At 43.0% G+C, this 115,343-nt stretch carries 79 protein-coding genes and 1 pseudogene (1 of these 80 running past the window's edge); 35 read left to right on the forward strand and 45 right to left on the reverse strand.

The annotated features are described in order from the left end of the window. On the reverse strand, window positions 1–279 hold a 279-nt coding region (gene tnpA / locus G327_RS23660; RefSeq protein WP_019612704.1), incomplete at its 3' end, for an IS66 family insertion sequence element accessory protein TnpA. Between the two features lie 589 nt (window positions 280–868). Further along, a complete protein-coding gene (locus G327_RS0100010; RefSeq protein WP_019612705.1) occupies window positions 869–1,120 on the reverse strand; it encodes a DUF2498 family protein in 252 nt (83 codons plus the stop codon). A gap of 1,573 nt (window positions 1,121–2,693) precedes the next feature. On the opposite strand from G327_RS0100010, the gene G327_RS0100020 reads away from it, so the two are divergent. Then, the gene (locus tag G327_RS0100020; RefSeq protein WP_019612707.1) at window positions 2,694–3,578 is read left to right on the forward strand and encodes a crotonase/enoyl-CoA hydratase family protein; all 885 of its coding nucleotides are present in this window, start codon (window positions 2,694–2,696) and stop codon (window positions 3,576–3,578) included. Window positions 3,579–3,582: 4 nt separating this feature from the next. Here the strand turns inward: G327_RS0100020 and G327_RS0100025 are convergent, their stop codons facing one another. The 4 genes from G327_RS0100025 to G327_RS0100040 all read right to left on the reverse strand — a co-directional run bounded on the left by G327_RS0100025 (window position 3,583) and on the right by G327_RS0100040 (window position 9,326). Beyond that, window positions 3,583–6,129 carry an ATP-binding protein gene (locus G327_RS0100025; protein ID WP_019612708.1) on the reverse strand — a complete coding sequence of 849 codons (2,547 nt, stop codon included), beginning with the start codon at window positions 6,127–6,129 and terminating at the stop codon, window positions 3,583–3,585. Next, window positions 6,129–7,265: an HD domain-containing phosphohydrolase gene (locus G327_RS0100030; RefSeq protein WP_019612709.1), complete on the reverse strand. Its 1,137-nt coding sequence runs from the start codon at window positions 7,263–7,265 to the stop codon at window positions 6,129–6,131. The genes G327_RS0100025 and G327_RS0100030 overlap by 1 nt, the downstream gene beginning before the upstream one ends. Before the next feature lie 649 nt (window positions 7,266–7,914). Next, the gene (locus G327_RS0100035) at window positions 7,915–8,628 is read right to left on the reverse strand and encodes a DUF3313 domain-containing protein (RefSeq protein ID WP_245542660.1); all 714 of its coding nucleotides are present in this window, start codon (window positions 8,626–8,628) and stop codon (window positions 7,915–7,917) included. A 515-nt stretch (window positions 8,629–9,143) separates the two neighbouring features. After that, complete coding sequence (locus G327_RS0100040; protein ID WP_019612711.1) at window positions 9,144–9,326, reverse strand: hypothetical protein; 183 nt, start codon at window positions 9,324–9,326, stop codon at window positions 9,144–9,146. A gap of 124 nt (window positions 9,327–9,450) precedes the next feature. Between G327_RS0100040 and thpR the strand changes: the two genes are divergently transcribed. Next, a complete protein-coding gene (thpR, locus tag G327_RS0100045) occupies window positions 9,451–9,966 on the forward strand; it encodes an RNA 2',3'-cyclic phosphodiesterase (protein ID WP_019612712.1) in 516 nt (171 codons plus the stop codon). A gap of 1 nt (window position 9,967) precedes the next feature. Here the strand turns inward: thpR and G327_RS0100050 are convergent, their stop codons facing one another. The 3 genes from G327_RS0100050 to G327_RS0100065 all read right to left on the reverse strand — a co-directional run bounded on the left by G327_RS0100050 (window position 9,968) and on the right by G327_RS0100065 (window position 18,182). Further along, window positions 9,968–12,892: a UvrD-helicase domain-containing protein gene (locus G327_RS0100050; protein ID WP_019612713.1), complete on the reverse strand. Its 2,925-nt coding sequence runs from the start codon at window positions 12,890–12,892 to the stop codon at window positions 9,968–9,970. Between the two features lie 163 nt (window positions 12,893–13,055). Next, window positions 13,056–14,912 (reverse strand): methyl-accepting chemotaxis protein, encoded by a 1,857-nt coding sequence (locus G327_RS0100055; RefSeq protein ID WP_019612714.1) that lies wholly within the window; start codon window positions 14,910–14,912, stop codon window positions 13,056–13,058. A 576-nt stretch (window positions 14,913–15,488) separates the two neighbouring features. Beyond that, window positions 15,489–18,182, reverse strand: a complete 2,694-nt coding sequence (locus G327_RS0100065) for a nitrate reductase (RefSeq protein ID WP_019612715.1) — start codon at window positions 18,180–18,182, stop codon at window positions 15,489–15,491. Between the two features lie 448 nt (window positions 18,183–18,630). Between G327_RS0100065 and cobA the strand changes: the two genes are divergently transcribed. The 6 genes from cobA (at window position 18,631) to G327_RS0100095 (ending at window position 27,945) form a co-directional block, all read left to right on the forward strand. Next, window positions 18,631–19,512: a uroporphyrinogen-III C-methyltransferase gene (gene cobA / locus G327_RS0100070; RefSeq protein WP_019612716.1), complete on the forward strand. Its 882-nt coding sequence runs from the start codon at window positions 18,631–18,633 to the stop codon at window positions 19,510–19,512. A gap of 173 nt (window positions 19,513–19,685) precedes the next feature. Next, on the forward strand, window positions 19,686–22,223 hold the full coding sequence (nirB, locus tag G327_RS0100075; RefSeq protein WP_019612717.1) for a nitrite reductase large subunit NirB: 2,538 nt from the start codon (window positions 19,686–19,688) through the stop codon (window positions 22,221–22,223). 173 nt (window positions 22,224–22,396) lie between these two features. Continuing rightward, complete coding sequence (gene nirD, locus G327_RS0100080) at window positions 22,397–22,729, forward strand: nitrite reductase small subunit NirD (protein WP_019612718.1); 333 nt, start codon at window positions 22,397–22,399, stop codon at window positions 22,727–22,729. Window positions 22,730–22,844: 115 nt separating this feature from the next. Then, a complete protein-coding gene (locus G327_RS0100085) occupies window positions 22,845–24,269 on the forward strand; it encodes a NarK family nitrate/nitrite MFS transporter (RefSeq protein ID WP_425413775.1) in 1,425 nt (474 codons plus the stop codon). Between the two features lie 11 nt (window positions 24,270–24,280). After that, the gene (locus G327_RS0100090; protein ID WP_019612720.1) at window positions 24,281–26,056 is read left to right on the forward strand and encodes a bifunctional protein-serine/threonine kinase/phosphatase; all 1,776 of its coding nucleotides are present in this window, start codon (window positions 24,281–24,283) and stop codon (window positions 26,054–26,056) included. Between the two features lie 224 nt (window positions 26,057–26,280). Then, on the forward strand, window positions 26,281–27,945 hold the full coding sequence (locus G327_RS0100095) for a methyl-accepting chemotaxis protein (RefSeq protein WP_019612721.1): 1,665 nt from the start codon (window positions 26,281–26,283) through the stop codon (window positions 27,943–27,945). An 86-nt stretch (window positions 27,946–28,031) separates the two neighbouring features. Here G327_RS0100095 and G327_RS23670 read toward each other — a convergent pair whose 3' ends face one another. The 8 genes from G327_RS23670 to tig all read right to left on the reverse strand — a co-directional run bounded on the left by G327_RS23670 (window position 28,032) and on the right by tig (window position 38,555). Continuing rightward, complete coding sequence (locus G327_RS23670) at window positions 28,032–29,417, reverse strand: CoA transferase (protein ID WP_019612722.1); 1,386 nt, start codon at window positions 29,415–29,417, stop codon at window positions 28,032–28,034. Window positions 29,418–29,727: 310 nt separating this feature from the next. Further along, entirely contained in the window at window positions 29,728–30,087 is a 360-nt protein-coding gene (locus G327_RS0100105) for a hypothetical protein (protein WP_019612723.1), read from the reverse strand. Between the two features lie 124 nt (window positions 30,088–30,211). Next, on the reverse strand, window positions 30,212–32,104 hold the full coding sequence (gene ppiD, locus G327_RS0100110; RefSeq protein WP_019612724.1) for a peptidylprolyl isomerase: 1,893 nt from the start codon (window positions 32,102–32,104) through the stop codon (window positions 30,212–30,214). A 91-nt stretch (window positions 32,105–32,195) separates the two neighbouring features. Next, window positions 32,196–32,471: an HU family DNA-binding protein gene (locus G327_RS0100115; RefSeq protein ID WP_019612725.1), complete on the reverse strand. Its 276-nt coding sequence runs from the start codon at window positions 32,469–32,471 to the stop codon at window positions 32,196–32,198. 158 nt (window positions 32,472–32,629) lie between these two features. Then, window positions 32,630–34,987 (reverse strand): endopeptidase La, encoded by a 2,358-nt coding sequence (gene lon, locus G327_RS0100120; protein WP_019612726.1) that lies wholly within the window; start codon window positions 34,985–34,987, stop codon window positions 32,630–32,632. A 164-nt stretch (window positions 34,988–35,151) separates the two neighbouring features. After that, window positions 35,152–36,447 carry an ATP-dependent protease ATP-binding subunit ClpX gene (gene clpX / locus G327_RS0100125; RefSeq protein ID WP_019612727.1) on the reverse strand — a complete coding sequence of 432 codons (1,296 nt, stop codon included), beginning with the start codon at window positions 36,445–36,447 and terminating at the stop codon, window positions 35,152–35,154. Window positions 36,448–36,462: 15 nt separating this feature from the next. Then, window positions 36,463–37,086, reverse strand: a complete 624-nt coding sequence (clpP, locus tag G327_RS0100130) for an ATP-dependent Clp endopeptidase proteolytic subunit ClpP (protein ID WP_019612728.1) — start codon at window positions 37,084–37,086, stop codon at window positions 36,463–36,465. A gap of 161 nt (window positions 37,087–37,247) precedes the next feature. Beyond that, window positions 37,248–38,555 (reverse strand): trigger factor, encoded by a 1,308-nt coding sequence (gene tig, locus G327_RS0100135; RefSeq protein ID WP_019612729.1) that lies wholly within the window; start codon window positions 38,553–38,555, stop codon window positions 37,248–37,250. A gap of 468 nt (window positions 38,556–39,023) precedes the next feature. Between tig and G327_RS0100140 the strand changes: the two genes are divergently transcribed. The 8 genes from G327_RS0100140 (at window position 39,024) to G327_RS0100175 (ending at window position 46,819) form a co-directional block, all read left to right on the forward strand. Further along, window positions 39,024–39,551, forward strand: a complete 528-nt coding sequence (locus G327_RS0100140; protein WP_019612730.1) for a hypothetical protein — start codon at window positions 39,024–39,026, stop codon at window positions 39,549–39,551. 37 nt (window positions 39,552–39,588) lie between these two features. Further along, window positions 39,589–40,278 (forward strand): ABC transporter ATP-binding protein, encoded by a 690-nt coding sequence (locus tag G327_RS0100145; RefSeq protein WP_019612731.1) that lies wholly within the window; start codon window positions 39,589–39,591, stop codon window positions 40,276–40,278. Continuing rightward, the gene (locus G327_RS0100150) at window positions 40,275–41,513 is read left to right on the forward strand and encodes an ABC transporter permease (RefSeq protein ID WP_019612732.1); all 1,239 of its coding nucleotides are present in this window, start codon (window positions 40,275–40,277) and stop codon (window positions 41,511–41,513) included. Before G327_RS0100145 ends, G327_RS0100150 begins: the two co-directional genes overlap by 4 nt. Before the next feature lie 20 nt (window positions 41,514–41,533). Beyond that, window positions 41,534–42,286, forward strand: coding sequence for an outer membrane lipoprotein-sorting protein (locus tag G327_RS0100155; RefSeq protein ID WP_019612733.1), 753 nt, complete (start codon window positions 41,534–41,536; stop codon window positions 42,284–42,286). A gap of 16 nt (window positions 42,287–42,302) precedes the next feature. After that, window positions 42,303–43,511, forward strand: a complete 1,209-nt coding sequence (locus G327_RS0100160; RefSeq protein WP_019612734.1) for a hypothetical protein — start codon at window positions 42,303–42,305, stop codon at window positions 43,509–43,511. Further along, complete coding sequence (locus G327_RS25815) at window positions 43,499–44,509, forward strand: sensor histidine kinase (RefSeq protein WP_019612735.1); 1,011 nt, start codon at window positions 43,499–43,501, stop codon at window positions 44,507–44,509. Before G327_RS0100160 ends, G327_RS25815 begins: the two co-directional genes overlap by 13 nt. After that, window positions 44,484–45,239, forward strand: a complete 756-nt coding sequence (locus G327_RS0100170) for a LytR/AlgR family response regulator transcription factor (RefSeq protein WP_019612736.1) — start codon at window positions 44,484–44,486, stop codon at window positions 45,237–45,239. Before G327_RS25815 ends, G327_RS0100170 begins: the two co-directional genes overlap by 26 nt. Window positions 45,240–45,370: 131 nt before the next feature. Next, window positions 45,371–46,819 carry an alpha/beta hydrolase-fold protein gene (locus G327_RS0100175; RefSeq protein WP_019612737.1) on the forward strand — a complete coding sequence of 483 codons (1,449 nt, stop codon included), beginning with the start codon at window positions 45,371–45,373 and terminating at the stop codon, window positions 46,817–46,819. A gap of 76 nt (window positions 46,820–46,895) precedes the next feature. Here G327_RS0100175 and G327_RS0100180 read toward each other — a convergent pair whose 3' ends face one another. The 5 genes and pseudogenes from G327_RS0100180 to G327_RS25820 form a co-directional block, all read right to left on the reverse strand. Beyond that, on the reverse strand, window positions 46,896–49,022 hold the full coding sequence (locus tag G327_RS0100180; RefSeq protein ID WP_019612738.1) for a metallophosphoesterase: 2,127 nt from the start codon (window positions 49,020–49,022) through the stop codon (window positions 46,896–46,898). A gap of 159 nt (window positions 49,023–49,181) precedes the next feature. Beyond that, window positions 49,182–50,024 (reverse strand): GNAT family N-acetyltransferase, encoded by an 843-nt coding sequence (locus tag G327_RS0100185; RefSeq protein WP_019612739.1) that lies wholly within the window; start codon window positions 50,022–50,024, stop codon window positions 49,182–49,184. A gap of 58 nt (window positions 50,025–50,082) precedes the next feature. Next, window positions 50,083–50,313 (reverse strand): annotated as a pseudogene (locus G327_RS23680) (antibiotic biosynthesis monooxygenase family protein); the annotation flags it as partial. Window positions 50,314–50,406: 93 nt separating this feature from the next. Next, window positions 50,407–51,405 (reverse strand): ABC transporter substrate-binding protein, encoded by a 999-nt coding sequence (locus tag G327_RS0100195; RefSeq protein ID WP_019612741.1) that lies wholly within the window; start codon window positions 51,403–51,405, stop codon window positions 50,407–50,409. 389 nt (window positions 51,406–51,794) lie between these two features. Beyond that, window positions 51,795–55,052, reverse strand: a complete 3,258-nt coding sequence (locus G327_RS25820; RefSeq protein WP_019612742.1) for a putative bifunctional diguanylate cyclase/phosphodiesterase — start codon at window positions 55,050–55,052, stop codon at window positions 51,795–51,797. Window positions 55,053–55,928: 876 nt separating this feature from the next. Here G327_RS25820 and G327_RS0100205 point away from each other — a divergent pair. Together G327_RS0100205 and G327_RS0100210 are read left to right on the forward strand one after the other, a co-directional pair. After that, the gene (locus G327_RS0100205) at window positions 55,929–59,129 is read left to right on the forward strand and encodes a hypothetical protein (RefSeq protein WP_019612743.1); all 3,201 of its coding nucleotides are present in this window, start codon (window positions 55,929–55,931) and stop codon (window positions 59,127–59,129) included. A gap of 276 nt (window positions 59,130–59,405) precedes the next feature. After that, window positions 59,406–59,765, forward strand: coding sequence for a VOC family protein (locus tag G327_RS0100210; RefSeq protein WP_019612744.1), 360 nt, complete (start codon window positions 59,406–59,408; stop codon window positions 59,763–59,765). A gap of 92 nt (window positions 59,766–59,857) precedes the next feature. On the opposite strand, the gene G327_RS0100215 is transcribed toward G327_RS0100210, so the two are convergent. Further along, window positions 59,858–60,757: a DMT family transporter gene (locus G327_RS0100215; protein ID WP_019612745.1), complete on the reverse strand. Its 900-nt coding sequence runs from the start codon at window positions 60,755–60,757 to the stop codon at window positions 59,858–59,860. Window positions 60,758–60,891: 134 nt separating this feature from the next. On the opposite strand from G327_RS0100215, the gene G327_RS0100220 reads away from it, so the two are divergent. Further along, window positions 60,892–61,377: a MarR family winged helix-turn-helix transcriptional regulator gene (locus G327_RS0100220; protein WP_019612746.1), complete on the forward strand. Its 486-nt coding sequence runs from the start codon at window positions 60,892–60,894 to the stop codon at window positions 61,375–61,377. Window positions 61,378–61,689: 312 nt separating this feature from the next. Here G327_RS0100220 and G327_RS0100225 read toward each other — a convergent pair whose 3' ends face one another. From G327_RS0100225 to recC, 7 genes are all read right to left on the reverse strand, one after another. Next, window positions 61,690–62,289: a MarC family protein gene (locus G327_RS0100225; RefSeq protein ID WP_019612747.1), complete on the reverse strand. Its 600-nt coding sequence runs from the start codon at window positions 62,287–62,289 to the stop codon at window positions 61,690–61,692. Window positions 62,290–62,405: 116 nt separating this feature from the next. Next, on the reverse strand, window positions 62,406–62,873 hold the full coding sequence (gene ybaK / locus G327_RS0100230) for a Cys-tRNA(Pro) deacylase (RefSeq protein ID WP_019612748.1): 468 nt from the start codon (window positions 62,871–62,873) through the stop codon (window positions 62,406–62,408). A 127-nt stretch (window positions 62,874–63,000) separates the two neighbouring features. After that, window positions 63,001–64,203 carry a GGDEF domain-containing protein gene (locus tag G327_RS0100235; RefSeq protein ID WP_019612749.1) on the reverse strand — a complete coding sequence of 401 codons (1,203 nt, stop codon included), beginning with the start codon at window positions 64,201–64,203 and terminating at the stop codon, window positions 63,001–63,003. Window positions 64,204–64,294: 91 nt separating this feature from the next. Beyond that, window positions 64,295–64,906 (reverse strand): MSMEG_1061 family FMN-dependent PPOX-type flavoprotein, encoded by a 612-nt coding sequence (locus G327_RS0100240; protein WP_019612750.1) that lies wholly within the window; start codon window positions 64,904–64,906, stop codon window positions 64,295–64,297. A 2-nt stretch (window positions 64,907–64,908) separates the two neighbouring features. Beyond that, window positions 64,909–66,966 carry an exodeoxyribonuclease V subunit alpha gene (gene recD, locus G327_RS0100245; protein ID WP_019612751.1) on the reverse strand — a complete coding sequence of 686 codons (2,058 nt, stop codon included), beginning with the start codon at window positions 66,964–66,966 and terminating at the stop codon, window positions 64,909–64,911. Further along, window positions 66,960–70,643, reverse strand: a complete 3,684-nt coding sequence (gene recB / locus G327_RS0100250; protein WP_019612752.1) for an exodeoxyribonuclease V subunit beta — start codon at window positions 70,641–70,643, stop codon at window positions 66,960–66,962. Before recB ends, recD begins: the two co-directional genes overlap by 7 nt. Continuing rightward, window positions 70,643–74,089, reverse strand: coding sequence for an exodeoxyribonuclease V subunit gamma (recC, locus tag G327_RS0100255; RefSeq protein ID WP_019612753.1), 3,447 nt, complete (start codon window positions 74,087–74,089; stop codon window positions 70,643–70,645). Before recC ends, recB begins: the two co-directional genes overlap by 1 nt. A 199-nt stretch (window positions 74,090–74,288) precedes the next feature. On the opposite strand from recC, the gene G327_RS0100260 reads away from it, so the two are divergent. After that, a complete protein-coding gene (locus G327_RS0100260; RefSeq protein WP_019612754.1) occupies window positions 74,289–75,161 on the forward strand; it encodes a hypothetical protein in 873 nt (290 codons plus the stop codon). Between the two features lie 23 nt (window positions 75,162–75,184). Here G327_RS0100260 and G327_RS0100265 read toward each other — a convergent pair whose 3' ends face one another. Next, window positions 75,185–77,428: a peptidase U32 family protein gene (locus G327_RS0100265; RefSeq protein ID WP_019612755.1), complete on the reverse strand. Its 2,244-nt coding sequence runs from the start codon at window positions 77,426–77,428 to the stop codon at window positions 75,185–75,187. Window positions 77,429–77,685: 257 nt separating this feature from the next. Here G327_RS0100265 and acuI point away from each other — a divergent pair, with 257 nt between their 5' ends. Both acuI and G327_RS23690 read left to right on the forward strand, forming a co-directional pair. Continuing rightward, window positions 77,686–78,666: an acrylyl-CoA reductase (NADPH) gene (gene acuI, locus G327_RS0100270; protein ID WP_019612756.1), complete on the forward strand. Its 981-nt coding sequence runs from the start codon at window positions 77,686–77,688 to the stop codon at window positions 78,664–78,666. 501 nt (window positions 78,667–79,167) lie between these two features. Further along, the gene (locus tag G327_RS23690) at window positions 79,168–80,523 is read left to right on the forward strand and encodes an MFS transporter (protein WP_019612757.1); all 1,356 of its coding nucleotides are present in this window, start codon (window positions 79,168–79,170) and stop codon (window positions 80,521–80,523) included. Between the two features lie 60 nt (window positions 80,524–80,583). On the opposite strand, the gene G327_RS0100280 is transcribed toward G327_RS23690, so the two are convergent. Next, window positions 80,584–81,525, reverse strand: coding sequence for a LysR family transcriptional regulator (locus tag G327_RS0100280; RefSeq protein WP_019612758.1), 942 nt, complete (start codon window positions 81,523–81,525; stop codon window positions 80,584–80,586). Window positions 81,526–81,886: 361 nt separating this feature from the next. Between G327_RS0100280 and gbpA the strand changes: the two genes are divergently transcribed. Continuing rightward, window positions 81,887–83,380, forward strand: coding sequence for an N-acetylglucosamine-binding protein GbpA (gene gbpA / locus G327_RS0100285; RefSeq protein ID WP_019612759.1), 1,494 nt, complete (start codon window positions 81,887–81,889; stop codon window positions 83,378–83,380). A gap of 85 nt (window positions 83,381–83,465) precedes the next feature. Here the strand turns inward: gbpA and G327_RS0100290 are convergent, their stop codons facing one another. Beyond that, on the reverse strand, window positions 83,466–84,074 hold the full coding sequence (locus tag G327_RS0100290; protein WP_019612760.1) for a TetR/AcrR family transcriptional regulator: 609 nt from the start codon (window positions 84,072–84,074) through the stop codon (window positions 83,466–83,468). 138 nt (window positions 84,075–84,212) lie between these two features. Between G327_RS0100290 and G327_RS23695 the strand changes: the two genes are divergently transcribed. Both G327_RS23695 and G327_RS0100300 read left to right on the forward strand, forming a co-directional pair. Next, window positions 84,213–85,337: an MBL fold metallo-hydrolase gene (locus G327_RS23695; RefSeq protein WP_157600938.1), complete on the forward strand. Its 1,125-nt coding sequence runs from the start codon at window positions 84,213–84,215 to the stop codon at window positions 85,335–85,337. Between the two features lie 135 nt (window positions 85,338–85,472). Next, complete coding sequence (locus G327_RS0100300) at window positions 85,473–86,525, forward strand: aldo/keto reductase (RefSeq protein ID WP_019612762.1); 1,053 nt, start codon at window positions 85,473–85,475, stop codon at window positions 86,523–86,525. Between the two features lie 47 nt (window positions 86,526–86,572). Here the strand turns inward: G327_RS0100300 and G327_RS0100305 are convergent, their stop codons facing one another. Continuing rightward, complete coding sequence (locus G327_RS0100305) at window positions 86,573–87,259, reverse strand: TVP38/TMEM64 family protein (RefSeq protein WP_019612763.1); 687 nt, start codon at window positions 87,257–87,259, stop codon at window positions 86,573–86,575. A 473-nt stretch (window positions 87,260–87,732) separates the two neighbouring features. On the opposite strand from G327_RS0100305, the gene G327_RS0100310 reads away from it, so the two are divergent. After that, a complete protein-coding gene (locus G327_RS0100310; RefSeq protein WP_019612764.1) occupies window positions 87,733–88,473 on the forward strand; it encodes a glycerophosphoryl diester phosphodiesterase in 741 nt (246 codons plus the stop codon). A 13-nt stretch (window positions 88,474–88,486) separates the two neighbouring features. After that, a complete protein-coding gene (locus G327_RS0100315) occupies window positions 88,487–89,803 on the forward strand; it encodes an MFS transporter (protein ID WP_019612765.1) in 1,317 nt (438 codons plus the stop codon). Window positions 89,804–89,875: 72 nt separating this feature from the next. On the opposite strand, the gene G327_RS0100320 is transcribed toward G327_RS0100315, so the two are convergent. From G327_RS0100320 to G327_RS0100365, 9 genes are all read right to left on the reverse strand, one after another. Then, entirely contained in the window at window positions 89,876–90,709 is an 834-nt protein-coding gene (locus tag G327_RS0100320; RefSeq protein WP_019612766.1) for a CvfB family protein, read from the reverse strand. Window positions 90,710–90,756: 47 nt separating this feature from the next. After that, complete coding sequence (locus tag G327_RS0100325; protein ID WP_019612767.1) at window positions 90,757–91,185, reverse strand: hotdog fold thioesterase; 429 nt, start codon at window positions 91,183–91,185, stop codon at window positions 90,757–90,759. Further along, window positions 91,186–94,230: a D-2-hydroxyglutarate dehydrogenase YdiJ gene (ydiJ, locus tag G327_RS0100330; RefSeq protein WP_019612768.1), complete on the reverse strand. Its 3,045-nt coding sequence runs from the start codon at window positions 94,228–94,230 to the stop codon at window positions 91,186–91,188. It abuts the gene before it with no gap. A gap of 339 nt (window positions 94,231–94,569) precedes the next feature. After that, window positions 94,570–95,235, reverse strand: coding sequence for an HNH endonuclease (locus G327_RS0100335; protein WP_019612769.1), 666 nt, complete (start codon window positions 95,233–95,235; stop codon window positions 94,570–94,572). Between the two features lie 3 nt (window positions 95,236–95,238). Beyond that, complete coding sequence (locus G327_RS0100340; protein ID WP_019612770.1) at window positions 95,239–96,486, reverse strand: AAA family ATPase; 1,248 nt, start codon at window positions 96,484–96,486, stop codon at window positions 95,239–95,241. A gap of 288 nt (window positions 96,487–96,774) precedes the next feature. Beyond that, window positions 96,775–97,752, reverse strand: a complete 978-nt coding sequence (locus G327_RS0100350) for a hypothetical protein (RefSeq protein ID WP_019612772.1) — start codon at window positions 97,750–97,752, stop codon at window positions 96,775–96,777. Window positions 97,753–97,880: 128 nt separating this feature from the next. Next, window positions 97,881–99,275, reverse strand: a complete 1,395-nt coding sequence (gad, locus tag G327_RS0100355; RefSeq protein WP_019612773.1) for a glutamate decarboxylase — start codon at window positions 99,273–99,275, stop codon at window positions 97,881–97,883. A 474-nt stretch (window positions 99,276–99,749) separates the two neighbouring features. After that, window positions 99,750–101,531, reverse strand: coding sequence for an EAL domain-containing protein (locus tag G327_RS23700; RefSeq protein ID WP_019612774.1), 1,782 nt, complete (start codon window positions 101,529–101,531; stop codon window positions 99,750–99,752). Between the two features lie 543 nt (window positions 101,532–102,074). Continuing rightward, window positions 102,075–102,959 (reverse strand): AraC family transcriptional regulator, encoded by an 885-nt coding sequence (locus G327_RS0100365; protein WP_019612775.1) that lies wholly within the window; start codon window positions 102,957–102,959, stop codon window positions 102,075–102,077. A 198-nt stretch (window positions 102,960–103,157) separates the two neighbouring features. Between G327_RS0100365 and G327_RS0100370 the strand changes: the two genes are divergently transcribed. From G327_RS0100370 to G327_RS0100410, 7 genes are all read left to right on the forward strand, one after another. Further along, window positions 103,158–104,306 carry an iron-containing alcohol dehydrogenase gene (locus G327_RS0100370; protein ID WP_019612776.1) on the forward strand — a complete coding sequence of 383 codons (1,149 nt, stop codon included), beginning with the start codon at window positions 103,158–103,160 and terminating at the stop codon, window positions 104,304–104,306. A gap of 307 nt (window positions 104,307–104,613) precedes the next feature. Next, window positions 104,614–106,074, forward strand: a complete 1,461-nt coding sequence (locus G327_RS0100380) for a helix-turn-helix transcriptional regulator (RefSeq protein ID WP_019612778.1) — start codon at window positions 104,614–104,616, stop codon at window positions 106,072–106,074. Window positions 106,075–106,206: 132 nt separating this feature from the next. Further along, the gene (locus G327_RS0100385; RefSeq protein WP_083938409.1) at window positions 106,207–108,936 is read left to right on the forward strand and encodes an alpha-amylase family glycosyl hydrolase; all 2,730 of its coding nucleotides are present in this window, start codon (window positions 106,207–106,209) and stop codon (window positions 108,934–108,936) included. A gap of 308 nt (window positions 108,937–109,244) precedes the next feature. Next, window positions 109,245–109,415 carry a hypothetical protein gene (locus G327_RS26760; RefSeq protein ID WP_019612780.1) on the forward strand — a complete coding sequence of 57 codons (171 nt, stop codon included), beginning with the start codon at window positions 109,245–109,247 and terminating at the stop codon, window positions 109,413–109,415. Window positions 109,416–109,659: 244 nt separating this feature from the next. Further along, the gene (locus tag G327_RS23705; RefSeq protein WP_019612781.1) at window positions 109,660–110,586 is read left to right on the forward strand and encodes a DUF3179 domain-containing (seleno)protein; all 927 of its coding nucleotides are present in this window, start codon (window positions 109,660–109,662) and stop codon (window positions 110,584–110,586) included. 156 nt (window positions 110,587–110,742) lie between these two features. Then, window positions 110,743–111,228 carry a hypothetical protein gene (locus G327_RS0100405; RefSeq protein WP_019612782.1) on the forward strand — a complete coding sequence of 162 codons (486 nt, stop codon included), beginning with the start codon at window positions 110,743–110,745 and terminating at the stop codon, window positions 111,226–111,228. A gap of 107 nt (window positions 111,229–111,335) precedes the next feature. Beyond that, window positions 111,336–111,932 (forward strand): glutathione S-transferase family protein, encoded by a 597-nt coding sequence (locus G327_RS0100410; protein WP_019612783.1) that lies wholly within the window; start codon window positions 111,336–111,338, stop codon window positions 111,930–111,932. Window positions 111,933–112,003: 71 nt separating this feature from the next. Here G327_RS0100410 and G327_RS0100415 read toward each other — a convergent pair whose 3' ends face one another. Together G327_RS0100415 and G327_RS0100420 are read right to left on the reverse strand one after the other, a co-directional pair. Further along, window positions 112,004–113,254: a GGDEF domain-containing response regulator gene (locus G327_RS0100415; protein WP_026339108.1), complete on the reverse strand. Its 1,251-nt coding sequence runs from the start codon at window positions 113,252–113,254 to the stop codon at window positions 112,004–112,006. Window positions 113,255–113,548: 294 nt separating this feature from the next. Further along, window positions 113,549–114,490 carry an isochorismatase family protein gene (locus G327_RS0100420; RefSeq protein WP_019612785.1) on the reverse strand — a complete coding sequence of 314 codons (942 nt, stop codon included), beginning with the start codon at window positions 114,488–114,490 and terminating at the stop codon, window positions 113,549–113,551. A 78-nt stretch (window positions 114,491–114,568) separates the two neighbouring features. Here G327_RS0100420 and G327_RS0100425 point away from each other — a divergent pair, with 78 nt between their 5' ends. After that, a protein-coding gene (locus G327_RS0100425) for a LysR family transcriptional regulator (protein ID WP_245542661.1) crosses the window boundary here: on the forward strand, window positions 114,569–115,343 show its 5' portion. The gene runs 140 nt beyond the window's last position; the window shows 775 of its 915 coding nt (coding positions 1–775); it begins with the start codon at window positions 114,569–114,571; the stop codon falls past the right edge of the window.

Consider the following 115,343-nt stretch of genomic DNA (forward strand, 5'->3'; position numbering starts at 1 on the left):
CAAGGCGGCTACCCAGACTGGTGAAACAGTGCCTGGTAATGATAAGGAGGTATTTGAAAAATGCAGTTGAATCGAATTTTTTGAAATCGGAACAGGTGCTGAAGCGGATTGAACTTTAACAAAAGACAGCGCTTCTGAAAGCGTGGTTATTTTGATCCGCCAGTTATAAAAAGACTTGCTGTTAAGGCTGTTATCACGACAAAATTGAGCAACGGTTAAGCCGCTTTCTTGCTGCTCTGTAATTAATTTTGTCCATTTATCTTTAGCTGTCAGTTTCATTCCAATCTCCTCAATATGTTTTAGAGGACTGTAATCAAGTTGGATATGAAATTGAACGTGTGGTTGGCCGGACGTTTACCTTAGACTTATACTTCTCTATCGCTTCAGCTTTAGCATAAATAAAGAGTATAGAGTATAGAGTATAGGTAGAATAAACTGCCTTTTTGATTTGAGTAAGTAATACACTGTGTGGTGGCCAAGTAAAACAGGCCACAAGTTTATAGTTTTCTAACCAGCTTGGGTGGCGAAAGCGATTTAGCTATACCTAGGATAGAGGGACCTTTACGCTCGCTATTGGGAGAAAGCGAGCGTGAGCTATTAGTGCTCGCAAACGGGAAAATGTATAAATAGGTTATCTCAACAGATAAATACTACAAAATTTCTAAGGCGGTATGTGTCCCATTGTGAATTAGAAACTTACAAAATCATGGCCAATTTACTCAGCCACAACAGTCCTGCGCAAGATTCACGTGCTGAAAAAACGGTACTATTGGCTTCTACTAACAATAAAACTTAATTGAACTATTTGTAATATTCTTGAGTAGAACCCATTTAGCCTAAATTAGGGAGTATTTTGCGATCGCTATTTTCAATCAATTAATGTGTATTTATTTGAAAAATGGTGACAGAGCCATTTATATAAGTTGAAAGCGATCATACTCTTTGCTGTAGGTAGGCCATTTTCGTCTAAAAATGATTCGCCTTTAAAAGTAATAACACCATGTTGTTCTGCAATACTTTGTACCTTAACACCTACGATAAAATCTTCATGCTCTGGTAACTGTGCATTTGCTAATACAATTAAGTCAGCACTTTTGATCGCTTGCTTGTCATTGCTCATTTGTTAATTCCTTCTCATACTAATTGCGCAATATATTATCCAGAGTCACGGGTAAATCACAAGTTAAAGGGAATAAATATTATGCAGAATTTTTCCGTTGTGTACTTATCGTAAAAATGTATCACAACGGCAACATTTTCTATCTCGCAATGTGCCCCAAAGCAAGTAAAATGGATGAGGCGCTAACGCCCCCATTGCGACTGACAAAACTAAAATCTGGACTCTCTCTTATGCTCAATTCCGGAAACAGCGAACGTGGGAGTTTTTTACCTGCGGTGGTGCTATCAACGATTTTCGAATGAACAAAGTGGCAGCAGCATTATCACTTGAACGCTGTCGCTGGCTCCTTTTTACAGAAATCGATAAACAAGTTAACCGGTGTTGTTTACAAACACTACTTGCGGGGCTCAATATGCAATGTTTACCATACCAAGTTCACTTCGACATTAACCGTATCCGGTTACTTATTTGTATATAAGTCATTGCGTCTATTCTATTAACAACTCGCGAATACGTTAAATTTAGTCACTTTCAATTCCTAGTGATTCCAGAAACTTCTGATACCTCTCCGGCTCCATGTTTTCAAACTGATAATGCCGGTTCCTCATATCTTTTTCATCTAACCCCGATGCCTTCATAATTTGGATCCAACGTACTTTGTTTAGTAATTCTCCATTGAGTAAAGAAGGAGCTCTTAGCATAGCTACAATAGCTGTTTGTTGTTTTCTAAATTTCTGAATTTCCTGGCTCAGCAATGCAAACTGGTCACGTAAAATATGCTCAAGAGCTCGTTCATTTTGGTTATCCAGCAGCGGACTAATATCCTTTACCTAAACACCAAATGATCGATAAGAAATGATAGTTTCGAGCCTTGCTGCTTCTTTTTCCATACTGCCTGTAACCACTTTCAGTACGGCAAGCGGCTATGAAAGCAGCATCTATAGACGGCTCAAGCTGTTTATTCTATTAGTTTTACGTTAGCTAATACTCAATATATTTTGTATAGCGAATACAGCAGCTGGAATTTAATACTGGAAGCTGAATGGCATGCAGCTTAACAATGAACTTAATTTCGTTTTAATACTAGCTAGCGGTAAAGATAGGAAGATCTTTTACGCTCGCGGTTAAGAGTTAACGATCCTCGATTTATCTATTTAAATTAAGCAGGAAACTTGATTTATTGGCCCGAACAGCTAATGAAAAACTTGAAAAGTTTTTACCCTCAAATAATTTAAAACCTCAACAACACTAAATAAAGAACGGTAGCTTTCTTCATTAACGCCCTCCCCCTGATCATTTTAGTTAATTCAGAAACACGTACACAGCGCCCTCTCAAGTAAGGCAATTAACAGCATCAAAAAACAACAAACAGAACATGAGGCCTTGTAATACAAGCTTAGAATGAACATACCCATTTTTATTTGCATTCCCTTCAATAACAAACATTTATTAAACAAATATCGTACTTTTCATTATTGCTACACTGTATACCTATTTGCCAATACCGGCAGGTGTGAACAATTGCTCATCAACACAAGTTACTGAGCATCATTAAATATTTTAAGGAAAAAAAATGACAGATAACCTTGCAAGAATGATAAATGTTGACGACATTGAACAGAAAAATAATATTGATACTCAATACAGCCAGCTTAAAACACATTATGATAAAAAGTATAAAGCCGGCTGGTATTTTATGAACGCACAGCCGCGCTCATGTTTTACGTCAGTTTTATTAGATGAAATAAACGATTATCAGAAAAGTGTCAAATGTGAGATGGAAAACAGCCGACAAAAAAAATATGACTATCTGGTACTCGCTTCCGATGTCGATGATGTATTTAATTTAGGCGGGGATTTAGCCGTTTTCTTTGAATTGATAAAAAAACAGGATAGGGACGGCCTGCTTACTTATGCGACAAAATGTATTAATGTCTTACATCAGAATATAACTCACCTTAGCTGTGAACTGACAACAATAGCTCTGGTACAGGGCGATGCATTAGGCGGCGGATTTGAAGCAGCTCTATCAAGCAATGTATTAATTGCAGAGCGTGGTACTAAGTTAGGACTGCCTGAGGTTTTATTTAATTTATTTCCGGGCATGGGCGCTTATTCACTTCTCAGCAGAAAGGTGAATGCGGTGAAAGCGGAAGAAATCATTTTAAGCGGGAAATTATATTCCGCAGAAGAGCTGTATGAACTAGGAATCGTTGATATCCTGGCTGATAAAGGCCAGGGAGAAACCGAAGTTTACCGCTATATTGATGTCGCTAACCGTAAAGCAAACAGCTATCGGGCGATTAGAAAAGTACGGGACATTTGTAATCCCGTTCCGTACAAGGAACTCTTAGATATAACCAAAATATGGGTTGAATCTGCATGTGAATTAACTCACAAAGACCTTAGAATGATGGAAAGACTGGTTATGCGCCAGACAGCAAAGAATACTCAGTAAACAGCTATTTCCCTGTAGAGGCCTGAGATAAGGCCTCATTTAAAGCTTCCACTGTATGCTTAAAGGCATATTCAATATCATTGATCAGCAGGTTTAGTTTTTTTGTTCCAATATCATAAGGTTTGTAAGCCTCACCCTGTCTGCATATTTCAGCGAGTTTATCGGCACCCAATTCTGATGACGCTCCTTTTAAGGCATGTAATGATTCACGAAGCTGCAGATAATCATCTGACACGGCTTCTTGAATACGTTCAATATGCTTTTCACCGTCCTGCGTAAAACCTCTAACCAGGCGCGCCATAAAATCGAGATCGCTATCGAGTAAAAACAGCTCTTTAAGCACATCTTTATTGCACCAGGAGTCATCTGCTTCGGTTATATTCTGCGGGTTTGGTTTATAGCGCTCAGTTGTCGACAGCGCAGACTCCTGCTTAACCGCATTCTGTTTCGTGGTTTTCGATATAAGCGCAATTTTTTCTAATAAGCTGCGGGAGTCTAGCGGCTTGGTTAAAAACTCATTAACACCTAGGCTCAGGCCTAACTCTCTTGCCTCGAGCGTGGCATCCGCCGTCAGCATAATAATGGGTAAATCACTGCTGCTATCCATAAAACGTACCGCTTTCACAACGTCATCTCCGGAACGCTCCGGCATGTTTTTATCTACAATTAACAGATCTATCTGTTCAAGCTCTCTTGCCAGTACGTCCAGAGCCTGCTCGCCATTGTCGGTGAGAATAACGGAGTGACCTGCTTTTCTTAAAATACCGGAAAGGACCTGCTGGTTGACTTTGTTATCTTCTGCAACCAATATATTTAAGACTTTAGCCCCAGTTTGACTAGCGTAATATTCGGCGATAGAGACAACATTGTCGCTATTACTATAATTACTCTGCGCCGCATGAATTGCATTAAAGAGCGCGCGTTTATCGTTTAAATCTTCAATGATAGAAATGTAGTCTTGGTCGATTTGATCGTTATATAAACCATCTTGTGCATAATTTAGCAGCACTAAACAAACATCATCCAGCAGTTGTTGTGACTTCAACAGGGTGGAAAATTCAGCAGGTGTCATATCCAGCAGGCTTAAATTATCGACAAGAATAATTTTATAAGCATTGTTTTGTCCAAGCGTCTTTTTCAGCATATTTAATGCGTGCATTGGTGATTTTACAAAATCCATCGGCAGATTCCATGCCGTTAAATAAGGTTGTATAACAGCTAAGGTTTGATCTGTTGATAAAACGAGTAAATGGTTGTCGCTGATATCTAAAGGTGCATTCGGCAGAATAGTAAAAGGTATTTCAAACCAGAAACTAGAACCATGGTTTAGTCTGCTTTCAACGCCTATCCTGCCTCCCATCAGTCCGACCAGTTCTTTGGCAATTGTCGTACCGAGGCCGGTACCTCCAGTATGATGCTCATCTGAGCTTCCTACCTGGGTGAAGTCATCAAATACGCTGTTCAATGACTGTGTATCTATACCAATGCCGGTATCATTTATATCAAAGCGTATGATAGTCGAAGACTCATTAGCAGCGACTTTAGAAACATGCAGATTAATTGAGCCGCGCTCGGTAAATTTTATTGCGTTGCCTATTAAATTTACCAGGATCTGACCAATATACTTCTGATCACCTTCCAGTAGAAACGGCACGTCAGAGTCGATTCGAGATGTCATGCTCAACCCTTTTGCCTCAGCCATTACCTTTTGTATTGAAGTAACAGAGTTGATTAACAGGTGTAAGTCGAACGATTCTTTTGCAATGACGATTTTTCCAGCTTCTATTTTCGAAATATCGAGTACTTTTTCAATAAGCCCAAGTAATGTTTTAGCAGAGCTGTGCATCGTGGTTACAAGGTTACGCTGCTCATGATCGAGTTTAGTTTCTCTGAGTAGGTCACCTAACCCTAGAACACCATTTAACGGTGTTCTGAGTTCATGCGACATATTAGCTAAAAATCGACTTTTAGCCTTAGTTGCATTTTCTGCCATTGCGACAGCAGCATATAGCTTGTTAATTAAAAAAATGGAGTATAGCGGTATTACCGTAATTAATATCAGCAGACTGGTAGCAATAGAACGGTGTATCTGCCAATAGTCTCCCCAGGTAGTCGCACCTAAAAAGCCAACAAGACCAACAACTAGAGAAATATAAAGATAATTAACACCAAATCTAAAACCGTTGCCTAAGATAATCCAGAGGTAGAACATAAACAGAGGAACAGTCTCATCCGAAGCGATAAACATGATAATAGACAGCGATACAAGATCTAAAAAAATGCCGACTATTCTTCTAATCACACTTGGTTTTGGATTTCTTATTATTGCAGCTACAATCGCCACTGAAAAAATAAAATAGTCTAATATTACCAGGTTTACCGTCGATAGTTGAACGACATAAAACCTATCTTGTGAATGCCATGAAAAACAAAAAACAACAATCAATAACACACTTATAAATAAACGCACCAGCGCCTGTTCTGGTTCATTATCACCAGTTTTTTTTAAATGCTCTTTGACGGAACCTAATCTTTTTAAAATTGCTTTCATTAAAAGAGTCTTTTGGGTCTTACATGATCAGGGTAATCAATCTGTATTTGTGTAATCTCAGCCAAGCGTTTACAAAATGCATCAACACATTGCGGGTCAAACTGTGTACCGGCTTGTTTTTTTATAAAATCAATTGCATTTTCAACCGGCCAGGCTGCTTTATAGGGTCTCACAGACAAAAGTGCATCAAATACATCAGCAACCGACACGATACGGGCGATTAAAGGTATCTCCTCTCCTTTCAGGCCGCTGGGATAACCTTGCCCATCAAAGCGTTCATGATGATTAAGCGCAATAACAGCGCCCAGCTGCATATATTTTGACTGGCTGTTTGAGAGAATTTCATAACCAATTGTGGTATGAGTTTTCATAATTTCCCATTCGCTGTCATTTAATTTACCGGGCTTTAATAATACATAATCTGCTATGCCGATTTTTCCAATATCGTGCATCTGGGCGGCATGTTCAAGATCAATACACTCCTGCTCGCTTAACCCGAGTTCTTCTGCAATTTTTCGAGAATATTTAGCCATTCTGATAACATGATTGCCGGTTTCTTCATCACGGTATTCCCCGGCTTTAGCAAGGCGTAAAATAGTTTCCTGTTCCCGCTGAATAATCTGCTCAGTCGCAACATGAACCTGCTGTGCTAACCAGTTGGCTCTATTTTGAATTATCACATGCTGCTTATGCAGCTTGAGTAAATTCCGGCAGCTGGTGCGGCACTCAATTTGATCGATAGGTCTGGTTAAAAAAGCGGTTGCCCCTGCTTCAAGTGCCTCATAACGCACGGCCTTCTCGCTGACCACGGTAATCATCATAATCGGAATATGTTCGCGGCTCTTTATCCGGCGTACTTCTTTTATAAATTCTATACCGTTTAAACCGGGCATTTTATAATCAGTGACAATGAGATCCACCGGATTGTTTCTCAGCCATTCAAGCGCCTTTTCCGGATCATCAAAATCGACAACCTTAATATCATCAGCAATCTGCTGGATAATTTTTCCTAGGATCATTCTTCCCGTTGATTGATCATCAACAATAAGGACCTGTCTGTGGTTATTCAAATCTGCTCTTCCATTTTGATTAAAAGAATTAGTACCGGCAATAGAAGGAACGACATTATGATGCATCTGCTTTTCTCAAAAATATACCTTGCTGACTATCACGCATGATTAATAGATTTACAACCATCCTTAAAGGCGGCTGATTTTTGCTCTTTGTTCCTGCTCAAGCCTGTTCTCAAAAATAAACAGATCCTACTATAAAGGAATATTTTCAGGAAATGTTACGCATCTGTTAAAACGCAGTCAAAAAGCTCAACTATCTAGGTTAACTGATTGAAATTAAATCGCTAATCAAAAGTCGATGATAAAACTGTCACTTCTGAATGCAGCTTTGATAAAAAGCAGCATATTTTACAACTTTCAATGATAGCGCGTATGTCTTTGAAAACAAACTAATTCAATCTTTTTTCAGGTCTATTTGAACAGCTATAGAAAATTTGTGTGTTAGCTGGTGATTTTTAGGGCGAACGGGTAATTTACTTTTCATAATCCCTTGATATTGAGTATCGTTGTATAGACGTTATGAGCAAGGTGCAAAAATCAGCAAGTCGTGAGGTAAGCAGGCCTTAGGAGTGAAGGAAAATATCTAACGAATATAAGAAGGACAAGAATCGACGAATGCTTCTTGCGGCAACGGCATTAATCAGTGATGATTGATACCGCTTTATCTTGAGAGGGTCGATACCCTTTGGAGCACCTGAGTTTACCTAGCGCCTTAATCAGGTTTTTCCCATTGGATTAAAGTAATACCTAAACGATCGACCCACCAATTGACGGCATCTTTTGCATCGTCTAAGGAATCAATCATCGTACTCAGATCTTTATTGCCTGCCTGGCGATCAATAGTGGCAATAAGAGGTTTATCTGTCATAGAATCACTGACTAAAAGTTCGATAGTAGCACTTCCTACATTAGTATGTTCACCAGTTGTAATTTTTGCGATGGTAGAAATTCCCAAACCGACAGGCAATATACTGCTGGTCACTGCAAGAATAGAATTAGGCGTTTCAACATTACTAATGGCAATACTTAATCGAAGTGTCGTATCACTCTGCTCACTGACAATCTTCTTCGCAGAAGAAATTTTATCTTTTAAACGAGTCACCATATATTCAGTAAGCTCATTGATTTCGTCATCATTTAATTCTGCTTCTGATTCATCAACCAATACATACACACGGTCAATAATGACGCTGTCGTACTGATCAAATTTTGCCTTTAACCTTTGCGGATCCCTCAATCCAGTACGAGCCCATACCAAATCAACTCCATCTTCCGGCCCTACTTGAAAGTCCTCGTAAGAAGTGAATTTAGCTGCATGCTGCAGTTTTCCGCCCACACAACCAAATAAGAACAAAGCAGTAAACGAAATAATTACTAAACGTAGAAAATTAAAAGCCGTCAGATCAACCTGTCTGAGAAGTTGCAATACAGTGTATTTTATATTGTATTAAGCAAAAATCAATACATTTAATTTCAATATCGACTTCAACGCGACCGCTTCCTGCCTTTTGACTCTAGACCTATAGCAGGAGCGCTGAGAGTCTTGAAAAACGTTTTAGAAAATATGAGATAAGCAGATATAACAATACGGTAGAGTTAACAGGCCGCCGTAAACCAAGGGAACGAATCCATAAACCTCACTAATATGACGGATAAAGCTTTATATCCTGCCCAAAAAGGGACAAAACCGAGCGGTTCAATTCTCATAACCCGTTGATGTTGAGTCTATTTTCAGAAAGGGTACGAATCAAAAAGACAGGTATATAAAGGAACAAAAAATAACTACATCTTGCCTTTTGCTTTTAACATGCAGCAAAGGCGAAAGTTACTTCGCAGTATTTAGAATACAGAAGTCTTTACACCCGTAGTCATTATAAACGAACATGCTTCTATAATAAGCCTATTCGCTTTACTGACATACATGTTAGCCGGCTTAAGCACCTACTCTTCGCTGCTTATCTCATCACCGATATCATTAACAATATCTCTCGATGTATGACCGATTGTTGTCGTGACTTCTTTTGTTGCATGGCCTATGTCCCGCCCTGCGCTTTTAAACTCTGCACAAGCGGTTAATCCCAGTGTCAGCATTAATGTCGTTAATATAAAAACAGGCTTTTTCATAAAAAGTAAATCCGTATTAGGAGTAAAAATATAGGTTGAATTATATACTTATCCCTATGCTACTTCAAAGTACAAAACCAGCAGGTCATTTTTACTTAATCAGGATTCGATGCGGGTAAACAACATGACAAAAAAACTTTTTCTGGGCATTGCGTTAGATAAACAGCAGAGACATCAGCTGTACCGCCTGCAGAGCAGCTTTGATACAGATGTCAGGCTGGTGCCGACAACGAATTTACATATGACCTTAGCCTTTTTCGGCCCCCTTTCCAGCCCAGAGCAGCAGCGGCTGGAAAAACAGATAACAGCAATGAACAGATCCAGGTTCAATGTGAATCTTGATACTTTAGCGCACTGGAAAAAACCGAGAATACTATGCCTTACCGGACAAACAAGTGATCCGGCACTGCTGCAGCTGGCACAGCAGAGTAACCAGCTGGCAAACGCCTTCAATAAATGTCCAAATGAACACCTTTTTCGTGCGCATATCACCCTGGCACGCAGGAGCAAAAGCCTGCCGGACAATCAGAAACCGTTCACACCTGTACGGATTGATGCACACAGCATTCACCTGTTTGAATCAAAGAGCACGGACTCGGGTGTCGAGTATCGCATCTTACGATCCTGGCCTCTGCACTAAATTAAACGGTCGGGAAAACAATATCTTCTATACTCACAACGTGCCGACAACTGGGCTGTTCACTGCCACGGTAGTTTTTACACCCCCAGAACTGACCATTTTTCCCGGTACGCAGGGTCATCTGTGCTCCGCATTTTTCACAAAGCGGAAAAATAAAACCGCAGCGCTTATCCAGACAGACTTTAAAGCCCGGGTAACGCTCCCGCGTCATAGGACTTTTCCCGCATTCGCAGGCCCTTTCTTTATGATCACAACGAGGGAAAAAACTGCAGGCATAGAAACTACCGAAGCGGCTGGTACGCGCTTTTAATATACCGTCTGCACAGACTCTGCATTTAATCTCTTTAACAGCGGCTCCACTGGACGGCGCCGCAAATTCATGCATTTCGACCTGATAATCACCGTCAATTAGCTCATTAACAAAAGGACTGACATCAACCGGATCAGCAATAATATATACACGGTGTTTAGCGCGGGTTAATGCCACATAAAAAAGGCGGCGCTCCTCGGCATGCATAAACTCCTGCTCTTTAGCTAACAAAATATCCAGTAAAGGCACAGTTACTTTTTCACTGGGAAAACCATGCGCCCCTGCATTCATGCCAATGAGCACAGCATAATCCGCTTCTTTACCCTTAGAAGCATGAAAAGACTGGGTCTGAATATCTAAGTGACTGTATTTGATATTAAGCTGCTGCAGTACTCTTTTATCCGGCAGCTGGTACCAGAAACGCGCCATTAAATACACAGAGGCCACTTTTCCTCGCCCAGAAACCAATTCTGTCAGTTTGTCTAATACCTGTTCAATCGCACCACTGGCCAGCTCATTAATCTGTTTATCCTGTTGAGAGGTGTTCTGCACAGCACCTTTACGAAGAATAGAAACAGCTGGTTTATCTACCTGAATAAGTGACTTAATCTGCTTGTTTATCTGTGCCGGATTTTTTGATACAAAATCAGCAGCGACCTGCCCGATAGAATTATTAAAGCGAAAAGTCTGATCCAGTTCGTTTTGAGTAGTTTTGCCAAAAAAATCGGCAAACTCAGTGGTTAAGGTGACATCCGCTCCGCTGAAGCGATAAATCGCCTGCCAGTCATCACCAACAGCAAACACTGATGTCCCCGGCAGACTGTCACGCAGCGCTTTAACTAAAGCCGCACGCGGTCTGGAAATATCCTGAAACTCGTCAACCATAATATAAGGCCAGGGAGAGATAAACTTACCTTGTTTAATATAGCTGAGCGCAGCAGCGATCATATCTTCAAAATCAATTTCTCCCGCATTTTTTAAGTGTGACTGATAAGCAGATAAAAGCGGTTTTAATAAAGCAAAAGCTTTACTGATCTGCGCAGCATCAGCGGATTCCGACAGAAGCTTATTTTCTGACAAGTCATCTAAACAAGCGCCTTTATACAATGCAATTAACTGTGTAAACAAAACGGCAAGCTCTGTTATTCTGCCGCTGGCCCGCAGGCTCTTCAAAATAAGCGCATCAGCTAACGGACTTAACTGCACATTTAACTCTGTTAATGCTTCCTGCAAAACCTTAAGCAGTTCGCCGCTCTGCTGCTGGGCCTCGAACAGCTCAATAGATACCGTCTGGTATTTTTGATGGGCGGCGCGCTGCAGCTGCATTGATGCCTGATATTGAGTGTCATCAATATAAGGCGCGGCGGCACCATTTTTATCCGTCGCGTAATAATCAATATAAATATCTAATCCACTCAGATAAAAGCTCGGCTTGTAATGAATAAATGCAGCATCTTTCACATTCTCCGGGTAAGCAGACTGATACTGATATTCAATACTGTGACTAAACAACCAGTCAGCAATCTGCAGTTCTGCAAAGCTTTTTACCTTTTCGCCTTTAAGAGTACGGACATTATTACTGTTTAAATAACCCAGATAATCTCCCAGCGACTCAAAATCAAAGGGACTTTTTTCCGGATAATAATAGCGGCTGAGATACTGCAGTGCTGAAGAGCAGTAATTCGGCTGCTCTAATAACAGGTTAAAACAGTGTTCAACCCAGTTTAACTTAGCTTTGGCATCTTCCGCAAAAATTGACAGCTTAGGTTTAGCCCCTTCCACCTGCTCAATAATTTTTAAACCTAAACTATGAAAAGTACTGGTTTTAATCGTGTTGACAGCCAGCTTATCTTTAATGCGCAGATCCATTTCATCGGCGGCCTGCCGCCCGTAGGCTAATAATAAAATTTCCTGGGCTTGTGCCAAGCCGCTGTTAAGCAGATAACCGGATCTACCGACCATTACGCTGGTTTTACCCGTTCCGGCACCGGCTAATAACAGATTATTATCATCATCAGTTATACAGGCTCGCCGCTGTCTTGCTGTTAAAGGATTACTTTCTATCTGATCAAAAAACGCCTGGTATTTCTGCAGCTGTTTATCTATATAAGTTTCTCGAAGCAGCTCTACATCCACGCCCTGCCAGGTCAGTATGGCTTTCATTTTCTCCAGTAAAAGACTCAGTTCCAGATCCAGCACTTCATTCTCCGGCCAGGTAAGCCAGCGTATCGACTCTTTATGCAGCGCATGCTGCACGGCTTTTATTAAACTTTGACGCAGATAAGAAGCTGTGATCAACTTTTCAATTTTAGTTATCAGAGCTGCAAGTCGAGGCTGATTATTTGTTATCCAGTACTGTATGCACCTTTTTTTAAACTGAGACTGAGCCCTATAAGCCAGTTGAATAATCTGATAGCTCTGTCCCGCAGCCTTTATTCTGATACTGCAGCCGAACCAGCCCAGCTTAAATTCCGGCGGTTCAGTTATCTCCTGCCAGGCAAAGAATAAAGATTCCTGATCTTGTGAAAATTGTAAGCCTTGATCAGAGATAACTAACCTAGCGGGTTGACCGACACAGCGGCCGACCCAGGAATGCGCAATAGTCTGTTGCTTCAATGGTGACTCTCTTTGAATTGATGTTGCTGGTACTGGAAAAAGGATCAGTGTAATGCTTCACACCCAACGGAGCAATCAGCTGTGAAGTAGTTTATCGGAAGGTGTTTTTCAGATGCAGTGAGAAAAGTCGGCACTAAGCTTTGGCTGCTTAGTGCCGTGATCATTAAATGGTGAAGCGTTTTATTTCATCAGCTAAGATTGTTGTCTGCTCGGATAACTGATCCCCCATCTGCTCATTCTGCTGTGCTGATTCACTGGCCGTTTCCGCTACATCACGAATAGAAACTACATGACGGTTTACTTCCGTAGCAACGGCACTTTGTTCCTGAATAGCAGTTGCGATAGCAGTGGTCATATCCATAATGCCGACCACATCGTTGTTTATCTCTTCCAGCATACGTCCTGCTTCACCGGCTTGAATACTGCTCTCTTTACCTTCGCTGCGGCACTCAGTAATTAAGGTTACTATGCTGGCAGTTCTTGACTGTAGAGAGCCGATAATGGCCTCAATCTCTTTGGTTGATTCCTGAGTACGACTGGCTAGTGTTCTTACTTCATCGGCCACAACCGCGAAACCTCTTCCCTGTTCACCGGCACGGGCAGCTTCAATTGCCGCATTTAATGCTAGTAAATTAGTCTGTTCCGCAATACCGCGAATAACATCAAGTACCGAGCCGATGGTTTCACTGTCTTTAGCCAGCTCATTAACCACAGCCTCCGATTCAATTAACTTCTCGGAAAGCATCTCGATCTGTTCAATCGTCGCATCCACGCCCTGCTTACCTTTGCCGGCGTTACGGTTTGTCTGTTCCGCCTTATCAGCAGTATCTGTGGTATTGCTGGCAATCTCTTCAATCGTCGCCACCATTTCAGTCACGGCTGTTGCCACCATATCTGTCTCCTGCATCTGCGCATCTACTCCGGCGTTTGCCTGATGAATATTACTGGACAGGGTTTCAGTGGCATTATTCACCGTAGCGACAGACTGGTTAACGGAGACAATCAGATGCTGGAAGTTAGTTATCATAGCGTTAAAGGCATTTGCCATATCACCCAGCTCATCGTTACTTTTTGAACTGGCATGAATCGTTAAGTTGTTTGTTTCAGCCACTTCAATAATTGAGTTTTTAATGCGGGTAATCGCAGAAAGTATACTGCGGGCCAGCAGCCAGGTAATTAAAGTTGCACTGATAATAGCAATAAAGAAAATGCTGTAGGTCAGAGTGTTAATTGCACTAACATAAGAAGCTGAAGCTACGGTTGCTTTCTCCGCTAGAGCTCCTAATAAACGGTTAAGTTTAGCGGCACTCTCCCCCATACTTTTCTGCAGACCTTGATCGGCGCGGTAGCCTAAAACTTCTTTTTCTTTAGCTAGGGCTAAAAAGGCCGTTTTATATGCGCTCAGTCCGCTGGAAATCGATTTTTTCTGTAAACTGGTTAAATAGCTGCGACTGACCGTTGATTCTAACTCAGTGATAGTTTCCTGATAGCGTTTAACATATTTATTATCCAGGTGCAGCAGAAAATCTTTTTCTTCACCACGGATCTTTAACATCATCAGTAAAAATGCCGTTGAATCACCGATAGCGGCTTGAGCTTCATTAACTGCTTTACCCAGTTTTCCGTAAATACCGCTTTTCTGATCCAGACCGATACGCTTCTGGGCATCTACAACAGAGGAAAAATACTGCTGGTACTCAGCGGCACTACTTTCAAGCTGTTCAACTTCGGCACTGGAAATATCTACAGAGAGCAGGTTTTCAGACAAGGTTTTAAAGCTTTCCTGCAGCGCTGCGATATTAATATTAAAGTCATCAACAAATTTGCTGTCAGTACGGGCAATAAAGTCTTTTTCATTCTGCCGTAATTGAAGAACGATAGTTTCGATATCACTGATGTTTTTTGATACCTTCATATCCTTCTGCAATGAGGACGTCGCAAAATTAATCAATAACAGCATGACCAGCATACTTACGACAAATACCACTGAATTGACGATTAACTTCTGTTTAATAAGCATTTTTTAGCCCTACCGGTTTTAAGTTTTATAAATTACGGAGTAAGGTTTCAATCTGCCCGGAGCAGCTCTCAGCCCTATCTATTTTTCTCGCTAACAACTTCTGCTACAGCGAAAAAATCTCCACACTCTTTATTAACAATCTTAATTTATTGATATTTAAGAGAAAAAAACTTATCCCAGAAAAGCCTGTGCAGTCCTTGGCTAATAGAAATAGAAATTATTCCCTTAATTTCATATAAATTTTGCATATCAGGCACGCAGGCCGAACAGCACACAAAAAGTCAGTTTATTCTTTCATGAATTCACATGATGTCAATTTCACAATATAATTGCTAAGAGACCGACCTGAGCGTTACAAAAAGTTACATTTCTAACCTGTTCTGATATAGCAATTTCTAGCATTAAGTTGTACGGACATTCCATTCGATGACATAATCAACAGCTTAGGTCAGCATTTATTTAAATTGGCTGTCAAAAGGCAGCTGCAGTGTAAACTTTCGTGCTCAGTCACAAAAAACCAGCTGAATGCTGGCTGTGTTTAATAGCTCTCTTTCCTGCTGCTGAAAATAAGCCGCATTAAACATTAATTAACTCCGGCACATGTTCTGCCAGAATCTGTTCAATCTCATTGATACAGCTGCCGCAGCCGGTGCCGGCTTTTGTACTGCGCCCGACCGCATCTGCCGAGTTTAACTGCTGCTCATGAATTGCATTACGAATCGTATTTTCCCCCACCTGTTTACAGGCACACACCATTTTTCCGCAGGCCAGCCTGCCCTCAACCTGACCGGAAATAAGCGCACGTTCAACAGCCGTATCGATATTTTCATCGAATAATCCCTGTAACCACTGCAGATCCTGATCCTGCAGATTCGCAGCCGCAATACAAGCACTGTACATTTTATGCCCGCTGATATTAGCTAAGCGATACACCGGCTTGGGCTGCAGACTACCCGGCAGGTAACTCAGTTCTCTGGCACCTTTTAATGAAATCAAGGCAGACAGCTTTGTCAGCAGCTCCTCAGGAGACGCTTTGTCTGCGATGCGGTACAGATATCCTTGTGTCACCTTTTGTTTTACCCAGTAAGCAAACTCTTCAACTCTCAACGGTGCGCGGCTTAATATCCAGGCTTCACTGTGATACTGCCACTTTGTAATATTTACCGGCGTATATTTAAACTCCGGCTGACCGGAATTTGGATCTGAATTAGCTTTAATTAAACGGCATATATTCGCCTGACTGGCAGTGCTTTTATTCCAGTGGATGGGCATAAACAACTGCCCTTCAGACACTTCACTGGAAACAGACAGGCGCACTAAGACCGATCCGCTGATACTGCTGACTTTGACTACCCCCCCGTTTATCAGTTTCATATTTTGCGCATCAACAGGATTAACAGTAACAAAAGGCTCTGGGATATGTGCGCTTAAACGGCTGGAAATCCCGGTACGGGTCATGGTATGCCATTGATCACGTATACGCCCGCTGTTAAGACTGAAGGGATATGCAGAGCTGCATTCACTGAGCGGCTTATGATGTTTAACCGCAATCAAGCGCGCTTTTTTATCTGCAGTAAAAAACCGCTTATCGGCAAACAGGCGCTGCTCAACTGTTTCATCCTGGTACTCTAGCACCGGCCACTGCTGCGGTTTCATATTAGAATATTCCTGCGCAGTTAACCCCGCCAAACCGCTTAAATTAAGCGCCCTGCTTTCCCCGCCCGGATTATCAAGTGCGGTCATTTTTACATATTCATCAAAAATCTGCCCTTCATGTAGATAATTAAACTCTCGCCTGAATCCAAGGCGCTTTGCAACTTCGCTGATAATCCACCAGTCAGGCTTCCCTTCTCCGGGGGTCGGTAAAATTCGGCGCTGCCGTGAAATACGCCGCTCAGAATTGGTCACTGTACCGGATTTTTCCGACCAGCCCTGTGCTGGTAATAAAACATCTGCCAGTCGAGTCGTATCGGTATCTTTAATGCAGTCAGAGACCACCACTAACGGGCATTTTTTTAAAGCGGCGGTTATTTTGGCACTATCCGGCAGGCTCACCACAGGATTGGTGGCCATTATCCAGAGCGCTTTTATTTTTCCTTGATAAACGGCATCAAATAACTCAATCGCTTTCAGGCCGGGCTTAGAGGCTAAGCAGCCCGTCTGCCAGAAATCACTGACCAGCTTATGATGGTGCTGATTAGCAAAATCCATATGAGCTGCCAGTGTATTAGCCAGTCCGCCAACTTCCCGCCCGCCCATAGCATTAGGCTGACCGGTTACCGAAAAAGGTCCCATACCTTCTTTACCTATACGCCCGGAGGCCAGATGACAGTTAATAATACTGTTCACTTTATCAGTGCCCTGTGAAGACTGGTTTACACCCTGCGAATAAATAGTCAGTACTTTCTCTGTGTCGGCAAACTTCTGATAAAAATCATTTATTTGAGTTTTATCAAGACCCGTACGCTGTATAAAGTCCTCTCGCTCAGCACACTCCTGCTGCGCACTTTTCAGCGTTTTCTCAAATCCCTGCGTATAATTTTTGATATAAGCGGTGTCGTTTTTTTTATGAGCATGCAGATAAGCAAGTAATCCGTTAAACAACGCAACATCCGCACCGGGATTCACTGCTAAGTGCAGATCAGCGATACTGCAGGTATCGGTTCTGCGCGGATCTATCACCACAATAAACAGATCCGGACGCTGCTGTTTTGCCGCTTTTAAACGCTGAAATAATACCGGATGGCACCAGGCCAGGTTAGATCCGGTGATCACCACCATATCGCTTTTTTCAAGGTCGCTGTAACAAACAGGGACACAGTCGGAGCCGAAAGCACGTTTATGCCCGGCGACTGTTGATGACATACATAAACGTGAATTAGTATCGATATTGCCGCTGCCGATAAAACCTTTCATCAGTTTGTTAGCTGCATAATAGTCTTCTGTCAGCAGCTGTCCGGAAACATAAAAAGCAACTGCATCTGGTCCATGCTCTTCTATTACAGCTGAGAACTGCTCACTTACATGAGCTAAAGCACTATCCCAGTCTGTATTCAGGCCGTTAAGCATCGGATGCAGGAGACGCTCCTGATGCGTTACCGTTTCTCCAAGTGCTAAACCTTTTGAGCATAAACGTCCGTAGTTTGCAGGATGCTCCTGATCGCCGCGGATATCTAATAAGCCCTGGGCATTCGGCTTTGCTTCGACTCCGCACCCCACCCCGCAATATGCACAGGTAGTTTTTGTCCATAAATTCGTTTTTGTCTGCATATGACCTCTTTAGCACTACGAGTTTTTTTATTCATAAAGCTGATAGAGCAAAGAGCGCACCAAGTTCGAGTATTTTTAATAACCTGCAAGGTTTACGATCTTTTTATTAACAAATACAATCACTTAAATTAACAATTTTTGTAGAAAAGGGTTTTCATATAACAGCTATGAGCAGAATACAAAGTACAGATGCGCTTTTTACGCTTCATTTTGGTGGGTCATGCACCAGCGCAGTTCATTTATAACTCAAATTCACTACTTCTAAGTGCCTGAAAATTTAGATTGATTCTCACAAGTGAAATATAACCATTTGAAATTACAGTGTTTATAAAACAAATAATTAGCGATTTTATATTTATGGCATCACCTTTGCAGTCTCCAGTTCACAACTAGTTAACAAACCAGCTGCTGACTAGCAACAAAAAACAGGCATTAAAGAGGTAAGAATATGGGCTTTAAAAAAACAACCAGCGCACTGAGCTCTTCCATTACAGCTGACACTGAGACAACAAATATCGCACCTATCCATGCGGCTCAAAAGAGAGCACCGGGAACAGTTTATCTGGTGGGCGCAGGACCCGGTGATGCTGACCTTCTTACCATTAAAGCACTGTCTCTTATCCAGCAGTGTGACGTGATTGTCTTCGATAATCTGGTCAGTAAAGAGATACGTTCGCTTTTTCCTGAGCAGGCTTTATCTGTTTATGCCGGTAAAAGCAAAAGCGCTCATCATTTTACCCAGACGCAAATCAATCAGCTGTTAGCAGGTAAAGCCCGACAGGGACTAACTGTATGCCGCTTAAAAGGCGGCGATGCATTTGTCTTCGGACGCGGCGGCGAAGAGATGACTGCGCTAAAAAAACAGGGCATACAAGTTGAAATTGTTCCGGGAATAACAGCGGCTGCCGGATGCAGCAGTTACGCCGGTATCCCCCTCACTCACCGCGGGCTTTCCCAAGGCTGTACTTTTGTTACTGCGCATGCAGAAAAACAGCTAGATATAAACTGGTCTGCTTTAGCTGCGCTGGATCACACACTGGTGTTTTACATGGGACTAAGCAAAGCCGGGCTGATTGAAAAACAGTTAACCGCAGCCGGACTCAGCAAAGATACACCGATTGCTTTAATTGAAAACGGCTGCTGCCCGGAGCAGCGCCTGATCACCGGTACCCTCACTCAGTTAGCTTCGCTGGTAACAAAAGAACAGGTGAAGTCTCCAGCACTGATCATGGTCGGCAAAGTCGTTTCACTAGCGCAGCGGCTGCAGTGGTTTAACGGCCAAAGTCACATCGATAATGTAGTTAATGAATTAAGACGATTATCAGCTTAAAAACAAAAAACATTGTCAGCAAAGGGAAATAATAATTATGACTAAACAGCGCATAGTAGTGGTCGGCAACGGTATAGACCTGGCGGCACATAAATAACAGTAAAGCATCGCACAAATTAACCCGTAAAAAATTCACAACAAAGCATAAGTACTATTTAAAGGAAATTGGGATTATGACTAAACAGCGCATAGTAGTGGTCGGCAACGGTATGGTTGGTCACAAGTTTATAGATACCTTAATCACGGACGACAGCGTTGATTATGATGTTATTACTTTTTCGGAAGAACCTCGTCTTGCTTATGATCGTGTACAGTTGAGCGGATTTTTCTCCGGTAAAACAGCAGATGATCTAGCACTCACCGATGCCGGTTATTATCAGGAGCACGGTATTAACTTTGTGCTGAACGACAAAGTTGTAGAGCTTGATACTAATAATAATCAGGTGGTTACCAGCAGCGGCCGTATTGAAAGCTACGATAAACTAGTTTTAGCAACGGGCTCTTATCCGTTTGTACCGCCTATTCCCGGCAGCGATCAAGAGCATTGTCACGTTTACCGCACCATTGATGATCTCGAAGCCATCACTGCATCCGGAAAAGTCAGTAAAAGCGGTGTAGTTATCGGCGGCGGCCTGCTGGGCCTTGAAGCAGCCAACGCACTGACCAACCTTGGTTTAGAAACACATGTTGTCGAATTTGCACCGCGCTTAATGGCAGTTCAGTTAGATAACGGCGGCGGTGCACTGCTGCGCCGTAAAATAGAAGACTTAGGTGTAAAAGTTCATACCGAAAAAGCAACCAGTGAAATAACAACCGGTGAATTCTGCCGCTACCGTATGAATTTCGCCGACGGCAGTTTTTTAGAAACAGATACTATTATTTTTTCTGCCGGTATTCGTCCCCAGGATGAGCTTGCCCGCCAGTTTGGATTGGAAGTCGGTCAACGCGGCGGCATTGTTATCAATGATCACTGCCAAACCAGTGCCGCTAATGTGTATGCTATTGGTGAATGCGCACTTTGGCAGGGAAAAATATTTGGTTTAGTGGCTCCCGGTTATCAAATGGCTAAAGTCGCAGCATCACATATTAAAGGTCAGCAGCTGTCTTTCAGCGGTGCTGATATGAGCACCAAACTCAAACTGCTCGGTATTGATGTGGCCAGTATTGGCGAGGTACACGGTAATACACCGGGTGCCCAGTCGTATACTTACAATGACGAAATTGAGCAGGTCTATAAACGCCTAATTGTTTCTGCCGACGGCAAAAAACTAGTCGGCGCAGTGCTGGTTGGTGATGCACAGGCCTACGGGACATTACTGCAGCTGCTGCTTAACGATATGACTTTACCTGAAAACCCTTCTGTGCTTATTCTGCCGAACACAGGTGAAGAAAGCAGCGCCGGTTTAGGCATCGAAGCACTGCCTGACAGCGCCTCAATTTGTTCATGTTTTGATGTCACTAAAGGCGATATTAAACAAGCGGTCGCTGCCGGCTGCAGCAGCATGTCTGCTTTAAAAGAGTCCACTAAAGCCTCTACGGGCTGCGGCGGCTGCTCGGCCTTAACCAAACAGGTCTTAGATGTCGAACTGGCTAATTTAGGCTTTGAAGTTAATAACAATTTTTGTGAGCATTTCGCCTATTCCCGTCAGGAGCTTACTGACATTATCCGGATCAAAAAAATCAGCACCTTTGATCAGCTTCTTAATACCTGCGGTACCGGTTTAGGCTGTGAAATATGTAAACCAGCCGTAGGATCTATTCTCGCCTCTTACTGGAATGATTATGTGCTTGAAGATGCACACATTGAGCTCCAGGACAGTAATGATCTGTACCTGGGTAATATCCAGAAAGACGGCACCTACTCAGTTGTTCCCAGAATTGCCGGCGGCGAAATCACCCCGGATAAACTGATCACATTAGGTCAGGTGGCCAATGAATTTGATCTATATACCAAGATCACCGGCGGACAACGTGTGGATCTGTTCGGCGCACAGCTGCATGAACTACCGGCTATCTGGAAGAAGCTGGTTGATGCGGGTTTTGAAACCGGCCACGCTTACGGAAAATCGGTACGTACGGTGAAATCCTGTGTCGGCAGCACCTGGTGCCGTTACGGCGTTGATGACAGCATGGCGCTGGCCATCAACATTGAAAATCGATATAAAGGCCTGCGTTCCCCTCATAAAATCAAGTTTGCGGTTTCCGGCTGTACGCGGGAATGCGCAGAAGCACAAACCAAAGATATCGGCATTATCGCCACCGATAAAGGCTGGAACATGTATGTCTGCGGTAACGGCGGCATGCGCCCGCGTCACGGTGACCTGTTTGCCTCTGACCTTGATCAGCAGACCCTTCAAGCTTACATCGACCGTTTATTAATGTTTTATATCCGCACCGCCGACCGCCTGCAGCGTACCTCTGTGTGGCTGGAAAATCTCGAAGGCGGACTGGATTATTTAAAAGAGGTGGTTATTGAAGACAAACTGAACCTGGCCGCCGAGCTTGAACAAGAGATGCAGGTCAATATTAATAACTATCAGTGCGAGTGGAAAACAACGCTGCAGAATCCTGAAAAACTCAAACGTTTCAAACACTTTGTTAACAGTGATGCAACAGACAGCCACCTTGCTTTTGAACTGGATCGAGAGCAGCGTATCCCCGCTAAAAAAGAAAAAATACAGAGCATCAAAATTCTACAGCTGACGGAATAAAGGTATCGGCAATGAGGTTATGGAAGACCGTTTTTAAGAGATTAATGAAAAACCCTATATTTGCCTGATGATAAAGACAGTAACTTGTCTTTTATCAGCGTTCAGCATCAGGACTTTATGCATAGCAAACTGCACAATAAAAAGCTTGAATCAAACAATAAGAGGACAACAAAATGAGTCAATGGATAACTATCTGCAAGCATCAGGAGCTTAGTGAAAACAGCGGAGTATGTGCTTTGTTTGAAGGTCAGCAGGTTGCAGTTTTTTACTGTAAACGTAATGCCGATCTGTACGCAGTATCTAACTTTGATCCGATTGCTCAGGCTAATGTCATCTCTCGAGGCATTATGGGATCAGTTCAGGAACAGGCTTATGTTGCATCACCTTTATATAAACAGCGTTTTGATTTAAATACCGGAATCTGTATAGATTCACCAGAGTTTGCACTCAAAACCTATCTGGTACGTATTGAAGCGGATCAGGTGCAGCTTAAAAAAGCCGGCTAAAGGCATTAGGTGCAATTAAACGTCACCTCTGGACGTTTAATAATATTTTTGTAATTAACAAAAGGACTAAATCGTGGATAAAACGGCATTTAACATATTCTCTTTCTCCGGGAAGATGAAAACACTGCATTTAAGCTGGATGGCATTTTTTATTACTTTTGCAGTGTGGTTTAACTTCGCGCCGCTGCTGCAGGCGGTCAAAGAAAGCTTAGGATTAAGTACCGAACAGATAAAAACACTGCTGATATTAAATGTTGCTCTAACTATTCCTGCCCGGGTTATTGTTGGTTCATTAACCGATAAATATGGCCCTCGAGTGGTGTATTCTGCACTATTAGCGCTTTGTTCCATTCCCTGTTTTGTGTTTGCTTTATCGGAGACATTTTTACAGGCGGCCATTGCCCGTTTCGCATTAGGTTTTATCGGTGCGGGTTTTGTAATCGGTATTCGTCTGGTATCTGAGTGGTTTCCACATAACGAACTGGGCACAGCTGAAGGCATTTACGGCGGCTGGGGAAACTTCGGTTCAGCGGCGGCTGCATTTACGCTGCCGACTATTGCACTGCTGTTCGGCGGTGAGGACGGCTGGCGTTATGCGATGGGACTTACCGGCCTGATCAGCCTGTTATTTGCATTTGTGTTTTATGCCAACATCAGTGATACACCTAAAGGAGCAACCTACTTCAAACCGGCTAACTTAACAGCAATGGAAGTAACCTCTAAGGGTGACTTCTTCCTGTTATTAATAATGAAAATCCCGATGTATGCTGCTTTAGCATTATTAACATGGAAGTTATCCCCTGCAGGTATCGCGATGATTTCCACTACAGCTACTTATACTGTATACGCAGCCTTAGCCGCTGTGTATGCATATGAATGGTCACAGGTATGGAAAGTGAATAAATCAATTTTCAGTGCCCCCGTACCGGAAGTACACCAGTATAAATTCAAACAGGTGGCGGTGTTAAATATCCTTTATTTTGCTACCTTTGGTTCAGAATTGGCGGTTGTTTCCATGCTGCCTTTATTCTTCTCTGAAACCTTTGAGCTGACACCGGTTGTTGCTGGCATGGTGGCATCTGCCTATGCATTTATGAATCTGGTTTCCCGTCCCGGCGGCGGCTGGATTTCAGATAAATTCGGACGTAAATCAACGCTGGTTATCCTTACCGCAGGCCTGGTTTTAGGTTATCTGCTGATGGCACAGATTACTGCTGAATGGACGCTTTGGGTGGCAGTTGCCGCAGCTATGTTATGCTCATTCTTTGTGCAGGCCGGTGAAGGCGCCGTTTTTGCAACCGTACCATTAATTAAACGCCGGATGACCGGGCAGATAGCCGGCATGACCGGCGCTTATGGCAATGTCGGCGCGGTTGTCTATTTAACTGTATTGTCATTTGTTGATTACCAGACATTTTTCTACGTGATTGCAGTGACCGCCTTTCTCGGCCTGCTTACATTAACTCTGATGACCGAACCAAAAGGACAGATGGCAGAAGTTAACCAGGACGGCAGTGTGACCATGATTGATGTCAGCTAGAGGTATTAAAAATGAAAAGCAATGAGAGTCGGAAAAAACAGCATAAGACAGAGCTTGAACTGTGTTTCGGCGGTTATTCCGATCCGGGTAGACGCCAGGTTAATCAAGATGCCTTTGCGGTAAAAAAACCGGCTCTCGCATCAGAAAAGAAATACAAAGGTTTTACCGCCTGTATCGCTGACGGGGTCAGCTGCAGCAGCAATGCGCAGCAGGCCAGTCAAACCAGCGTGACACAGTTTATTGCCGATTATTACAGCACCCCGCAAAGCTGGAGTGTACAAAAGTCCGCAGGAAAAGTATTAAACTCGCTTAACTCATGGCTTTTTCAACAAAGCCGCGCTAGTGATTTACGCCATAACGGATTGATTACAACATTCAGTGCGGTTATTTTTAAAGCAGCTAACGCTTACCTGTTTCATGCCGGTGATACGCGCATTTATCGTTACCGCTCCGGCAGTCTGACACAGTTAACCAGGGATCACAGCCGCACTCAGTACGGTAAAAAAGATTTTCTAATCCGCGCCCTGGGTATGGACTGTCACCTGGATGTTGACGTTCAGACAGTCAAACTGCAGGTCGATGATATTTTCTTATTAACCAGTGACGGTATACACGACACTCTAACCGAGCGTTTCCTGCAGGAACGTATCGCATCGGTAAATAACAACAGCAGCAGCTCGGCCTCATTTGAACAGTTAGCCGAAAACATCAGTCTGCAGGCATTAAATAACGGCAGTAAAGATAATTTAAGCTGTTTAATCATCGCTGTTAAACATGTTCCCCTGGAGGATGCCGTCGAGCTCTACCAAAGCCTGAAACAGTTAACCATTCCGCCGGCACTGCACAGCGGCAATAAAATTGACCGCTTTATAATAGAAAAAGTACTTCATCAGGGAGCACGCAGTCATATTTATCTGGCCAGTGATCCGTCTGATAAAAAACACTATGTATTAAAAATGCCCTCTTTAAATTTTGCCGATGATCTTATTTACCTCGACGGCTTCAGCCGCGAACAGTGGGCTGGAATAAAATTAAAGGATCCGCGGGTGATGAACATTTTACCCAGAATAGACAACTCGCCTTTTCTCTATCATATTTGTCAGTTTGTCCCGGGTATCACCCTGCGCCAGTGGATTTACGATAACCCCAAACCTGCTCTGCAGGAAACTCGGGAAATCATCCGTAATATAGTCAGTGCAGTGCGTGTAATGCAGCGGGCCGGTTTAGTCCATCGGGATTTAAAACCAGAAAACATCATGATTGCCCCGGACAATACGGTCACCTTAATAGATTTCGGTACTGTAAAAATTGACGGGTTAGATGAAATATCCCCCGCTTTGAGCGATAACCTGCCGCTTGGGGATCTCAATTACATGGCGCCGGAATATCTACTGCAAGGCCGGGCGGACAGCCAGTCAGATCTGTTTTCTGTCGCCGTTATTGCCTATGAACTGCTATGTACAGAACTTCCCTATAAGATAGTAAATACACAGTCACTGCAGCAGGCAAAAAAATCACACTGGAAATATCAGAGCATCAGCCGCTTTCGCGAAGATCTGCCAGTCTGGCTAGACTATGCACTGCACAAGGCCCTGCAGCCGGAAACAAGCAGACGTTATCAGGCAATGACTGAGTTTATTGATGATCTCTATAGACCGAATCCAGAACTGCTTAAAGCCCGCGAAAATGTTCCGTTAATTGAGCGGGATCCGGTACGCTTCTGGCAGTTATTATCGGCAGCCCTGCTCCTGACTGCGTTCACTGAATTTATATTACTCCTGACCTGAGCACTTTTTCCTTCCATTAATGCACCTTCGGAAAACTCAGGCGCACACTATGCTAAAAAAAGACCTAAAATTGACTTCTGTTGCAGACATGTCCTGAACCAAGACTCAGTAATAGCCTACTATTATTGTAAATTATATTTTTACGATATTTTTCAATAGCTAAGATTCACGCTGAGTAAGGTCTACAGGACAGAAACAGCTTCAACATAAAGGATAAACACACTATGAAATTAACGATTAAGGCCCGACTTATTCTTCTGGCACTGCTGCCGGTAGTGGTTATTTCATCGATAATTATGACCTTCACTTATATTGAAACACATAAGTTAAGCAGTGCGCAGATGAAAACAACACAAGCGCAGATGATGGAAATGAAACGCGCGGAGTTAAAGTCTTATATTAGTATTGCCGAAACAGCAGTCACTCAGCTAAAACAGGATAATTCTCCAATAGAAGAAGTGGTTAACACACTGCGTAATATAAAATTCGGCAAAAGCGGTTATATATTCGGTTACACATCCGACGGCGTACGTGTTTTTCTCGGTTCAAGCGATAAAGGCATCGGTGATAACTATTACTCTCTGCAGGATAAAGAAGGTAATTACTTAATTCAGGATATAATCAAAACCGCACGCAGCGGCGATGGTTATTCCGTATATTATTTTCCAAAACCTAATGGAAGCGTTGCTCTGCCTAAACTGGCTTACAGCATCTACTTATCACAATGGGATTTAAATATCGGAACAGGTTTTTATACCGATGATATTGATGCGGTACTGGCGCAGATGCAGCAGCATGCTGATCAAAATATGCTCGGCAGCATGCGCACCATAGGACTGATAACCATTGTTGTAGCGCTGATCGTTGCCGCACTGGGTATTGCCATCAACAAAAGTATTACCATTCCGCTGGCGCAGTTTGATGACTCAATCCGCAGTTTTGCCAGCGGCGATGCAGATTTAACAGCCCGCCTTCCGAGCTTTAACATCCCTGAATTTAATGACTTAAGCCGTAACTTTAATAAGTTTGTGGTTAAGCTGCATGAAATCATCGGTCATGTATCCCATGTCAGTGACCAGGTTGTTAGTGAAACCTCACAAATGACTGAGCGTTCCTCACAGGTAAATACCCTGGTAACCAGTCAGCGTTCAGAAACGGAGCTGATTTCCACGGCAATGACTGAGATGACCACTTCCGCACATGAAATATCTCAAAATGCATCGCAGGCGGCCCATTCAGCACAGGATGCCGACTCTAATGCACAAGTTGCCATGAGTACTGTCAATGAAGCATCGGAATCAGTGAAAACACTGGCGGCAGAACTCGATGAAGCAAGCGCAGTGATCACCAAGCTCGAAGGCGATGTACAGAATATTGCCGGCACCTTAACCATTATTCAGGAGATAGCCGAACAGACTAACCTGCTGGCATTAAATGCGGCCATTGAAGCCGCCCGTGCTGGTGAACAGGGGCGTGGTTTTGCAGTTGTTGCCGATGAAGTACGTAAACTGGCAAGCCGCACTCAAGAGAGTACTGCGCAGATTCATGATCGTATCAGCGCACTAAAATCAGGCTCAGACTCTGCGGTTCAGGTAATGGAATCGAGTAAAAACTTCAGTACACTCACCGTTAATAAGGCCGTAGCTGCGGCTGAATCTTTAGTGCTAATTATTGATTCGATAAATAATATTAACGACATGAATACGCTGATTGCCACCGCAACTCAGGAGCAGAGTGTTGTCGGCCAGGATATCTCTGAGCGTATTGTATTAGTGTCGGATCAGAGTGCTGAGTCAGCTGGACTTGCTAATGAGAACCGCGACGGCAGCCTGGTATTAACAGAAAAAGCGAATGAGCTGTCCGATCTGGTGGAAAGGTTTAAAATTTAACCTTCTCCGGGCTTAACTGTTAACTAAGGTGCACATTGAATATATAAAACGCCCCGCTTCTGCACCTCGTTTTATTCAGACGGTTATTACCACCAGGCTGCCGGATGACTGCCGAGGGGAAAAGTCGGCTGCAGCCAGCGCGGCTGGGTTACCGACATTTTCACCACAGGTCCGAGATAATCTAGTCTGCCGAACCCTGATTCGCAGCACTGCATATACGGCGCGATATCCGGGACAGCAGGGGTATAAGCGGTAGTGACCAGTCCCTGCTCCTGCAGCCACATTGCGCTGCGCGACAGTGATACACGCACTTCATAGCTTCCGCCCTCTACAGCTCGTCGAATCAAGGCGGCTAAGGTTCCAAGCGCAGCAAGATAACCACTGATATAATCACAGGCAGCCGCCGGCTGCAGCGCAGGCAGGCCGTCTTTGCCCTGTGTATCAGCAATGCCAGTTACACTCTGCGCCAGCTGCTCCCAGCCGGGACGGCCAGCCCAGGGCCCCCGATGCCCGTAACAGTTTATTGAGACATACACTAACCCTTTATGCTTTTCTGTCAGATCCGCCGCGCTGAAACCGCGTTTACTGAGACTACCGCTACGGTATCCCTGCGAAAACACATCTGCATCAGCGGCTAGTTCACGCAGTTTCTGAGCCTGTTCAGGTATATCTAAATTAAGATGTGTACTGCGTTTCCCATGTCCTGTGTCCATTACAAAGGAGTCGACACTCGGCAGCTCAGGGCTGGTGATTTTTAATACTTTTGCACCGAACCCTGCAAGGGTACGCGCACAGGTGGGACCGGCTAGGACCCTAGTGACATCTAATACCTTAACAGCGTTTAAAGGGCGATCATTTACATTACATGCGCCTGTAAACGGGATCGGCTCACCGTCACTTATTTTGATAATTTCAAATAACGGGGTCTTACTTAATATTCTGCCCTGCTCAGTGTTTAACCACTCTTCTTGTGAACGGATAAACGCACCGCATAAACCAGCTTCCGCTAAGGCATCTTCTAACTCCTGAGCTTTCCAGCCTTTCACCGCTGCCTCAATCGATTCTTTTCTTTTTTCGCAATTTAAAACAGCCAGCGTGCCTTCGGCAAGTTTAGGGAAGTAACCATGCAGATGAAACCAGCGTTGATCAGCCGTGCGGTACATCTGTATTAAAGGGTTATGCATATCAAATAGAGGAGCTGCTTCACCGTTTATTTTCTGCCAGAAAAAGCCGACTAAGCTTGCGGCGGCTCCCGTAACGTTAACTTCTATATCCTGCTCACTTCCTCCTTTCATATGCCATATCTGCGCTGACAACCGGGCACAGGCAGCCAAAACGGCGGCAGCTGACTCCCCTAGAAAGAAACGGCTGTCCAGCTGCGGATCCTGGCCCTTTATAGACACTGACTGAGTACATAACTGAGGTAAGCCGCAGCCTGTTAGTAATTCTTCTAACTGGTTTATTTTTCTCATCATTACTTCCCGTTTGAAAATTAACATATGTACAGCTCAACGATACTGACGATTATCTGTTAACTGCTGATATACGATAGAATTGCTTTTCATCTTTGCGGTGATTAAAAACGCAGATAATGTAATAAAAATATTTGAGATGAACTCTGCCTAAACATCACAACTAAAGCAATATATTATACAGCATTGAGTAATTCATTTGATAACAAGCACAATACGGCTCGTAGTTTGAATTAACCAGGAAGTAAAAAGTACATAATAGTTGGAGTAAAAAACAACTGCCGGCAAGACCAGCCGATACTGAAAGGTATCAGCAGATTAACCGCGCGTGCACAATTAAACTGTCAGTATAACTAAATCCGTAACCAAAACCGCCGTCTAAAACAGTACTTGCATGATGTGATCCGGAGGTGACTGCCACTATCGACACAACTTCAAAACCATCACTGTTAAGCTGCGCAACTACATCAGAAAGATCCTGGCTAAGGCGTTTAGAATCAACCTGACAGTCGGACTGATACTTTGTCTCCAGCCAGATAGTTTCTTCAATGGTACTGCTCTGCTCTCCATCCTTTACATTATCAGCATGCAGCGGTCCGGTGGGGATTTTCAGCGTTTTTGATTTTAATTCGTGGCCAAGGTAGGCGGGTACCAGCACTATCTTATCCATAAGCTTATCTTCCCTAAGTATTTAAGATAAGTTTAGCCGCTAATTGAATTTTTATTCCGGTGAATTTTATTCATAAAAAAAGGCGCCTGAAAAGGCGCCTTTTTAGATTTAGCAGTGAATTACATTAACCGGCAGCCGGGTAGGTAATTTCAGCTTCAGCCATTAGTTGTGTTACTAACGCCTGGTAGGTTGCTTCTGATGTTGAACGCTCAAGCAGCTGCGTGATCTGCTCTTTTGCCTGGTTGTCAGCAGTTGCAGGTTCGATAACCTGAGACAGTTCGATAACTGCAAAATCACCGTTAGCCGTTGTTACCCAGTCACGAGAAACTTGCTCTGCTGCTGGTTTAGCTAATTTAAACAGCTTCTGTACTACCTGGTAATCGTAGCTGCGGTTGTCACGAGCAAATGTCAGGTTAGAGCTGAATTCAAGACCTTTAGCCGCTAAGTCATCTGTAATAGATTCCTGCGCATTTAATTTAGCCATTAACGACTCAACAAATTCCTGCGCCTGCGCCTGCGATTTTTCACCTTTCAGCTGCGCCTGAATCTGTTCAGACACTTCCGCCAGCGGCTGCTTCGAAGCATCTTTATAATCACTTACCCGCACTACAATCGCTTTATTATCACCAAGCTCAATCAGATCAGAGTTCATTCCCTCTTCACGGAAGTTCAGATCAAATACAATCTGCTGTACTGATTTTTCTGCTAATTCAGCCGGAGCCTGATCAGCGGAGAAAAATTCACTGATCTGCACATCTGAATTAAGTACACCGGCAGCTTCATCTAAATTGTCTGGAGATTCAAAAGCAACTTCACTTAAACGCTGCTGTAGTTCGTAATAAAGCTCGCTGGTTTTATCTTTCTGCAGCGCGGCTTTAACCTGAACTTCTACATCAGCCAGCGGCAGTGTTTCGCTTTCCTGGACATCTACCAGTTTAATAATATGGTAACCAAACTGAGACTTAACCACTTCAGACAATGGTGCTTCTTTAGTTAATAAAAAAGCGGCTTGATCAAATGATTCATCCATTACACCACGTTCAAACCAGTCCAGCTCGCCGTTATTTTTAGCAGAATAACTATCATCTGATTTCTCTGAAGCAAGCACGCCAAAATCAGCACCACTATTAATTTCCGTTAGGATAGCAGCTGCTTTCTCTTTAGCTTCTTCACTGTCACCCTGTACTAAAATATGAGCAACTTTACGACGTTCCGTACGCTGGTAATCAGACTGATGAGTCTCGTAATAATTTTCGACATCCGCCTGGTTAACAGTTATCTGATCCGTTAATGCTGCACCGTCTAGTAATACATATTCAACACGTACCTGTTCAGGGTTCTGGAAGAACTGGCTGTTATTATCGTAATAAGTCTGCACTTCCTGCTCGCTTATCTGACCGATATCGGTAAATTTATCCGCACTGACTGTTAGTACTTTTGCAACACGTTTTTGTGCCTGCAGTTCATTGACCAGATCAACTTCAGCCGGCAGAACAAACTCACTGCCCACCAGCATCTGTAATAACTGACGACGTGCTAAATCTTGTTTTAAACTGGCACTGAAATTGGCTGGTGTATAACTTGCGCGGCGTAACAGAGCTAAATACTGCTCATTGTTGAATTTACCGTCAACCTGGAATTCAGGCATATTACGGATTTCATTTTTAACCTGCTCATCACCAACACGTAAACCCATGTCGTCAATTGCCTGTGCAATTAAACGCTCTGAAATAAGCCCCTGCGTAGCCTGTGCTCGAACCTGCTGAGCAAAATCCGGACTGGAAGCAATAAGATCAAACTGTTCGCCGTACTGCTCCTGTAAACGCGCTCTTTCGTTATTATAAGCTTGTTCAACACTTGCCTCGCTGATCTCTTCACCATTAACCTTTACAGCAACAGCGGTACTTCCACCGCCTAAATAACTGCTTACCCCAGCTAAAGCAAAAGATAAGATGATCACTATTAATACAACTTTTGCAGCAACCCCTTGTGAGCCTTCGCGCATTTTATCTAACATAAATACTCTTCTCTGAAAACTTATAGCAAAATAATTAAACAAAAAAGCGCATCATATGACGCGCTCAATTCATCATTCAACAAACAAGCAGTTAAGCGTTGATTGCATCTTTTAATGATTTACCAGCTTTGAATGCAGGTACCTTAGCAGCGGCAATCTGGATCGGCTCATTTGTCTGTGGATTACGACCAGTACGTGCAGCACGCTCTTTTACAGAGAAAGCACCGAAACCGATAAGAGAAACGTTGTCACCTTCAACTAATGCATTTGTTACGCTGTCAATAAACGCGTCAAGTGCACGGCCGGCAGCTGCTTTAGAAATATCAGCACTTTCAGCGATGTTGTCGATTAGTTGTCCTTTGTTCATTTTAATATCCCCATATTATATATTGTTGTGTTCACCTTTAACCAGGTGTTAAACACGAGTTGAAATGTAGTGGCGTTAGGCTACGTTGCTATTTAAACTGGTGCAAGTAAATTCATAAAAAACTCTGCAACTAGCCCATATTTTATGCGGTTTATCACCTATTTTGGTGCTTTCTCCAGAGAAAACCCTTTCAGACTGTCCTGCAGGGCAATTTCCAGCACTTCGTCTATCCAGCGAACCGGTTTAATTTCCAGCTGTTCTTTAATGTTATCAGGGATGTCTTCCAGGTCCCGCGTGTTCTCAAAAGGAATTAAAACGGTTTTTATGCCGCCGCGGCGGGCCGCTAATAACTTCTCTTTTAAGCCGCCGATGGGTAATACTTCACCCCGTAAAGTGATTTCACCGGTCATCGCAACATCCGCGCGAACAGGAATACCTGTCAGACTTGAAATCAGCACAGTACACATTGCTGCACCGGCACTTGGGCCGTCTTTTGGTGTTGCCCCTTCCGGTACGTGTACATGTATATCGCGTTTTTCATGGAAATCTGCATTAATGCGCCATTGTTCTGATTTAGCACGTACAACTGTCATTGCAGCCTGGATTGATTCTTTCATCACATCACCAAGCGAGCCGGTATAAGTTAACTTGCCTTTACCTGGTACCGAGGTTGCTTCGATAGTCAGCAGATCACCACCGACTTCTGTCCAGGCAAGACCCGTTACCTGACCAACCTGGTTGCTTGAATCCGCTTTACCAAAGTCAAAACGACGCACGCCCAGATAGTCTTTTAAGTTATCGATAGTGACATTTACTTTTTTAAGTTTCTTGTCTAATAAAATCTCTTTTACTACCTTACGACAGATTTTAGAGATTTCACGTTCCAAAGCACGCACACCGGCTTCACGTGTGTAATAACGCACAATACCGATAATCGCACTGTCATCAATATTAATTTCACTGTCTTTCAACCCGTTACGCTTAACCTGTTTACTGGTTAAATGCTCCTTGGCGATATTCATTTTTTCATCTTCGGTATAACCCGATAAACGGATCACTTCCATACGGTCAAGTAACGGCCCCGGAATATTCATTGAATTTGAAGTCGCCACAAACATCACATCTGACAAATCATAATCAACTTCTAAATAATGATCATTAAAGGTATTGTTCTGTTCAGGATCTAAAACTTCCAGCAGAGCTGATGCCGGATCGCCACGCATATCCGATGCCATCTTATCGATTTCATCCAGTAAAAACAGCGGGTTCTTAACGCCGACCTTGCTCATTTTCTGAATTATTTTACCCGGCAGTGAGCCGATATAAGTACGACGATGACCGCGTATTTCAGCTTCATCACGTACGCCGCCCAGCGCCATACGTACATATTTACGACCGGTTGAACGGGCGATAGACTGCCCTAACGAGGTTTTACCTACACCAGGAGGTCCCACTAAACATAAAATAGGCCCTTTAAGTTTGTTAATTCGCGTCTGTACCGCAAGGTATTCTAAAATACGCTCTTTAACTTTTTCTAAGCCGTAGTGGTCGGCATCTAACACTTCCTGTGCTTTTGCAATATTCTTTTTAACCGGAGAACGTTTTTTCCACGGCACATTTACTAAGCTTTCAATGTAAGTTCGGATAACACTGGCTTCCGACGACATTGGTGACATCATTTTTAATTTTTTAAGCTCAGAGACCGCTTTTTCATGCGCTTCTTCAGACATACCTGCCTGTTCAATTTTTTCAGCAAGCAGCTCATGATCATTAGGGCCGTCTTCAGACTCACCTAACTCTTTCTGAATCGCTTTCATCTGCTCGTTAAGGTAATACTCGCGCTGGCTGCGTTCCATCTGTTTTTTAACACGACTGCGGATGCGTTTTTCAACTTTTAGAATATCTTCTTCGCTTTCCATCATCGCCATTAGATATTCAAAACGTTCCGTTATTGAAGTCAGCTCTAAAGCTGTCTGTTTATCTTCCAGATTCAGCGGCATATGTGCGGCAATCGTATCGGCTAAACGTTCAGCTTCATCGATGCCGTTAACAGACGCTAATACTTCAGGCGGGATTTTTTTATTCAGTTTGATATAGGATTCAAACTGCCCCATTACGCTTCGCAGTAAAGCTTCTTCTTCCTGTGCATCAATTGCTTCACTTTCCAGCAGCTCAACTTCAGCAAAAAAGTAATCATCATTTTCAATATTATTGATTAACTGTGCACGCTGCACACCTTCAACTAAGACTTTAACCGTACCGTCAGGCAGCTTCAGAAGCTGCAGAATATTTGCCACTGTACCTATGGTGTACAGATCTTCCAGTTTAGGATCATCTAATGAGGCTTCAGTCTGCGCGACTAATAATACTTTCTTTCCCTGCTCCATGGCAGCTTCTAAACAGCTGATAGATTTCTTTCTACCAACAAACAGCGGAATAACCATATGCGGATATACCACTACATCGCGTAAGGGTAACACTGGCAGCGTTAACTGCAGGTCTGATTCAGTTTTCATAATATCCCCAGAAAAATATTCATTTGTTATATAAGATTTTAAAAACAAACAAACTTTAGAAAATCGTAGGGATTAATACTGGGGATTATGTGAAATTTTTCAAGGCTATAAATGAAAAAAGGGAGCATAAAGCTCCCTTTCTTAACAATTAAATGATTAACTGCTTATTTATCAGACGATACCAGCTTAGCCTGCTCTTCTGAATAGATCATTATCGGCTTTGATTCGCCTTTAATAACATTTTCATCAACCACAACTTTAGTCACATTTTCAACTGACGGTAAGTCATACATTGTATCCAGCAGTACTGATTCAACAATTGAGCGTAAACCACGTGCACCGGTTTTACGGCTCATCGCTTTTTTCGCCATGGCGATCAGTGCTTCTTCTCTAAACTCAAGTTCTACATTTTCTAAACCGAATAGTGCGGCATACTGTTTAGTAATTGCATTTTTAGGAGCCGTTAGAATTTCAACTAATGCAGCTTCATCTAATTCAGTTAATGTTGCCAGAACAGGTAAACGCCCGATAAACTCAGGAATTAAACCATATTTAGTCAGATCCTGCGGTTCAACTTTTTTGAATGTTTCACTCAAAGAGTCTTTTGAATCACTGTCACGTACTGTCGCACCGAAACCAATACCGGCACCGGTATCAACACGCTGCTCGATAATGCTGTCTAAACCGGAGAAAGCACCACCACAGATAAACAGGATCTTAGAAGTATCAACCTGGATAAATTCCTGATTCGGATGTTTACGTCCACCCTGCGGCGGAATCGAAGCAACCGTTCCTTCAATCAGTTTAAGCAGCGCCTGCTGAACACCTTCACCAGATACATCACGAGTAATAGACGGATTCTCTGATTTACGGGTAATCTTATCGATTTCATCAATATAGATAATACCGCGCTGCGCTTTCTCTGGATCGTAATCACATTTCTGCAGTAACTTCTGAATGATGTTTTCTACATCTTCACCAACATAACCGGCTTCGGTTAGTGTTGTTGCATCAGCCATAGTAAACGGCACATCCAATAAACGCGCCATGGTTTCAGCCAGTAATGTTTTACCGCTGCCCGTTGGACCGATTAATAAAATATTACTTTTACTCAGCTCAACACCATCAGCAACATCACCATGTTTTAAACGTTTGTAGTGATTGTATACGGCAACAGCTAATACTTTTTTTGCTGTATCCTGCCCAATCACATAGTCGTCTAAATTGGCACGAATTTCATGTGGTGTCGGTAATTTTTTACTTTTATTGTCAGATTCGGCTGCACTTGTTATTTCAGCAATCTCTTCTTTGATAATATCATCACAAAGATCAACACATTCATTACAAATATAAACAGAAGGGCCGGCAATCAGTTTTTTCACTTCATGCTGACTCTTACCACAAAAAGAACAATAAAGAAGGCTGTTATTATCACCTTTATCGCCATGTTTATCTGTCATTTGGTACCCTTTTAATTATTTTCTTTGCGTCAGCACTGAATCAACAATGCCGTATTCAACCGCTTCATCTGCGCGCATGAAGTTATCGCGATCGGTATCCTGCGCAATGATGTCAATATCTTTACCAGTATGAAATGCAAGTAACTCATTCATACGGTGTTTAGTTGCCAGAATTTCTTTAGCATGAATCTCGAAATCTGACGCCTGTCCCTGGAATCCGCCTAACGGCTGATGGATCATAACTTTGGCATTCGGCAGACAGTGACGTTTACCTTCCGCACCACTTGCTAGAAGGAACGCGCCCATGCTGGCCGCCATGCCCATACACACAGTGCTTACATCCGGCTTGATAAACTGCATAGTATCGTAAATCGCCATACCTGCACTAATTGAACCGCCTGGAGAATTGATATAAATATAAATATCTTTTTCCGGGCTTTCAGATTCTAAAAACAGAAGCTGTGCGGCAATAACGTTAGCCATATGATCTTCAACCGGGCCTGTTAAAAAGATAACACGCTCTTTCAATAAACGAGAATAAATATCATAAGAACGCTCACCTTTTGCTGTTTGTTCCACAACCATAGGAATAAGCGCGTTACTAATTGGATCGGTGTTTCCAGCAAATGGGTTTGACATGTTCTTTCCTAGTATATGTATATAATTTTTAATATTAGTCGGCATTATACCCGAAAACTTTAATGGCAGGGGCAGCCTGGGTATATAAATAAAAATGGCCCGAGTGAAATCACCCGAGCCATTGAAATGCCTAACTAGTTGTATTAATAGTAATTAAACTATTAAGCAACCGTTTTGTTCATAACTTCATCGAACGATTTGTTCACTTCGGTTACTTTAGCTTTTTCAATGATAAAATCAACTGCTTGCTCTTCTAATGCTACATTTTCCATGTTCTGCATCATTTCTTTGTTGTTTTTGTAGTATTCAATTACTTCAGTCGGGTTTTCGTAAGCAGATGCAGCTGACTCGATAAGAGCCGTTACTTTATCCTGGTCAACTTTTAATTCGTTAACTTTGATTACTTCACCTAGTAACAGACCTACTTTAACACGTTTCTCAGCTTGTTCTGTAAACAGTTCAGCAGGAAGTTCAGGAAGGTTGTTAGGATCCATCTGCTTGCCGTAACGCTCCATTGCCTGTTTGCGTAAAACATCAACTTCACCAGAAACAAGTGCTTTAGGCACTTCAATTTCGTTACCTTCAACTAACGCAGTTAATACTTTGTCTTTTGCAGTGTTTTTAAGTACCTGATCAAGTTCACGAACCATGTTTTGTTTAACATCAGTTTTCAGTGCATCCAGCTCGCCGCTTTCTACACCGAATTTTTGTACAAATTCAGGCGTAATTTCAGGAAGAATCTGCTCTTCAACTTTGTTTAAAGTAATAGCAAACTGAGCTGCTTTACCTTTAAGCTGTTCTGCATGGTACTCTTCAGGGAAAGTTACGTCGATAGTAAACTCTTCACCGGCTTTTTTACCTACGATACCTGATTCAAAACCAGGAATCATGCGGTTGCTGCCCAGTACGATCTGGAATGCTTCTGCTTTACCGCCTTCAAATACTTCACCGTCAATTGAACCTTCGAAATCAAGTGTTACTTGATCATCGTTTGCCGCTTCACGTTCAACACTGTTCCATTCAGCGTGCTGCTTACGCAGTGTTTCAATCATTTTATCAAGATCAGCTTCAGTTACTTCAGCAGACTCTTTTTCAACTGCTAACTCTTCAAGAGCGGCTAGTTTAACTTCAGGGTAAACTTCAAACGTTGCAGTGAATACGAAGTCATCACCTTTTTTACGTTCTTTTGGTGTTACCTGCGGGCCGCCGGCAGGGTTTAGTTTCTCAGCCATTACAGCTTCGAAGAAGTTACGCTGCATAAGTTCACCGGCAACTTCCTGCTGTACAGCAGCACCAAAACGTTTAGTAATTACAGATGCAGGAACTTTACCCGGACGGAAACCGTCAACACGCTGAGTTTTTGCTAGATGACGGATACGACCGTCAAACTCTTTATCAAATAAGTCTCCAGCAACAGTGATTGTTAATGTGCGTTCTAGACCTTGTGTAGATTCAACAGAAACTTGCATTTTATTTCCTTTATCTTGTACGTTAAAAATTTAAATTAGCTAATTAAGAACATTATTTTCGACATTCTTAACTTCTAAGGTGTATTAGCTTTAGTAAGCCAGATAAAAAAATAACACCTCAGAGAAATTCTTGAGTTTAATTTCTATGGTGAAATTTAAGACGCGCCATTATAGACACTGTTTTATCGATAGTCGAGTTTTACAAATCAGCAAATTTTACGTATCAAGCACAGTTTTGATAAAAATTTCCGCACAACAGGCGCTTGTTAAGCTTATAACTCCCTTAGGTAAGGCATTTATTTTTGAGTAAAAACCGCAATAGGATATAAAAAAAGTCAACACTGAGGCGCTTATTTCCACTTCACTCCCCTTTTAATCCACTTTATCGCAAAGCGGTTGCCTCTGACTAAGCCTTCTACCTACACTAATGTTATCCACATAAATAGTAGATATTAAAAGGAACTTAAAATGAATACGACAACACTTAAAATACTGCTTGCAAGCATGACATTTTCATTATTAATCAGCGTGCCGGCTTCTGCTGCGTCCAGCCAACAAACCTGGTCTACGCTGATGGAACAGTACACACAAACCCAGAATGAACAGTTTAATGCGCAGGATAATGTCGACAGTTTCGAAACGTATCTAGCAGAGCATCCGGATAACGCTTTAGCTGAGTTATATACCGCCAGCAGTTACTGCTTTATCGGCCGTGATGCCTGGATGCCCTGGAACAAGTTAGATGCAGCGAATACCTGTATCGATAAAATGGAAACCGCTTTAACTCATATAGAACAGCAGTACCCGGATAACAGCGAGCAGCGTTTACGCAGCTATTTAACCTTTGGATTAACCGGCGCAGCCCTGCCGGATCGTTTTCAGATGTACCAGGTCAGCCAGGACATATTAAATAAGGCGAAAAATCACCCGGCATTCAGCCGCCTTCCCGAAAAGCTGCAGTTACAAGTATTCAATATATTATCAGGCAAACAGTAAGCGCAATATTCATTGAATAATAGATAAGGAAAAATTTATGCAGGCCGTTATCAATGTTAAACAGATCGGCAGACAGTTTCTGCAGGGCACGCAGACCATCAACGCCTTAACTGCGGTCAGTTTAAGCATCTGCAAAGGTGAGTTTGTCGCCATTAATGGTTATTCCGGCAGCGGTAAAAGTACCCTGCTTAATATTATCGGCACGCTGGATAAACCCAGCAGTGGTGAGCTTGAACTGTTCGGTGATGCGGTTAACTTTAATGATGAGTCTTCATTACAACAATTTCGCGCACAGAAAATGGGTTTTATATTTCAAAATTTTAATTTGAATCCGGTATTAACCGCATTAGAAAACGTGCAGATGCCGCTGCTGCTGACCGATATGAACAGCAGGCAGCGGCGCAAAAAGAGTATTGCCGTGCTGACAAAAGTAGGCCTTGCCGATCGAATCAACCACAAACCCGCGCAGCTTTCCGGTGGTCAGCAGCAGCGGGTGGCAGCTGCACGGGCATTAGTTTCCGATCCGCTTATTCTTTTAGCCGACGAACCTACAGCGAATCTTGACAGCGAATCGACCGAACAGCTGATGCTGGTGCTCAAAGAGATGAATGAGCAGTCGGGACTGACCGTCCTGTTTTCATCTCACGATGAGCGCCTGTTAAAACATATCAGGCGTACCATTACCTTAAATGACGGGGTATTAATCACTTCGGGGAGTCAGCTATGAAATGGCTAAAATTAAGCTGGTTAAATGTACTGCGTAATACCAGGCGTTCAATCATTGCGGTTTCGATTATTGCTCTCGGCAGTTTTTCACTGATTATCGCATCGGGTTATGTGCTTGCCAGCTTTGAAGGGTTACGTGAAAGCACCATTCAGGGCGGACTTGGTCATATTCAGCTTGCACTGCCCGATGCATTTACCGATAAAGAGATTGATCAGGGTGGTTTTACCCCGCAGAAAAAACAGCAGCTGCAGCGCGATATTGAAGCCATGCCGGAAGTTCGCCTGACCACTGAGCGAGTACTGTTCGAAGGTTTAGCTTCCACTGGCGATATTACCATCGCAGTGATCGGTAAAGGCGTCAATATCAATAAGGAACGCAAAATAACCCTGTTTACCCCGATTATCGAAGGCCGTAATCTGCCGAATGTAGACCTGCATAAACAAACTGAAACAGCAGAGCAGATCTATAGCGCGGTGATTGGCGAAATACTTGCCCGCGACTTAAAAGTTAAAGTAGGTGAGTCAATTACACTATTAGCAAGTACCAGTTATCAGGGAATTAACGCCATTGATGTTACGGTTGTTGGTATCAACCGCTCAGGTATTCCAGAATATGATCAGCGCAGTGTGATGATTCCCGTTTCGGCAGCTAAAATACTGCGTGACTCGGATACGGTTAACCGTTTAGTGGTATCACTGCGTTCAACTGCTGATACAGACTTAATCAACAGCAGAATTCACTCTTCATTTAGCGATATTGAACAAAAAACCTGGCTGGAGCTGTTTCCTTTTTACACTAATGTGGTCTCTCTTTATAACAACATCTTCGGAGTGATGGGATCGGTTATTTTACTGGTGGTGTTAATGTCAGTAAACAATACCATGGTAATGGCGATTATGGAGCGAGTTGCTGAATCCGGCACCCTGCGCGCCTATGGATTCAGCAGCACCAGGATCGCTAAACTGTTTGCCACCGAGGGCATGATTATGGGCTTGTGCGGTGCGCTGCTGGGCATGCTGCTGGCAACACTGGTGATACTGTTTATTAATATCAGTCTGTTTGAAATGCCGCCGCCGCCGGGAAGAAGTGTTGGTTATCCGCTGATTTTAAACTGGAATATTACTGCCGTCACAGTGATCTGTGTGACCATGATTTTCAGCTGTACAGCCGCCGCCTGGCTGCCGGCCAGAAAAATGCTTAAAAAGAGCATTATCGATGCAATAAATCATCATTAAAAAATTGAAAGGAAGCAGCTATGCACTACTTAGCATATTTATGGTTAGCGTTGTTTACTGCGCAGGCCGGCGCACAAGAGCCCCCGGCCCCGGCAGAGTATTCGCAGCAGCAGATTAAAAACTGGCTTATTAAAGCAGACACTTATCGTCAGCCCTTTAAAAGCGGTGAACTTAAGACAACACTGACTCTCTTTAAGGATAATAAACAAGCAGAAAGCAGCAGTTTCTTTGTACAGTTGAATGAATCCGGCGATTCACGTGTCACCATGTTAGATACGCGCAGCAAAGGTCAGAAAGTCCTGCTTACTGAAAGCGCCATGTGGCTGTATATACCACGCACCCGAAAAGCGATTCGTATTACGCCGATGCAGCGTCTGATGGGCCAGGCAAGTTACGGGGATGTATCATCACTAAGCTGGCAGCATGAATATCAGTGGGATAACAGCCCGGTGATAGAGAAGCTGAGTAATAACACCGCAAGTGTCTGCTTCAAAGTTCAGGCCACGCGTAAATCTGCAACTTACCGCTCTATCAATCTGTGTTTAGAAAAAGACTCATTACGTCCGGTTAATGCGGACTTTTATCTAGCCAGCGGTAAGTTAATGAAACAGGCCGTCTATCTTAGTTCCAGTAATTCTTCCGGCCTGATTGATCAGACTAAGTTTATACAGCCTGGTAAAAACAATCAGCATACCATGATGAAAAATACAGATTACTTAGAAAAGCAGCATAAGCAGACCATTTTCACTCGTCAGGGTTTTATTAAAAAATAACGGATCACAGACAGCTATGCCTATTCATCAGCAGTTATTGTTTTTAATATTATCTTTTTTCACGGTGCTCAGTAGTGCGGAGCCGGCCTTTTGGGATGAACTGGATAACCGCTATACGCTTGCCAGCCGCTTATTCACATACGATCACAGCCAGCCCAGAGGTGATTATGTAAATGAAAATGCTTTTCTCGCTTATCACAGTTATCAGCAGTGGGTATTAGCATGGCGTGCCGATAATCAGATTTACCAGGCGCCCGCTGAGGATCATTTAAGCGCTGAGGCACAGTTTGAATTAACTGAACTCTCCTGGTCGCACAGCTTTTTAGACAGTGAGGGTGATCTCTGGCAGGCAGGTAAATTCAATCTGCCGCTGGATCCCGGTTATGCTTTTCAAAGCACTGCTTTCTTTGAATCAACGGCGAATCCTTTTGATGACTTTGCTTCCAGTGAAGGTATTAATATGCTCAGCGCCTCGTTATGGATAAAGAATTATTATTTAACTGCCGTAGTCGCTTTAGCTGGACAAGATAAAACTTACCAGGATAAAAAACAATGGGCTGTGATAGTGCAGCGCGATTTTGACGCCCTGTCCAGCAGCTTTATTGTGCAGCAGTACCAGGGTACTAATCCGGGAGCCGGTACAACATTTACCTATGTTAACGGCGAAAGCTTGGAACTGCACGGCAGTGCTTTTATACGTAAAGGCAGTTTATGGTTAAACGGGTTTCATCAGGCTGTACCAGCAGGCTCCAATATTGAAGATAGTTTTGCAGAGAGAGACAATCAGTGGCTTACGGAAATTGTTCTAGGCAGTGTCTGGTCCGGTCTGTCACACCAGTTTTTAGCTGAATGGACTTATCAGCAGGAGAAACTTGCAGCGGCAGAGGTAAACAGCCTTTATCAGCTCAGTAATGGTCCAAGGCCGGATACAGATAATAACAATTCTCCTTTTAGTGAAGAGATCATCGCCCTGTACCAGCAGCGCTATCAGCAGCAGTATCTGTTCCTGCAGTACCAGTACAGCATGACAGATCACACTATCACGGCAAACTCGTTGATAGGACAGGATCAAAGTGCATTATCACAAGTGAAATATGAATATCTGCCGAATCTGGATATAAGCCTATGGTTAGCTGTTGAACTGACTTCCGGCAGCGGGCAGACGGAATTTACTCAAATTCCCTGGCAGAAACGTTTACAGGCAGGTGTGCTATGGAAAATATAATCGTCAGCAGAGAGGATCTGCAGGAAGTTGTACAGTCAATCAAGATAACCTTTATTATCAGCAGTCTGATTGCGGCTTTTAACAGCCTGCTTATTACCGAAACGACTTTTATTACCCAGTTTTTAGCGGCTCAAAGCATCGGTTTAACCATGGTCAGCATCTACAGTATCACTAATATTCTTTATCCGCCTCTGATGAAAAAATTTATATACCAGTATTATTTCCTGCCCTTTCCGGTGTTAATTGCGGCATTAATTGGTATGAATTTTCTCCATGAGTACAGCACTTTTCTGCAGCTGTATGTCCTGATTCTGATCGTCAGTTTACCCGCTCTGCTGGTTTTTCAATATCGCAACAGCAATAAAAGCGCAGCGGCTTCGCTTAAGGCGGAAAAACAAAAAAGAGATATTAGTGAGAAGCAGCTGCTGGAAAGCAAATTACTGTTATTACAGGCACAGATAAACCCGCATTTTCTGTTTAATACCCTGGCTAATATCGATGCATATATTGATTATTCACCTGCGCAGGCAAAGCAGCTGCTGCAGAATTACACCAACTTTTTACGCCACAGCCTAAGAACAACACAAAGCATGCAGGGCACACTAGGCGATGAAATCGACCTGATTAATGCTTATATGAGTATTCAGCAGACCCGTTTTCCGCAGATTAAGTTTACTACAGATATAGAACAGAACCTGTTAAGCAGCCCTGTTCCGCCTCTGCTTATCCAGCCGCTGATTGAAAATGCCATTATTCACGGCCTGGCTCCTAAAGGTAATCAGGGCTTGATCACTTTAGAGATTAAAAAGCTTAATCAGCACCTTATTATCAGCGTCAGTGATAACGGTGTCGGCCTGAATGCAGATAAATGCGGCAATAACGGTATTGCATTAGAAAATATCAAAGAGCGCCTGCAGCTCTATCAGGGGAAAGCGGGCTTTACACTTACACAGGCCCTGTCAGGAGGTGTTAATGCACAACTTAAACTGCCGCAATGACAGCGGCAGAAAATACCGCGCAATTATTGCCGAAGATGAAGCACCGCTGGCACACGTCTTAGCCAAAGCGTTAAATGAATTATGGCCGGATCTGGAGCTGGTCAAGATATGCAGTGACGGCAATGAAGCCTTGAGTCTGCTGCAGACAGAGTCCTTAGACATCGCGTTTTTAGATATCTCCATGCCCTATAAAACCGGAATAGAAGTTGCACGGCAATGTCTTGCAGAAAAAATTCCGACCTTGCTGGTATTAGTTACCGCCTACCCCGATTATGCACTGCAGGCATTTGAGTTTAATGTCTGTGATTACCTGGTAAAACCGCTCTGCCGGGAACGTTTAGCTGAAACTATCAAGCGCCTGCAGGAGCGTTTACAAAGTCCTTCAACAGACACAGATCTTAAGCAGCATCTACAGTTTCTGGCGGTACAAAAAGGGGCTGTTAACCGCTTAATTTCTGTTGATGATGTCTGCTATTTTGCCAGTGATCAAAAATACGTACAGGTAGTCACCAAAGATGATTCATATTTAATCAGCAAAACTCTGGCTGAATTAGAAAAAGAGCTGGATGATAAGCAGTTCTGGCGGGTACACCGCAGCAGTATCGTTAATATCAGGCAAATAGAGCAGAGCAGGAAAACCCTCACCGGACGCTTAGAGTTAACCATGAAAGAGTGTCAGGATCACCTCACCGTCAGCCGTAAGTATCTGCATCTGTTTAAAGCAATGTAATCCTGCTAATTCAACAGAGCACATATCAAACTCTTCAAAAAAACATAAACAAAACATTTTAACACTGATAGAATAACCTTGTTATTCAGTAAGTTATTTTGTTCAACTAACAAATATAATAAAGGTAGAATATGAAAATAAAAAACATGTTCAGCAGGGGATCTGCGGCGGCCGCCCTGCTGCTTAGTTTAACAGCCTGCTCCAGTAATACAGAACAGGCTAGTGATAACTGTGCACAAGCTGCAGGAACCTGGATAGTGCAGGAAGTCGTTGATGACACTCAATGTGGCGGTCAAATAAAAACAGAAAAGTATCGTTATACGGTTAGTCAAGATCACTGCCGGATATCTATAGCTGAAAACGGGGCTGTCGGTCAGATGATAGGCTCAGAAATTCACTGGCCTGCTTACTCTTTTTTCAATAACGGAGGCACCGTTGAGATGTCCGAATCAACAACCAAACTTCAAAACGGTAAGTTAACCGGACTGACCAGTTGGGATTGGAGTAATAGTGATATGGAGTGTTCAGGCACGATCAGCAGAACTGGCTACATAGCCGCCGATAATCCACTGCTCTCTCCAGCAGAAGGAACTTTTGAGCACATTTTTTCAGTAAATGCACCAAATGCTAAGCAGGTCTATCTTGCCGGAGAGATGACCGACTGGCAGCCTAATGTACTTAAAATGAAAAAAGGCTCCGACGGTGTATGGTTTTTACCTGTGTATCTGGAGCAGGGAGCCTGGCAGTACAAATTTGTCATTGACGGAGAGTGGACCTATGACAAAACCAATCCAGTTACCACGGATGACGGGTTTGAGGGGTACAACTCAATTATTGTATTAGGTGAAGAAAATCCTGACGCTAAGGTTAATGCCGCGATCCCTCACGGCACAGTAGAAAAAATAAATATACAAAGTACAGCCTTAGGTACAAACAGCCCGTTTATGGTTTATCTTCCACCGGGGTACTCGCAGAACAGTGAACAAAACTACCCGGTGTTATTTCTATTGCACGGTTACGGAAATAATGAAGGACAGTGGACCCGCGACGGTAAAATCCACAACTTTATGGACAACTTTCTTAATCAAGGCTGGATCCAGCCGTTTATCGTGGTTATGCCCTTCGGTGATACCAGCATGTACGTGGGAGATTATGAAACCCATATCATAAATGAAGTGAGGGCTTATGTGAACGAACATTACCGGGTGAAAACAGGCAAAGCTTCTACAGCAATTTCCGGTACGTCGATGGGCGGATTCGGCGCATTTTATTTAGCATATCGTCATCAGGATGTGTTCGGTTTATCGGTTCCTCTTAGCGGCTTTTTTGATATGAGTTATTATCCTGAGCTGGGCAGAGATGGAAAAATAAGCATGGACTCTGAACTGCATTTCTACTGCGGCACAGACGACAGCACAAGCTTTGCCTCCAATGAAGCCCTGATAAAAAGATTACAAGAAAACGATGTTAACTTTACTTATCAAACAGCCGCCGGTGGACACACCTGGCGCTACTGGAACGGCATCAGCAAAGACTTTCTAAAGGTGGTTTCTGACTACTTTAATAAATCCGCAATATAAGCGCCGATAAATAAGCAGACTACCTCAGAATACAATAATCAGTATTCTGAGGCGGTTCAACATTACGCCGAAGCTGTTACTGCAGAACATCCCGCTCCGCTGTACCAATAAGATCGGTGATGGTGTTTTTTTCGGTATCAATTAAAAAGTTGTCACTCGCCTGCCCCGTGGCAAATTTTTCCATAATCAAAAACATAGCATCAAAACGAGTTTTAAATACTTCTCCGACACTCAGCTCATTCGGATCCTGGCCGTTATTCATAAAGACCGCAGGCTCAAAACTGCGCAGTTCATCACTCAGGAGCTGATAATGCGGCAGGCGCTCCGGATCGATGTCGCGGAAAGCTAATTCATCGGCATTACGCAGACGATAAAAGTCTACCGCCAGCTCTTCACCGCTCCACTCACGGAAATCACTGAGCAGCAGGCCGTTATCCAGCGCCAGCTGTTCAGCCTGAATACGGGCGGCGCGCCAGTCTTTAATAAACTGTTTTAAATCACCGTTATTAGACTCAAGCTCACAGCCCTGCAGCGGCTTGTCTAACACATCAGCCAGCTGACAGACTGTGAAGTCAGTTTCAATCTGCGACATAATCAGCATCTGCTCACCATCCATATTCAGCAGCATAAGACGCATATCCAGCGGCCAGTCATCGGGAAGAAAACGCAGACGAGTCAGCTCTTTCAAATGCCAGTCGGTAAACTGGTAATAACTTTCCGACTCAAGTACCTCTTTAGTCCAGATACCCGGATCATCAATTTCAGTGAGGTGTCGATGCTCTTCCTGATAGTGCTCAAATAACTCGTCAAACCGCGCTACCTCTTCAATAATGACAGTTTCTACTTCAACCTGGTTATGCGGGCGCAGTGTCAGCAGTTTGTAAGCCGGAATATAGCCCGCCAGAGAGGGAGCCTGAATATTAAACAAAGTATGGTTTTTGCCGTCAATCTGGTAACTTTTCACTCCGGTGTCATTGAAATGCATATGCCCGCCGACGTGAATACTTAACCCCGTCGCAGCTAATGCTTTGCTTGTTCCGTCCTCCGGCATGCGCTCCAGCTGAAAAGCCCCTTCACCAAAGAGATCTTCAATATCTTCCGACGCACCGTTATAAAAATCAGTCATGGGAAAGTGACTAAAGGAAATCAAGGTTTTATTGTGCTTTTCAGCCGCCGTTACCACATCACCAATCCAGTCGATCACCTGCTGTTTATGGCTAAGCATCACATTATAACCTGCACTGGATGACCCCTCGTAACCGCCGGGATCAGCAGGGCCGCCTTCAGAGCCGGGCTTAGGGCGGTATACATTAGCATCAATAGCCAGTAACCATAGACCTTCAACGGGCTCAACTAAATAGCTGGAATCCGGCACCATGGAGCAGTGGCTGTAGTCCTGCCCTGCCGTTTTATATTCGCCGCCAGTCCCCTCATAGCAGATTTCATACTGACGCTGTTCGTAACCCGCCTCCTGCAGAGCTTTCTCATAGCGGTAATGACTACGTGCTTCAGCACTGCTGTAGGGGGTTTCAAAATATAAGTATTCAGGCTGCGGGGTAAAACCATGCCCGCCCAAGATGTCCATAATATCCCGATAACCCCACTCTTGAACCTCCTCGGTACAAATCGGCGTTAATTCTTGTCCGCTGTTATCACTGCCGGGTACACACTGGCCTGCCCCCTCACTCCAGATCCCCTGCTGTTTACCGGACAGCCCTAAGTAATCACTTTTACCGGCAGGTTGAGTGAAAGGACGTACCGGATCATGATTACCCGGCGCGGCAAAAAACTGTATGCCGTGCTCCCTGCTGTACTGGTCAAAGATTTCAACCAGACCGCGCATATGTACCGGCTGTCCGTCATCACTAAAATCTCCCGGCAGAGCGACATATTTGATCCCCCGTGCCGCGATGTCATCAAGCGCGGCAATCATGGCAAAATAATTTTCATTAAATAAACGGGTAGAATTGAGCTGCGACTTCATGGTGCGAATGGTCGCCCCCTGACCGCTGATACTGTTTTCCAGACCGTCAAAAGAGCCGTCTTGAAAATCACCATAAACATCGTGGAAATGAATATCCGGCATAAAAGCAATCTGTAAATCCTGCGTTTCCGGCGGTGGTTCACTCGATGACTCCGAATTACATCCTGCCAGTATGGCGCCTGCAAGCAAAGAAAATACTAATTTTGTTTGAAGTTTCATTTGTCGTCAGTCCCAGTAATAATTAGAGAGAAAGAATACTAGGCGCTGCGCATGACAAACCGGCTGCATTTCTGTTAACAGAAAATAAAAGATATGTAACTTACATTAAAGGCTGATTCAAGGCGTATCTCAGATACAAAAAAAGCTTCTGAAACACCTTCAGCCCAGCTCAAAGGTGGTAATACCATAGATCTTGTCATGATCAATGTCCGGCAGCCCCTTCTGGTACATGCGCATGGTGGCAAACACCTTCTGCATAGAATTATCACGGGCCAGAAGCATAGCGGCAGGATTGTTTTCCGGAACATCCAGAATCACAATTTCTCCATGAATATCATCCTGTAGAGCCTTAAAAAGTTCACGGGCGACTTCAATATTATCAGCAAACAGCGGGCCTACCTTGTATCCCTGCAGACACTTTCTGCGCACAGCAAAACCTTGTATTTTTCCCTCACAGCTAAAAAGCAAAGACCTGCCTTCAGCCTGCTGGATCCACTGCCGTAAAAAAGTCTCGCGCTTTGCCGGAAAACACTGGCGGTCATAGTTAATAATTTCAGCAATGTGCCCTTCTTCAATAGGCTTAATAGATTTGTGGTCAAAGCCCTGCGCAGAGGCTTCAGTCTGAAAACGATGATTCATATAGAAAGGCTTGTAACCCACCCGCTGATAAATATCAACGTTTTCCAGCACCCCGTCGATTCCAGTATTGCGCTTCCCGCAATACTCTAAACGTGCCTTGGTCAAAGCAAACCCTAGGCCGCGCCCTCTGAACTCCGGATCAACGATGTAAAGGCCGCAAAAAGCATAACTGTCGTCATAACATACGGCACTGCCCACCGCGACAATACGCCCGTTTATCTCACCGGCAAAAAATCCCTGCTCATCCCCGTTAAAAAAATGCTCTGCGTCATGCAGACCTGGATTCCAGCCCTCTGCAGCAGCCCAGTCAACGGCCAGCTGCAGTTCACTTTTATTCATCTTCCTGATGCGGTAATTATCCATGCTTAACCCTTAACTGTGTTTGCTGTCAGTGCCTCTGGATAAGTTAAATGCCGTAATCATGCTCAACATTAGCTTTCCAATGTTTGATAGATTCAATATCTGACCAGTAAGAGACGGTAATGCCCAGCTCTTCTCTAGCCGATTCGACTCCCAGAAATCCAGGCTGATCTTCGGCTAATTCAACCATTCTATCTGCCGTTTTTTTATAGCCCTTGTCACCTTCGGTGCGCAAAGATGTAAAAATAGCGGCATAGTATGGAGGTTTAGGGGTACTGACAACTTGCGGCATTTTATTCCTTCCTAAGCAGCCCTTGAATCATGAACACTTCCGCCAGTGTAGAACGGGATAACCCCCTCAAGGCCACCGGCGGCATTACATGGATTACAGTTCAGATAACGCCTGCTTCACTTTTTTGGCAGTTTCAGGACTAACCCACTTTAACCAGAGATCTTCATTATTAAGCAGAAACTCTTCCGCGGCTATGTCACCATCGGCCTGATTATCCTCCATCCAGGCCAGCAGCTCATTCATCTGCGCATTAGTAAAAGAACGTGCTGTGACATAAGCAAGTGCTTCCGGCGCTCGTTTAGCAAAGCTTTCTGTCACAATCGTACTTACTTTTGAAGGCGGAAACATGGTTGGTTTTGGATCAAGACAGTCAACCTTGGTGATACAAGCGCGATAATGAGCTTCATCAGTACCAGAGCCAAAATCAACCTTGACCATTTTATATTTTCCAAGCACTCCTGTCGGCGCCCAGTAATACCCCAGCCATGCCTGTTTACGCTCATAAGCTTTAGCAATTGAGCCGGCAAGACCTGCACCTGAGCCCGGATCAATTAATTCAAAACCAGAATCTTCTAATTTCATCGCATCGAATAGATGACCTGTGGTTATCTGGCAGGTCCAACCGGCCGGACAGCCCATAACTGCCGATTTATCAGGATCTTCTGGATGTGTAAATAGTTTTGCCTGCGCTTTTATACCTTTAATGGTTGCCAGTGACGGGTCTTTTTCAACCATATAGGCTGGTATCCAGAAGCCTTCTTCGCCGCCGTCAGACAAGCTTGTGCCCGCGTAACGGATTCGTCCCTCTTTCACACCGGCATCAAGTGATTTTTTAGCCGAATTACTCCACAACTCCGGTGCAATATCAGGCTCTCCTTTTTCAACCATTGAAGTCCCCGTCGGCATGGTGTCACCCGGTACGAGTTCTGCTTCACAGCCATAACCATGTTCAAGAATAAATCTATCAACATTAGCAATCAGAGTAGCAGAGTTCCAGTTCATATCGGCAATAGTCACTTTACCGCATTCGCTGCCTGATGCAGAAAATGAGGCAGAAGCAAGTACCAGCGACGCTGCCAGTATTTTTCGCATATTTATATCCCTATTAGTTTTGTTTCCATTAACAGTTGAGTCAACACAGCTTCGGATAAGCTGCCGTTAACAATCTTGTTCTTTGTATACTAAGTAATTATTTCCATAGTGCAAAATGAGCAGTACAAAATCAATAAGTTGTCTTATTTAATCGAGTAATATTGTTTAATGCTCTCATTTTTGCCGGTTATTTTTCATCGCCAAACAGTACATTGAGTTCACTAAGCACCTAAATAACGATCAACGTCGTCCGCTATAATTTTTAGTAGAACTGTCGGCTAAAGTGACTGGCGAGTTATTCAGTGATTGATGTGAAGTGGCGTAGCTGCCTTTAATTATTCAAAGTTATTAAGATCAACTTTCATATTAGTAGTCCGTATTATCAATGCTTAAGAACGGTATTTAGCCAGGTACTGTCTAAATTCGTGTTCAGGCATCGGCTTAGCATGCAGAAACCCTTGGATAACGTGACAACCAGCTTCCTGTAAATACGCTAACTGAATTTCAGTTTCTACCCCATTAGCAATAACCTCTAAATTGATCCGATTAGAGAGGTCCAGCAAGGCACAAATGATTGCCTCAGACTTTTTGTCACCAATATTTTTCACAAAACAGCGGTCAATTTTTATTATGTCCACAGGACATTTTATAAATTGTTTCAGTGATGAGTATTCAGCCCCTAAGTCATGAATCACAATACTGATGCCTAACTCTCTTAACTGCTTTATATTTGCAAGAACAACATCGAAATGTTCAATAAGAGAGCTTTCGGTTAATTCTACCTCAATAAACTTAGGATCCAGCCCTGTTGACTCCAGGGCTGATATGATAACTTTCGGAAAACTTTTCTTCTGAAGCTCTACAGCGCACACATTAAAAGCTATCTTTCCAAATTCTAAACCATCTTCTAACCAGTGAACGGCCTGGCGGCAAACCTCATTGACTACCCACTGATCTAACTGAGGAAATAAAGCGGCACGCTGCGCAACAGCGAAAAACTTATCGGGCTCTATCACCCCTTGCTCAGGGTGCTGCCAGCGAATCAGCGACTCAACTCCGACAACGGCTTGTTTACCATAGTCAAACTGAGGCTGGTAATACAAACAGAATTCATTCTGCTCAAAAGCTCTGGACAGTGCATTTCCAAACTGCGTTTTTTCAATATGAAGCACCTGCATGCTTGGATGAAAATACTGGTAACATAATCCTCCCTGAGATTTAGCCTCATATAAGGCTAAATCCGCCTGCAGCATTAACTGTTCAGGACTCACTTTATTTTCGGGGTAAATAGTGATGCCGACACTAAGACCAGTATCAATTGCGTTTCCGTCAATACTGACAGGCTTAGATAATACTTCAATAATTCTTCTTGATGTGATTGACACACTTTCATGAGAATCTATGTTGGTCATCACAATTGCAAACTCATCTCCTCCTAAACGTGCGACAAGATCATCCTCGCGGACACTTTCTTTCAGCAGTTTAGCAATATAACAAAGCAGTAAGTCTCCTATCGCGTGACCCAAAGTGTCATTTACCTCCTTAAAACGGTCAAGGTCAATAAACAGCAATGCGACCTGTTTTTGACTGGCGTCCGCACGCGCCAAAGAAAGGGCTAACTTTTCAGTAAAATCACGACGGTTGGGCAGTCCGGTCAATGCATCATGATCAGCTAAATAACGAACTTTTAACTCAGCCATTTCCCGCTGCTTAATTTGAAAAGTGAGTTCTCGAGTTCTTTCTTCAACTTTGTCTTCGAGAGTCTCCTGCGATTCCCGTAATTCCTGCTCTGTCTTTTTCCGCTGCTGAATTTCACTCTTGAGCAAATACAAGTTCTGATCAACCTGATCTGCCATACCGTCGAGTGCTGCTGCAAGTTCCCCCATTTCATCCTGTTTTTCCGACGCAAAACGAAATTCCCCCTCCTGCTTAAATGATGAGATCCCCTGAATAAGCTGCAGAATTCGCCCGGTAAAATAAGACGCCATCCATACTGCAATAATAATCACAAGCGTGATCATAAATAAAGTAGACCAGAACAAACTGCTCGCTGTATCGTGCAAATTTGCCGTTACCGCACGTTTCCAGTTTATTGTTTGATTGACTATTTGGGCTTCATTCTGCGCAATTCTCTGGTCAATTTTCTGCTTTGACATGACGGCTGGCTCATGAAAATCATCAACGTTCGCACCAATGGTCACAAAACCAAAGCCGCGCTTACTGTCAGCATACAGACCAGTGTAATAAGGAATAGGTGCCGCTGTAGTTAATTTCCACAGGTTACTCCAAAAAATAACAAAGGAACCAGATCCTCCTTCACTCGTTAAATCGAACCAGCCTTTACACTGGGGAGCAAAATTTAAAAAACGACAGTCCAATGCACGCATCCCTGTCGGACCTAACTCGGAGGCCGGTTTATGACTCAGATTTTGGTCTCTAAACTGATCTGCCTGTTCGACAAACTGGGCGTAAGGTAACCCACCAGCCTGCCAGTCATCGTAAATACTCTGCTCCAGCCAGGGCACTGCAGGCGCGCCTGTCTGCGCATCATAACCGGCTATAAAATAATGCCGCGGATGCGCAATATTACGGCCTTTGTAATCCCACATGAAAGCATAATTCCCGTCACTGGCATCGGCAATCGCGCTATATCGTTTTTCTGTCGGACTAATAGAGTCTGTAAAAGCCATAATATTGCTATGATCTAGCGCTAAAGTAACGTAACCCAGCAGTTTTCCATTTTTCATAACGGGTGTAGCCCAGCGAACCAGTCCTTGAAACTTCCGGCCAACAGGGTTTTCCTTGCCTGCATAAGCACTCTTTTCCGGCTCAAACTCAATACCGGCCTTGCGAGCAGAAGCAGGGGTATAAGAGCCTATCACTCGAGAAGGCACATAAGCGCCAATCACATCTGATACATAAATTTCTCCGTCACTTAAGTTCACTAAATGATGAAAATAATCTTCCGAATTAACAAAAGTATTCTCTGCTTTAGAAATATCTTTTAATTCTGCTGACATTAACTTGGAAGTCGTTACTTTATACAATTCCATCCCCGTTGGGGCGATAAAAGTCGCTTCAAGATACAAAGGCTGAGAACGCAGGGGTTTATTCACTTCTGTAGCCCTGGAGTGAAAAGCTTTATCATTTTCCTGCAGCGTTGACACAACAGAAATTCCAGTCTCGGGGTTTTTCAAAGGTTCCCAGCGGCTTGAGTCTTCAGCCAGACGCCATTCTTCCTGTTCATATTGAAGAGTATTCCTGTGCTGAAGAAAATCAGTGTAAATAGAGTGGCTTGGAGTCAGGCTGGCGAGCAGCTGTATATCATCATCGCGGGCATATAAAAACTGCGCGATATTTTTTGCAGTATCTGTGGTGATACGTTCTATTTCATTCCTGGCCCGCTCATCAAGAGCGTTAACAGAATCATTAATCGCTAATGCACCTGTCTCCGATAAAGCTGCGCTTGAAGATTCAGAAAGCATTTCATAATATTGCCCTAGGATATCAACCAGCTTAGTCGACTGGGTCCAGGCCAGCCAAGCCAGAAGAATTAACGGCAATACTTTAATAAGTATAAAGATCAGCACCAGTTTTCCCCGCATCCGCAACAGCGGGGAGCTGGACTGCTTATCAGATACAGCCATAGTGATCTCCGTATTTATAGATAAACTGGTGAAACAGTTCCTCTAGTAAAACCCCAAACAACAGCTAATTATAAAGCTCTTACAAGTACTGTAATCATAGAAGCAGTAGAAAGAACTCAAGCAGATCCTCACTCTGCACCTGGATTCTTTTAGCGTGATTTTTATAAAAAAACAGATTATTAACCAGCTACTATTAAATGGTAGCAAAATTAACACCATGCGCGACTTTAAAGCGCAAGAACAGGTTCAATCTGTAAGTCAGAGGCTGCCGGTGATGGTTTGGATAAGATAATTACGCTCAAACAACTTCGCTCTCCCAGTTTCGTTCTAATAATCAGAACAGCAGAGTTTCGGTTAATATTTACGCGAATTACATTACGGTACTCACTGCCTGATAAATATAACAAGACAGAAACAGAATCATAAATGCACCATATTTATACAAACCCCACGGGTTAAATGATCTCTTTAGGCATAGAGAAATGCATGAAAGCGAAGCATTGATTACGGTAATCAGCTGCTCTAACTGAAAATTAATAAACTTACCGTACATCTCCATTAAATTTTTGCGTTGGAAATAGAGCCAAAAAACAGTTAAAGCGCCAACTAATTACTCCATAATATATCAACAACTTACAACTCCACTCCCAAACAGAGTGTTATCCGCCCTTAGCTCAATCACTATTTCTCACTTTTATTCACTACATTTCACTGCCTAAGTGATTAGATTTACTGTTAGTTTCCCTCAGTGGCACTAACAGCATTTATACAAGATGAAATTATATGAGTAAAATCACATGAATTATCCCGCTGTAAGGTGAATCACCGGCATTATTCTTTATTACGTCTAACCATTAAGGCAGCAAAACATTTATTATGGCAAAATTTATTTTACTTTTTTTTTCATTTATCAGCTGGCAAAGTTATGCAGCTAACATCTCATCACAACAGCTTGGTTATCAGGAATGGCCTTTCAGTCAGCATGAGCCTACGGTAACAGCTGCGTCACGATATACAGGCCTGTACGCATTTGCAGACCGTAATACCAACACCATAGAAGTATTTAATATCCACCAAGAACTCATTATCCGCATTGATAATGAGCAACTGACGGCAAAACTCCCCACAGGCTTTAATATAAGCAGTGAAAATCACGGGCCGTCCGGGTTAGCTTTTTCTTCTTCAGGGCGACTATTATTTATCGCCCTAAAAGGCGCTAAGCACGAGACTATATTACGTCTGAATACCGGCACATTTGAACTGCATAATTTTATTGAAGTTGTTGAGGCTCAGCCGTCAAAGAGTAGTAATACTGGACTTGCACACTTCAACGGAGAGCTTTGGGTCGGTACCCAAACCGGCAGTTTACAGCGTTATCGCGCAGAGAAAAATGACATCAATGGTGTTTATCTAGCGAATATTATTTTAAGCGACACTCCGATAAAAGGTATGGCAATTGATAGTGCCAATAAAACCTTATACGCATCTACTGAGCACGAGCTGTTTAAACTGTCTGAAGAAGGCAGCCCCGAAAAAATTGCCTCACATGAAGATATACAGGGATTAACATACGGGCGTAATTACGGCGGAGAGCAGCAAGGCGGTCTATACATTCTGTCTGATTCTTACAATGATGATACAGCCCCGACCTCTACACTGCATTTTATCAGCCAAGCAATGCTCAATGAACAGCAGAGTATTACCCCTAATGAATATACTCAACTGCCTTATACAAGCAGCATTGCGGCCACGGCAGATGGACGAATGCTTCTCGCTTCACAAAATTCACTGGTAATCGAAGATTTAAGTGACCTACGTCTGGGCTACGAAGAATGGCTGCTCGATGAATATCAGCAGTATATGACGCTAGTACGCAGCCTGCTGTGGCCTTCACCTATGCCTGAAGGCTGGGTTATGGGAACAGAAGCATCACAACAAGCCGGACAACATAAAAACACTGGTGTTTCAGCCTCGGCTGGATGGGCCGTTCTGGTTCTTATTGCTCACGAAGAACTGTTTAATGAATCCGGTCAGGAACAGGTCAGATTAATACTTGAACGCCACGCAGGTACTGCTGCAGACGGCATTATTCCCGAGTTGACTTCTGACGGACTATTCTTCGCAAATTACGATACTATTGATGGTCGTGGGTTTGCCCATGGCGGTAAGGGTGAGGGGTCAATTTATCCGACAGCAAAACTGATACATGCGGCATTACGTGCCAAAGAGTATTATGCCGATGATACGGTTATTGAAGAAGCAGCGAACCTTATTATCAGCAAACAAAAAAATTATTCAGACTACCTGCGCGAGTTCGGCAATGTAGTTATGTCTGGTACCGATTTTGGACCCCTACCAGGTTATTCACTGCGAGAACATCCCGGTTATCAAGAATCTTACCTCTTTGCCGAATTGGCTGGAGCCATGGATCCTATGTCTACAACAGCTTATCAGGACTGGTGGCAAGACCATGACAGCTTTCATCCACTAACTTCTTATTTAGATACAGAGCCTGTCATTAAATGGAATATTTCCGCCTTTGTGGAACAATACGGCCATATTGTTTTTAAAAATTACCGAGAAAGCGCAGGCTGGCAGAGTAACTTTAACAATCTCTACGCACACTACGCAGCTTGGACGGATGATAATGCTACTGATTATTTAACTGTGTTTTCTGCAGGCGCAGGCAACAGCCTGGGTTATAATGCTGACAAAATCAACTACCATCCGGATACCATCACCCATTTCCCTGCAATTCTTGGTTTCGGCATGTATGGCGACAGCCGCTCTACAGTAGGCGGGTATTTTGCCTACCGTGATAACCTCAGACAGAAAATGAAAGGGGTAGATGGAGTAACAAGTCCGAATGGAACCATAGGAGCAAACTTGCTGACCCGCTACTCTAATGATGATCCTCAATGGAATGTTGTCAGAATTGCTCTAGCAGATCTTGTTTATGGTTACTTTGGCCTAGCAGAGCAAATTCAGGGGCATACAGGACGTAAAGGCGTAATAGACAGCGTAATAGCACGAAACAGTCACCCTGAAGACTTTCAGCTAAAGCCGCTTTCTGATATTCCAGCCATTCCCTCTGAAACACAAGGTGAATTAATGCCTGTCGAAAATGCTGACTTTGCTGACCGATTAGAGCACTGGACAACACGCGGTGATTTCCAGTTTTTTACGCCGGATACTGAAGGTATAGCTATTGATGGTCGAAGTGCTGAAATAAGAAATAATAAAGAAGTAACATCAGAGTTTGCCAGCCTGAATCAGGTCATAGACCTAACGAATAAAGCAAGCATGACGCCGTTTGTAATACGTGCTCAAGGCAGGATTCAAAATGCACATGCAGACGATAACGCATACCTTAAAGTAACCTGGTATAACAAAGACAACAGAGATAGCCTCTACCCGGCTCAATATAGTAATATATTAAATGCACAGTCCTACCCCTATCAAGGCGCAAAACAAGCCGATATTGATTTTGAATTACTGACCTATAAACCTGTGGATGCAACCCATGCACTGATCAGTTTTGAAGTTGAGCGAAATATCGATGTTGAACCCAAATATATCCGCTACTTGGTTGATAACATCTCAATGCGTCAGATCAGCCAGCCGCTCACCACACTAGATGATACCTGGACAGTAGAAAATGGTGAATCAGCACAAGCTGCAGTGCAGGAAGATAAAATATTTATGTTAATACCCAATGGAACAATAGGCGGAGATTATGTCGATGTGTATCGTGACTTTGCCTTAGACAGTAACGATCCGCTGGGAACACGCTATATTGTATCAGCCATGCTAAATTCCGATCGTATTAGCGATTCTGAGCTGCGGGTTTACGGGCAGATAATCAATAGCGGCGATCCATCACAAACCCGGACAGAAGGTGGAGATGTATTGAGTAAAACAGTGAAAAATATGGATATTTTCTACTCCAGTCGGCGTCTCACCGCCGAAGAAGATACCTTGCGGGTATTTTTCAAATTCAAGCGCAAAGGCAGTCGAGCGAAGCAAGATGAAAGTGCAGTCATCACCAATATCAATGTCAGGAAACAAAATCCCTGACATTCAAAACAACGGTATCTTAAATTTTATTTAAAAGAGACTCAAACCGCCTCAAGGTGCATACATCTGCATCCTGAAGCGGTTTGGCCAATGGTTACATATGATGTGATGCAAAAATGTACTGGTTTACAATACACAATGAAACTTTGCTGCCGTATTCAACATAAAAATTTTTCAGCCTAATTAGATAATCCACTTTAAAAGTGAAGCGACTCAAAAATAATTCATCTCAGAAAATATACAATCCCCCTCTCAATTCATTAAAAAGGAACACTTATGTCTGCCGATAAAAAAATAAACTATTTAGAATTTCCAAGCAGAGATCTGCGTAAAAGCAAATCGTTTTTCACTACAGTTTTTAACTGGCAGTTTGAGGATTACGGGCCTGAATACTGTGCTTTTTCCAGCGAGGAAGCGGGTATCAACGGTGGTTTTTATTTGTCGGAGTTGAGTTCCACGACAAAAAACGGCAGTGTACTGGCGGTAATTTACAGCAGTGACATTAATCATACAGAGCAGAAAATAAAACAGGCCGGCGGCTTAATTATTAAACCTGTTTTCAGTTTTCCCGGTGGTGTACGTTTTCATTTTGCAGATCCAAATGGAAATGAATACGCAGTATGGTCAGAGCAGTAATAATATAGCGAAGGACAATCATCAGCTGCTTTTTACAAGAAAAAGTATCCAGCCGTCCACGCTAACCGGAACGGCTTTACAAACATTTCAGCTTAAGCTTCGGCAGCTTTAATGCCAGGAAACCAGCGCCTTTTGATCAGCTCAATAATCTGCGGCATCAGCGAAGTCAAAATCATCGCGCTCATTAACAGATACTGAACAGGACTATACGACTCGCCTAATAACAACATACCGGCAGAAATACCTGCAACAGGATTGGCAATGCCGCCGAAGGTAAAATCAACCACGCTCATTCTCTGAAGCAGCCACACATACAATGCGTAACCCAGAGCGGTATTAAGTATGATTATCCAGGTAAGGCCCAGCCCGTTACTTAATTGAAACTGCTCCGCAGCCTGCAGATAATCCGCCGGAGCCACAAGTGCATGGACAGCAGCAGCGGCTGTTAATATTACCCCTCCGATAATCAGCTGCCAGGTTAAAACACTCCACCAGTGGATACGACTGCCCAGAGATTTAGTCATACTGCTGCCGCTGACAATACACAATATAGCCGCCAGCATCGCCAGCAGTCCGACAGGATCCAGACGAATAGTTCCAGGGTCAAATAACAACCAAGCTAAAATAATTAATAAAAAACCAAAGAATGCCTGTAATGCCTTAGGCCGACGCTTATTTACCAGCCAGTGATACAGCATCGCAAAAACAGGGACGGAAATCATACCTACACCAGAAATAGCAGAAGGCAGGGTTAAAGCCATTACAAAAATCAAACTGAAGAACAAGGCAATATTAATCAAACCCAGGCCGAATAATATGCCCCAGTCAGATTTTTTCGGCAGACTGGGTTTAATCAGCAGCAGTATTAAACCTGCGGGTAAAGCCCGTAAAGCGCCGAGCAGCAGCGGCGGCCAGTCCGGCAGAGTGAACTGCGTCACTGCATAGGTGGTTCCCCAGAAAAAAGCCGGGATCATGGCCAGTAATATATTCATACAAAGTGTCTCTATATTAAGTATCTTTACATTAAGATAAGTGCAGTTTGCGCTTCATAGTGCTTTTTGTAAAGTATCTTTATGTTAAGATTCTCTGTGTCAAGGTTAATGCAATTAATAATGAGGAATACAGTATGGATGGATTAGAGCGGGTCACAGCCCAATGGGCAAAAGAAAAGCCTCATTTAGACACCTCTGCAATGCAGCTAATAGGCCGAGTGATGCGCCTGAATAAGCACTTTGAAAGTAAAATTGCATTATGTCATAAGTCTTATGATCTAAAACTTGGCGAATTTGATGTACTGGCCACCCTGCTGCGTTCTGGTAACGATTACTACTTAACACCGTCACAGTTAATCAGCTCCATGATGCTGACATCCGGTGCAATGACTAACCGCCTGGATAAACTTGAAGCTAAGGGGTTAATAATACGTGTACATAATAAACAAGACCGGCGCAGTATTTCAGTAGCCTTAAGCGAAGCAGGTATAAAGCTTACTAATGAAGTAATTGAACAACATGTAAAAGTGCAGCAGGAATTGGTTTCATCACTTTCTGAAACAGACCAACCTGTTCTTAATCAGCTATTAAAAACCTGGATAGGACAATTTGAATCATAGCAGGCGACGGGCTTTGAAAAAGATAAAAAACAGACCGGACACCGGTCTGTCTCAGTCGCTTTAAGCGAAGCTGGTATAAAGCTTACTAATGAAGTAATTGAACAACATGTAAAAGTGCAGCAGGAATTAGTTTCATCACTTTCTGAAACAGACCAACCTGTTCTTAATCAGCTATTAAAAACCTGGATAGGACAATTTGAATCATAACAGACGCTGGGGTTTAAAAAAGATAAAAAACAGACCGGACACCGGTCTGCTTAAATTATCTAAATGGATGCCGTTCAGGAGCATAACTTTTCGGGTTTTATCCGCTTAAAACAGAAAACCTTTAATCCCGGAAAATATAATCTGCGCGCCGATAGCCGAGACAAATAAACCGGTTATTTTAGGTAATACCGCTAATCCCTGCTTGCCGATAAAATCCTGTAGTTTATTAGAAAGCAGAAGCACACCAGCCAGTGAGATAACTGCAGCTAATAGCGACAGAACAACTAACAGGGTTCCCATAATGGTATTCACCTCAGCACCGATGACCATCAGAATACCTATCATACCCGGGCCGACCGTTATCGGTATCGCCAGCGGCACAATCGCAAAATCACTGCCTGACTCGAGTTTCTCTGCAGGCACTTCACGGCCCCCGCGGATCATATCTAATGCACTTAGAAACAGCACGGTTCCCGCACCAATTTTAAACGCATCTAAGGTAATGCCGAACAGGTTGAATATATATTTACCAAACAGTAAAAAGATCAGACTTGAGATAACAACAGCAATTGACAGCTTAAAAATAACGCTCTTTTTTTCTGGTTTGGTGAGGTTTTTACTCAAACTAAGAAACACAGACAGCACAAAGAACGGAACCATCATAAAAAATAGTTTTAAATACAGGGTAAAAAACTCTTCCAACATCTCAGCATCACTCTCAGGTTAATTAAAAACGTGATGCTAACATACTTATTTAAGGTTTAAACAGTAAAAAATCATTAACTTTTAATGCTTTCTAACAAGCGTAAAAATAAAGCCGGTCAGAGGCAGAGTTCAACAGCAGATGCATTTAATACACGTATTAAATCCTGCGGATTTAACTGAATATCCAGTCCTCTTTTACCGGCGCTGACATAAATACTCGGCAGTTCAACAGCGCTAATATCCACCAGCGTGGTCAGACGTTTTTTCTGTCCTAGCGGGCTCACGCCGCCTAGCACATATCCGGTAGAACGCAGGACATCATTTTTATCTGCCATCTGTGCTTTTTTGGCGCCGGCGGCTTTCGCAGCCAGTTTCATATTGAGTTTTTTATCCACAGGTAATAACGCCACAACCAGCTGCTTGCTGTCTAAACACACCACTAATGTTTTAAATACTACTGAAGCCGGTAAACCGAGCTTTTCAGAAGCCTCTAAACCATATGATTCACTGCTTTTCTGGTGCTCATACTCATGTACCTGATAAGGGATTTTTTGTTTTTTGACAAAATTAACTGCCGGGGTCATAGAAACTAAACCTTTTAATGGGTATTGAACGATGTATTTAAGTCTGCTGAGAATAACAGACTAAACACCATGAATGAACAGCCTGACCAGTGCAGATACTGGCGGCGTGAATAGTAACTCCCCCGTATTATCCGACAACACAGTTGCGCCCTTTCTGTTTTGCTTTATACAGCAGTTTATCCGCACGCTTAACCAGTTCATTAATACTTTCATGAGCCGTTAACTGCGCGACACCAATACTGATGGTAATACTGTCTCCTTCAACATTCAGGTTTGACTGAATATGGCCCCTGATACGATCACAGACAAGCAGAGCGGTGGGTAAATCTGTTTCAGGTAACAATATAATAAATTCTTCCCCTCCCCAACGATAAATCATATCAATATTACGTGTAATATCTGTAAAAAGGCTGACTAGTGATTTTAAAACCTGATCCCCTACGTCGTGTCCGAATTTATCATTAACGGCTTTAAAAAGATCGATATCAACAAAAGCAAGACACAGTTTCCGCTGATGGCGAAGGTGACGTTCTCGTTCTAAATCTGCATTAGTTTCAAACTTGCGGCGGTTTCCCGCTAGCGTTAAGGGATCATGCAGCGCGGCATCCTCGGCCTCCTGACGTAATAACTCAGTTAATGAATTTGCAGCCTGCAGTGCATTAGCCCGCTGCTCAATTTCACTTTCAAAACGACGCTGTAACAACCATAAATATGCAAGAACAAAAGAAAGTGAATAGGCTAGTAAAATCAGCATAGAGAACTGCTGTAAAAAACCAGTGTAGGCAAAATCAGCACTCACCATACCGGCGGCTGTCACTATTGAGCGAAGAACCATAAAACCAGTAAACAGCATAATCAAGCCGGCTGTACATCTATTTTCAATCGAGACCGAATTACTGTGTACGGGTTTAACCAGATCATTAACGCTGAGAATAGAGAAAAATGCAAAATTCAGGGAAATAATAATAATGCGTATATCGGTATCAAAATCGACATAGGTGAAGTAAAGAAATAGACACGCAAACAGCAGCAGAGCCCCTAAAACTTTCCAGACTGGAAAAACTAACTTCTGAAAGTCACGTATCGCCCGCCACAAAAAAATCACCCATAATATAAATGCACTGTTGGCAATAATAATAGAAGCAAAGTAGGGAAATGAATCACGAGTTGAAATTAATAATGCACCAATAGACTGGCAGGCAAATGCCAGCGCAATCCAGCCTAAGCTTGAACTGGATTTTTGTGTACGCCAAATAACAAACATTACCAGGGAAATAATGAATGATACTACGGTATTAATAATAAGCAGCGTATGAATATCCAGGTTCATGTATCAGCCTTCGTGGTTACAGAAGAAGGATCATCTGAATATGATTATAGCCGTCAAATATAATTAGCACAGGCAGCAGCGGCAGACAATTCTATAAATCAGCAATTGAGCGGCTTTTAATACCGTCATCTACCTGCTCTATAAACGAGCTGTCCGCACCGGTATTCTCAGCTATTTCCCTGCCGAATGATATTTTCATCACCTCCGGCCAGGTATCACTCTGCCATGCCTGACTACGCAGCAGAGCCTTACCACAATGAAAATATGCATTATTCACCGTTACTTCCATCACCAGCAGTGCACTATGTGACAGTGAGGCCATCTGCTTACAGATAAGTTCACCGCTCAACAGTCGGCAGGTCCCGTGTACTCTTAATGTTTCAGTGGTACCGGGCAGAATAAAAATCAGCGCCACTTTATTATGTTCAAGAATATTGGTTAATGAAAATGCCAGTTTGTTACCCCGTAATTCAGGAATAAACAGCTTATTATCCTGTGTCACTTTGACAAAACCGGGTTTATCCCCTTTCGGAGAAATAGTTGGAAAGCCCTGGTCGTCAATAGTAGAGAGCATCACTAACGGCGACTGGCTGATGAAGTTTTTCATACGCGGATTAAGATGATCATAAATCTTCTTGGCAGCCACAGGGTTCGGTTTGCCGATCATTTCTCTTAATATTTTCCGGCTTTGAATCTGCTGCATGGTTATTTCTCTTTAACGTTTTGTAAACGCTCAACTAAACGACTAAAGCGCTGGGTTTTACTGCGGATAGCACTGGCTGTTAAGGACAGGTCAGCAAACAAAGTTAACTCTTTTTTAGCACGGGTGATACCAGTATAAATCAACTCGCGAGTCACAACCGGTACTTGAGTCTCAGGCAGAGACAAAACAGTATGAGCAAACTCAGAGCCCTGGCTTTTATGCACTGTCATCGCAAACACGGTTTCGTGACTCGGCAGACGGCTTGGCTGAAAATCCGCAACCGAGCCGTCAGCCATCTGGAAATACACACGCAGCTGATTTTCATCATCACTCAGGCATAAACCAATATCACCGTTATACAAACCTAAATGGTAATTGTTCTGGGTGATCATTATCGGGCGCCCTACATACCAGGTGCTCAGCTCAGCAGCATCCTGATAGGACAAGCTGTTTATCAAACCGGCTTTATACAGGACTTTTTCACAGCGCTGATTTAACCCGTTAACCCCCCACTCACCTTCTCGAATCGCACATAATATTTTAAACTGATTAAACAGCTTGAGCAGATTTTTTGCATTATCCCGGTTGTCCGCGCTGATCACACACAAACTTTCTAAATAAGGGCGGTAGCCGTTGAGCATCAGTTTCTCAATAGCCGGCAGTCCCTGCTCATTATTTGCATAATGCTGTAAATCAGCATAATCATTACACAGCTTCAGCAGCTGCCTGCTGCCGGCCCTGCCGCTGTTAATCGCTTTGGCTAAGAAACCAATACCAGAGTACTGATCAAAACGATAACTCTTACGCAGCAGACACAAATTATCCGCCATCGCGGCACTGCTGTGCTTGTCTTTCAGCAGAGATGAAAACCCCGTAAGCTCAGATAACTGCTGCGCCTTTTCAGCACTGTATCCGGACTCGATAAAAGAACAGATATCACCTAGTACAGCCCCCGCTTCGACCGAGGCCAGCTGATCTTTATCACCTAATAAAATCAGACGTGCATGATCCGGCAGCGCCGCCAGTAATTTAGCCATTAACGGCAAGTCGACCATTGAGGCTTCATCCACCAGAAGCAGATCTAAGTGTAATTTTTTATGCTGGTTATGACGAAAATGGTTACTGTTCGCTTTCACCCCGAGCAGACGGTGAATAGTACTCGCTTCACTGGGGATTTTATCTTTTAAGGCCGGGTCAATATTAAGCCCGTTTAGCGCACTGCTGATAGACTCAGTTAAACGCGCGGCAGCTTTACCGGTCGGTGCAGCCATTTTTATCAGCAGGTCGGGCTGTGCATTTATCAGCAGCGCCAGCAGTTTGGTGACCGTAGTTGTTTTACCGGTGCCCGGACCGCCGGAAATAACACAGCGTGCCGAGCTCAGCGCGAGTGCGGCACTCACTTTCTGCCAGTCACAACGACAGGCTTCCGGAATCAAGATATCCAGCGCCTGCAGAACATCACAGCCCTGTGCCTGCTTAAATAACGTTTCAACAGCCTGCCAGTCAAGCGGAGCAGAATCCACTACATCCAGATATTTCTCACATAACAGAGGCACAGACTGGCTTTTATCGGCACACCATGCCTGCCAGATATATTCATAATTAAGCGCAAATAATGCATCCAGCTGCCCTTTAACATTACCGCTTAGAATAACCTGCGGCTGATGCAGCAGTTTATCAGCTATCAGCTGCTCAAACTGCGCATAACGAGCAAGATACAAGGCGTTAAATTGTAAATGCAGCGGTGCATTTTCGCCGACACACAGTGATTCACTCAATAGTGCGTGAGCCTGCTCATTATTCTGCAGCAGACACTCGATATCATGTTTCTGACAGAACTCCGGCAGACTGATCTCCGATGCCAGGCACTTTTCATTAAGATGTACGGCTATCTGATCAACAGGCAGACAAATATGGCCAAGCCCTAAATATTCACTAGTAAAAGCAGCACATAGCTGGGTTAGCGGATCCGCTCCTAAATCAGCGCTGAATTTTGCAAAGTGGTAATCAATCGAGCGCAGTAACCCCTGTTCTTTCCACTGTTTAAGCTGCTCTAACATAGCGACTCCTGTTGTACCTGTGCTGTGCTGTTTTGTCCGCAAAAGAGCTTATCAAGGCCGTCAATTAAAGCAAAATCTGGTTTATTAAAATACACACCGAATTCATTTTCTCCCTGCATGCCGCGCAGGAAGGTATAAAAAACACCGCCGATATGCAGCTCATAATCATAATCAGCTAAACGCGACTTAAGCAGACGGTGCAGTGCTAAGGTGTAGAGTTGATACTGAAAGTCATAGCGGTGCTCAATAAGAGCATGCCTGATACTCTCCTGATTATAATCCTGTAAATTATCACCCAGATAATTTGATTTATAATCCAGTACATAATACTTTTCGTCCACCACAAAAGTCAGATCGATAAAACCTTTTAAGAAGCCCTGCACCGTATGGAACTGCAGTTCTCCGGCAGCCGCCGATAACGGGTCATGCTCCTGGATCAGTTTATTAACCGCCCCCGCATGTATCGGTGCCATAGGAATAAAGAACTGCATCTCTATTTTTTTCTGTTCAGAGCTTAAATTACGCAGTTTCAAATCCTGCCCGGTTAATAAATCATGCGCTAAAATCTGCTCAATCCAGGTTCCTAGCACCGGCGCCCATAACTCCGGCTGCTGGTAATGACGCTTATCTAACTGCTCAATTAACCACTCATTTAAGGACTCTTTATCAGCAGATTCAAAATCAATCAGCTCAAACAGTTCATGTAAAAATGTCCCGTGTTTCGCGCCCCGCGGGAAACTAAAGGGGGTCTGCAGCGGTAAACTGGGTATGACAGGCTGGTTTTCAGCGGCCGTAAGTTCAGGCTCTACCTGCGGCTCTAACTGCGGTGCCGGCGCATGTAAACGCGACAACGAGGAATAACTGCTTATCCACCAGTTCCGTTCAACAGTAGCTACAAACTGTGGCGGCGCCTGCATCGTCTGATCGCCGCGCTGCACCACATAGGGGATCTCATTTAACAGCGGCGTGCTGCGTACCGAAATATTATTCGATGTTTTACACATTTTTTCGAGATGGCTGTTAAGCTGCTCTGTATTACCGGCAAGCAGATCTTTGCCGCCCTGCAGACAGATATAACCGAGCGCACTTTTGGCCAGCGGGCTGTTTTTAACCCGCCCGGTTTTATAGCTGGAAATACCGATATAACAACGGTAAACACTGCGGGTCAGACCTACATATAATAAACGCAGATCTTCAGCCAGCTGTTCTTTTGCTGTTAATTCAAAATGACTTTTACCGCCCTGCAGATCATAAACAAGCTGATTATTCTTAGCCGGATCATGATATAAACACTCACGCGCTTTCTGAAATAATCCGGTAAAAGGCATAAATACAATATCGTATTCCAGACCTTTAGATTTATGCAGCGTACTGACCTGCACCAGATCTTTTTCACTTTCTAAACGCTGCTTCTGTTCGCCCGGATCGCCGTCTGCCTGTTTAAGCTGCTCACTGAACCAGCGTACTAAAGCAAAATCACCGTCATAATCTACGCTGTTTTTCTGCAGTAATTCAGCAAGATGCAGTAAATCAGTGAGCAGACGTTCACCTTGTATATTCTGCAGTAAATAGCTGCTTATACCCTGTTGGTGGAATAATTTATGCAGCATTGCCAAAATACCACTTTTTGCCCACAGAGCACGATATTCAATAAACTGCCCTATTTTTTCTTCCCATAAACGCGTATCCAGCAGCAGCTGGTGAATCTGGTAAGGGCTTAAAGCAAACAGCCTGCAGGCGATCGCCCCGCGTAATAAACGTTCATTTTCAGGATGCAGGCAGGCCTGCAGAATGCGCAGCAGATCCTGTGCAAGCGGCGTCGCATAGACACTTTCTTTGAGTGATAAATAAACACTGTTAATATTTTCTTCAAACAGCGCTTTACGGATCAGCTGCGCTTCTTTACCGGTGCGTACCAGCACCGCAATATCATTAGCACGGACCGCAGTCTGCCCGCCGTCTTGATCAACCAGATACGCTTTACCCTGCTGTGCAAGCAGTAGAATATTTTTTATTTCATTGACGCAGCCCCGGGTGATTGAATCTTTAAAGCCCTGGGAATTTTCACCGCCGACCGGATGAATAAACTGCAGTGCGGTCTGCGCAGTATCATCACAATTAGCAATCACCAGCTTCTTACGTTTAATATTCGGTGCCTTTACCGCAGTAAAGGGAATATCATCGTCATAAACAAAAGGCGCCGGACAAAACTCAAAAAAAGCATTGGCGGCATTTATCATTTCCGGCGAGGAGCGGTAGTTATAGTCCAGACTGTAGTGCGCAGTCACATTCTTACGTGCCTGCATATAAGTAAATATATCTGCACCACGAAAACTGTAAATAGCCTGCTTAGGATCACCAATCATAAACAGACCGGCACTTTTATCTAACTCAGTCTGCTCTTCCGCCTGTTCGCCCTGCTGATAAATGCTCTGGAAAATACGGTACTGTACCGGATCGGTATCTTGAAACTCATCAATCAGGGCAATCGGATAAGCAGCTTTAATCTGCTCTGCGAGATGATTATCCGGCGAGTTCTGCAGGGCATCATCTAAGCGCGTAAGCAGATCATCAAAGCCTAACAGCATATGCATTTTTTTACTCTTCTGCAGATGCGCCCGGATCCAGTTTGTCGCTTTAATCAAAATGGTATTCTGCAGCGATAAATCCTGCTCAAGTATTCTCTCAATGGCAGTAAATACCGGATGGCTTGGAATCGCCCCCTTCGGTGTCTTTTCATCTAAAGTCTTCTGCGAAAACTTCAGCAGGTTTTTAGGCAGGTCTAAGGAATGACCGGACTGATGTGCCCACTGATTAATTTCAGTTAACCAGTTAGGCAGATTCTTCTTGGTATAGCTGCGTTTTGATACATCGGAGTGACTGATAATATCAAAATAATCATCGCTATCTTTCAGCCACATCTCTTTTAAATTTTCAATTTCCTGCAGGCTGTGTTCATATTTAGCTTTAAAATCAAAATCAGTAATCTCTGGAATAAATACCAGATCATTACGTGATAACCAGCCGCGCAGCTCATTCTTTAATTGTTCAGGACTCTGCCAGTAGCTGAAAATAAGCTCAGTCAGCGGCGTGGATAAATCATAGAAAAAAGTACGCCAGAAATCATTACAGGCCTGCAGTAGAAGATGGGCATCATTCTCCAGCAGTGTCTGCTGAAAAAGGCTGCCCGATTCAAATGCATTCTGCATCAGCATACGCTGACAGAATCCGTGAATAGTATAAACAGCGGCTTCATCCATCTGCAGTTCAGCAAAACGTAATAAGCGGATAACACTCTGGTGATCATCACTTTGATTAATCAGGGTCTGAGTAAAAGGATCGCAGCTGATTCCCTGCAGAAAGTCTAAACGTACCATCTGAATACGTTCTCTAATCCGCGATCGCAGCTCTGCAGTGGCCGCTTCAGTGAAGGTCACCACCAGAATTTTATCCACGGTTAACGGCTGCTGATGGGCATTATTACAGGCATCATGTTCGCCGTTAGCCAAGCGGTCACCATGACCTAACAACAGACGAATAAATAAACTGGCAATGGTATAAGTCTTACCGGTTCCGGCAGATGCTTCAATCAGGCGCTGCCCGTATAAAGGAAAGGTTAATGCATCCAGCGGCTCTACCGCGATGCTGTTCTGAGTGTTTGTGTTTAATTGTTCCATTATGCTTCACCATCCCATTCGCTGTATTCGATGGTTGATATATTGCTTAACACCGGTTTAAAAATCTGCATAGCCAGCGTTTCAAAGACTAACCAGTGGTCTTCAAGGTTTTCATAAATACGAGTGATATAGGGATCCTTGCCTTCGGCATAGCTGCGTTCATTAGCAAAAATATCCACAGCGGCTTTCTGCGCCTCAGCGCGTGTATCAAAGTCTAAATCCTCAAGCACAAAACACTCAGGCTGCTGATAATGGGCGATGGTGCTCCATGCAAAAGCACTTTGGATAAAGAAAGGTAAAGGAAACTGCAGTCCCTGTTCGTATAAAGCAATTAACTCTGCAATTGTCCGATACGCAAAATCAGCAGGCACCTCTTCAAAAAAGATGCCGTTTTCCTGGCCGAATAAACTGGAGTTTAAATTCTGCCCGTGGGCAATACAGTAACAAAGGTGCTCTAACCATAAAGATAAAATATCCTTACCTTTAATACCGCCGGTTTTAACCCGCACTAAGCCGTTTTCACAGTGATCGCTTAGCTCACCTGTTAAACGCTTTTCGGCAAATTTAATATCAACACTGATGGTTTCAATTTCACCTATAAAATAACTCGCGGTTAAATCCGCCAGATCTTCCATCGCCTGCAGATCTTTATTAAAGATCAGAGGTGCAAACTCACCAAGAGGCAGTTCACCGGCGGCTTTAATTTCAGTAAACAGCTCATCCAGTGATTTCCCCTCTAAGGCATATTCAAACTGCTGACTTTTAAGGTGGTAATGCTGCAGATTGTCCAGTGAAAACGGCTCATCGTTATCTTGTTCGCTGTCGTCAATTTCAAAATAAACATCTAAACGCTGATTAAAGAAAGCTTTACAGGGGTGCTTAAGAAACTGTTTAAGCTGACTTAACTGTACTTCCAGCAAAGGTTCATCAAGCGGCACAAGAGAACTGCTGTCGGACTGAACGGTTTCACGGTTATTTAACGCCAGCCACCAGTTGCGGTTGTAGGTTTGAACCGCCTCCAGATAATAAGAGTCACTGAAACTCTGCATCGGATAACTGCGTTTAATAAAGTCCAGCAGCGCTTTTTCAGCCGCATCACTTGAGTCTTCGCGGTTCTTTTCTAAGACAAAACTCTGCTGACAGTAATTAAGCAGTTCCGAGACTAATACCGAGGCGGTTTTTTCACTGTTATCATTAATATCCCGGCCGATATAACTGATATAGAGATTATCCTGTGCAGAGAGCAGTGCTTCTAAAAACAGGTAGCGGTCTTCTTCTCGGCGGGAACGGTCGCCGCGATGACGGTGTCCTACCATCAGATCAAACCCCATGGGCACAATGCTGCGCGGATACTGACCGTCGTTCATGCCTAATAAGCACACCACTTTAAATGGAATCGAACGCATCGGCATCAGGGTGCAGAAGTTAACCTGCCCGGCTAAAAAGCGCTGACTGTTAGACTGTGCAGAGAGGTGATTCTGCAGATGTTCAATCAGTACAAACAGTGACAGTTCCTGATCAAATTCAGCCTGCTGCGTATGCTCTAAGAGGATATCCAGCTGTTCGCGAATCATGCTTAAAACCGCAGTATTATCATCACCTTCAAGATAAAAGTCATCAACTAACTGGTAAATGAATGCCTGCCACTGAGCCGCATTGTAGGATTCTTTCAGCTGTGTTTCCAGCTCGATTAAGGCATCGATGAAATCAATAAAACGTCCCAGCAGATCGCCCTGCAGCCCCTGCACTTCATCGTAGGGAGAAATACCGGCAAACATGCTGTCACCCATTGCATACCCCAGGAGCATACGTTTTAAACCGAATAACCAGCTGTTCTGTGACAAATCCGGCAGATCCCACTGAGCAGCACTTTTCTCATGCAGTCCCCAGCGGATACCGCTTTCATTAATCCACTTCTGAAGTACAACAAAATCGTCCTGATCCAGTTTAAAACGCTGCAGAATAGCCGGTACTTCTAAGAGGGCAAGAATATCTTCACGGGTATAACGACTCTGATTTAAGTTCAGCAGCTGCATAAAACTCACCAGAATCGGATTTTCCTGCTGCGCGCTGACATCGGAAATACTGAACGGAATATAACGGCTGCTTTCTACACTGGCGAAAACCGCCTGCACATAGGGGGCGTACTGGTCAATATTCGGCACCATCACGATAATATCTTTAGGTGTTAATCCCGGATCCGCTTCAAACATGGCTAACAGATTATCGTGCAGAATTTCCACTTCACGCATCACACTATGCGCCAGATGCACGCTTAATGACTGATCATCAAGATCAATAACAATACGCTGCGCGGCATCTAAACTGATTACCTGACTGCTGTCCTTCAGATCTAAGATATCCGCCTGAATATTATGCAGCAGACTGTCGCGGTTAATATCAACAAAGGCATCCACCTCCTGCTGCTCTAAAGAATACAGCTGATACAAAAAGTCACGCCCCATTTTACCCATGGAAGCTAACAAAGGATTACCCACTTCACTGTCAACGTCCTCACTGACAGCCCACTTAAGGTGCTGTTCATCTTTCTGCCAGCTGGAGTCCGCCAGGTTTTTCACCTGACCTTTTTCTACGGCGAGTTTCGGGCGGCTCTGCGCAAAACGTTTGGCCAGCAGTTTAGGATCAACAATATCTCCCCAGTAAAAACGACAGGGATTGGTCAATAAAAAATGCACATCACAATGTTTAGCTAAACCTAATAACGCCTGTAGATAAGATTCAGGAAGCGCGGAGATACCGAACACAAAAATACGTTTAGGCAGATGGCTTAGACTTTCCTGGGTGCTGAGTTTTTCCAGAAAATCTTTATATAAACCGGCACGATGATAAGCTTTGCCATGCTCAGCAAAACTCTGCTCAATCGCTTCCGTCAGTTTTTTCCACAGTTTGGCCTGCCAGCGCTGCTCATCAATCCATTGCGGTACGGACTGGCTGTTTTCACTGTTCCAGGAGCTGATCTCCTGCTGATCGGCATTCTGCCAGGCTTCAACCCAGTCTGGGCGGTAAACTAAATACTGATCAAAAATATCGGCTATTTTCTGGCTGAGCTGAAAGCGTTTACGTAAATCGGCATCATCTTCAAGATAGTGTAATAACGATGCAAAATCAGGATCTTCCAGACAGGAAGGCAGAAGCTTCATTATCTGCCAGGTCATGGACATTTTGTTAAACGGGCTTTTATCCGGCACATCCTGCAGAACATGTTTAAACTGCTGCCAGATAAAACTGGCCGGCAGCGGGAAATCAATATTGGCACTGATCCCGGTTGACTGTGCAATCTGCAGCTGCAGCCACTGCGCCATTCCCGGACTCTGCACAAGAATGGTTTCATTCTCAAAGGGATTTTCCAGCTTAGCGCCCTGCATTAGTGCCGTTAAAAGATCTTTTAAAAGCTCAAGCTGATTAGAATGATATACCTGAAACACAAGCATCTACCTTTTTTTATAATTTTATATACACAGCGGCAGGATGACTTTTCACTGCCGTATTGCTTTTATTTTGCTTAATTTATAATAGTATACCGCTACTTACGGCTTTTATTTACCAGTCATTTCACAAAATGGTTTTTATAAAACCAGTATAATCAAGCATCTGATTTATTAGCAAATTCAAAAGGAGGTGACGATGCTGCAGAGATTCATTTATATTTTACAAATTTTTCTATTACTCATCAGTGCCCCGTTTTCATTTGCCGAATACAGTCTTTATGAAAGTTTTAAGGTAGTTGTTGCCAGAGATGTAAGAGATGACTATTTTCGTTTTATTGCCGGACGAGATCCGCTTTCTGTAACCGATTTTTCAGGGGCTTTCAGCCGCCGTGATGTGGTTGAACTGGTACTGCTGCAGCAGGCACTGCATTTAGGCGGTAACAAATATCCCTACCAGTTAATCTCAGTTGACTCAGACCACACCACCATTGATTACCTTAACAAAGGCGCCGTCTTATTAACCGGTACCTCGGTATGGCAGTCCATGTTTACCATGCAGAATGAGATCTATTTTTCCATTCCAATTATTAAAAACGGTCAGTTTGAAGCGGGACTGTATACCCGGCCCGACAATACAGAGATGCTTAAGGTTAAAAACAAACAGCAGGTGCGTAATTTCAGCGCTATATCAAATAGAATATGGACAGCGGACTGGTTAACGCTGCAGTCATTAAAAATCAGCGATGTTAAACACAGCGATAAATGGGGATCAATGGTCGATCTGGTACACAGCGGCCATATCGACTTTTTATTAGCACCTTTCCAATCAACAGAGGATCTTTCACTCACCTATAACGGTGTCAGACTGATCCCGGTGCCTAACCTGAAAGTCGCACTGCACGGTACCCGCCATTTTGCCATATTTAAAAAATCCAAGCATTCCAAACGTATTCTGCAGCAGTTAAACAGCGGCCTCACACAGCTGCAGGCTAGAGGTATTATAGATAAAGCCTATCGCGAATCCGGCTTTTTTAATGACCAGGTTAAAAACTGGAAACGTCTCAACTAATCGCACTGATCAGCCCTGCTCCTTTACAGACCTTTCTGATACTGACTGTTAGTTGTCTGCCCAAGCATATTATGCAGCTGCCCGGCAGCATCTGGGCTTCCGTCAATAAGATCGATAAAGCCTCTTATAATCGAAGTTTTATCTTTTTCACGCTGCTCCGTTATACCAATATCAGTTAAATCGATAAAGAAAGCGCTGAACTGCCCCGGAGCATCATTAACAATATCCGTGTTAAGAAAGTGCTCATTACTATACATATTTGCATAATCGCCCTTTTGTTTATTAATCGCAAAAGAGGTGCCTTTAAGGTTAATAATTGAGGCCGACTTTTCACATTTATCCAGACATTTGGCATCCATAGCGGCTTTTTTACAGCCGACCGTCTGATGAAACAGGCACTGCCTGCTGCTGAGCAGTAAAAGCGGATGATAAATACTGTAATACAACTGAAAATTTTCTGGACTGGATACGGCTTTTATCTGCTTTTTATTAATCTCATTAGAGATAAATGCGCCGCTGCAGTTAAACTTCTGTTTCAGGCAGGCCAGACTGAAAGAGTTAGTTGTATTTAAGTACGGGCCGGCAGTCCAGTCAATACCCAGTTGATAAGCCAGATAAGCGATACCGGTATTATTAGTAACAATTTTTTCCGGGGAGACCTGTTTAAGCAGCTGTGCAGCAGCCTCATAATCAGCACCGATCAGCACCGAAGGGAACCAGGGGATCAGTCCTTTATTCTTTAGAAACAGCTCCACATATTTTGCGCAGCCCTTTCTGAAACTGTCCGGCAGTTTATAATAAACATCGATTCCATCTACACAACACAGAGAAATATCCTGTTCACTGGAAATCAGCACAGCTAACTTAGCTTTGGCTGTGAGCGGCCCCGCATAGCTTAAGGCAGGAAGTTCAACGGGCGTGACTGCATCTTTTGAGCCGTTTAACAAAAATAATATTGTGTTTTTTATAACGGTAAGCTCTTTAAAGGGAATAAACAGACCTTCATCCAGACAGCGCATGCAGATAGACTCGATGCAGGTCAGTGCATTATTCAGCCCTTTCCATCTTTTATCTAGCGCACTTTGATTAATCGAAGCATTTTCGGTATGAATAAGCTTACTTTTCGAGCGCACCATAAATATACTCTCAGGCGTGCTTACCGACACGTATAAAAGCTCACCGGGCTGGCCTGAAAGTGTGATTGTTAAAGGTGTTTTATCCGTATCTAACAGCTTAATTTTATCTGCAACCTCTGTCGCCATTGCAGTTTTCTGATCATAAAGGTCCTGTTTGGCCTGCTGAATCTGCAGCTCACTTAAACCTGCATTGCTCTGCTCAACGTGTTTGAGCGTATTATCTCGCGGGTTATCAATAAACATCAGTTTATTAATGGTGCCTTTTAAGTAAGCGTTTGAAAAATCGCGGTTAAACACTTTATAGAGCGCAGAATTATCAGTCAGTAATTTTCCCTGCCCAGAAAAACTCTGCAGCTGCTTTTTCCAGCTGCTCACCACAGTATGAACGTAACTCGATCCTTTTATCCGCCCTTCTATCTTTAACGAATAAACACCGGCATCAATCAGTGCTTCAAGATCAAAAAATGCCGAATTATCTTTAAGGTTAAGCGGATACTCTTTACCGGCAGCTGTCGGTACATATTTATCTCTGCAGGGCTGGCTGCATCGACCACGATTACCTGAGTTGCCGCCGTGAGCAGAGCTTATATAACACAGACCGGAAAAACCGATACAGTATGAGCCGTGCACAAAAACTTCTGATAAGACATTATACTCAAGCCCGAACTGAGTTAAGGATTTTATCTCCTTGATGCTTAACTCACGCGATAAATTAACCCGGGAAGCACCGAGTTTATTTAAAAACAGAATCTGCCCTTCATTATGGGTAGTAACTTGGGTAGAGGCGTGGATATCAAGAGTTGGAAAGTGTTCTGATAACAGATAAAAAAGCCCTAAATCCTGGACAATCACTCCGTCAACAGCAGTGTTGACCAGTTTATTGAGTAAAGTCAGCAGCGGTTTTAACTCATTTTCTAATATGATGATATTAAGTGTCAGAAAAACTTCACAGTTATGCTGATGTGCCAGTTTTATCACCCGGTTTAAATCATCAAAACTTAAATTAACCGCACGTTTACGGGCATTAAAACTGTCCAGCCCGCAATAAACAGCATCCGCACCGGCAGCAATCGCCGCCTTAATAGAGTCAAGATCACCGCCGGGTGCCAGTAATTCAATTTTTTTGTTCATAATCTGTTTATCAGTTTTAGTTTTTAATGGCCGGATTTTAACGGCCTTTTAGTAAGAGCCTATTGACTAAGGACAGGATATCTAAATCCAGATCACATTTGCGAAAACGAGCGTTCAACAACTGACCTGAAATGAAGCAGCAGTTGTTTATGTGTTTAATGCATATATTAAATGAATAAGTTTCACTATTGTCATATCCAATTAAGCACTACACTGCTGTTACTAAAATATTCCTATATACCTCTCGGAGACTCTTTATGTTTAAAGCACTTATTCTGGATCAGCAGGACAAAAAAACAACTGCAGAAATTCGTCAAATCGATGAATCACAGCTGCCTGAAGGTGAAGTATTAGTTGCTGTTGATTACTCTTCTTTAAACTATAAAGACGGTTTAGCAATTACCGGTAAAGGCCGTATTGTACGCCAGTTTCCTATGGTTCCCGGTATTGATTTAGCGGGCAGCGTTATTGAATCAACAGACTCGCGTTACCAGGCTGGTGACAATGTGGTATTAACCGGCTGGGGAGTCGGTGAAGGCCACTGGGGCGGCATGGCAGAAAAAGCCCGTCTAAAAGCTGACTGGCTGGTTCCACAGCCGCAGGGGATCAGCAGCAAACAGACAATGATGGTCGGCACAGCCGGCTTAACAGCGATGTTATGTGTGCAGGCATTAATCGATGCCGGTGTTAAACCGAAAGACGGGGAAATATTAGTAACCGGCGCAAGCGGCGGTGTCGGCTCGGTGGCAGTTACTTTATTAGCACAGCTTGGTTATAAAGTCGTGGCAGTAACAGGCCGTACAGCAGAAAACGGTCCGTTATTAAAAGCCCTGGGTGCACAGTCTATTATTGAGCGCAGTGAATTTGAACAGCCTGCGCGTGCTTTAGAAAAACAATTATGGGCCGGTGCAGTTGATACTGTCGGCAGCAAAGTACTGGCAAAAGTATTAGCACAGATGGATTACAACGGCGCTGTGGCTGCTTGTGGTTTAGCAGGCGGTTTTGATCTGCCGACTACTGTTATGCCGTTTATTTTACGCGGCGTTAAATTATTAGGTATCGATTCAGTTTCATGTCCTTATCAGAAACGTGTTGACGCATGGGATCGTTTAGTTGAACTGCTGCCGCAGAGTTTTTATCAGCAGGCCTGCCGCGAAGTAGGTTTAGAGCAGGCAGCAGAATGCGCTGAAGCGATTACCCTAGGTCAGATTACCGGCCGTACCGTTATTAAATTATAAGCACTTATAAACAAAGCAGCCGTCCCCCGGCTGCTTTTTTAATATTAACGCTTTTCTTCTACCCTGCAGACTCAATTCACTGTAATTTTCTAGCACTTTTTCCGCTATTTTCTAAGCAAAAGTAATTTTCCCACACGCCGACAGTACAAAATACCAGCATGAACTGCAGTATTTCTGACGCATACGCCGAACTTCCAAACAGCTAAAATTGATCATTGCTTGATTTTTATTTAGTTACAAATCAACCGATTAGAGCAATTATTAAACATATATCACACCGGATGTTGAGGCATTCAAAAAAACGTGATTATTAAGGCATTAAAAACTCACAACGTGATCCAGATCACCTGCAAAGTTTCGCTTTATTGACTTTTAATCGTCAAAATTCAGGCCAACTTATTTCTCTAGCTCACAGGATGGTGAGTCTTATAATTTTCATTGTTAATTTATGCACACATAGTATTGCGCGCATTTTAAATATAATAATAAAGAAGCAGCATTATGAAAAAACAAAAACCACAACTCAGTTTTTGGCAGATCTGGAATATGAGTGTCGGCTTTATGGGCATCCAGTTCGGCTTTGGACTACAAAATGCCAACGTCAGTCGTATCTTTGAAACACTAGGCGCAAGCATAGAGCAGATTCCAATATTATGGTTAGCCGCACCGGTAACCGGTTTACTGGTACAGCCGATTGTCGGTTATATGAGTGACCGCACCTGGAATTTCCTCGGCCGTCGTCGTCCCTACTTTCTGATCGGAGCGCTTCTTTCGTCAGTTGCACTGATTGTTATGCCTAACTCGCCTTATTTATGGGTAGCTGCCGGCATGTTATGGATGCTTGATGCCTCAATCAATATTTCCATGGAACCGTTCCGCGCGCTAGTAGCCGATAATCTGCCTTCACAGCAGCGCACTCAGGGGTTTGCCGTACAGACCTTCTTTATCGGTATCGGCTCGGTTGTTGCCTCATCAATGCCCTACATATTGACCAACTGGTTTGATATCGCTAATACCGCACCTGAAGGCATCGTTCCACCTTCAGTTAAAATCTCCTTTTATGCCGGAGGTGCAGTATTCTTAGGCGCAGTATTGTGGACTATTTTTAAAACCCGCGAATACAGCCCGCAGGAACTGCACGAATTTGACGGTACTCAAGAGGAAACAAAAGAGCAGGCTGCTCGAAGCGGTCTGCAGACGATGCTCAATGATCTCAAACTGATGCCTAAAACCATGAAACAACTGGCATTTGTGCAGTTCTTCTCCTGGTTTGCACTATTTGCCATGTGGATATATACCACTTCAGCGGTAACCAGCCATATCTACGGTTCGGGTGATACATCATCAGCACTGTATAATGAAGGCGCAGACTGGGTTGGTTTGTGTTTTGCCATGTATAACGGCATCAGTGCACTGGCAGCCTTTGCCCTGCCCTGGGTAGCCGCGCGCACCAGCCGCAAATTTGTCCATGCTGTCTGCCTGACTATTGGTGGAATAAGCCTGGCGGGTATGGCATTAGTTGAAGATCCGGCTTTATTAATGGTTAATATGGTCGGTATCGGTTTTGCCTGGGCAAGCATCTTATGCATGCCTTATTCAATCCTTGCGGGCTCGCTGCCGAGCAGCAAAATGGGCTTCTTTATGGGAGTATTCAACTTCTCTATCGTGGTCCCGCAGATTCTAGCAGCCGGTATTTTAGGTTACATTACCCATACTTTCTTCGCCGGTAATGCCATGATGGCCCTGGTACTCGGCGGCGGGTCTATGGTTATCGCGGCAGTATTAACTCTCTTTGTTACGGATCAGGATGATCCTCAGGAAAGTACAAATCCACAAGCAGGTTTGGCAGAAGCTTAAGGCTTGATCATAAACAACACGACTGGTGCCTCTCTGCAGGCACCAGCTTTAAACTTAGACTTAAACCAATCCCATATCCTGTACCCGTTTATCAATCAGTCTGCCGCACTGCTCTTTTAATAAATTACGCAGCCAGTTATGCGGCGCAGAATGCTGACAGCGCGCATGCCAGATCAATGAATACTCAAAAGGTTTAAATTCAAACGGTAAAGGTTTAACAATCAGATTGTGCTTTTCAGCCACCAAATATGCTAAATCGGCAGGTACGGTAATAATCAGCGGCATTTTATCAACAATCGCTAAGGCGGCTTCTAGATGGTATGCCCGAAGCACAGTTTTAGGTGCAGGATGACCGCTAAGGGCATCATCAATCAGCGCTTTAACACCGTCACTAATCGCAATTAATGCATGCGGATAAGCAAGATAATCCTCCAGGGTTATCTCTTTATCGGCCAGCGGATGAGATTTTGACAGCATGCAGAACACACTGACTAAACCGAGCTTTTCCTGCTGCAGCGGTTCAACCTGCTGAGTTGGACGACAGATAGCCATATCACAGCCTTCAATACTCAACTGCTTAAACATCTGTTCATGCTGAAGCGGTGGAAACTCCAGAGAGATATTCGGCGCTTCTTCGTAAATACGCGGCAGCGCATAGGGAAGAATGGTCTGCATAGCATAATCCGTAGTAGCAATGGAAAAATGCTGTTTGCATAATTTCGGATCAAAATTAGTCGGTGAAAGCAGGATACGCAGCGACTCCAGGGGATCATTAAGCGCCATACTTATTTCAATGGCGCGCTGTGTCGGCTGCAGGTTCTGTCCCTGGCGAATAAACAGGGGATCATCGAGCAGTTCTCTTAATCTTCCCAATACGCGGCTCATCGCTGACTGACTTAAATTAAGCCGAACAGCACTGCGGCTGACACTGCCCTCTTCTATTAATACCTGAAGCGCCACAAACAGGTTTAAATCGCGACGGTAAACCTCTTCCAGTTCCATATTCGAATCCACAGTATAAACAGTGAGTTATTATGACCAACAACGGACAGCACATCCAGATCTATTAGCACAGAGTAAATATTAGCAGCATACTGCCTGATCATTATCACTGCGTGAACTTACCCCCGGATTGTTAAATACAAGTTAACATCACGATTTTTAAGAATAATTCACATCTTTTCACTTCCCAATCTCTGTCTGATTCGTGATCATGTAACATATATTTAACAATCACCTTGAACCAGTAGTTAACTGTTTCAGGCGCCGCTAAGTCCTTTGTCCTTTTGATTTTTTCAAAGCAAGGACTCAACAACCAGTAAATGCGTTTTACTAATATTTTCCCAACAGGAGTTTATCATAAATGAAATATTCCAAAAAAGTACCTCTTAGCCAGTACCACAGAGTAACTTCTCTAGGGCTTTGTAAACTAGGGCCTGTATTATTACTCGTTTCCAGCGCAGGTGTCTCAGCTCATGGATTCATCGACGGTACAGAAAACGGTTCCGGTTTACAGTCTCGCGCTGATTTATGTGCAGGTTGGGATAATCCTCCGAACGGCAATTGTGGTGCTATTCGGGACGAACCGCAAAGTTTAGAAGCTATCGATGGTTTTCCTAACGGCGGGCCGGTCGATGGTCAAATAGCCAGTGCCAATCAAGTACGGGGCGGTGAATTAGACGTGCAGACAGCTGACCGCTGGGTAAAAAATCCAATTACTGCGGGACAAAACAGCTTTGAATGGAAGAAAACAGCCGCGCACACAACAGCTGAGTGGCGTTATTATATTACCAATCAGGACTGGAATGTGAATGAAGCGTTAAGCAGAGATTCATTTGACCTGACACCTTTCTGTACTGTTGACGGCGGCATGGTACAGCCTCCTACAAGAGTAGTTCACGACTGTGGAGTCCCGCAGCGTACAGGTTATCAGGTAATACTGGCGGTATGGGAGGTTGGTGATACAGTGAACAGTTTCTACAATGTGATTGATGTGCAGTTTGAAGATTCTCCCGCTCCGCCAGTTCCAGGCATAACAGATGCCGGCACCATCTACCCGTCGAAAAACTTAGACACAGGCGACAAGGTGATGACCCGTGTATTTGATAGTGAAGGCGAACTTCCGGCACTGCAGACAGTACTCACGATTGCTAATAAAGCACAGGGCGTTGCTGAAGTATGGAGTCATGATCTTGCTGAAAAAATCAACAGCGAGCAGCCGGATATTAAAGCAGGTCAGGCAAAAATGTCAGGAGACACAGCTTCATTTTCTCCGGTTTTCGGTACTAACCCTGTCTATACCAAAACAGCCAGCGGCTTAGTCCGCGTTGAAATTGATTTTGACGAAGTACCGGAACCGATTGTGGACGGAATTGAAGTAACGGGGCTTGAGGCACAATATTCGCTTAATGGTGATAATGAAGTAGCAATTGATTTTGATGTCACTGCAACTGGCGAACTGCTGGTCAGTAATACAATTTACGACAGCAATAATAAAGCTAAAGGCTATGCACAGGCAGAGATTCACAACAGCACTGAAACTTTCTCAATGCTGTTAGAAGATATGACACCTGGAATTCATACACTGGTTACTATTGCCGATGATAAAAATGGTAATTTAATACAGGAAAACAACCAGTTCACAGTCGTAGAAACACCTGAACATGACTATGTATTCCCTGATGGTCTGAGTTCATACACAGAAGGAACCAAAGTACTGCAGAGTAAAGATGGAAGTATTTACCAGTGTAAGCCCTGGCCGAACACTGGCTATTGTCAGCAGTGGACCGAGACAACAACGCAGTATGAACCTGGTGTAGGCAGCCACTGGCAGGATGCATGGGATAAAGTACAGTAATACACTTCACTTTTTCGCGCATCGAAGTTGATAAAACTTAACCTGCTAGGCAATGCTTAGCAGGTTAAAACTGTACAAAATTATTTCAAGTATATTGTTTTAAAATCATCTCTACTGCAGTTTGTGCAATCAATGCGCTTTTCTGCTCATTCGGAAATTCCTCTCCCTGCACCAGCTGCGGCCAGAAACAAAAGCCTTTAATCACAGCAATAAACTGGGTCACCACTATCTCCGGATCCGCACATTTAAGTGCACCGGCTTCACAAGCTTCATTAAACCAGACGGTTAAAGGAGACTCCTGTTTATTAAAGGTCTGCATAACATTCGTCATCAGCTCAGGAGAGTGCATTAATTCGCCAAGAATTACTTTCGCCGTCGGTAAAAAACCATCGCCTTTAAGCAGAGAAATTTCGTTATCAACTAAACTGCGCAGCTGCAGTTCAAGCGGGACAGTGAGTGAAAAAGGAACCTGCTCAAAAGCAGACAACATAGTCAGCATCTCTTCTAAAATTGCTTCAAACAGCAGCTCTTTGCTGGCAAAGTGATTATAAACCGTACGCTTCGAAACCTCAGCGCGTTTAGCAATATCATCCATACTGGCGACTTTAAAGCCTTTTTCCTGAAACTCCAACGTAGCAGCCTGAATTATTGATGCATGTTTGAACTGCGAGCGAGTTAGTTTTTTCTCTTTCATTTTCAATTTCTTATATATATAGGAGCGGAAAACATCAACGCCATAACAAATAACACTTAGAAAAAGTACACTAATGAGTTTACTTTTAACAAAAGCGGCATAAACTACACTCACAAGTTTACTTCAAGGTTAGTAACAATGAAACGAATTATCACAATATTAATACTACTGCTCGGAGGCACAATGCTGTTAATGAAAACACCAGATGTACAGTCACCCACTGCACCAGAAAATAAATTACAAAATCATCACAAAAGCGGCGGGGGCTTTGTTAATACAGCGCCGGATTTTACTAATGACACGGCACTGTTAGGACTGCTCACCCGTTATATCAGCGAATCACGCACGGATGCATCTCCTGTGGATGCCATTCCAATGACTCCGCTCAGCAGCGCAGACCTGAATAATCTAGCCGCAGACAAAGATGTGGTGATCCGCCTGGGGCACTCTAGCATTTTTATGCAGGTAAACGGCCAGAAATGGCTTATCGATCCGGTTTTTAGTGAACGCGCCTCACCATTCAGCTTTGCCGGACCGAAAAGATTCCATCAGCCCCCTATTACTCTGCAGTCATTACCTGATATCGACGGCGTATTAATTTCGCATGATCATTACGATCATCTGGATAAAAACAGCATTAAGTATCTAGCAGATAAAGTGACTCATTTTGTGGTGCCCTTAGGTGTTGAGCAGTATCTGCTGGACTGGAAAGTGGCACCTGAAAAAGTTCACAGTCTAGACTGGTGGCAGTCTGTCAATATCGACGGTCTAAACTTAACAGCAACACCCGCACAGCATTTTTCAGGACGCGGTTTATTCGACAGAGATGAGACTTTGTGGGTTTCTTATGTGATTGAATCGACTGACAGTAAGCTGTTTTTCAGCGGTGATTCCGGTTATTTTGAAGGTTTTAAAGCGATAGGTGAACGCTTTGGTCCTTTTGATTTAACCCTGATTGAAACCGGTGCCTATGACCGTGACTGGCCGACGATTCATATGACACCGGAACAAAGTCTGCAGGCGCACCTGGATCTGAAAGGCAAGCAGATGATGCCGATTCACAACGGTACTTTCGACCTGGCATTTCACAGCTGGTATGAACCACTGCAGCGGATCAGTGAATTAGCGCAGCAGTCACAGGTTGCTCTGATCACGCCGGTAATGGGGCAAATCATCACTCTCGACAATATACCCGCTACCTATTCCTGGTGGAAAAACGAACAGCAGTTAGAAAATGACCAGCAGGCTGTTGCTGCATTATAGATAAAACTCGGCAGTAAAAGACGATGGCTGTCGGAAAATATTTTTCTTGTTCCAGAAGACTGGCGCAGGTAAAAATTGAGCTATATCAATTTTTACCTTAAGCTTGTTAACAATATATTCAACTTAGGGGCGGCAATGGAATTTTCAATATTAGGCAGCAGCGGCATTGAAGTATCACGAGTCTGTTTAGGCAGCATGACCTGGGGAGTGCAGAATAATCAAAATGATGCAGACCAGCAGATAGAGTATGCACTTAAACAGAGCATTAATTTTATCGATACCGCGGAGATGTATGCCGTGCCGCCTTCAGCCGAAACCTATGGCAAAACAGAAACTATTATCGGCAACTGGCTGGGCAGGAATGAAACAGTGCGTAAAGATATAATTCTCGCAAGTAAAATTGCCGGAGGCGGTTTACCCTGGGTACGCGGCGGCAGTCCAATCAGCGGCGAAACAGTTGTACAGGCGGTAGATGCTTCTCTTAAACGTCTGCACACTGATTATATTGACCTGTTCCAGCTGCACTGGCCGAATCGTACCTCACCGCATTTTAGTAAACACTGGCCTAATCACTTTAAATTCAGTGAATCTGATGCGGCACTGCAAAGTGCGCAGATGCTGGATATCCTGCAGGGACTCGACCGCTGTGTAAAAGCAGGAAAAATTCGTTACTGCGGCCTGTCAGATGATACTCCCTGGGGTATTAATACCTATCTTAAATTAAGTGAGCAGCATAACCTGCCGCGCATGGTTTCTATTCAGAATGAATTCAGCCTGCTGCACGCTAAAGACTGGCCTTATCTAATTGAAAACTGTATTCACGAAGATATTGCTTATTTACCCTGGTCACCGCTGGCCGGCGGTATGTTAAGCGGTAAATACCAAAATGGTGCCCGCCCGCAGGGCAGCCGCTGGACTTTAGCACAGCGTAACGGCTTATTCAGAGATACCGAAGCAGGACACAAAGCAGTCAGCGCCTATGCGCAGATAGCTGCTGATAACGGTTTTACTGCGGCGCAGCTGGCCTTAGCCTGGTGTGATCAGGTTGACGGAGTCACCTCTACGATTATTGGTGCCACCAATATGAAGCAGTTAAAAGAAGATATCAACGCATTTTCTCTGCCGTTGAGTGAACAAATGCTAAGTGATATCAACTCAGTATTTAAACAATATCCAGTGCCCTTTTAAGTGCCGCTTATTATCCGCTAGTTCCCATGTTAGATGCGGGAGCTAGCTCAAACTTCAACCCTCAACGCCTTAGAAGCTATTTTCCCCAATCCCAAAATAGAAATGATAACCAGTAGTAAAATAAACCACTGCTGCCAGCCGGAGAAAGGATTTTCTAATAAACGCGATAAATGATTAGACTGAATACCGACATAAATCACCAGTATAGTGCGCGGCAGCATGCCGAGGGCAGCTCCGATAAAGAACAGTTTAAGCCGCGCGCCGGCCATGGCTAATAAAATATTGCTGACAGCAAAAGGCAGAATAGGGCTTAACTTGCTGAGCATCACCAAACTCAACTCCTGCTCTTTTAAGCGCTTAATAATCAGCATCGCCTGAGAATGCCCCTGCAGACTAAGCATGAATTTCCCTGAGTCGAGAAATCTAGCGGCAAAGTAGCACAACACCGAAGCGAGAAGATAAGCGGGAACAATAAAAACTAACGCCTGCCAGCCGAGAAAATAACCACTGCTCAGAGCTATCAGGGTTGTCGGGGTTAATGCAAATGCCATGGTAAAAACACTGACAGAAAACAGCAGCAGCCACTGCTGCGTATCAAAACTTCTTAACAGCGGCTCATACTCCAGAGCCAGATAACTCATGCCGCCGCTGAACAGTAAAGGCAGCGAAGTCAGGAAAACAGCAAATCCGAGAGAAGTACCGTTAGCCCGTAAAATATTGAAAAAAGCATTCATAAATCAACCGAGTATATAATTAAAGCTCTTCTTAAAAAGGATATAAGAGCAGTTATTTCTGTATAGAAAACGCACTTTACCTGTAATGTGATACTTTGCTAGTAAAAAATAATTTTATCCGCCTGGATCACATTTTTACGATTAATTATTCGCGAATTATCTACCCTGAAAACAAACCTTAACTACTTTAAAAACAATACGCTTAAAAACAAAATATCAACCATCTTTATTTAAAAAAAGAAACGACAGGCACCTAGCACCTTCAAGGCAGAAAAAACACAAAGATAAGATCAATTACAAGACAACAACCCAGTTGAAAGCACAAAAAACAATCGATCGAACAACCACAAGCTTTCGAACAATCATATTGTAACAGTTATGCAACAAACACAAACTATACTACCGCCATCACATTTCATTCGCGCATTGTTATGTATCATTTGTTCATCAACTCATTCAATTAAAGGTAAATAATGAAAAAAACATTAATTGCTCACCGTGGAATGTCATCACTCGCACCGGAAAATACTTTAGCAGCCTTCTCTTTATGTAAAGAGCACGGCGTAAAGTGGTTCGAGTGTGATGTCGATATTCTTCAGGACGGTACCGTTATCATCTCTCATGATGACACCTTAGACCGCTGTACGGATAAAAGCGGGCGATTATGTGATATTACCCGCGATGACCTTAGCAATATTGATGCGGGAAGCTGGTTCGGTGATATTTTCACAGGGGAAAGAATACCCACACTGCAGCAGATGATCTGCTTAGCAAATGACAAACAGCTCAACCTCAATATTGAAATAAAATCATGCGCGGCCAGTGCGAAATTAAGCCGCCTGTTAATTGATAACTTAATTACCGCTCTCAAAGATCTCAATCCTGAACGTGAGCTGATTATTTCCAGTTTCAACCATTTAGTACTGTCGGAGTTTAAGCAGCTCAGCCCGCAGACTCCCGTAGCCTGTTTATTTGAAAGCCATAACCTGCTGGATGACTGGAACGCCACTATTGAGTGGTGTCAGGCTGATTATATTCACCCGGAAGATAAGGGGTTAACACGAGAAATGGTGAACAAATTTAAGGACGCCGGCATCAAAGTGAATGTCTGGACGGTAAACGATCTGGCGCGGGCAAATGAGTTATTTAACTGGGGGGTTGATGGAATTTGTACGGATATCGCCCACCAATTCCCGTCAAAGTACCGATTATAAAAAGAGCCCTATTATGAGTTTATTAAAAAAGATTGGTTTTAGTTCAAAAAAGCAGTGTTACGGTTTCTTTTCTGTTGTGATGTCCGGACAGATTATTTATTCCGCCTTTGAAGCTTTCAAAGGTACCTTTTACAACTTACTACTGGAAGTATTAAGCATTGATAATACCCAGATGGGGATTTTATTTACTTTGATCGGCTCGGCTATGTTTTTTTACATTCCGGCAGGCTGGGTAAATAACCGTTTTTCGGTTAAATCCATTTTAATGACTGGATTGTTTGTGCGTTTTATCAGCATGATGTTTATTATTATTTTTGCCCCCGGATTTATGGTGCTGGCTGTTATTGCCGGCCTCTGGGGCTTAGTGGATGCCATTTTCTGGCCCGCCGTAGTAAACGGCGTCAACCTGATGTCCGGCGACAAGAATAAAGGCATGGCATTTGGATTACTGGAGTCAACCAGACGAGCCGCGGAAATGAGCATGAATGCGGTCATTGTCGGTATTATGGCGCTGGTAGCCGGTTCTATTTTGGTTTTCCAGGGGGCAATTGTTTTCTATACCCTGCTGATTTTACCAATGATCTTTTGTGTGTGGAAGTTTGTTCCAGACAATACGCTGCAGGTAAAACAGGGTGAAAGTAAAAATAAAATCGCTTTTCAAGGTTTGATTCATGTCTTAAAAATGCCGACTGTCTGGCTGGCGGCCATTACCTCTCTGACGGTATACTGGACCTACATAACCCTTATTTACACGGTTCCTTATCTGCAGGCAGTATTTGGATTAACAACCGCACAGGCGGCGGTATTCGGCATTATTAATACCGGTGCAATGGGCATAGTCGCAGGCCTGATTGCCGGGTTCATTTCCGACTACATCTTTAAATCTTCGATTAAAATGATGTTTTTTGCACTGGGACTAACCGTATTATGCCTGGGCATTACCATTATACTTCCTAAATCAGCTGATATGCTGATGATCAATATTGCCCTGCTAATGTGTTTTTCATTCAGTATCTTTTTGGCGAAAGGCATCATTCTTGCGCCCATCGCCGAGGCTGGTGTACCAAGAAAGTTCAGCGGGGCAGCCATGAGTGTTGGTTCGTTTGCAGCTTATGCTTCGGTATTCTGGGCATACGCATTAAACGGCTGGATCATTGACAGTTACAGCGCGGTTAAAGCTTATCAGCTGATTTTCGGTATTGGACTGGCGGTATCAGCTTTCGGCATGATCTGCGCCTTAATGCTGCTGTGGCTGAAGAAAAAACAAGGACACCTGTCCACTGAAGAAGATTCAGCTGAGGCACAAGGAACTGAAGCACCGGCATCATAACGGTGACGGTTTAATTTAAAGTAAAAAAGGCTGTTCATTTTCATGAACAGCCTTTTTTATAATCTGCGGGTATTATTCTTTTAAACGAATACCGGCATCTTCAATATCGATAAGGCTTTTTTTGTATAACTGACCAATCGCTTTTTTAAAGTTACCTTTACTCATCTTCAGAATTTTTGCGATTTTATCCGGCGAGCTTTTATCTGAAAGCTGCAGGTAACCCTGATGCTGATTCAGCGCCTGCATAACACGATCTGCCATGCCGTCAATTTTACTGTAACCCACTTCGGTCATGCTTAAATCGATTTTACCGTCTTCACGGACACGGCGGATGTAGCCTTTACATTTTTTGCCGATACCCATTTCACCAAACACTTCACTGGTAAACAATACGCCCCAGTGTTTGTCATTAACGATAGCTTTAAAGCCAAGATCCGTACGGTCGGCAATCAGCAGATCAACCTTTTCACCGGCACGGTAAGCTGCAGGTTCACGGTCTAAGAAACGATCCAGTTTTGAAGAAGCCACCAAACGCTCGCTGATATCGTCCTGATAAACATAAACAACATAACCGTAACCTTCTTTCATTGGAATTTTCTGCTGGTTAAACGGTACCAGAAGATCTTTTGGTAAACCCCAGTCTAAAAATGCACCTGCACGGTTAGTATCAATCACTTTTAATGAAGCAAATTTTCCGGCTTCTGCTTTCGCTTTTTGTGTAGTGGCAATCAGTCTGTCTTCTGAATCAAAGTACAGAAATACTGTTACAGTATCTCCGACTTTCATATCATCTGTAACATAGCGGCGAGGCAACAGTATTTCGCCTTCTTCGATACCGTCAAGGTACATGCCGAAGTCAACTTGTTTGATGATAGTCAGCTCATTATAAGCACCAATTTTAATCATATTTGTTTCTCTTTATTTTTTATCTGTTGTTTAAATAGACTTTTATCTCAGTCTTTTGGTCGATTAATAACGGCTACAGTCAGTCTTGATGTACAGACCAGCTGCTGCCGTTCATTTTTAATTTCTATCTGCCAGATCTGGGTGCTGTAACCGATATGAACAGCCGTAGCCGTTCCGGTTACCAGACCTTTTTTCACACTGCGGATATGGTTGGCATTCACTTCCAGACCAACACAGACTCTGTCCTGCGGTACGGCTAAATTAGCAGCCACACTGCCGAGCGTTTCAGCCAGAACAACCGATGCGCCGCCATGGAGCAGACCATGAGGCTGATGCGTACGCGCATCAACCGGCATCGTAGCCTCAATAAAATCATCGCCGATCTGCGTATATTCAATACCCAGAAGCGAGATAATCGTATTCTCACTGGTGGCATTGATACGCGCCAGATCAGTATTCTTTTTCCACACTACCATTTATAAAATCTCTAACAGAGCCTGCACTGGATGTTTCAGCGTCTGTCCTTCAATACGTTTAACCTGACTGCGGCAAGAATAACCCGTTGCCAGGCAGCTGGCACGTTCGCGTTTTGCTATCTCAGCTTCCCAGCTTAGGCTATAAATCGCTTTTGAGTCAGCCAGTTTTCCAGCGTCATGACCGAAAGTGCCCGCCATACCGCAGCAGCCGACTGCCACATCACTCAGCTGACCGCCGAAATGAGTAAATATTTTCGCCCAGTCACCACTTGATGTCGGCTCAGCGGTTTTTTCAGTACAGTGGCCGAACAGGAAGAACTGTTTATCTTTCGACGCTTTAGCTTTCCCTTTTAGACGCGGCAATAACCACTCCTGAAACTGCAGTACATTAAAGTCACCACGCTGCTCACCTAAGGCATGCTTATATTCGTCACGGTAACAAAGCACCATCGCCGGATCCGCACCTAACATGGGAATATTAAGCTCGGACATCTTATTCAAAAACTCAGCAGTATTTTTAGTTGTTTTAGCAAACTTATCTAAGAAGCCTTTAATATGCTGCGGTTTACCATTTGGCTTAAAGGGTAAAATCACCGGTTTATAACCCAGCTTTTTAATCGTTAATACCAGATCACGTACCACATCGGCATCGTAATAAGTGGTAAACGGATCCTGCACAATCAGCACATAAGATTCACGTTCAATCATAGGCAGCGCCTGCAGCTTAGCTAAATCAAACTCAGTGATATCCTGTTTGTGCAGTGATGTTTTTAACGTCGGGCTGGAAAGCAGCGGAATATCCACCATGCCGACATACTTTTCAGTCAGTGACGCCGTTAATTTCATCTTCATAAAGAAGTTAAAGAAATCCGGCATTTTGCCCATCAGCGGCGCGTACTGCTCTACGTAAGCGACAAAATAATCTTTAACCGGGCGCAGATAACGACCGTGATAAAGGTGCATGAAACGTGCGCGGAAAGTCGGTACATCAACCTGAATAGGACACTGGCTAGTACAGGCTTTACAGGCTAGACAGCCCTGCATCGCTTCCATCACTTCATGGGAGAAATCATATTCTCCCTTGCGTTTAGCTAATGTATTAGCAAACTTTTTAAATACACCGGCGTTTTTACCGGCAAACAGATCACTTTCCAGCTGCAGCACATCAATATCGTTATTGGCTAACTGACGCAGCCATTCACGCATTAAACCGGCACGGCCCTTCGGCGAATGCACGCGGTCACTGGTTAACTTCACCGACGGACACATAGGCGAGGTGGTATCGTAGTTAAAGCATAACCCGTTACCATTACAGTCTAAGGCTTCACTAAAACTTTCACGTACTTTAACCGGAATCTGTCGGTCATAGAAACCACGTTTCACCGCATCAACACTGACCAGCTGCTCATTTGATTCAATCGGCGTACAGATTTTACCCGGGTTAACCCGGTTATTCGGATCAAAAGCCGCTTTGATTTTACGCAGCTCAGTAAATAACTCTTCACCGAAAAATTCCGGACCGTATTCACTGCGGAAACCTTTGCCGTGTTCGCCCCACATCAGGCCTTTATATTTAGCAGTTAATGCCACCACTTTGTCGGAAATACGGCGCATCATTTTTTCCTGCTCCGGATCGCACATATCCAGCGCCGGGCGCACATGCAGAACACCCGCATCAACGTGACCGAACATGCCGTAATGCAGGTAGTGATCATCTAATAACTGACGGAATTCAATAATATAAGCGGCTAAGTTTTCCGGCGGTACACAGGTATCTTCAGCAAAAGCGATCGGTTTAGCAGAACCGGCAGTATTACCTAATAAACCCACCGCTTTTTTACGCATGCCGTAAATACGGTTGATATCAGCAAGATCATCACAAATCTGATAAGCAATCACACCGGCTTTTTTATCGGCAATCAAAGCATCTAACTGGGCTGCTAAAGCGGCGACTTTTTCAGCCTGAATATCGGCATCTTCTTCAACAAACTCAACGATATTTAAACCGTCAACCACTCTGCCTGGGACATCAGTGATCAGACTGCTGACGCTGTGCCAGACAATATCCTGTTTAGCCAGATTGAGTACTTTCGAATCAATGGTTTCTACTGATAATGCATTAGCTTTAACCAGGAAAGGTGCATTCTGCAGAGCAGACTGGAAGCTGTCGTACTTAACATTAAACAGCGTCCGGTAAGTCGGGATTTTCTGAATATGCAGTTTAGCTTCTGTGATAAACGCTAAAGAGCCTTCCGCGCCGCAAAGAAGTCGGGTTAAATCCACAGTACCGGTCTGGGCATCATAAACATGTTTTAAGTCGTAACCGGTTAAGAAGCGGTTTAACTTTGGAAAACCGTCTTCAATCTGCTGCTGCTTGCTGTCACAGGTTTCAATAACCTGACGGTAAATAGCGCCGATGCTGTCCTGACGTTCAACCTGTTCAATTAAATCCACCGCCGTTAGCGGCTGACTGTCTAACACCGAGCCGTCAACTAAAACCGACTGCAGCCCTAAAACATGATCACTGGTTTTACCGTAAACTAAAGAGCCCTGTCCTGATGCATCACAGCTGATCATGCCGCCGATAGTGGCACGGTTACTGGTCGATAGTTCCGGCGAAAAAAACAATCCGTAGGGACGCAGATAATCGTTTAACTGATCTTTAACCACACCGGTCTGTACACGCACCCAGCCTTCAGCTTCATTAAGCTCAAGAATGTTGTTCATAAAACGAGACAGATCCAAAACAATATCGTTAGTTAACGACTGACCGTTAGTGCCCGTACCGCCGCCGCGCGGCGAGAAACGAATAGCGCTAAACTCTTCAAGCTGTGCCAGTTTACAAATTCTAACAATGTCCTGGGTCGATTTAGGGAAAATCACCGCCTGCGGTAAACACTGATAAACACTGTTGTCGGTAGCGACAGCCAGACGGCTGGCATAACTTTTTGCAATTTCACCTGAATAATCACTTTCATTTAACGCTTTGAGAAATGCGAAGGTATCTTGTTTGATATTCTCTTGGTGGCTTAAAATTGGGATCATGTTTAAAACGCCCTAGTCCATTATTGAATTTGTAAGTTTCGACATAAAAATAGTTGTGGATAATATCACAAATTTTAAGCGGTTTGGCGAGAAAAATTAACCATGATTGAGCAGGTAAATATTGGATTTTAAAAGCTTGTTAATTCCTGTTAGAGGATGTTAAAAAAGCTTTGTATTTTTAAAGATATGATGAATGTATGTCCCCAACTTTCCTTAAAAAGCCTCAGATTTGTTTAACTATTTTTATTGCGGTCATTATGTGGTTTTGTTTATTGCGTTGCTTAGGGGCGGTTTAGGGGATGGCTTGATGCCAATACATAATGCATTGGCGATTGAAAATTAAAAACCGTTTTCTAATTCAGGGTAAGCCTGATTCAAAAAACTATCATGTAGATATTGCCATCTCCAAAACGCACTAAATGGATGCTTAACATCAAGCATTGCTTCAATTACTTCTTTAGCTCCGTTCTTTATAGTTTTACCTGTCGATGGTTTCTTTAGCAAAGATCTTGCAGTAACAAATGTGACCATATAATCATACATTTGTTCAATCAATGACTCTCTACTGACTCCACGTAATGCTGTATTTGTACTGTTGTAACACAATTTCAATAGGTTTACAGTCCTAGACGTTTCAGCACTAGGATTCGGATTATTAGCCTCAACGATAACATCATCATCAATAGCAGGAGACATTCTTAAAGTGATTTCTCTGAATACATTAATAGAATTATCTGTGCAGTTTAATAAACCGACATGTGTTGAACTTTTTATACTATTACAGCGACTGCAAGAGTAAAAAAGGTTGTCCCAATCAAATTTATCGGCCTCAATAGACATATGAGGCTTAAAGTGTTCAACCTCTACATCTTGAATTTCATCTCTTTCACATAGATAACATTTTCCATGAAACATCGGTTTTAATATATTCACAACATCTGCATGATTATATATTTTTCTTGCTAGTGATGCAGGCACCGCTTCTGGGCGAGTAACATTAAACATTACTTATTCTCCCTTTAAGTCGCTATCTAATATCGCCTGCTTACCCATGAGTAAAACTACCTTAGAGCGAGAATCTAATTCACTTTCATTTGTACTTAGCATAGCAACCAAGCTTTCTATTCTTGCTTTATTAGACTCAATTTCAGGAGTCAATTTAGATAGTTCTGATACAAGATCATCCAGAGAGTTTGATGTTGTTTTTACACCAAGTAAGCCTTTTGTTATCGCTTCATAAGAATACATTGAGAGATCTTCTAATTGCTCTAATCTACTTAGATCATAAATCACAGCATTATCTACAGACTGAATAACAAAAGGTGAGTGTGTTGATACTATAAATTGAACATTGGGGTACGCATTATCAAGAAAAGACAATATTTTCTTTTGCAGAGATACGTGTAAATGAGCATCTATTTCATCAATAATGGCAATGCCCGATAACTCTTTGGCTGTTATTCCTCTTAATTCAACTTTCATTAACAGATCTGCATAAATGTTTAATATTGATGAATAACCTGATGATAATTGAGAAAATGTAAAGGGTGTTTTCCCTTTTTGATTTACGTAAAAAATCTTTTCTTTTTCTTTGTACTCAAGTACGAGAGTTTCGTCTTCAAATAGATAGCGTAGATCTGAAGTTATAACTTCTAACCAAGCATCTACTTTATTTTTCTCTTCTTCATCTTTACGCAACACATAAGCCATATACCCAGCATTCAAATAGGTTACAAGATATGATTCAAATGTAATAGATGAGTCTTGCAACAAATCTTGATTTTGAGCTGTTTGCTGCATAGATAGGACTGTTTCATTTTGATTATTTCTGGCAAGGCCCCCATATTGACGAGTAGCGGTATATAAACGTAAAAGTAGTTTTTTTTGAAGTACCTTTTCTGTTACGTCATCCATATCATTGAGTTCAATGTGACAGTCATTATGATGTAAATGTCTATTGATTTGAACAAGCAGATTGTCAATATTAGTTTGGTAGTTCTTTTCTTGTAAGGAATTAAGATTTGGTGTATTTAAGGCGTTTTGATTTTTCAGTACCTGTGATAATTGATTCTTATATTGCTGCTGCTGATTAGAATTTAACCTTACCTTTAAATGAGAGAATATTTGATTAAGGAATTGAGTTTTTCCACAACCATTACCACCAGTAATTATTAGGTTCTTACCTTGAAGATCAATTGATACTTTTTTTTCTGTATTGACTAAAATAGCATCTATCTTAGTAATGTATTTTTTCATTATTGCTCCTAAAAATATCACTTGTGTTAAAGTAACATTTTATTAAATAAATTTATTGCATAGTTAATAATTAAATAAAAAGGCAAGGCAACCATATGTTACATCTTTAAAAATCATAAAGTTATGACCAAAAAGATTGGGATGTCCTGTCTTTTCCTTCATGTAGACTCCTGTAAACCAACACTGTGTAAGGCGTGAGTAACGTAATACCGAAGCTTCTTAAACACGAAACTCTACGCAAACTAAAAATGCCACGCGTTACGAATCGCTCTTAAACGTTTTGTTATATTATTTTTCGTGTTCGGAATCGCTTGATGATGAAGAATATTTGCTTTTAGTTCTTATGAAATCATTTATTAGCACAGTAGTATAAGAATTTGCCTCTTTTAGCAAAGATACATTTTTACTTCTTCTCGTCACAACAACTAGATAGATAAACCCTGTTAACATCATAAATGGAGACAGGTAAGCAAATGAAAAAAAGTTGGTAAGAAATTTTGCTAGCCCCAGAACTTCCCAGTTGATCTCAACTATTGAACCGCCATGTATTATACCTGCGCATATTATGGCAATAGAAAATAGGTACTCAATACCTCTAGAAACAAATGTAAAATCAAGTTTCTTGTTAAGCCTGTCAATTTTCTTAACCTCATATAGCAAGCTTGAATCTAAACGACTTATATTATGTTTATATGTTGAGATGATATCTCTAATAGATCTTAACTCTCTCGAATCAAAACCATTTTCGTATCTTTGTGCCGAGTTTATCTTTTTATCCTTATATACAAAATAACCACCGAGCTTTTGCACATCAAGCATACTCTCCGTGGTGATAAGCTGTCTTCCATAACGACTAAACAATGCAATTGGGAATATTATATTAACCTCTAGAGAATTAACCACTTCTTTCATTTCATGGATGCCAGTTGGAGAGTGATCTACTTCGAGAAGAGTCCTTGCATACTGTCGATACTTTTGTGTATTCAACAATGCTTGTTCTTGTAGAACCTTCAGGTTAGAAGTATCTGCCATATACACTTGCTTTAACTTAGATATAACTTTATTGTTCTTACTAGATTCAAGTTCTTGCCCCTTGGAATACAAATCAAACAACACAATATCTGGCGTAGCCTGATTTATAGCATCAATTAATTCTTTTCTATTGTTAAAAACAACAGTTTTCACTTTGCTAGTCACATTACCTGATGAGGTGAAATTTAAGCATCCTTTTCGATAGTCCAAGTCTAGGACATAGATTAATTCCATTATGTACTCCAATCGCTAGTCGCATCTGCTTGAGATGATTTTTTAAAGATATGATAAATAGATGTCCCGACTTTGAGGAAAAGAGGCAGCCAGGCTTCCGGTGCCTCTAAAATATGAATCACCTCTATTTATCCGTGATTGAACCCGGAAGACTCTTCTGAGTTACTGCCATGGACAACCGGGTTCCTGGCAAAAAAGGCGATACAGCGCTGCAGGTCATTAACCAGCAGATCGGCTTGATCGCGGCTGAAGCCGTGACGTACCAGAATACGCATAATAACCAGATCTTCCCGTTTGGGCGGCATTGCATAAGCGGCTATCTGCCAGCCGCGAGAACGAATTCGGTCTGACAAATCAAACAGGTTGAAACCCGGCTCAACACCTTCCTTCAAAGACCAGCTCATGGCCGGAATACCGCCGTGTCCGTCGTAGATGATATCGAACATACCTAATTTTTCGATTTCAGCAGAAAGATAATGCGCAGTTTCGTAACAGGCATTATGAATCTTGCGGTAGCCTTCTTTACCTAAACGTAAAAAGTTATAGTACTGCGCAACAATCTGCCCGCCGGGTCGAGAGAAATTCAGCGCAAAGCAGGGCATGTCTCCCCCCAGGTAATTAACGTGGAAGACCAGATCTTCGTGCAGCGCCGATGCATCACGCCATACTATCCAGCCGACACCTAATGGCGCCAGTCCGAATTTATGACCCGATGCATTAATAGACTTAACACGAGGCAGTCGAAAATCCCATTCCAGTTCCGGCTCACAAAACGGGGCTAAAAATGCACCACTAGCGCCGTCTACGTGCATAGGAATATCTAAACCGGTATCTTTGTGCAGTTGATCCAGCGCCTCGTGAACCGCCTTAACCGGTTCATACTGGCAAGTAAAGGTAACACCCAGGGTGGGAATAACACCTATGGTGTTCTCATCACAACGCTTGATCACTTCTTCGGCAGTCATAATTAAGCGGTCACCTTCCATAGGGATCTCACGTAACTCTATATCCCAATATCTTGCAAACTTATGCCAGCATACCTGTACAGGACCGCAGATCATGTTAGGTTTATCGGTTGGCTTACCCAGCGCTTTCATCTTTTCGCGCCAAGCCCACTTTAATGCCATGCCGCCGAGCATGGCGGCCTCACTAGATCCGGTTGTAGAGCAGCCTAAGGTATTTTCTGCATCAGGTGAGTTCCAAAGATCTGCAAGCATATGGGTGCAGCGTGCTTCAATTTCAGCAGTTTGCGGATACTCATCTTTATCGATCATATTCTTGTCGATACACTCATCCATCAGTTTGTGAACTTCATCCTCTATCCATGTCTGGCAGAACGTCGCCATATTCTGACGTGAATTACCGTCCATCATTAACTCATCATGAACCACTTGATAAGCATGACGAGGGTCATGTTCATTTTCCGGCATTTTATACTTGGGCATTGATAAAGAAAGGTCGTGTGATGAATAGACATCATCAAGCAGGTCATCTCTAACTGAGTCTTTTGCATGAAGCGGCATTGAGTTTACTCCTGTGAATTTACGGTAATAACGTATAGCGATTGTTATTAATATCAACGATAAAAAAATAGAACATAAAAATTAACTCTACTCTTTTTCTTTATAAATTCATTGAGTATGTCCACAAATGCAGCAATATATTAGACGCCACAGCCAATTAGTCAAAATAAAATCAACCAAAATAGTCAACCTGCATATATTAACCGTCTGGGCCTTCAGTTTGGAGTTTTCAGAAAAACATTAAGATTAAAAAGCAGTCCCGGACGGAACTGCATTAAGGTATGATCCGGCTTTTTCTACTACAGGCAGTATTTATACCAATCGCACTAATTATCCAACCTATTATGCTGGTTAAAGTAGGCGCTACCTTCGTTATTGATTTTGTAATTAGAATAACTAATTACGGCAATCAATGCCTCGTGATCACCAATTTTTACTACACCTAAACAGGCCATCTATTTAGTGTGATTGGTATTAACCGTTACTCACTTCATAGAGCACAAACTTCCGGGGAGAAGCACTATTGTACGATGCTAAGTAATTATCCATTTCATCAAACGGGATTGGTTTACTGAAAAAATAACCCTGGGCATAATCACAATCGAGATTTTCTAAGTACTCAAGCTGCTTTTCTGTTTCTACACCTTCAGCTATTACTTTTAAATTCAGCCCGTGCGCCATCGCTACCGTTGCTTTTATCAATGTCTGATCAGATGGAGAAGTTGTTATGTCGTCAACAAAGCTTTTATCAATTTTCAGCACATTAAATGGAAATTTTCGTAAATAGCTAAGTGAAGAATAACCCGTACCAAAATCGTCCATCGCAATATTTACATCTAGTTCACTTAACCTTTTAAGCGCATCCTCAATATGCTGCCCGCCCATCAAGACACCTTCTGTGATCTCTAATTCCAAGCATCCCCCTGAAGAAAAATGCTTTTTAATAGTATTTTCAATATAGTTTATTAGATTTGGATCTCTAAACTGACGCGGTGACAAGTTGACCGCGACAGTTAAGTCCGGATCATATTTCTGCTGCCATTTTGCTGTATCGCGCATCGCTTCGTTTAAAACAAACTCCCCTAACGGCACAATTAAACTATTCTGCTCGGCGATGGGGATAAATTCAGCAGGAGAAACATTACCTAATACAGGATTACACCAGCGCAGGAGAGCCTCTGTTCCGGTAAATTTATTATTACTAATATTAATTTTGGGCTGGTAGTAGACAGTAAATTCATTTCGCTCAAGGGCGCCGTGTATTTCGTTTTCCAAATTTAGCCTACGCGATATCTCTGCATTCATTTTATCTGTAAAATAAGAATAGGTATTTCGTCCAACTTCTTTAGATTGATACATAGCAGAATCAGATTTACAAAGCAGTGTCGTCCCAATTTCACCATCATCAGGAAACATCGATACACCAATGCTGACCGTCAAGGTTAATTCGCGACTGTCAATAATGTATGGGACTCTAAATTGACGGATCAATTTTTCAGCTATCATGCTTACAGCCGAAACTTCAAAAATACCGCCTAAAACAACAACAAACTCATCCCCTCCAAGCCTGGCTACTGTATCATAGCTGCGAATTTCGGAAGATATCCGCTTTGCCATCTGACATAAAATGTTATCACCGGCTTCATGGCCAAGGGTATCATTTACTTTTTTAAAGTAATCTATGTCAATAAACAGAATAGCAACTTTATTATTTTTACGTTTAGCCTCATCAATAAGCTGAGTTAAACGTTCCAACATTAAAATTCGATTAGGCAAACCAGTTAACCCGTCAAATAATGCCTGCTTTTTAAGTTTATTCTCTGAAACTTTGCGCTTGCCAATTTCATAGCGTAAACGTTCATTGATATTTTCCAGCTGCTTGGTGCGCTTCTGCACACGCGTATCAAGCTGAGCATTTAAGGATTTGAGTTCTTTGTCTGTTTGTTCAAGTTTTATGACACTCGGCAGCCATCGGTAAAAACCAATTGCCACGAATAACAGGCCGAATAACGTTCCAACCACTTTCTCTAGAAACGCTTCAATTTCAGTATCACCAATAATTACAAAATGATTCAATTGCGGGAAATTATCCGTAATATCGATCAACATACCGAAAAAAAGCAGGAAAAAGCCAACTAGAATATATTTAGATCCCGGCAGCTGAAGGGCACGTTTAATCCCCATGTTATAGGTTAATACCCATAAGATGATGCCGGCAAATACGGCACCAAAAGATTCCATTATAATATCACTCACAACTCACCCCCTTAGTAGGAATGTAAGTAAGACGGCAGGACAGCCGAACCTTTAAAGAAAAAAATACTGATACCTTCTTTACATATTAGGTTCACTCCTAAATATAACTATTACCTTCTATTACACCACTCTGTATTTAGTATAGTTATTTCCCTGCTTTACCTCCTGCCACCTCAACGAATACGTTATGCCTTACTCTGCATTCTGCATTCTGCGTATAACAAGAGCAGATTCTGCTTCCATAACAAGTGACCTCTATTGATTTTACCGTTATCGGCAGTTTGGTACCGGGCTGGATTAATGTCCGGCCAACGGCAGCTTTCGGCAATGATTCCGTTGGCAGGGACTACGAGGGATTACAGAGCGAACAGCTCATTATCATCAAGCTGGCAGTGAGTATCATTAGAATTTTGAGTTTGAATTGGAAGGATCACGCCTGAATAACACTTATTGCGGATAATGAATTGAAAAAACTGAACACCCAAACCATTTTTATCATACCGCCATGATTAAAATAGGTTTCTCAGCTTATCTTTAACGGTATTACGCGGCACTTCCTTTGGGCGTCATATTAAAATGACGCTTGAATTCCCGGCTGAATTGAGAGGTACTGCTGTAACCTACTGAATGAGCGGCCTCATTCACGCGCAGCCCTTCCAGTTGAATCAACTCTTTGGCTTTATTTAAGCGCACTTTTTTTAAATACTGCAGTGGCGACTCTAAGGTTACTTTACGAAAAGCTGAATGAAATGCAGATATGCTCATATTCGCTTCTTCGGCCAGATGCTGAACCGTTAATCCATCAGCATAAGAACGGTGCATTTTATTCAACGCTTTGGCCACTCTTGCGTATTGTCCATCATGGTGTGCTAAATTAAATAATACATGCCCTTCAGAGCCGGTAAGTACTCGATAGACAATCTCATTTATTAAAGATTCCCCTAACATTTTTGTATCCAGATCACTGTGCAGTGCAAGCATTAATCGTTTACAACTATCAAGCATATCATCGGCCATTTTTACCGACGTTAACCCAAATCCATCCTGGTTTGCGCTGCGTGGCACTTGAAAATCTGCAGCTTCAAGTTCATTCACTAAGCGATGAAGTAAAGTGGAATCAACATTAATAGTTAAACCCAGTAATGGTTCATTATCTTCAGGAAAGGCTTCGCACTCTAACGGCATGGGGACACCAACGACCAGATAATCATCCGGCCCATAATTCACTGGTTGATTACCAATATGAATTTGCTTATGCCCTTGCCCCAATACAATAATGCCCGACTGATAAACAAAAGGCTGACGCTGATTGCCTTTGCTGCTGCGGTAAAAGTATACGCCGGAAACCGCCGTTTCTTTTATACCCTCAAGCTCGTTGAGATTGTAACGATCCGCATAGATCTGCATCAAATCACCAAGTGAATTCATTTTTTATTCCTTTTGTACTCAGATCACATCTGTTTAACTCTGCTTTCAAAAATACAGACAATTGTAGAAATAGGCAACAAAAATAGATTAATCAACCTTTTTAACTGCACACAACAAGACTAATATGCACTTATTGAAATTACAGACTCTAACATATAATCAGGGTTTATCTCCTTTACAAAGAAATGAGGCCAAACAATGAAATTCTCTTACGTTAATCCTACACAAATCCATTTTGGCCAAGGTCAAATCGCAGCAATCACTGCATCTATTCCAAAAAGCCAAAAAGTTTTGATGATTTACGGCGGTGGTTCAATCAAAAAAAATGGAGTTTATGATCAAGCTGCAGCTGCATTGGCGGATCATTCCTGGATTGAGTTCTCAGGTGTTGAACCAAACCCAACGGTTGAGACATTAGATAAAGCCGTCGCTATCGCAAAAGCTGAGAACATAGGTTACATTCTTGCTGTTGGCGGCGGATCTGTGATTGACGGTTCAAAATATGTGGCGGCAGCTGCAAAGTACGATGGTAACGGCTGGGATATTCTGCTTGGTAAACATACTGTAACAGAAGCTATCCCGCTCGGTGCAATTTTAACCCTGCCGGCAACAGGCTCAGAATCAAACTCTGGTGCAGTGATCACCCAAAAAGCAACACAGACAAAATTACCGTTCATGACGCCGATGGTACAGCCAAAGTTTGCAGTGCTTGATCCTGACTCAATGAAAACATTACCTGAACGCCAGCTGATTAACGGCTTAGTTGATGCTTGGGTACATACCTGTGAGCAGTACCTGACAACACCTGCTGGTGCAATGGTACAGGACGGCTACGCTGAAACCCTGCTTCGTAACTTGCTGACGCTTGGCGCTCAATATAACAATCGTGATAATAATGAGTGGCGTTCAAACCTGATGTGGACAGCAAATCAAGCCTTAAACGGTTTAATTGGTACAGGTGTTCCTCAAGACTGGGCCACACACATGATAGGCCATGAATTGACCGCGCTTTACCATGTTGATCACGCTCGCTCTCTGTCTATTATTCAGCCGTCACTGCTTCGAAACCAGATTGAAGTAAAACGTGCAAAACTGGAACAATTAGGTAAAAACGTATTTGCTTTAGAAGCATCTGATGATTTAGCAGAGCGCACTATTACTGAAATAGAAAGCTTCTACCACAGCTTAAACTCACCAACTCAGTTAACAGAACATGGTGATGACAAACAATCAGCGATTAACGACGTTATTAAACAGCTTGAAGCACACGGTATGGTGGCACTAGGTGAAAATCAGGCAATTACGCTTGAGGTATCACGTCAGATTCTTGAAGATGCCGTTAAGTAACAGCATTAAGCTTAATTAGAAAAATCAGCAAGGAACTACCCGTATAATTAGTTTGCCGGGTCTTTTCCTGCTGATAGTCATTCTTAATCATCATGGTTTCCAAATTGCTGCACCACTGCATCCATACCTTTTTATCATAGCGTTATGATTTTTAAATGTGTAACGAGCCCCTGCCTTTACAAGATTAAAAATACAGAGCTAGAGCGCAATAATTAATTAAATACCCAATAGTTACCCAGCAATATTTGCCATAGCAGCAGGTTATATGTAAATCTGCAGCTGCTTAGAATCAAACAGGTATTTAGCTTTGAGTGACAATAAAGAATTCAGCGCCCTACTCGCACAGCATTTAGGCAGTACGCATTTTCTAATCGGTAATCAGCGCTGGCATATTAAAGAGCTGCTCAGCGTGCAGAACATATTGTTATGCAATGCCTCCTCATTAAATGAAGGCCTGTTATGGTGGAGTAAATCCCTGTCTTTATTTGATCGAACTCTGTATGTTGAAAGCAAAAACGGCAGTGGTTTTTTATCTCTGACTTTCCGTACTCACGGCAATATTTCGCTACCTGCTCTGGCTTATTCTAGTGCGCAGAACCTGCTTACACTGCTTGGCCGCTTTACGGAGTTTCACCATAGCTGGATCCAGACTAAATCACATAATTTCCCTCAGCTAAGAAACGAATTCGGCAGCGGTTTAAAGATTCACTTTGACCTGCGGGAGGTTAATGTTAAAGCGTTACCTGAGCAGAATATGTTCAAGCTTGCCAGGCAGGTATTTGTTATGCTCCAGAAGCAGAGCATTGAAAAAGAAGACCTGAGTTACCGGCTAAAAAAGCATATCCGTGATCATATCGATTCACCGTTACGTTTACCTGATCTAGCCAGAAGCATGGGATTATCGGCAAGAACCCTGCAGCGAAGACTGCAGGATAAACAGTTAAATTTTTCTACTTTGATTGAGAATGAAAAAAAGACCGTTGCCCTGCGCCTGCTCGCTGATACTGATTTAAATACCAGCTCAATTGCGGCCCAGCTTGGTTATGATGACTCATCTAATTTTCATCGTGCCTTTCGTAAATGGTATGCATTTACGCCGCAAAATTATCGCGAACAGTGTATCAATAACCGCACTCTGCAGAAAAATAATCCCATCCGTTTACATTACGCCACTTGGAATGACCATAATCAGCACAAAAAACAGGGGCAAGTCTGGCTTGAAGTAGACAATATTGCATTTGAGAAAAGCGTCAGCGTGGAATGTCTCGACCGAGACGGGGTATGGCGCCATTACCCGGCTTTCTTTGAATACTTTTTAAGTAAAGGAACAGAGCTGTGGTCTACAGCAAACCTGCCTGTTGCAGGCCCGCTTAGATTCAAATTATATTATGAAATCAACGGCAGTAAGTTCATAAATGATAACCACCAGCATAATTATGTAGTAAACGAAGGTATTTTAATCGGACAGCCTTTAATCGTACTTCCGACCATGATTATTGTTCATGAAGGCGGTGGATTTCGGATTGTCATCGAACTTGTGTGTAAGAGAGCTGATATAGATAAAATCGACTGTATTATTGATCATCACAACAGCAGCGGTATAAAAATGCACAAAACCAGTGAAAAAAATAATTATGTTTCCTGGTCGCTGTCGACTCATTTAGACAGTCTTCCAAAACGCTGTTTCTTCAAATTACACACCTTAGATCAACAGGAACTGTACTGTGATAACTACCAGAACGGTTACATTTTCACGCTTCCTAGATAGTACAAATGCTGTACAGCTCAAACTAAATCAAGACTGACACCATCTGACCATTAATATGGCGTAAAGTGACACTCAAATTTTTGATTATCTCCTCTATTGTCTAGCCCACACATATTCATGGAGAGAGTAAAAATGCTGAACAACTCGTCTAACAAGCTTAAAATATTATCATTATCCATCGCTCTGGTCCTTTCAGGCTGTAACTCAGGAGACAACAGCAGCAGTACTGCCGGTGTCAACGATGATGCCGATAATAACAACAGCATCAATGACAACAGTAATAGCAACAATAGCGGCAGCAATACCGATAACGGCACTCATGTGGCGTCGCCTGACTGGCAGGATCAGATCATCTATTTCTTAATGATTGACCGCTTTAACGACGGCAACAGCCAGTTAAATGATCAAGGCCAGGATGAATACGATCCAAGCTCAGATAAAAAATTCAGCGGCGGTGATCTGCTCGGAGTTAATGAGCAGTTAAGCTATATTCAAAATTTAGGCGCAACATCGGTCTGGATCACGCCCCCAGTTGCTAACCAGTGGTGGGATTCACAGCAGAATTACGGCGGCTATCATGGTTACTGGGCTCGTGACTTTCAGCAGATAGATGAACACTTTGGGGATATACAAAGCTACCAGTCCTTAGCTAGAGAGCTGCACAGCCGCAATATGTTCCTTATTCAGGATATTGTCACCAACCATGTCGGCAACTTTTTTACTTACGATAAACCCTATGAATATGATCTACAAAAGCCTTGTATCGGTTTTAGAGTCATTCCGGACGCACTGCCAGCAGGACAAGCTCTGCCTTACCCGCTTAACCAGCTTGAATGCCGAAGCGACGGCAGCGGGACTTACCACTGGACTCCTAGCATTACCGATCACAATGATCCCCTTCAAGAGAAAACACGGCAGCTGTCTGACCTTGATGACCTCAATACTTCAGACCCCGAAGTACGCGCTTATTTAAAAGAAAGTTACCGTAAGTGGATCCGCGAAGTCGGTGTCGACGCATTTAGAATCGATACCGTTAAATTTGTCGAACATGATTTCTGGAATGATTTTCTACACAGTGAAGACGGCATTTTAGCCCAGGCTAAACAGACCGGCAGACAGGATTTTCTTACCTTTGGCGAAGTATTTGAAACCTCGACACCTTATAACACTGAAGGTGAAGAAAAAATGCTCACTTACATAGGTGAAAATGGTACACCGGCTCAGCTTACCGCTGTCCTTAACTTCCCGCTGCAGGCGACGATGACACGCGTATTTGCTTCAGGTCAGCCTACGGATTACCTTCGTTACAGGCTTGAACGCATGATGGAGGTATTCCCTAACCCGTACATTATGCCTAACTTTATCGATAATCATGATATGCCGCGTTTCTTATCGCAGGGCAGTCAGCAGGATATGCAGCAGGCGCTGATCACCATGATGACAGTTCCAGGCATTCCAGTCATTTATCAAGGCACCGAACAAGCGATGGCCGCCAGCCGCGATGCTATGTTTGCCGGCGGCTATCGCGAAGACGGTCAATCAGTGGATTCTTTTGACAGCAGCAGCGATATGTATCAATTCATCCAGGCGTTAGCCAAACTGCGTACTGAAAACCGCGTATTAACTCACGGTGAACTGCAAGTACTCAGCAGCGACAAAGCCGGAGCAGGTATATTCAGTTTCATGCGCAGATTAGATGATCAGGAGGTTCTGGTGGTAATGAACACATCATCTTCACCTATGCTGCTTAATCAACTTAATGTGATGCAGGCGGCAGGCACTGTTTTCGAAAATAAAATCCAGTCAAACTGGGATCAAGCACCGCAAAACCTCAGCGTAAACAGTCAGGGAGAAATCAGCCTGGAGATGGCGCCGAAATCAGCAGTTGTCTACTTCAAAACAAACCAGACGGGTGATTTCGACCAGGCAGGTACAGAAGTTGAGTTAGACGGAAACTGGGATAATATCACTATCACCCAAGATACTGTAATTACGGGTAATAGTGTACCGGACAGCACCTTAAAACTGGTTGTTGACGGCAACTTAGAAACCGCGAAAGAAATTCAAGTGGATGACGCTGGAAACTGGTCAACTTCACTTTCAATCCGTCACTTTACTATAGGTAAACAACAGCACAGATTCGCTGTCTACTCAGCAGAAAAGAAAACCGGCAGTGAAGATATTATTTTCACTTCTGATTTATCCTGGGCGGATACTGCAGATCAAGTCATTGATGATTCCGGCGATGCTCAAGATGGTGCAGGCGGCCTGAACGGTTCATATTCCCTGCCGACGGATCCAACCTTTGATAAAACCAGCAGCCAGCTGGCTATTGATAAAGCGGAACTGTTCTCAGTCGGCAGCAATGTCCGTCTAAAGCTGACCATGAACAATATAACCAACAGCTGGCTGCCGCCGAACGGCTTCGACCACGTTGGCTTTTCAATCTTTATCGGCCTGCCGGGTGAAGCTTCACAGGGGTTAACGACACTGCCCAAAATCAATGCGCTGATGCCGAGCGGTAGATGGAATAGAAATGCAGTCGTATTCGGCTGGCAAAGTTCGATTTACAATACCCAGGGAGCCGATGCGCAGACGTGGGGAGAAAGTGTCGCACCGGCACCAGTGGTCACCGTAGATAAAGGCGGCAATGCAGTCTATCTAGACTTTGCCAGCGATGCACTTGGCCGTCCAGATACGCTGAACGGAATTAGTTTCTACATCACGACCTGGGACTTAGACGGACTGTCTGCGGCCTATCGTCCCCTTCAAGCTGAAAAAGGCCCATGGAGTTTCTCCGGCGGAGATAGCGATGAAGCGAAAATCTGGGATGATTTACCTGTGATCACACTAAGCGAATAACAGGAGTTTAAAAATATGGAAGGTGGAAAGCTGAACTAAACCGCTAAAGCATTATATCTTTCTCAGCAGAGATTTAATGCTCCCCTTCCAGTTCATAGATAAAAAAATACGAAGGTCTATATCTGTTTTTCTGCAGACTCTCCCCCAGAGGTTCAACGTGAGGCTGCGGCGGGCAGGTCACCTCAAACACCCGCATCTATTATCCTTCACGCTGTTTTACCGGACTTTGTGTTTGAAATTATATAGAGAGAAACTCGGTCTTGTATTATATCTCCGTTACTATCAACGGGATAAAAAGGAGAGGTAAAATGAAAAAATTAATCTCAATGACAGCAGCTGTGATTATTTCCATGTCAGTGTTTATATCACCCGTTTCAGCACTGCAGCAGCACCAAACTCTAGATCAGCAGGCTGTGTATAATGGAAATGATATGCAGGAATTTTTACTAAAACGCTGCACACAAGGCTGCGCACATTAATTGTCTATTTTGTTTGGTTATTTTTTATAACACGACAATTTTCGAAACTGGGCACAGTTACCCATGATACTTCAAGGTGCAAAGTCAGCAGGGTAAAAGGCAGGATATCTATATATTGAGTTGTTTTAAATCATTGCATTATGACTTGAAACTATTGGGTGCTCGTTTTTTATTAAACGGATATGAAATAAGACAACGCACCCAAATCACTTGCCAGAGACTAGAAAAATTCGGAGATAACATTATGAGAAAACTTGTACTGCTGATCCTGCCGTTGTTATTTGCCTTTTCATTTATACAGCCGGCTGAAGAATTTGATGCTCATTTCAAAACGAATTTCTCAAAAAATACAATTGATTTAAAAAAAGTATTATCAGGAGGACCTGGAAAAGATGGAATTCCTGCCATTGATAATCCTAAATTTATTCATATTAAATATGCTGATATACGCGATGATGCTCTAGGTGTGCTGCTTAAAATTGAAAATGAGACGCGGTTTTACCCTTTTAATATATTAGTCTGGCACGAGATCATAAATGATCAGATTGGAGACAAATATATTGCAGTTACATTTTGTCCTCTATGTGGATCTGCAATAGCCTTTAATAAAAAATTTGCAGGCAGAATACATCGTTTTGGAGTAACTGGTTATCTATATGAGTCCAACTTACTTATGTACGATAGTGTAACAGAAAGCTTCTGGTCACAGTCTTTAGGGCAGGCTGTTATTGGCGATTACAGTGGAAGGAAACTAGAAGTCATGGATGTCAGTTTATTACAGCTCAAAGACGTCAAGAAAAAATACCCGAATTCATTAATGTTAAGCACCGACACCGGATTCAATCGGAATTATAATCATTATCCATATGAAGATTATGAAACATCAGATGCAATTTATTTTCCTATCAGTAAGGTTAATGCTAAGTATCATGCAAAAGAAATCATGTATGTGTTTAGATATAAAAATACCTCATTCGCATTTCCATTAAGAACGTTTCTATCTGGTAAATTCACCCATAAATATTCTGACACCGTTATAAATATCATTAATGAACAAGGAGAAATAAAGATACTAATCGATGGAGAAGAATTTCCTGGATATTATGAAATGTGGTTTAGCTGGGTAATACATAACTCTGACACTGGTGTCGTTTTAGACAAGGTTAAGTAGCGGTGCCCGTTCCCGCACAGAAAGAATCATTTGATAAACCTCACCCAGATATGTAAAGTGCATTTCAAATACAAATAATTGACAAGCCAATTGTGAAGGAACACGGCGTTTTTCTATCACACAGAGGGTTATATTTTACAGGAGATATGTTTTTAAATGGTTTTATCGGAAAATGAACAACAGAACTTGAAAACCATGGTCAGAATAAAATGGTATTTACATTTAGCTTTCTTTTTGACACCGATTGTCACTTTTATATTTTTAAACGAATCTGAAGGTTATATTTCTGTAAAAAATAAACTGTTTGAGCAATTCAATTTTTATATGTGGCCGTTTACCATTATTACCCTGCTTTTACTCTGCCTCTCTATCTATCAAATTATTTTTATCAATCGTAATGCGGCTCGCATTGCCCCCTGTTTAGAAGAGGAAATGAATGAAGAGCTAAAAACTGAGTTAAAGGGACTTTATCTATCGTTAATAAAGTTTATTAGAATCAATAGTTTTATCGGTTTTCTATTACCCTTAGCTTACATTGCAGGTCTGGAGCTGTTTTATGCGATAACACTGACAATTATTGGTGCTTTAACACATATCGGTTATTACAAAATATCACCGATATGGCTTTATGATAAGCTTTAAAATTATACTCATAACCGTCGGTAGACTTTCATTCCACAGCATATTTAGTGCCTATTCAGAATATGGGAACGAGTTAACTTAATAAAGTAAAAACAAAAGGAAAACCCATGAAAATATACGGCGATATACAGTCAGGCAATTGTTACAAAGTAAAATTATTGTGCTCGTTCCTGGAGATAGAACATGAATGGGTTCATATTGATATTCTGGCCGGTGATACAGAAGATTCGGATTTTCTAGCAAAAAATCCCAACGGCAAAATCCCAATGCTTGAACTGGCCGATGGGCGTTGTCTTTGTGAATCCAATGCCATTTTAAATTACCTGGCTTCAGGCAGTAAGTTATTACCCACAGACACTTTCGAGTTAGCGAAAGTTCAACAGTGGCAGTTTTTTGAACAGTATAGTCATGAGCCGTTTATAGCCGTGGCCCGCTTTATTGCCAAATATCTTGATTTACCGGAAGATCGTTTAGCTGATTATGAATCCAGGCAGGAAGGCGGCCGCAAAGCACTGGCAGTGATGGAAGCTCAGCTGCAAAATACGCCATACTTAGTTGGTGAGCAGCTGACGACCGCAGATATTACCCTTTACGGCTATACCCACGTTGCCCACGAAGGCGGTTTTGACCTTTGTTCTTATCCAGCAATACAAGCATGGATAGACAGAATAGCTTCTTTAACAAAATATATCGGCATGGCGTAAAGCCTTGACCTCGTTCCCGTGCAAAGCATGGGAACGAGTAATTTAAACCAGCATAAAAGGCTGAGCTTTTATTATTCTTCATTAATAACCAGCTGAGCCCCTCCCTGTTTTTTAGCTTGAATAAGTGCTTGATCTGCTCCTTTAAGTAAGTTTTCTAACGTTTTTTCGCCATTTACCAGCTTTCCTCCCAAACTAATGGTTATATCAATTTTGTTTTTTGAAAACTCAATGGGATGCTGACTAATATACTGCTGTAATGAGGTGAGTGCTAACTTCATAACTTCCAGTTCATTATCTTTAATAAAAATGGCAAACTCTGCACCGTTAAGTCGTGCAGTTACATCGTTTGAAAACTGAATTTTTAAAATATTGGCAATTTCAATGAGTAGTTTGTTACCTAATTTATAACCATATTTATCATTTAACTCCTTGAATTTATCAATATGCAGAATGGCCAGTAACTGTACCGGGGGATGCTCATAATCTCTTTTGAGCATCAATTTAGTCTGATCAATAAAGCTGCGTCGATTAGGTAAAGCTGTTAATTCATCGGTACTGGCTAATTTTTCTATCTCTTCTATATAACTTAACCTTTCGATGTTCTGCATAATACGACAGTAAAACTCCTCAGAAGAGAAAGGTTTTTTTAAATAATCATCAGCTCCGTTTTTAATAAAACGTTCTGCCTGAAAGTTATGACTGCCGTTAGTTAAGCCCATAACAATGAGTTCGTTGGCGGCGTATTTACGGCGAATTTTCTGTACTAACTGCACCCCGTTTATAATCGGCATCTCCTGCTCTGTGATAACCATCTTAATATCTCGACGCTGATCTAAAACGGTGAGCGCTTCAGAAGCGTTCGCTGCACAGTAAACGCTGAAATTACGGCGCTTTAATAAAAGCGATAATTGATTTCTGGATGTAGAGGAATTATCCACCAGCAGTATGCCTATTTTATGATTGGTTAACTGGCCGCTTAATATTCGTAACAGATAATGATATGCCTGTGCATTTTCTTTAATTATGTAATCAATAACCGGCAGGTTTAACACCTGGCGGTGCATCTTTTCATCCATTCTGCCGGTCATAATGATACTCGGTACCCCGTGCTCGATTACGTAGGGGATAACTTCGCCGTTAGGCGCATCGGGCAGATTAATATCCACTGTTGCAGCAAAAAAATTCTGCTCCTGAGCTAAAAGACTTTTAACTTTAGCGAAAGATTCAGCGATAGTAACCTGGTAGCCAACTGAATCACCAAGATGTTTAATAACCGAAGCAATCGACTTATTATCTTCAATAACAAGCAGCTGTTTGGACATATATGCCTCATAAAATTGAATTATTTTAAAATGTAATTCTTTGATAAACAGCATAAAATTTAGTACAGCAATGGGAATAAGGACAGCGGCAGGTAAACAATATCTGCATATTGAGAGCTGCATTAAAGATTAAATTCCCCCCAGTCAGTAAATGTAAGTGGAAAATCTAACTCCATCTGCTCGTACACAATAAAACGTTAACGTATAGCTCTATTAGCGATACTGCATCTGATGGTCTGAATTCCCACATAGAGCATGGGAATTCATTAAAGTGGGAATAGCCGATGACTTTAATTAACAGTTGTCTGCCAGCCAGGCTTGAGTAGTCTGGATCTCAGCGCCTGCAAATGAAAGAGATAACAGGTTGGCGGCAACAATTTGCTTTCCTGTAAAACTATGATCCTGATACTGCAGCACGGGAGCGGCAATCGCATCTTCAATCACGGTGCATGGATAGCCCTTATTAACCGCACTGCGGCAAATTGTCTGTACGCAGGCCTGTGCCATTGCCCCTGTAATAACCAGCTTTTCGATACCTAATTCCACCAAAGTCTGCTCAAGCGCAGTATTGATAAAGCTGTCTATCTGATGTTTAACGATCACCGTTTCCCCTGTAGCAGGCGCCATTCGGCTTTCTATTTCCACACCCTCGCTGCCGGCGGCAAAGAACGGCGCATCAGCATCTTCAAAAATATGCTGAATGTGAATAACCGGCAGCTGCTGCTCTCTGAAATGGTCAAGCAGTATTTTTGCCTGATCGGCAGCTTGTGCGGTTTCCTGCAGTTCAAAACGTCCACCAGAAAAATAATCATTCTGCAGATCAACCAGCACTAGTGCAGTACGTTGAGCATCCGGCAGCGGCGTCGACAGCTGAGTTAATACGCTAAAGTCATCTTCCTGCAGATACCACTGACCGTCATCTGCTAGTGTCCATAATTCTTTACTGATAAAACCGCTGCAGATATTCATCGACCAGTTAGCCGACAAAACCGCCTGCTTTTCATCAAGCACCTTAATCTGCACATTGCGATAAACCAGATTTCCCGGCTTACTCTGTGCAAACTGCAGCCAGAACTCCCCTATTGCTTTGCGTCCTGCAAAAGACCCGAAAGGCGACACCTGCATGCTGGCATCCGGAAGGTAACGATCGATACAGGCTTGTGTATCACCTTCATTAAATAGTGCAATCCATTGACGACTGGCCTGCATAACTGCATTACGAATTAATTGACTCATGGTTTATCTCCTTGTTATTTGATGCAGTGAAGTTTATTCTCATTCAAACCAATAACAATTGCTAAAATAGTGAAAACAATGTTCATAAAAAACGAACAAAAGAGATTAGCCTATCAAATGCTGGTATTTGACGAGGTAGTGCAGAAAGGCTCTTTTACCGCAGCAGCAAAGTCACTGGGGCATACAAAGTCGGCAGTCAGTCACTACATAAGTCAACTGGAGGATGGAGTAGGAGTGCGTTTACTCAACCGCAGTACACGCAAACTTAATCTGACGGTTATAGGACAGCAGTTTGCCGAGCGCAGTCAGCAGCTGCTCGAGCTGTTAACAGAGACACTGGAAGATATACAGGAACATCAGCAGGCTCCCTCTGGGCGTATCGCTATTACCGCGCCGCATGCATTCGACGGCGCTTTGGTAACCCCCATTATTGCCCAGCTGTGCAGTGAATATCCGAATCTGCAGCCTGAACTGCTGTTCAGCGATCAACGTCTGGATTTACTGGAGAACAAACTAGATCTTGCTGTCTCAGTAGGCCCGCAGAAAGACAGTGCCTATCGGGCAGTCGCTATCGGCAGGCTCGACAGTATCCTGGTTGCATCACCGCAGTATCTGGCCCAGACCAGTGTGGTGACGGCAGATAATTTAGGTGAAAAAAAAATCGTGCAGCTTCCCTGGCAGGAGCAGAGCCTGCTGCAGGATAAACAGGGAAAATCAATTACTTTCAGCAGCAAACAACTATTAAAAGTGAACACTTCAATCAGCGCAGTAAACAGTGTGAAATGTGCGCTGGGAATCGGCTTAATGCCGACTATTTTTGTACAGAGCGATCTTGACAGCGGGCAGTTACAGC

The sequence above is a fragment of the Psychromonas ossibalaenae ATCC BAA-1528 genome (genome assembly GCF_000381745.1).
Taxonomy (GTDB): domain Bacteria; phylum Pseudomonadota; class Gammaproteobacteria; order Enterobacterales; family Psychromonadaceae; genus Psychromonas; species Psychromonas ossibalaenae.

Bases quoted from the DNA above. Each gene is read 5' to 3' on its own strand.
- G327_RS0100010 (WP_019612705.1), bottom strand. From the start codon at position 1,120: ATGAGCAATGACAAGCAAGCGATCAAAAGTGCTGACTTAATTGTATTA.
- G327_RS0100020 (WP_019612707.1), top strand. From the start codon at position 2,694: ATGACAGATAACCTTGCAAGAATGATAAATGTTGACGACATTGAACAG.
- G327_RS0100025 (WP_019612708.1), bottom strand. From the start codon at position 6,129: ATGAAAGCAATTTTAAAAAGATTAGGTTCCGTCAAAGAGCATTTAAAA.
- G327_RS0100030 (WP_019612709.1), bottom strand. From the start codon at position 7,265: ATGCATCATAATGTCGTTCCTTCTATTGCCGGTACTAATTCTTTTAAT.
- G327_RS0100040 (WP_019612711.1), bottom strand. From the start codon at position 9,326: ATGAAAAAGCCTGTTTTTATATTAACGACATTAATGCTGACACTGGGA.
- thpR (WP_019612712.1), top strand. From the start codon at position 9,451: ATGACAAAAAAACTTTTTCTGGGCATTGCGTTAGATAAACAGCAGAGA.
- G327_RS0100055 (WP_019612714.1), bottom strand. From the start codon at position 14,912: ATGCTTATTAAACAGAAGTTAATCGTCAATTCAGTGGTATTTGTCGTA.
- G327_RS0100065 (WP_019612715.1), bottom strand. From the start codon at position 18,182: ATGCAGACAAAAACGAATTTATGGACAAAAACTACCTGTGCATATTGC.
- cobA (WP_019612716.1), top strand. From the start codon at position 18,631: ATGGGCTTTAAAAAAACAACCAGCGCACTGAGCTCTTCCATTACAGCT.
- nirB (WP_019612717.1), top strand. From the start codon at position 19,686: ATGACTAAACAGCGCATAGTAGTGGTCGGCAACGGTATGGTTGGTCAC.
- nirD (WP_019612718.1), top strand. From the start codon at position 22,397: ATGAGTCAATGGATAACTATCTGCAAGCATCAGGAGCTTAGTGAAAAC.
- G327_RS0100085 (WP_425413775.1), top strand. From the start codon at position 22,845: ATGAAAACACTGCATTTAAGCTGGATGGCATTTTTTATTACTTTTGCA.
- G327_RS0100090 (WP_019612720.1), top strand. From the start codon at position 24,281: ATGAAAAGCAATGAGAGTCGGAAAAAACAGCATAAGACAGAGCTTGAA.
- G327_RS0100095 (WP_019612721.1), top strand. From the start codon at position 26,281: ATGAAATTAACGATTAAGGCCCGACTTATTCTTCTGGCACTGCTGCCG.
- G327_RS23670 (WP_019612722.1), bottom strand. From the start codon at position 29,417: ATGAGAAAAATAAACCAGTTAGAAGAATTACTAACAGGCTGCGGCTTA.
- G327_RS0100105 (WP_019612723.1), bottom strand. From the start codon at position 30,087: ATGGATAAGATAGTGCTGGTACCCGCCTACCTTGGCCACGAATTAAAA.
- ppiD (WP_019612724.1), bottom strand. From the start codon at position 32,104: ATGTTAGATAAAATGCGCGAAGGCTCACAAGGGGTTGCTGCAAAAGTT.
- G327_RS0100115 (WP_019612725.1), bottom strand. From the start codon at position 32,471: ATGAACAAAGGACAACTAATCGACAACATCGCTGAAAGTGCTGATATT.
- lon (WP_019612726.1), bottom strand. From the start codon at position 34,987: ATGAAAACTGAATCAGACCTGCAGTTAACGCTGCCAGTGTTACCCTTA.
- clpX (WP_019612727.1), bottom strand. From the start codon at position 36,447: ATGACAGATAAACATGGCGATAAAGGTGATAATAACAGCCTTCTTTAT.
- clpP (WP_019612728.1), bottom strand. From the start codon at position 37,086: ATGTCAAACCCATTTGCTGGAAACACCGATCCAATTAGTAACGCGCTT.
- tig (WP_019612729.1), bottom strand. From the start codon at position 38,555: ATGCAAGTTTCTGTTGAATCTACACAAGGTCTAGAACGCACATTAACA.
- G327_RS0100140 (WP_019612730.1), top strand. From the start codon at position 39,024: ATGAATACGACAACACTTAAAATACTGCTTGCAAGCATGACATTTTCA.
- G327_RS0100145 (WP_019612731.1), top strand. From the start codon at position 39,589: ATGCAGGCCGTTATCAATGTTAAACAGATCGGCAGACAGTTTCTGCAG.
- G327_RS0100150 (WP_019612732.1), top strand. From the start codon at position 40,275: ATGAAATGGCTAAAATTAAGCTGGTTAAATGTACTGCGTAATACCAGG.
- G327_RS0100155 (WP_019612733.1), top strand. From the start codon at position 41,534: ATGCACTACTTAGCATATTTATGGTTAGCGTTGTTTACTGCGCAGGCC.
- G327_RS0100160 (WP_019612734.1), top strand. From the start codon at position 42,303: ATGCCTATTCATCAGCAGTTATTGTTTTTAATATTATCTTTTTTCACG.
- G327_RS25815 (WP_019612735.1), top strand. From the start codon at position 43,499: ATGGAAAATATAATCGTCAGCAGAGAGGATCTGCAGGAAGTTGTACAG.
- G327_RS0100170 (WP_019612736.1), top strand. From the start codon at position 44,484: ATGCACAACTTAAACTGCCGCAATGACAGCGGCAGAAAATACCGCGCA.
- G327_RS0100175 (WP_019612737.1), top strand. From the start codon at position 45,371: ATGAAAATAAAAAACATGTTCAGCAGGGGATCTGCGGCGGCCGCCCTG.
- G327_RS0100180 (WP_019612738.1), bottom strand. From the start codon at position 49,022: ATGAAACTTCAAACAAAATTAGTATTTTCTTTGCTTGCAGGCGCCATA.
- G327_RS0100185 (WP_019612739.1), bottom strand. From the start codon at position 50,024: ATGGATAATTACCGCATCAGGAAGATGAATAAAAGTGAACTGCAGCTG.
- G327_RS0100195 (WP_019612741.1), bottom strand. From the start codon at position 51,405: ATGCGAAAAATACTGGCAGCGTCGCTGGTACTTGCTTCTGCCTCATTT.
- G327_RS25820 (WP_019612742.1), bottom strand. From the start codon at position 55,052: ATGGCTGTATCTGATAAGCAGTCCAGCTCCCCGCTGTTGCGGATGCGG.
- G327_RS0100205 (WP_019612743.1), top strand. From the start codon at position 55,929: ATGGCAAAATTTATTTTACTTTTTTTTTCATTTATCAGCTGGCAAAGT.
- G327_RS0100210 (WP_019612744.1), top strand. From the start codon at position 59,406: ATGTCTGCCGATAAAAAAATAAACTATTTAGAATTTCCAAGCAGAGAT.
- G327_RS0100215 (WP_019612745.1), bottom strand. From the start codon at position 60,757: ATGAATATATTACTGGCCATGATCCCGGCTTTTTTCTGGGGAACCACC.
- G327_RS0100220 (WP_019612746.1), top strand. From the start codon at position 60,892: ATGGATGGATTAGAGCGGGTCACAGCCCAATGGGCAAAAGAAAAGCCT.
- G327_RS0100225 (WP_019612747.1), bottom strand. From the start codon at position 62,289: ATGTTGGAAGAGTTTTTTACCCTGTATTTAAAACTATTTTTTATGATG.
- ybaK (WP_019612748.1), bottom strand. From the start codon at position 62,873: ATGACCCCGGCAGTTAATTTTGTCAAAAAACAAAAAATCCCTTATCAG.
- G327_RS0100235 (WP_019612749.1), bottom strand. From the start codon at position 64,203: ATGAACCTGGATATTCATACGCTGCTTATTATTAATACCGTAGTATCA.
- G327_RS0100240 (WP_019612750.1), bottom strand. From the start codon at position 64,906: ATGCAGCAGATTCAAAGCCGGAAAATATTAAGAGAAATGATCGGCAAA.
- recD (WP_019612751.1), bottom strand. From the start codon at position 66,966: ATGTTAGAGCAGCTTAAACAGTGGAAAGAACAGGGGTTACTGCGCTCG.
- recB (WP_019612752.1), bottom strand. From the start codon at position 70,643: ATGGAACAATTAAACACAAACACTCAGAACAGCATCGCGGTAGAGCCG.
- G327_RS0100260 (WP_019612754.1), top strand. From the start codon at position 74,289: ATGCTGCAGAGATTCATTTATATTTTACAAATTTTTCTATTACTCATC.
- G327_RS0100265 (WP_019612755.1), bottom strand. From the start codon at position 77,428: ATGAACAAAAAAATTGAATTACTGGCACCCGGCGGTGATCTTGACTCT.
- acuI (WP_019612756.1), top strand. From the start codon at position 77,686: ATGTTTAAAGCACTTATTCTGGATCAGCAGGACAAAAAAACAACTGCA.
- G327_RS23690 (WP_019612757.1), top strand. From the start codon at position 79,168: ATGAAAAAACAAAAACCACAACTCAGTTTTTGGCAGATCTGGAATATG.
- G327_RS0100280 (WP_019612758.1), bottom strand. From the start codon at position 81,525: ATGGAACTGGAAGAGGTTTACCGTCGCGATTTAAACCTGTTTGTGGCG.
- gbpA (WP_019612759.1), top strand. From the start codon at position 81,887: ATGAAATATTCCAAAAAAGTACCTCTTAGCCAGTACCACAGAGTAACT.
- G327_RS0100290 (WP_019612760.1), bottom strand. From the start codon at position 84,074: ATGAAAGAGAAAAAACTAACTCGCTCGCAGTTCAAACATGCATCAATA.
- G327_RS23695 (WP_157600938.1), top strand. From the start codon at position 84,213: ATGAAACGAATTATCACAATATTAATACTACTGCTCGGAGGCACAATG.
- G327_RS0100300 (WP_019612762.1), top strand. From the start codon at position 85,473: ATGGAATTTTCAATATTAGGCAGCAGCGGCATTGAAGTATCACGAGTC.
- G327_RS0100305 (WP_019612763.1), bottom strand. From the start codon at position 87,259: ATGAATGCTTTTTTCAATATTTTACGGGCTAACGGTACTTCTCTCGGA.
- G327_RS0100310 (WP_019612764.1), top strand. From the start codon at position 87,733: ATGAAAAAAACATTAATTGCTCACCGTGGAATGTCATCACTCGCACCG.
- G327_RS0100315 (WP_019612765.1), top strand. From the start codon at position 88,487: ATGAGTTTATTAAAAAAGATTGGTTTTAGTTCAAAAAAGCAGTGTTAC.
- G327_RS0100320 (WP_019612766.1), bottom strand. From the start codon at position 90,709: ATGATTAAAATTGGTGCTTATAATGAGCTGACTATCATCAAACAAGTT.
- G327_RS0100325 (WP_019612767.1), bottom strand. From the start codon at position 91,185: ATGGTAGTGTGGAAAAAGAATACTGATCTGGCGCGTATCAATGCCACC.
- ydiJ (WP_019612768.1), bottom strand. From the start codon at position 94,230: ATGATCCCAATTTTAAGCCACCAAGAGAATATCAAACAAGATACCTTC.
- G327_RS0100335 (WP_019612769.1), bottom strand. From the start codon at position 95,235: ATGTTTAATGTTACTCGCCCAGAAGCGGTGCCTGCATCACTAGCAAGA.
- G327_RS0100340 (WP_019612770.1), bottom strand. From the start codon at position 96,486: ATGAAAAAATACATTACTAAGATAGATGCTATTTTAGTCAATACAGAA.
- G327_RS0100350 (WP_019612772.1), bottom strand. From the start codon at position 97,752: ATGGAATTAATCTATGTCCTAGACTTGGACTATCGAAAAGGATGCTTA.
- gad (WP_019612773.1), bottom strand. From the start codon at position 99,275: ATGCCGCTTCATGCAAAAGACTCAGTTAGAGATGACCTGCTTGATGAT.
- G327_RS0100365 (WP_019612775.1), bottom strand. From the start codon at position 102,959: ATGAATTCACTTGGTGATTTGATGCAGATCTATGCGGATCGTTACAAT.
- G327_RS0100370 (WP_019612776.1), top strand. From the start codon at position 103,158: ATGAAATTCTCTTACGTTAATCCTACACAAATCCATTTTGGCCAAGGT.
- G327_RS0100385 (WP_083938409.1), top strand. From the start codon at position 106,207: ATGCTGAACAACTCGTCTAACAAGCTTAAAATATTATCATTATCCATC.
- G327_RS26760 (WP_019612780.1), top strand. From the start codon at position 109,245: ATGAAAAAATTAATCTCAATGACAGCAGCTGTGATTATTTCCATGTCA.
- G327_RS23705 (WP_019612781.1), top strand. From the start codon at position 109,660: ATGAGAAAACTTGTACTGCTGATCCTGCCGTTGTTATTTGCCTTTTCA.
- G327_RS0100405 (WP_019612782.1), top strand. From the start codon at position 110,743: ATGGTTTTATCGGAAAATGAACAACAGAACTTGAAAACCATGGTCAGA.
- G327_RS0100410 (WP_019612783.1), top strand. From the start codon at position 111,336: ATGAAAATATACGGCGATATACAGTCAGGCAATTGTTACAAAGTAAAA.
- G327_RS0100415 (WP_026339108.1), bottom strand. From the start codon at position 113,254: ATGTCCAAACAGCTGCTTGTTATTGAAGATAATAAGTCGATTGCTTCG.
- G327_RS0100420 (WP_019612785.1), bottom strand. From the start codon at position 114,490: ATGAGTCAATTAATTCGTAATGCAGTTATGCAGGCCAGTCGTCAATGG.